Origin of the sequence: Streptomyces sp. NPDC048636 (assembly GCF_040650655.1) — a bacterium.
In the GTDB taxonomy this organism is placed as follows: domain Bacteria; phylum Actinomycetota; class Actinomycetes; order Streptomycetales; family Streptomycetaceae; genus Streptomyces.
In genome coordinates this window covers 1-113194 of record NZ_JBEZHR010000010.1, presented here as the reverse complement: position 1 = coordinate 113194, position 113194 = coordinate 1, and the positions used below count along the sequence as shown (strand labels likewise).

108 protein-coding genes, 7 tRNA genes and 1 pseudogene (1 of these 116 cut by a window edge) are annotated in these 113194 nt (G+C 71.9%); 80 read left to right on the top strand and 36 right to left on the bottom strand.

Annotation, left to right across the window (positions count from 1 at the left end):
• A protein-coding gene (locus tag AB0C66_RS25495; protein ID WP_362442963.1) for a hypothetical protein crosses the window boundary here: on the bottom strand, positions 1-162 show its 5' portion. It extends 96 nt beyond the left edge of the window; only the first 162 of its 258 coding nucleotides appear in the window; its start codon is at positions 160-162; its stop codon lies beyond the left edge, outside the window.
• Positions 163-413: 251 nt separating this feature from the next.
• Between AB0C66_RS25495 and AB0C66_RS25490 the strand changes: the two genes are divergently transcribed.
• Positions 414-1202, top strand: a complete 789-nt coding sequence (locus AB0C66_RS25490; protein ID WP_362442960.1) for an MgtC/SapB family protein — start codon at positions 414-416, stop codon at positions 1200-1202.
• Positions 1203-1299: 97 nt separating this feature from the next.
• On the opposite strand, the gene AB0C66_RS25485 is transcribed toward AB0C66_RS25490, so the two are convergent.
• On the bottom strand, positions 1300-2157 hold the full coding sequence (locus AB0C66_RS25485; RefSeq protein WP_362442957.1) for a 3-hydroxybutyryl-CoA dehydrogenase: 858 nt from the start codon (positions 2155-2157) through the stop codon (positions 1300-1302).
• 341 nt (positions 2158-2498) lie between these two features.
• On the opposite strand from AB0C66_RS25485, the gene AB0C66_RS25480 reads away from it, so the two are divergent.
• Entirely contained in the window at positions 2499-3731 is a 1233-nt protein-coding gene (locus AB0C66_RS25480) for a family 10 glycosylhydrolase (RefSeq protein WP_362442954.1), read from the top strand.
• A gap of 15 nt (positions 3732-3746) precedes the next feature.
• On the opposite strand, the gene AB0C66_RS25475 is transcribed toward AB0C66_RS25480, so the two are convergent.
• Positions 3747-3950: a DUF1918 domain-containing protein gene (locus AB0C66_RS25475; RefSeq protein ID WP_362442951.1), complete on the bottom strand. Its 204-nt coding sequence runs from the start codon at positions 3948-3950 to the stop codon at positions 3747-3749.
• Positions 3951-3998: 48 nt separating this feature from the next.
• Positions 3999-5057 carry a DMT family transporter gene (locus tag AB0C66_RS25470; RefSeq protein WP_362442948.1) on the bottom strand — a complete coding sequence of 353 codons (1059 nt, stop codon included), beginning with the start codon at positions 5055-5057 and terminating at the stop codon, positions 3999-4001.
• Between AB0C66_RS25470 and AB0C66_RS25465 the strand changes: the two genes are divergently transcribed.
• From AB0C66_RS25465 to AB0C66_RS25450, 4 genes are all read left to right on the top strand, one after another.
• A complete protein-coding gene (locus AB0C66_RS25465; RefSeq protein ID WP_362442945.1) occupies positions 5056-6504 on the top strand; it encodes a PLP-dependent aminotransferase family protein in 1449 nt (482 codons plus the stop codon). The genes AB0C66_RS25470 and AB0C66_RS25465 overlap by 2 nt on opposite strands.
• Before the next feature lie 81 nt (positions 6505-6585).
• Complete coding sequence (locus tag AB0C66_RS25460; RefSeq protein WP_362442942.1) at positions 6586-7032, top strand: GNAT family N-acetyltransferase; 447 nt, start codon at positions 6586-6588, stop codon at positions 7030-7032.
• 13 nt (positions 7033-7045) lie between these two features.
• On the top strand, positions 7046-7627 hold the full coding sequence (locus tag AB0C66_RS25455; protein WP_362442939.1) for a histidine phosphatase family protein: 582 nt from the start codon (positions 7046-7048) through the stop codon (positions 7625-7627).
• Positions 7628-7793: 166 nt separating this feature from the next.
• Positions 7794-8306, top strand: a complete 513-nt coding sequence (locus AB0C66_RS25450) for a hypothetical protein (protein ID WP_362442936.1) — start codon at positions 7794-7796, stop codon at positions 8304-8306.
• A gap of 71 nt (positions 8307-8377) precedes the next feature.
• On the opposite strand, the gene AB0C66_RS25445 is transcribed toward AB0C66_RS25450, so the two are convergent.
• Positions 8378-9622, bottom strand: a complete 1245-nt coding sequence (locus AB0C66_RS25445; RefSeq protein ID WP_362442933.1) for a beta-ketoacyl-ACP synthase II — start codon at positions 9620-9622, stop codon at positions 8378-8380.
• A 160-nt stretch (positions 9623-9782) separates the two neighbouring features.
• Positions 9783-10382 carry a short chain dehydrogenase gene (locus AB0C66_RS25440; RefSeq protein ID WP_362442930.1) on the bottom strand — a complete coding sequence of 200 codons (600 nt, stop codon included), beginning with the start codon at positions 10380-10382 and terminating at the stop codon, positions 9783-9785.
• A 70-nt stretch (positions 10383-10452) separates the two neighbouring features.
• Between AB0C66_RS25440 and AB0C66_RS25435 the strand changes: the two genes are divergently transcribed.
• On the top strand, positions 10453-11349 hold the full coding sequence (locus AB0C66_RS25435; RefSeq protein ID WP_362442927.1) for a LysR family transcriptional regulator: 897 nt from the start codon (positions 10453-10455) through the stop codon (positions 11347-11349).
• Between the two features lie 40 nt (positions 11350-11389).
• On the top strand, positions 11390-13609 hold the full coding sequence (locus AB0C66_RS25430; RefSeq protein ID WP_362442924.1) for an NADP-dependent isocitrate dehydrogenase: 2220 nt from the start codon (positions 11390-11392) through the stop codon (positions 13607-13609).
• 95 nt (positions 13610-13704) lie between these two features.
• On the opposite strand, the gene AB0C66_RS25425 is transcribed toward AB0C66_RS25430, so the two are convergent.
• From AB0C66_RS25425 to AB0C66_RS25415, 3 genes are all read right to left on the bottom strand, one after another.
• The gene (locus AB0C66_RS25425; RefSeq protein ID WP_362442921.1) at positions 13705-14925 is read right to left on the bottom strand and encodes an SUKH-4 family immunity protein; all 1221 of its coding nucleotides are present in this window, start codon (positions 14923-14925) and stop codon (positions 13705-13707) included.
• 1068 nt (positions 14926-15993) lie between these two features.
• Positions 15994-16878 (bottom strand): HEAT repeat domain-containing protein, encoded by an 885-nt coding sequence (locus AB0C66_RS25420; protein WP_362442918.1) that lies wholly within the window; start codon positions 16876-16878, stop codon positions 15994-15996.
• 702 nt (positions 16879-17580) lie between these two features.
• Positions 17581-18924: an MFS transporter gene (locus tag AB0C66_RS25415; protein ID WP_362442915.1), complete on the bottom strand. Its 1344-nt coding sequence runs from the start codon at positions 18922-18924 to the stop codon at positions 17581-17583.
• A 56-nt stretch (positions 18925-18980) separates the two neighbouring features.
• Here AB0C66_RS25415 and AB0C66_RS25410 point away from each other — a divergent pair, with 56 nt between their 5' ends.
• Complete coding sequence (locus AB0C66_RS25410) at positions 18981-19991, top strand: DUF5937 family protein (protein ID WP_362442912.1); 1011 nt, start codon at positions 18981-18983, stop codon at positions 19989-19991.
• A 63-nt stretch (positions 19992-20054) separates the two neighbouring features.
• Here the strand turns inward: AB0C66_RS25410 and AB0C66_RS25405 are convergent, their stop codons facing one another.
• Positions 20055-21014 carry a hypothetical protein gene (locus tag AB0C66_RS25405; protein ID WP_362442909.1) on the bottom strand — a complete coding sequence of 320 codons (960 nt, stop codon included), beginning with the start codon at positions 21012-21014 and terminating at the stop codon, positions 20055-20057.
• Between the two features lie 604 nt (positions 21015-21618).
• On the opposite strand from AB0C66_RS25405, the gene AB0C66_RS25400 reads away from it, so the two are divergent.
• Positions 21619-22095: a hypothetical protein gene (locus AB0C66_RS25400; protein WP_362442906.1), complete on the top strand. Its 477-nt coding sequence runs from the start codon at positions 21619-21621 to the stop codon at positions 22093-22095.
• Between the two features lie 143 nt (positions 22096-22238).
• Here AB0C66_RS25400 and AB0C66_RS25395 read toward each other — a convergent pair whose 3' ends face one another.
• Positions 22239-23414 carry an epoxide hydrolase gene (locus AB0C66_RS25395; RefSeq protein ID WP_362442903.1) on the bottom strand — a complete coding sequence of 392 codons (1176 nt, stop codon included), beginning with the start codon at positions 23412-23414 and terminating at the stop codon, positions 22239-22241.
• A gap of 82 nt (positions 23415-23496) precedes the next feature.
• On the opposite strand from AB0C66_RS25395, the gene AB0C66_RS25390 reads away from it, so the two are divergent.
• From AB0C66_RS25390 to AB0C66_RS25365, 6 genes are all read left to right on the top strand, one after another.
• Positions 23497-24060, top strand: coding sequence for a CGNR zinc finger domain-containing protein (locus AB0C66_RS25390; protein ID WP_362442900.1), 564 nt, complete (start codon positions 23497-23499; stop codon positions 24058-24060).
• Positions 24061-24191: 131 nt separating this feature from the next.
• The gene (gene argC / locus AB0C66_RS25385; RefSeq protein ID WP_362442897.1) at positions 24192-25220 is read left to right on the top strand and encodes an N-acetyl-gamma-glutamyl-phosphate reductase; all 1029 of its coding nucleotides are present in this window, start codon (positions 24192-24194) and stop codon (positions 25218-25220) included.
• Entirely contained in the window at positions 25217-26374 is a 1158-nt protein-coding gene (gene argJ, locus AB0C66_RS25380) for a bifunctional glutamate N-acetyltransferase/amino-acid acetyltransferase ArgJ (protein WP_362442895.1), read from the top strand. Before argC ends, argJ begins: the two co-directional genes overlap by 4 nt.
• On the top strand, positions 26371-27336 hold the full coding sequence (argB, locus tag AB0C66_RS25375; protein ID WP_362442892.1) for an acetylglutamate kinase: 966 nt from the start codon (positions 26371-26373) through the stop codon (positions 27334-27336). The genes argJ and argB overlap by 4 nt, the downstream gene beginning before the upstream one ends.
• The gene (locus AB0C66_RS25370; RefSeq protein ID WP_362442889.1) at positions 27333-28535 is read left to right on the top strand and encodes an acetylornithine transaminase; all 1203 of its coding nucleotides are present in this window, start codon (positions 27333-27335) and stop codon (positions 28533-28535) included. The genes argB and AB0C66_RS25370 overlap by 4 nt, the downstream gene beginning before the upstream one ends.
• Before the next feature lie 7 nt (positions 28536-28542).
• Positions 28543-29103, top strand: coding sequence for an arginine repressor (locus AB0C66_RS25365; protein ID WP_362442886.1), 561 nt, complete (start codon positions 28543-28545; stop codon positions 29101-29103).
• 114 nt (positions 29104-29217) lie between these two features.
• Here the strand turns inward: AB0C66_RS25365 and AB0C66_RS25360 are convergent, their stop codons facing one another.
• The gene (locus AB0C66_RS25360) at positions 29218-29805 is read right to left on the bottom strand and encodes a pyridoxamine 5'-phosphate oxidase family protein (RefSeq protein ID WP_362442883.1); all 588 of its coding nucleotides are present in this window, start codon (positions 29803-29805) and stop codon (positions 29218-29220) included.
• Positions 29806-29857: 52 nt separating this feature from the next.
• Here AB0C66_RS25360 and AB0C66_RS25355 point away from each other — a divergent pair, with 52 nt between their 5' ends.
• On the top strand, positions 29858-30232 hold the full coding sequence (locus tag AB0C66_RS25355) for a DUF488 family protein (protein WP_362442880.1): 375 nt from the start codon (positions 29858-29860) through the stop codon (positions 30230-30232).
• A 40-nt stretch (positions 30233-30272) separates the two neighbouring features.
• Here AB0C66_RS25355 and AB0C66_RS25350 read toward each other — a convergent pair whose 3' ends face one another.
• The 4 genes from AB0C66_RS25350 to AB0C66_RS25335 form a co-directional block, all read right to left on the bottom strand.
• Positions 30273-31058: an FAD:protein FMN transferase gene (locus AB0C66_RS25350; protein WP_362442877.1), complete on the bottom strand. Its 786-nt coding sequence runs from the start codon at positions 31056-31058 to the stop codon at positions 30273-30275.
• Positions 31055-31555 carry an FMN-binding protein gene (locus tag AB0C66_RS25345; RefSeq protein ID WP_362442874.1) on the bottom strand — a complete coding sequence of 167 codons (501 nt, stop codon included), beginning with the start codon at positions 31553-31555 and terminating at the stop codon, positions 31055-31057. Before AB0C66_RS25345 ends, AB0C66_RS25350 begins: the two co-directional genes overlap by 4 nt.
• A gap of 69 nt (positions 31556-31624) precedes the next feature.
• Positions 31625-32953 carry a ferredoxin reductase family protein gene (locus AB0C66_RS25340; protein ID WP_362443310.1) on the bottom strand — a complete coding sequence of 443 codons (1329 nt, stop codon included), beginning with the start codon at positions 32951-32953 and terminating at the stop codon, positions 31625-31627.
• A 104-nt stretch (positions 32954-33057) separates the two neighbouring features.
• Positions 33058-33288, bottom strand: coding sequence for a hypothetical protein (locus AB0C66_RS25335; protein WP_362442871.1), 231 nt, complete (start codon positions 33286-33288; stop codon positions 33058-33060).
• A 127-nt stretch (positions 33289-33415) separates the two neighbouring features.
• Here AB0C66_RS25335 and AB0C66_RS25330 point away from each other — a divergent pair, with 127 nt between their 5' ends.
• Entirely contained in the window at positions 33416-33862 is a 447-nt protein-coding gene (locus tag AB0C66_RS25330; RefSeq protein WP_362442868.1) for an ATP-binding protein, read from the top strand.
• Here AB0C66_RS25330 and AB0C66_RS25325 read toward each other — a convergent pair.
• Positions 33843-34193 (bottom strand): hypothetical protein, encoded by a 351-nt coding sequence (locus tag AB0C66_RS25325; protein WP_362442865.1) that lies wholly within the window; start codon positions 34191-34193, stop codon positions 33843-33845. The genes AB0C66_RS25330 and AB0C66_RS25325 overlap by 20 nt on opposite strands.
• Before the next feature lie 141 nt (positions 34194-34334).
• Between AB0C66_RS25325 and AB0C66_RS25320 the strand changes: the two genes are divergently transcribed.
• The 3 genes from AB0C66_RS25320 (at position 34335) to AB0C66_RS25310 (ending at position 38041) form a co-directional block, all read left to right on the top strand.
• Positions 34335-35531: an argininosuccinate synthase gene (locus AB0C66_RS25320; protein ID WP_362442862.1), complete on the top strand. Its 1197-nt coding sequence runs from the start codon at positions 34335-34337 to the stop codon at positions 35529-35531.
• Between the two features lie 88 nt (positions 35532-35619).
• Positions 35620-37050 (top strand): argininosuccinate lyase, encoded by a 1431-nt coding sequence (argH, locus tag AB0C66_RS25315; RefSeq protein WP_362442859.1) that lies wholly within the window; start codon positions 35620-35622, stop codon positions 37048-37050.
• A 16-nt stretch (positions 37051-37066) separates the two neighbouring features.
• A complete protein-coding gene (locus tag AB0C66_RS25310; protein ID WP_362442856.1) occupies positions 37067-38041 on the top strand; it encodes an aldo/keto reductase in 975 nt (324 codons plus the stop codon).
• A gap of 14 nt (positions 38042-38055) precedes the next feature.
• Here the strand turns inward: AB0C66_RS25310 and AB0C66_RS25305 are convergent, their stop codons facing one another.
• On the bottom strand, positions 38056-38871 hold the full coding sequence (locus AB0C66_RS25305; protein WP_362442853.1) for an alpha/beta hydrolase: 816 nt from the start codon (positions 38869-38871) through the stop codon (positions 38056-38058).
• Between the two features lie 76 nt (positions 38872-38947).
• Positions 38948-39622, bottom strand: coding sequence for a lysophospholipid acyltransferase family protein (locus tag AB0C66_RS25300; protein WP_362442850.1), 675 nt, complete (start codon positions 39620-39622; stop codon positions 38948-38950).
• A 261-nt stretch (positions 39623-39883) separates the two neighbouring features.
• On the opposite strand from AB0C66_RS25300, the gene AB0C66_RS25295 reads away from it, so the two are divergent.
• From AB0C66_RS25295 to AB0C66_RS25285, 3 genes and pseudogenes are all read left to right on the top strand, one after another.
• Positions 39884-41065, top strand: a complete 1182-nt coding sequence (locus AB0C66_RS25295; RefSeq protein ID WP_362442848.1) for a glycerophosphodiester phosphodiesterase — start codon at positions 39884-39886, stop codon at positions 41063-41065.
• 123 nt (positions 41066-41188) lie between these two features.
• Entirely contained in the window at positions 41189-41710 is a 522-nt protein-coding gene (locus AB0C66_RS25290) for a sigma-70 family RNA polymerase sigma factor (protein WP_362442845.1), read from the top strand.
• A 107-nt stretch (positions 41711-41817) separates the two neighbouring features.
• Positions 41818-42330 (top strand): annotated as a pseudogene (locus AB0C66_RS25285) (GNAT family N-acetyltransferase); the annotation flags it as partial.
• 57 nt (positions 42331-42387) lie between these two features.
• On the opposite strand, the gene AB0C66_RS25280 reads toward AB0C66_RS25285, so the two are convergent.
• Both AB0C66_RS25280 and AB0C66_RS25275 read right to left on the bottom strand, forming a co-directional pair.
• Positions 42388-42741 (bottom strand): hypothetical protein, encoded by a 354-nt coding sequence (locus AB0C66_RS25280; protein ID WP_362443307.1) that lies wholly within the window; start codon positions 42739-42741, stop codon positions 42388-42390.
• Between the two features lie 112 nt (positions 42742-42853).
• Positions 42854-43222: a hypothetical protein gene (locus AB0C66_RS25275; protein ID WP_362442842.1), complete on the bottom strand. Its 369-nt coding sequence runs from the start codon at positions 43220-43222 to the stop codon at positions 42854-42856.
• Between the two features lie 150 nt (positions 43223-43372).
• On the opposite strand from AB0C66_RS25275, the gene AB0C66_RS25270 reads away from it, so the two are divergent.
• From AB0C66_RS25270 to AB0C66_RS25230, 9 genes are all read left to right on the top strand, one after another.
• Complete coding sequence (locus AB0C66_RS25270) at positions 43373-44020, top strand: HAD-IA family hydrolase (protein ID WP_362442839.1); 648 nt, start codon at positions 43373-43375, stop codon at positions 44018-44020.
• Between the two features lie 398 nt (positions 44021-44418).
• Positions 44419-45468, top strand: a complete 1050-nt coding sequence (locus AB0C66_RS25265) for an ATP-binding cassette domain-containing protein (RefSeq protein ID WP_362442836.1) — start codon at positions 44419-44421, stop codon at positions 45466-45468.
• Positions 45465-46295 (top strand): methionine ABC transporter permease, encoded by an 831-nt coding sequence (locus tag AB0C66_RS25260; RefSeq protein WP_362442833.1) that lies wholly within the window; start codon positions 45465-45467, stop codon positions 46293-46295. The genes AB0C66_RS25265 and AB0C66_RS25260 overlap by 4 nt, the downstream gene beginning before the upstream one ends.
• Before the next feature lie 92 nt (positions 46296-46387).
• Positions 46388-47209 (top strand): MetQ/NlpA family ABC transporter substrate-binding protein, encoded by an 822-nt coding sequence (locus AB0C66_RS25255; RefSeq protein WP_362442830.1) that lies wholly within the window; start codon positions 46388-46390, stop codon positions 47207-47209.
• A gap of 166 nt (positions 47210-47375) precedes the next feature.
• A complete protein-coding gene (locus AB0C66_RS25250; RefSeq protein WP_362442827.1) occupies positions 47376-48023 on the top strand; it encodes a GNAT family N-acetyltransferase in 648 nt (215 codons plus the stop codon).
• A 252-nt stretch (positions 48024-48275) separates the two neighbouring features.
• On the top strand, positions 48276-49532 hold the full coding sequence (gene cbiE, locus AB0C66_RS25245; RefSeq protein WP_362442824.1) for a precorrin-6y C5,15-methyltransferase (decarboxylating) subunit CbiE: 1257 nt from the start codon (positions 48276-48278) through the stop codon (positions 49530-49532).
• A gap of 279 nt (positions 49533-49811) precedes the next feature.
• Positions 49812-53717 (top strand): nicotinate-nucleotide--dimethylbenzimidazole phosphoribosyltransferase, encoded by a 3906-nt coding sequence (gene cobT, locus AB0C66_RS25240; RefSeq protein WP_362442821.1) that lies wholly within the window; start codon positions 49812-49814, stop codon positions 53715-53717.
• Positions 53718-53825: 108 nt separating this feature from the next.
• Positions 53826-55046 (top strand): uroporphyrinogen-III C-methyltransferase, encoded by a 1221-nt coding sequence (gene cobA / locus AB0C66_RS25235; protein WP_362442818.1) that lies wholly within the window; start codon positions 53826-53828, stop codon positions 55044-55046.
• A gap of 86 nt (positions 55047-55132) precedes the next feature.
• Positions 55133-55951 (top strand): RNA methyltransferase, encoded by an 819-nt coding sequence (locus AB0C66_RS25230; protein ID WP_362442815.1) that lies wholly within the window; start codon positions 55133-55135, stop codon positions 55949-55951.
• A 55-nt stretch (positions 55952-56006) separates the two neighbouring features.
• On the opposite strand, the gene AB0C66_RS25225 is transcribed toward AB0C66_RS25230, so the two are convergent.
• Entirely contained in the window at positions 56007-57323 is a 1317-nt protein-coding gene (locus AB0C66_RS25225) for a serine/threonine-protein kinase (protein WP_362442812.1), read from the bottom strand.
• Positions 57324-57596: 273 nt separating this feature from the next.
• Here AB0C66_RS25225 and AB0C66_RS25220 point away from each other — a divergent pair, with 273 nt between their 5' ends.
• The 4 genes from AB0C66_RS25220 (at position 57597) to AB0C66_RS25205 (ending at position 60108) form a co-directional block, all read left to right on the top strand.
• Positions 57597-57845, top strand: coding sequence for a hypothetical protein (locus tag AB0C66_RS25220; RefSeq protein WP_362442809.1), 249 nt, complete (start codon positions 57597-57599; stop codon positions 57843-57845).
• 283 nt (positions 57846-58128) lie between these two features.
• Entirely contained in the window at positions 58129-58335 is a 207-nt protein-coding gene (locus tag AB0C66_RS25215) for a hypothetical protein (RefSeq protein WP_362442806.1), read from the top strand.
• A 490-nt stretch (positions 58336-58825) separates the two neighbouring features.
• Positions 58826-59743 carry a phosphotransferase gene (locus AB0C66_RS25210; protein WP_362443304.1) on the top strand — a complete coding sequence of 306 codons (918 nt, stop codon included), beginning with the start codon at positions 58826-58828 and terminating at the stop codon, positions 59741-59743.
• A 65-nt stretch (positions 59744-59808) separates the two neighbouring features.
• Positions 59809-60108, top strand: coding sequence for a zf-TFIIB domain-containing protein (locus AB0C66_RS25205; RefSeq protein ID WP_362442803.1), 300 nt, complete (start codon positions 59809-59811; stop codon positions 60106-60108).
• 69 nt (positions 60109-60177) lie between these two features.
• On the opposite strand, the gene AB0C66_RS25200 is transcribed toward AB0C66_RS25205, so the two are convergent.
• The 5 genes from AB0C66_RS25200 to AB0C66_RS25180 form a co-directional block, all read right to left on the bottom strand.
• A tRNA-Val gene (locus AB0C66_RS25200) sits at positions 60178-60249 on the bottom strand.
• 22 nt (positions 60250-60271) lie between these two features.
• Positions 60272-60343: transfer RNA gene (locus AB0C66_RS25195), tRNA-Val, on the bottom strand.
• Between the two features lie 24 nt (positions 60344-60367).
• A tRNA-Val gene (locus AB0C66_RS25190) sits at positions 60368-60439 on the bottom strand.
• Position 60440: 1 nt separating this feature from the next.
• Positions 60441-60511 (bottom strand) — tRNA-Cys (locus AB0C66_RS25185).
• Positions 60512-60541: 30 nt separating this feature from the next.
• Positions 60542-60614: transfer RNA gene (locus AB0C66_RS25180), tRNA-Gly, on the bottom strand.
• Between the two features lie 182 nt (positions 60615-60796).
• Here AB0C66_RS25180 and AB0C66_RS25175 point away from each other — a divergent pair.
• From AB0C66_RS25175 to AB0C66_RS25165, 3 genes are all read left to right on the top strand, one after another.
• Complete coding sequence (locus AB0C66_RS25175; RefSeq protein ID WP_362442801.1) at positions 60797-61867, top strand: chorismate-binding protein; 1071 nt, start codon at positions 60797-60799, stop codon at positions 61865-61867.
• Positions 61864-62694, top strand: a complete 831-nt coding sequence (locus AB0C66_RS25170) for an aminodeoxychorismate lyase (RefSeq protein ID WP_362442797.1) — start codon at positions 61864-61866, stop codon at positions 62692-62694. Before AB0C66_RS25175 ends, AB0C66_RS25170 begins: the two co-directional genes overlap by 4 nt.
• A gap of 116 nt (positions 62695-62810) precedes the next feature.
• Entirely contained in the window at positions 62811-63656 is an 846-nt protein-coding gene (locus AB0C66_RS25165) for a GNAT family N-acetyltransferase (protein ID WP_362442794.1), read from the top strand.
• Between the two features lie 34 nt (positions 63657-63690).
• On the opposite strand, the gene AB0C66_RS25160 is transcribed toward AB0C66_RS25165, so the two are convergent.
• Positions 63691-64203, bottom strand: a complete 513-nt coding sequence (locus tag AB0C66_RS25160) for a DsbA family protein (RefSeq protein WP_362442791.1) — start codon at positions 64201-64203, stop codon at positions 63691-63693.
• Between the two features lie 180 nt (positions 64204-64383).
• Here AB0C66_RS25160 and AB0C66_RS25155 point away from each other — a divergent pair, with 180 nt between their 5' ends.
• Together AB0C66_RS25155 and AB0C66_RS25150 are read left to right on the top strand one after the other, a co-directional pair.
• A complete protein-coding gene (locus AB0C66_RS25155) occupies positions 64384-64878 on the top strand; it encodes a hypothetical protein (RefSeq protein ID WP_362442788.1) in 495 nt (164 codons plus the stop codon).
• 69 nt (positions 64879-64947) lie between these two features.
• A complete protein-coding gene (locus AB0C66_RS25150; protein ID WP_362442786.1) occupies positions 64948-65118 on the top strand; it encodes a hypothetical protein in 171 nt (56 codons plus the stop codon).
• A gap of 17 nt (positions 65119-65135) precedes the next feature.
• Here AB0C66_RS25150 and AB0C66_RS25145 read toward each other — a convergent pair whose 3' ends face one another.
• Together AB0C66_RS25145 and AB0C66_RS25140 are read right to left on the bottom strand one after the other, a co-directional pair.
• Complete coding sequence (locus AB0C66_RS25145) at positions 65136-65708, bottom strand: CGNR zinc finger domain-containing protein (protein WP_362443301.1); 573 nt, start codon at positions 65706-65708, stop codon at positions 65136-65138.
• Positions 65709-65984: 276 nt separating this feature from the next.
• The gene (locus AB0C66_RS25140; protein ID WP_003959770.1) at positions 65985-66398 is read right to left on the bottom strand and encodes an SsgA family sporulation/cell division regulator; all 414 of its coding nucleotides are present in this window, start codon (positions 66396-66398) and stop codon (positions 65985-65987) included.
• Positions 66399-66588: 190 nt separating this feature from the next.
• On the opposite strand from AB0C66_RS25140, the gene AB0C66_RS25135 reads away from it, so the two are divergent.
• The 5 genes from AB0C66_RS25135 (at position 66589) to AB0C66_RS25115 (ending at position 68479) form a co-directional block, all read left to right on the top strand.
• On the top strand, positions 66589-67047 hold the full coding sequence (locus AB0C66_RS25135; RefSeq protein ID WP_362442783.1) for a TIGR02611 family protein: 459 nt from the start codon (positions 66589-66591) through the stop codon (positions 67045-67047).
• An 87-nt stretch (positions 67048-67134) separates the two neighbouring features.
• Positions 67135-67206 (top strand) — tRNA-Val (locus AB0C66_RS25130).
• A 157-nt stretch (positions 67207-67363) separates the two neighbouring features.
• Positions 67364-67858, top strand: a complete 495-nt coding sequence (locus AB0C66_RS25125; RefSeq protein ID WP_362442781.1) for an SRPBCC family protein — start codon at positions 67364-67366, stop codon at positions 67856-67858.
• 66 nt (positions 67859-67924) lie between these two features.
• A tRNA-Val gene (locus tag AB0C66_RS25120) sits at positions 67925-67996 on the top strand.
• A 111-nt stretch (positions 67997-68107) separates the two neighbouring features.
• The gene (locus AB0C66_RS25115) at positions 68108-68479 is read left to right on the top strand and encodes a VOC family protein (protein WP_362442778.1); all 372 of its coding nucleotides are present in this window, start codon (positions 68108-68110) and stop codon (positions 68477-68479) included.
• Positions 68480-68590: 111 nt separating this feature from the next.
• On the opposite strand, the gene AB0C66_RS25110 is transcribed toward AB0C66_RS25115, so the two are convergent.
• Positions 68591-69316: a 3'-5' exonuclease gene (locus tag AB0C66_RS25110; RefSeq protein ID WP_362442775.1), complete on the bottom strand. Its 726-nt coding sequence runs from the start codon at positions 69314-69316 to the stop codon at positions 68591-68593.
• 162 nt (positions 69317-69478) lie between these two features.
• Here AB0C66_RS25110 and AB0C66_RS25105 point away from each other — a divergent pair, with 162 nt between their 5' ends.
• From AB0C66_RS25105 to AB0C66_RS25090, 4 genes are all read left to right on the top strand, one after another.
• Positions 69479-70057, top strand: coding sequence for a DUF4365 domain-containing protein (locus AB0C66_RS25105; protein WP_362442772.1), 579 nt, complete (start codon positions 69479-69481; stop codon positions 70055-70057).
• Positions 70057-71256: a hypothetical protein gene (locus AB0C66_RS25100; protein ID WP_362442769.1), complete on the top strand. Its 1200-nt coding sequence runs from the start codon at positions 70057-70059 to the stop codon at positions 71254-71256. The genes AB0C66_RS25105 and AB0C66_RS25100 overlap by 1 nt, the downstream gene beginning before the upstream one ends.
• A gap of 172 nt (positions 71257-71428) precedes the next feature.
• Complete coding sequence (gene thrS, locus AB0C66_RS25095; protein ID WP_362442766.1) at positions 71429-73408, top strand: threonine--tRNA ligase; 1980 nt, start codon at positions 71429-71431, stop codon at positions 73406-73408.
• 91 nt (positions 73409-73499) lie between these two features.
• A complete protein-coding gene (locus AB0C66_RS25090) occupies positions 73500-74060 on the top strand; it encodes an HIT domain-containing protein (RefSeq protein ID WP_362442763.1) in 561 nt (186 codons plus the stop codon).
• 69 nt (positions 74061-74129) lie between these two features.
• On the opposite strand, the gene AB0C66_RS25085 is transcribed toward AB0C66_RS25090, so the two are convergent.
• The gene (locus AB0C66_RS25085) at positions 74130-75782 is read right to left on the bottom strand and encodes a hypothetical protein (protein ID WP_362442760.1); all 1653 of its coding nucleotides are present in this window, start codon (positions 75780-75782) and stop codon (positions 74130-74132) included.
• Positions 75783-75976: 194 nt separating this feature from the next.
• On the bottom strand, positions 75977-78184 hold the full coding sequence (locus AB0C66_RS25080) for an elongation factor G-like protein EF-G2 (RefSeq protein ID WP_362442757.1): 2208 nt from the start codon (positions 78182-78184) through the stop codon (positions 75977-75979).
• Between the two features lie 205 nt (positions 78185-78389).
• Here AB0C66_RS25080 and pgsA point away from each other — a divergent pair, with 205 nt between their 5' ends.
• The 15 genes from pgsA (at position 78390) to AB0C66_RS25005 (ending at position 94358) form a co-directional block, all read left to right on the top strand.
• Positions 78390-79058: a phosphatidylinositol phosphate synthase gene (pgsA, locus tag AB0C66_RS25075; RefSeq protein WP_362442754.1), complete on the top strand. Its 669-nt coding sequence runs from the start codon at positions 78390-78392 to the stop codon at positions 79056-79058.
• Positions 79055-80011, top strand: coding sequence for a phosphatidylinositol mannoside acyltransferase (locus AB0C66_RS25070; protein ID WP_362442752.1), 957 nt, complete (start codon positions 79055-79057; stop codon positions 80009-80011). Before pgsA ends, AB0C66_RS25070 begins: the two co-directional genes overlap by 4 nt.
• Positions 80008-81168 carry a glycosyltransferase family 4 protein gene (locus AB0C66_RS25065; RefSeq protein WP_362442749.1) on the top strand — a complete coding sequence of 387 codons (1161 nt, stop codon included), beginning with the start codon at positions 80008-80010 and terminating at the stop codon, positions 81166-81168. The genes AB0C66_RS25070 and AB0C66_RS25065 overlap by 4 nt, the downstream gene beginning before the upstream one ends.
• 374 nt (positions 81169-81542) lie before the next feature.
• A complete protein-coding gene (locus AB0C66_RS25060; protein ID WP_362442747.1) occupies positions 81543-82085 on the top strand; it encodes a hypothetical protein in 543 nt (180 codons plus the stop codon).
• Positions 82086-82328: 243 nt separating this feature from the next.
• Positions 82329-83249: a pyridoxal 5'-phosphate synthase lyase subunit PdxS gene (gene pdxS / locus AB0C66_RS25055; protein ID WP_362442744.1), complete on the top strand. Its 921-nt coding sequence runs from the start codon at positions 82329-82331 to the stop codon at positions 83247-83249.
• A 94-nt stretch (positions 83250-83343) separates the two neighbouring features.
• Positions 83344-83997, top strand: coding sequence for a pyridoxal 5'-phosphate synthase glutaminase subunit PdxT (gene pdxT / locus AB0C66_RS25050; protein WP_362442741.1), 654 nt, complete (start codon positions 83344-83346; stop codon positions 83995-83997).
• 48 nt (positions 83998-84045) lie between these two features.
• Positions 84046-84798, top strand: coding sequence for a YebC/PmpR family DNA-binding transcriptional regulator (locus tag AB0C66_RS25045; protein WP_362442738.1), 753 nt, complete (start codon positions 84046-84048; stop codon positions 84796-84798).
• Between the two features lie 138 nt (positions 84799-84936).
• Positions 84937-85470 carry a crossover junction endodeoxyribonuclease RuvC gene (gene ruvC, locus AB0C66_RS25040; protein WP_362443298.1) on the top strand — a complete coding sequence of 178 codons (534 nt, stop codon included), beginning with the start codon at positions 84937-84939 and terminating at the stop codon, positions 85468-85470.
• The gene (ruvA, locus tag AB0C66_RS25035) at positions 85467-86087 is read left to right on the top strand and encodes a Holliday junction branch migration protein RuvA (protein ID WP_362442735.1); all 621 of its coding nucleotides are present in this window, start codon (positions 85467-85469) and stop codon (positions 86085-86087) included. The genes ruvC and ruvA overlap by 4 nt, the downstream gene beginning before the upstream one ends.
• A 112-nt stretch (positions 86088-86199) precedes the next feature.
• Entirely contained in the window at positions 86200-87288 is a 1089-nt protein-coding gene (gene ruvB, locus AB0C66_RS25030; RefSeq protein ID WP_362442732.1) for a Holliday junction branch migration DNA helicase RuvB, read from the top strand.
• A gap of 204 nt (positions 87289-87492) precedes the next feature.
• Positions 87493-87990: a preprotein translocase subunit YajC gene (yajC, locus tag AB0C66_RS25025; RefSeq protein WP_362442729.1), complete on the top strand. Its 498-nt coding sequence runs from the start codon at positions 87493-87495 to the stop codon at positions 87988-87990.
• A gap of 146 nt (positions 87991-88136) precedes the next feature.
• Positions 88137-89915 carry a protein translocase subunit SecD gene (secD, locus tag AB0C66_RS25020; protein WP_362442726.1) on the top strand — a complete coding sequence of 593 codons (1779 nt, stop codon included), beginning with the start codon at positions 88137-88139 and terminating at the stop codon, positions 89913-89915.
• 1 nt (position 89916) lies between these two features.
• Positions 89917-91050 (top strand): protein translocase subunit SecF, encoded by a 1134-nt coding sequence (gene secF, locus AB0C66_RS25015; protein ID WP_362442723.1) that lies wholly within the window; start codon positions 89917-89919, stop codon positions 91048-91050.
• Positions 91047-91655: an adenine phosphoribosyltransferase gene (locus AB0C66_RS25010; protein WP_362442720.1), complete on the top strand. Its 609-nt coding sequence runs from the start codon at positions 91047-91049 to the stop codon at positions 91653-91655. Before secF ends, AB0C66_RS25010 begins: the two co-directional genes overlap by 4 nt.
• A gap of 174 nt (positions 91656-91829) precedes the next feature.
• Entirely contained in the window at positions 91830-94358 is a 2529-nt protein-coding gene (locus AB0C66_RS25005; protein WP_362442717.1) for a RelA/SpoT family protein, read from the top strand.
• A gap of 104 nt (positions 94359-94462) precedes the next feature.
• Here AB0C66_RS25005 and AB0C66_RS25000 read toward each other — a convergent pair whose 3' ends face one another.
• Positions 94463-95692 carry a DUF349 domain-containing protein gene (locus AB0C66_RS25000; protein ID WP_362442714.1) on the bottom strand — a complete coding sequence of 410 codons (1230 nt, stop codon included), beginning with the start codon at positions 95690-95692 and terminating at the stop codon, positions 94463-94465.
• 208 nt (positions 95693-95900) lie between these two features.
• Complete coding sequence (locus AB0C66_RS24995; RefSeq protein WP_362442711.1) at positions 95901-96764, bottom strand: peptidylprolyl isomerase; 864 nt, start codon at positions 96762-96764, stop codon at positions 95901-95903.
• 144 nt (positions 96765-96908) lie between these two features.
• Between AB0C66_RS24995 and AB0C66_RS24990 the strand changes: the two genes are divergently transcribed.
• From AB0C66_RS24990 to AB0C66_RS24975, 4 genes are all read left to right on the top strand, one after another.
• Complete coding sequence (locus AB0C66_RS24990; protein ID WP_362442708.1) at positions 96909-97625, top strand: MBL fold metallo-hydrolase; 717 nt, start codon at positions 96909-96911, stop codon at positions 97623-97625.
• Between the two features lie 13 nt (positions 97626-97638).
• Positions 97639-98901: a histidine--tRNA ligase gene (gene hisS / locus AB0C66_RS24985; protein ID WP_362442705.1), complete on the top strand. Its 1263-nt coding sequence runs from the start codon at positions 97639-97641 to the stop codon at positions 98899-98901.
• A gap of 427 nt (positions 98902-99328) precedes the next feature.
• The gene (locus AB0C66_RS24980; protein WP_362442702.1) at positions 99329-99985 is read left to right on the top strand and encodes a vitamin K epoxide reductase family protein; all 657 of its coding nucleotides are present in this window, start codon (positions 99329-99331) and stop codon (positions 99983-99985) included.
• A gap of 54 nt (positions 99986-100039) precedes the next feature.
• On the top strand, positions 100040-101413 hold the full coding sequence (locus AB0C66_RS24975; protein ID WP_362442700.1) for a replication-associated recombination protein A: 1374 nt from the start codon (positions 100040-100042) through the stop codon (positions 101411-101413).
• 46 nt (positions 101414-101459) lie between these two features.
• Here AB0C66_RS24975 and AB0C66_RS24970 read toward each other — a convergent pair whose 3' ends face one another.
• Positions 101460-102338, bottom strand: a complete 879-nt coding sequence (locus AB0C66_RS24970; RefSeq protein WP_362442697.1) for a DUF2470 domain-containing protein — start codon at positions 102336-102338, stop codon at positions 101460-101462.
• A 55-nt stretch (positions 102339-102393) separates the two neighbouring features.
• Between AB0C66_RS24970 and rpsD the strand changes: the two genes are divergently transcribed.
• The 10 genes from rpsD (at position 102394) to aroB (ending at position 113070) form a co-directional block, all read left to right on the top strand.
• The gene (gene rpsD, locus AB0C66_RS24965) at positions 102394-103005 is read left to right on the top strand and encodes a 30S ribosomal protein S4 (protein ID WP_362442694.1); all 612 of its coding nucleotides are present in this window, start codon (positions 102394-102396) and stop codon (positions 103003-103005) included.
• A gap of 268 nt (positions 103006-103273) precedes the next feature.
• Positions 103274-103714, top strand: a complete 441-nt coding sequence (locus tag AB0C66_RS24960; protein ID WP_362442691.1) for a DUF948 domain-containing protein — start codon at positions 103274-103276, stop codon at positions 103712-103714.
• 8 nt (positions 103715-103722) lie between these two features.
• On the top strand, positions 103723-104043 hold the full coding sequence (locus AB0C66_RS24955) for a DUF6167 family protein (protein WP_362442688.1): 321 nt from the start codon (positions 103723-103725) through the stop codon (positions 104041-104043).
• On the top strand, positions 104043-106715 hold the full coding sequence (alaS, locus tag AB0C66_RS24950) for an alanine--tRNA ligase (protein WP_362442685.1): 2673 nt from the start codon (positions 104043-104045) through the stop codon (positions 106713-106715). The genes AB0C66_RS24955 and alaS overlap by 1 nt, the downstream gene beginning before the upstream one ends.
• 2 nt (positions 106716-106717) lie before the next feature.
• Complete coding sequence (gene ruvX / locus AB0C66_RS24945; protein ID WP_362442682.1) at positions 106718-107182, top strand: Holliday junction resolvase RuvX; 465 nt, start codon at positions 106718-106720, stop codon at positions 107180-107182.
• A gap of 91 nt (positions 107183-107273) precedes the next feature.
• Complete coding sequence (gene mltG, locus AB0C66_RS24940; protein ID WP_362442679.1) at positions 107274-109193, top strand: endolytic transglycosylase MltG; 1920 nt, start codon at positions 107274-107276, stop codon at positions 109191-109193.
• 6 nt (positions 109194-109199) lie between these two features.
• The gene (locus AB0C66_RS24935; protein WP_362442677.1) at positions 109200-110045 is read left to right on the top strand and encodes a shikimate dehydrogenase; all 846 of its coding nucleotides are present in this window, start codon (positions 109200-109202) and stop codon (positions 110043-110045) included.
• Between the two features lie 174 nt (positions 110046-110219).
• Positions 110220-111404: a chorismate synthase gene (gene aroC / locus AB0C66_RS24930; protein WP_362442674.1), complete on the top strand. Its 1185-nt coding sequence runs from the start codon at positions 110220-110222 to the stop codon at positions 111402-111404.
• 38 nt (positions 111405-111442) lie between these two features.
• Positions 111443-111925, top strand: a complete 483-nt coding sequence (locus AB0C66_RS24925; protein ID WP_362443295.1) for a shikimate kinase — start codon at positions 111443-111445, stop codon at positions 111923-111925.
• Positions 111922-113070 (top strand): 3-dehydroquinate synthase, encoded by a 1149-nt coding sequence (aroB, locus tag AB0C66_RS24920; RefSeq protein ID WP_362442671.1) that lies wholly within the window; start codon positions 111922-111924, stop codon positions 113068-113070. The genes AB0C66_RS24925 and aroB overlap by 4 nt, the downstream gene beginning before the upstream one ends.
• The last annotated feature ends 124 nt before the right edge of the window (positions 113071-113194 follow it).

Below are 113194 nucleotides of genomic sequence, written 5' to 3'. Positions count from 1 at the left end.
CCGGATCCGACCGGTCAGTTGGCCGACGTCCTCCTCCGCCTGTTCCCCCCGGTGGTCGAGCAGGGCGAGCCTGCCGTCGACACGGGTGAAGCCCACGTCGACGGTGCGGCGGAGCTCCGCGAGCTCCACGGATAACGCAACGTGGTCGGGCTCGGTGGTCACGGGTTGATCCCCTTCCGGATGTATGTCCGTGCAGTGGTCACGTAGCTGAGTCAACCGCTTACCGGGGTCGCGCGGGAGAGTGTGCGGCGGGGGTGTGTGAGTCACCGGCGCACACCCCGTGCGAACGGTGGCGCAGGTCCGGCCCGGCCCTTCCGCTTCCTGTTCCGCTTACGGCGTGTTCCGGCTCATCGCGGGTACTCGGGGCATGCGTGGGGGTGGGCTTCACGCGGAGTGAGCAGGGAGGGCTGTGCGTGCATACGACCGCTGCCCCGCTGTGGGAATTCGGCGCCGATCAGGGAGTGCGGCAGTTCGCCGAGCTGGGTATCGCGCTGGTGCTCTCCACCCTGATCGGGCTGGAGCGGGCCGTCCAGCAGAAGAGCGCGGGGCTGCGCACCCACACCCTGGTCGGCGTGGGCAGCGCGCTGTTCATGCAGGTCTCGCAGTACGGCTTCGCCGATGTGCTGCTGCGCGACCATGTCACCCTGGACCCCTCCCGGGTGGCGGCGCAGATCGTCTCCGGTATCGGCTTCATCGGCGGTGGCCTGATCTTCGTCCGGCGGGACGCCGTGAAGGGGCTGACCACCGCCGCCACCATCTGGCTGACCTGTGCGGTGGGCATGGCCTGCGGTGGCGGGCTGGCCCTGCTGGCCACCGCGGCCACCGCGATCCACTTCCTGGTGGTGCGCGGCTACCCGATGATCACCCGCAACCTTCCGGCCATCTGGGCGGAGGAGCAGGTGGAGGTGCAGCTCTCCTACCGGATCGGCGGCGGGCTGCTGCCGCGGGTGCTGGAGCTGTGCACCGCGGCCGGGTTCCGGGTGCTGCGGGTCCGGGTGGACCGGGCGCCCTGGAAGGACCGGGGCCGCCCGACGCGTGGGATGCGCGCCGACGAGGAGAGCCGCCCCGGTATCCCGGGCGTCGCCGAGGTGCAGGTGGCGCTGGAGGGCACCGGGGACGTCCACCGGCTGGTGGGGCAGATCTCCGAGCTGGACGGGATCCTGGGCGCCGACGCGGGACGGGACCTGGACTCCTCCGACTGACGCACCACGGGCCCGCCTCCGCCCCGGAGGCGGACACGGGCCCATGGCGAGCGGTCACCGGGCGCGGACCGGCAGCGCGTGCGGACCGGCGGCCGGATCAGTACGCGTAGAAGCCGGAGCCGCTCTTACGGCCCAGGCGTCCCGCGTCCACCATGCGCAGCAGCAGCGGGGGAGCGGCGTACAGCGGCTCCTTGTACTCGGCGTACATCGAGTCGGCGATGGCCGCGATGGTGTCCAGACCGATCAGATCGGACAGCTTCAGCGGGCCCATGGGGTGGGCGCAGCCCATCTCCATACCGTTGTCGATGTCCTCCCGGCTGGCGATCCCGGACTCGAACATCCGGATCGCGGAAAGCAGGTACGGGATGAGCAGTGCGTTGACCACGAAGCCGGAGCGGTCCTGGGCCCGGATGGCGTGCTTGCCGAGGCCGTCGTGGACCAGCGCCTCGGCGCGCTTGATGGTCTCGTCGCTGGTGGTCAGCGCGGGGATCAGCTCGACCAGCGCCTGGACCGGGGCCGGGTTGAAGAAGTGGATGCCGATGACATGGTCCGGCCGCGAGGTGGCGACGGCCAGCTTGACCAGCGGAATGGACGAGGTGTTGGAGGCCAGGATCGCGTCCGGGCGGGTCACCACCTGGTCGAGCACCTGGAAGATCTCGGTCTTGACCTGCTCGTTCTCCACGACGGCCTCGATGACCAGATCGCGGTCGGCGAACTCCCCCAGATCGGTGGTGAAGCTCAGCCGGTCCAGCGTCGCGTCCCGCTCCTCCTCGGTGATCTTGCCGCGTTCGGCGGCCTTGCCGAGGGAGTTGGTCAGGCGGGTCCGCCCTATCTCCAGGGCTTCGCCGGTGGTCTCCGCGACCATGACGTCCAGGCCGGAACGGGCGCACACCTCCGCGATGCCCGCGCCCATCTGGCCGCAGCCCACCACTCCGACGCGTTCGATGTCGGTCACATCGTGCCTTTCGCTGATCACTGATCTGTCTGCCGGGCTGTGTCGTCCCCCTGTGGCCCCAGACGTTACCTCCCGGTTATGGGCGGGGGGCCGGGCGGGGGCCGGATCCATCCGGCGTCGTCCGCTCCCTGTCACCCCCGCGTCACCACCCGTTTCCGCGTGGACGCGCGCGCCCGGACGCCCGCGCGGGAAGAGTTGATGTCACCGGGTTCGGCGGCCGGCGGAGCCGACCGTCGCGGGAACCGCGGCAGGCATTGCCGGACGCCCACAACAGCCCCATCATCAGCGGGAGTCAGGGACGGCAGCGGGAGTCGGCGGCGAGCGGCGAACGAGGAGTCGGCATGGGGCAGATCACGCGCAGAAGTCTCACGGTGGCGGCGGCCGGGGCGCTGGCGGGCGCCACCACGGCGGGTGAGGCGATGGCGGCCGGGCGGCGGCCGCGGCCGCGTCGCCAGTTCCGCGGGATGTGGCTGGCCACCGTCGCCAACCGGGACTGGCCCTCCCGGCCCGGTCTCCCCGCCGAGCAGCAGCGGGCCGGACTGCTCGCCTTCCTCGACACCGCCGTACGCCGCCGGCTCAACGCGGTGATCTTCCAGGTGCGGCCGACCGCCGACGCGCTGTGGCCCTCGCCGTACGAGCCGTGGGCGGAGTACCTGACCGGCGCCCAGGGCCGGGACCCGGGCTGGGACCCGCTGGGCACCGCCGTGCGCGAGGCGCACCGGCGCGGTCTGGAACTGCACGCCTGGTTCAACCCGTACCGCGTGGCCAACCACACCGACCCCGGAAGGCTGGTCCCCACCCACCCCGCCCGCCGCCACCCCGAGTGGGTCGTGACCTACGGCGGAAAGCTCTACTACAACCCCGGGCTGCCCGAGGTCCGCCGCTTCGTCCAGGACGCGATGCTGGACGCCGTCGCCCGCTACGACATCGACGCCGTCCACTGGGACGACTACTTCTACCCCTATCCGGTCGCGGGCCAGGTCTTCGACGACGACGCCGCCTACGCCCGCTACGGCGGGGGTTTCCCGGACCGGGCCGCCTGGCGCCGGGACAACATCGACCGGCTGGTGCACGAGACGGCCGTACGGATCAAGCGGCTCAAACGGGGGGTGCGGTTCGGCATCAGCCCGTTCGCCGTCTGGCGCAACGCCGCCACCGATCCGCGCGGCTCACAGACCACCGCCGGGGTCCAGACCTACGACGACCTCTACGCGGACACCCGCGGCTGGGTGCGGCGCGGCTGGCTGGACTACATCGTTCCGCAGGTCTACTGGAACATCGGTTTCGCCGCCGCCGACTACGCCAAGCTGGTGCCCTGGTGGGCGGAGGCGGTGCGCGGCACCGGGGTGCGGCTGTACATCGGCGAGGCGCTGTACAAGGCGGGCGATCCGGCGCAGCCCGCCCCCTGGCAGGACCCGGCGGAGCTCTCCCGCCATCTCACCTTCGACCGGGACTTCCCACAGGTCCGCGGCAATGTCTTCTTCTCGGCGAAGGAAGTGGCCGCCGACCGCAACGGCGCCATGGCGCGCGTGGTCGCCGACCACTACGGGTGCCGGGTGCGTCCGCCCCGCTGAGCCGGATCCGCGGCGCTAGCGCCGCGGGCCGGTGGCCAGGTGGCGGACGACCGCGTCAGGGCCCGGGGAGAACAGGCACTCGTGGCCGTCGTCCTCGTAGCGGACGCGGTAGGGCGGTGCGCCGTGGTCCCCGAGCACTTCGATGATTTCCGCGGTCCGGTCGTGAATGCCGACAACCCTGCCGTGCACCAGCAGTTTGTCGCCTACGGTCGCCTCCATCTGCATGACCTCCTACGGCTGTCCTTCAGGACAATCCCTGTGGCCAGTTTATGGCCGCTCCTCCGGGTTTGCGCCTGCCCGGATGGCATTCCGTCGCGTCGTCTGCGTCGTCTGCGTCGTCTGCGTCGTCTGCGTCGTCTCCGCCGTATCCCGCGTCCGCGGCATCCGGGCCCGCTGGGTCACCCCGATACACACCAGGACCGCGACCGCGGCGGCCGGGGCGGCGGGGGAGAGGTCCTCGTGCAGCAGCAGCACCGACCACACCAGGGTCAGCAGCGGCTGGGCCAGCTGGAGCTGGCTGGCCCGCGCCACCCCGATCGCGGCCATCCCGCGGTACCAGAGCAGCAGCCCAAGGAACTGCGAGCCCACCGCCAGCCACAGCAGTCCGGCGACCGCGTGGACGCCGAGGTGGACCGGTTCGTACCGCAGCGACAGCGCCGCGCCCACCGCGGCGAGCGGCAGACACCCCACCAGCGCCCAGCCGATCACCTGCCAGCCGGGCAGCTGGGCGGCCAGCCGCCCGCCCTCGGTGTAGCCCGCCGCGCACACCAGCAGCGCGACGAACAGATAGAGATCGCCGGTGGTCGGGGTGCCACCGCTCTGCTGCACCGCGAAGGCGATCACCACCGCGGCCCCGGCCAGTGCCGCCGCCCAGAACACCGGGGACGGCCGCAGTCCGGTGCGTACGGCGGAGAAGGCGGCGGTGGTCAGCGGCAGCAGACCGACGACCACCGCCGCATGCGAGGTGGTGGAGGTCTGGAGGGCGAGCGTGGTCAGCAGCGGAAAGCCCACGACCACCCCGGCGGCCACTACCAGCAGCCCGGCCCAGTGGCGGCGGTGCGGTGGCGGAACCCGCAGCGCGGCCAGCGCCCCGCCCGCGACCAGCGCGGCGAGCACCATCCGGCAGGTGGTCACCGACCAGGGGCCGAAGCCCTCGAGCCCCCAGGCGGTGGCGGGGAAGGTGAGGGAGAAGGCGACCACGCCCAGCCCGGCGAGCAGGGTGCCGGTCCTGGGGCCCTCGGCGTGTGCCGCGTCGCCCGGCCGGGGCCCTTCGCCCCCGGGCACCGCTATCGTGCGGGGGGCGGTAGCGCTATCCTGTGCTGTCATGCATGAGCGTAGCAGTGTGACCGAGCTGGCCGAAACGCTGCGGAAAGAGCTGAATCGCTACTCACCAGGTGAGAAGCTGGCCTCCAGTCGTGCCCTGGTGGAGCGCCATCGGGTGAGCCCGGTGACCGTCTCCCGCGCCCTCGCCGCGCTCGCCGCCGAGGGGCTGGTGGTCACCCGCCCCGGCGCCGGAGCCTTCCGCGCCGCCCCTTCCCGCCCCGGGACCCCACGGCCGGGCGACACCTCCTGGCAGGAGGTCGCCCTGAGCGTGGAGACGGCGGGCGAGGCCGTACCGCGCTCGGTCGACGCCTCGGGCGTACTGGCCACGCTCACCGCCCCGCCGCCCGGCATCCTGGAGCTCAACGGCGGCTATCTCCACCCCTCCCTCCAGCCCGAACGCGCCCTGGCCGCGGCCCTCGCCAGGGCCGGAAGGCGGCCCGGCGCCTGGGGCCGCCCGCCCATGGAAGGGCTCACCGAGCTACGCGAGTGGTTCGCCCGGGAGATCGGCGGCCCCGCCGGAACCCTCGCCGCCGCCGATGTACTGGTCACCGCGGGCGGTCAGGCCGCGCTCACCTGCGCCCTGCGCGCCCTCGCCCCGCCCGGCGCCCCCGTACTCGTCGAATCCCCCACCTATCCCGGCATGCTGGCCGCCGCCCGCGCCTCCGGACTGCGCCCGGTCCCCGTCCCGGTGGACACCGACGGGGTGCGCACCGATCTGCTCGCCGAGGCGCTGCGCGCCAGCGGCGCCCGTGTCTTCGTCTGCCAGCCGCTCTTCCAGAACCCGACCGGAGCCCGTCTGGCGGCCGGACGGCGGGCCGAGGTGCTGCGGATCGCCCGTGCGGCGGGCGCCTTCGTCATCGAGGACGACTTCGCCCGCCGTCTGGTCCACGAGGACGCGCCGCCGCTGCCCGCCCCGCTCGCCGCGGACGACCCCGACGGGGTGGTGGTCCACGTCTGCTCGCTCACCAAGGCCACCTCGCCCAGCCTGCGGGTCGGTGCGCTCGCCGCCCGCGGCCCCGTCTTCGAGCGGCTGCGCGCGATCCAGGTCGTCGACAGCTTCTTCGTCCCCCGCCCGTTGCAGGAAGCCGCCCTGGAACTGGTCGGCGCCCCCGCCTGGCCCCGCCATCTGCGCACCGTGGCCGCCGAGTTGCGCGCCCGGCGCCAGGCGATGGTCACCGCCCTCGGGCAGGAGTTGCCCGCTCTCGCCCTGCCCCATGTGCCGCCCGGCGGCTACCACCTGTGGCTACGGCTGCCCCGGCGCACCGACGAGGCCGCGCTGGCCTCCGCCGCGCTGCGCGCCGGGGTCGCCGTCGCCCACGGCCGCCCGTACTTCTGCGCCGAGCCGCCCGCCCCGCACGTACGGCTCAGCTTCGCCTCGGCGGCAGGCGCCGGTGAGCTCGCCGAGGGGGTCCGGCGACTGCGCACCGCCTGTGCCGAGGTGCTGGGCTGAGCGGACCTTAGCCGGGACGCCCCCGGTCTCGGCGGCAAATCGGGTCGCCGCGCGGACCGCGCTGCTGATAGGAACACCCCCATGAACGACGGCTTCGAGATATCCACCGACCCGGCGCGGCTCGATCCGGCCCGGATCCACCACTGGCTCTCCACCGACGCCTACTGGGCCCTCGGCCGCACCAGGGAGAAGCAGGACAAGGCGATCGCGGGTTCGCTCAACTTCGGCGTGTACGACACCGCGTCCGGCGCCCAGGTCGGGTACGCCCGCGTCGTCACCGACTACGCCACCTTCTCCTGGCTGTGCGATGTCTACATCGACCGCTCCGCCCGCGGCGAGGGGCTGGGCACGGCTCTGGTCACGGCCGTCCGCGACCATCTCGCGCCGTACGGGCTGCGCCGCATCCTGCTGGCCACCGACGACGCCCACGGCGTCTACGCGAAGCTGGGCTTCGTACCGCTGGAGGACCCGGCCAACTGGATGCATCTGCTCTTCTCCCGGCAGCCGTCCGCCAGCGACGGAGGGTGAATACGATGCCGGGATGACGTTCCGGCTCACGCTGATCGCCGCCGCCCGCAGCTCCTCCCGGCTCGGCGAACGGTTCGACGACGAACGGCCCCTGGACGTCGAGGGCCGTATCGCCGTGGAGCGGGCCGCGCCCGCGCTGATCCCGCTGGCCGCGGCGGAGCTGCGCTACTGCTCGCCCTCGCCGCGCAGCCGGGAGACCGGCGACGCCCTCGGCTTCACCCCGCTCGCCCAACTCGCCCTGCGCGACTGTGACATGGGCCGCTGGCGGGGCCGTACCCTCGCGGATGTGATGGCGCGCGAACCGGCCACGGTGGACGCCTGGCTCGCCGATCCGCGCTCCGCCCCGCACGGCGGGGAATCGCTGCTGGACTTCATCACCCGCGTCGGCGGCTGGCTGGACACCCGCCCGGTCGAGGAGCACGCCAAGATGGTCGCGGTCGCCGATCCCGGGGTGATACGCGCGGCCATGATGTACGCCCTCAAGGCGCCCCCGCACTGCTACTGGAACGTCGACGTCCAGCCGCTGGCCACTCTCACCCTCACCGGTCTGCCGGGCCGCTGGCGACTGCGGATGGACGGGGACGCGCTGCGCTGACACGCTCCGCCGACCGGGCCGCTCCACCCCGTCCGGGGGCGCCCGTTCACCTGGATGATCTTGTCAGGTCGCGGGGGCGCCCGGGCCCGGCGAGGCTGACGGCGGAGCCGTGTCCGTGGTGTGACACCGGGTCAGACCGGACGGCTCCACGGATCCCGGGAGTCGTATGATGCGCCGCTTCGCCCCTCTCGCCCTCAGCGCCGCCGCTCTGGCCACCACCCTCGTCTGGGCCTCTCCGGCGGCGGCCGGTTCGCCGGTCCCCAACGGTGGCCACTCGGGGGACGGCGGCCGGACCGAAGTCCTCCAGCTGGTCGCGCGGCAGACCCAGACCGCCTTCATCGACCACGGTGACCCCGGCCCCAGCCAGGGGGACGAACTCGTGCTGGCCGGAGACCTCCTCCGGGGCTCCACCGTGGTCGGGCAGTTCGGCGAGGTCTGCACCCTGACCCGGGTCGGCCCGGCGCCCGACTCCTTCGACCAGCAGTGCGTGGGCACCCTCACCCTCCCCGGCGGGGACATCACCCTCCAGGGACTGATCTCGGTCACCGCCGCCGGACCCGGTCAGGTCACCGTCGCGATCACCGGAGGCACCGAGCGCTATCGCACGGCCCACGGCGTCATCAGCGCAGTCAACACCAGCGACACCGAGACCCAGCTCGTGCTGCGCATCATCCTCTGACCGCACGGCGGAGCAGGACCGGCCGGTCCGGACGGCGGCGGTGCGCCACCGGCCGGACCGGCCGTCCCGTCTCAGGGCGCGGGGGTGAAGACCAGCGAGGCGTTGTGGCCGCCGAACCCGAAGGAGTTCGCCAGCGCCGCCGTCAGCGCGCCCCGCCGCGGCCCGCCCGCCACCACATCGAGCTTCACCTCCGGGTCCAGGGTGTCCAGATTGCTGGTCGGCGGGATGACACCGTCGCGTACCGCGAGGATCGCCGCCAGCGCGCCCACCGCCCCCGCCGCGCCGAAGAGATGGCCGGTCATCGACTTGGTCGCGGTGACGGCCGGATGCGCCCCGACGGCCTCGGTGATGGACCGGGCCTCGACCAGATCGCCCTTGGGGGTCGAGGTGGCGTGGGCGTGGACGTGCCCGACCGCCAGCGGGGGCAGCCCCGCCGACGCCAGCGCCCTCCGCATCGCACGCACCTGGCCCTCGGGATGGCTCGCGGTGATGTGGTACGCGTCCGAGGTCACCGCGGCGCCCGCGAGCGCCGCATGGGCCCGGGCCGTCCGCGCCGCGGCGAACCCGGCGCGCTCCAGCACCACCACCGCCGCGCCCTCCCCGATGACAAAGCCATCGCGGTCCACGTCGAACGGGCGGGAGGCCAGGGCGGGTTCGTCATTGCGGGTCGAATGGGCCTTGGCCTGGGCGAACCCCGCCATCGGCAGGGCGCAGACGCAGGCTTCGGTACCGCCCGCCACCACCACGTCGGCCCGGCCCAGCCGGATCAGATCCAGGCCCATCGCGAGGGCCTCGGCCCCCGACGCGCACGCGCTGACCGGGGTGTGGGCGCCACCGCGCGCTCCGAGTTCGATGCTGACCCAGGCCGCGGGCCCGTTCGCCATCAGCATCGGCACGGTGTGCGGTGACACCCGCCGCACCCCCGACCGCTCGAGGACGTCGTCCTGACCCAGCATGGTCAGCGCCCCACCGGTGCCGGTCCCGATCACCACGGCCAGCCGCTCCGGGTCGACCGCGGGCGTTCCCGCGTCAGCCCATGCCTCCCGCGCGGCGATCAGCGCGATCTGCTCACAGCGGTCCAGCCGCCGCGCCTGGACCCGGTCCATCACCTCGGTGGGCTCGACCGCGAGACGGCCCGCGATCCGCACCGGCAGCCCGGCCGCCCACTCCTCCTCGATACGGCCGATCCCGGACCGCCCGGCCAGCATCGCGTCCCAGGTCGAGGCCGCGTCCCCGCCCAGCGGTGTGGTCGCCCCGAGCCCGGTGACCAGCACCGGTTCGGCCATCGGGTCGGTGTGGGTGTGCGCTGTGGACATTCAACAACCCCCTTTGTCGCAGTGATACAACCCCTCCCCTCGGTCAAGACTCGGTCGAGAGAGGAGGGGTTGCCCTTCACATGCCAATCTGCCAGGGGAGTTGAGCGTGATCACATGCCGTCCGGCAATGAGTGTGATGCCGGAGATTTGTAGGGATACCTCAAGAGAGGCTGTAGATCTGTCCAGTCTGAGCCCCCTCCACGGACCGGACGTACGCCTGGGCGACCCGGGCCAGATCGACCGGCTCCATCCCCGGGAAGAAGTCCCCGTAGTCCGCCAGGCTCTCGGTGAAGACCGTCGGGCTCACCGCGTTGATCCGCTGCGGGGCGATCTCGATGGCCGCCGCCCGGACGAACGCCTCCACCGCGCCGTTCGCCATGGACGCCGCGGCGCCGGTGGGGATCGGCTCCCGCGCCAGCACCCCGGTGATCAGGGTGAAGGAGCCGCGTCCGGCGATCCGCGGCACACCCTGCCGCACCAGTTCGAGCTGGCTCAGCACCTTCCCCCGGAACGCCGACAGATAGTCCTCCGGCGCCAGCTCCGTCACCGGCTTGTACGGTACGTCGCCCGCCGCGCTGACCACCGCGTCCAGCCGTCCGGCCCGCTCGTACAGCTCGGTGATCCGCTCCGGGTCGGTGATGTCGTACCGCAGCTCGCCACTGCGGCGTCCGGCGGTGAGTACCTCATGGCCGCGCCCGGCCAGCGTTTTGGTGACGGCCGCGCCGAGCTTCCCGGCCGCCCCGATGACAAGAATCCTCATGGCGATGACGCTAGATCCACTCCCCGCTGTCAGGGAAATGCCGTCTGCGCTGCACTTATGCTGTGGGGTTATGAATGTGGAGCTGCGCCATCTGCGGGCCCTGGCGGCGATCGGCGACGAGGGAACCATCACCGGTGCCGCCGCCGCCCTGCACATCAGCCAGCCCGCGCTGTCCCGCACCCTGGACCAGCTGGAGAGCCGGACCGGCACCCGGCTGGTCGAGCGCACCACCCGGCGGCTGGCCCTCACCGAGCCGGGGCGGCGGCTGTGGGAGCACGCCCACCGCATCCTCAACCAGCTCGACCAGGCGCTGGCGGAGGCCACCGCCGGGCCCCGCCCGCTGCGGATCGGCTTCGCCTGGGCCGCCCTCGGCCGTCACACCGTGCCCCTGCTGCGCGGCTGGCGGGAGGAGCACCCCGGCGTCCCGGTCCGGGTGCACCGCCGCGACGACCCCGAGGCCGCGCTGCGCCGCGGCGAACTGGACGCCGCCTTCCTGCGCACCCCGCCGCCGGGGGACCCCGGGCTGACCGCCCTCGCCCTCTACACCGAGCGCCGGTTCGCCGCCGTGCCCGAGGGCGGGCCGCTCGCCCGCCGCTCCGCGCTGCGGCTCGCCGATCTCGCCGGTGAACAGGTCGTTCTCTGTGCCACCGCGGCCACCTCCGGCTCCGGGCTCTGGCCGGAGGGCGGCCGTCCGCACACCTTCGAAGTGGCCAACGTGGACGAATGGCTCACCGTGATCGCCACCGGAGAGGCCGTCGGCGTCACCGCCGAAGGCACCGAGCACAGCCATCCGCACCCCGGGGTCCGCTATCTCCCGCTGCTGGACGCGGACCCCGTGACCGTCCACCTCGTCACCCCGCACACCCCCACCCATCCCGCCGCCCGGGCCTTCCGCGCCCATGCGCGGCGTCATACGGCCGATTCCCGAGGGCCCTTTCGAGAGGGGCCCGAACACGAGATATCTTGATGTCGAGCAATGTTGCAGACGTGGAGGAGCGGAGCACCCGGTGACTGACTCGACGATCATCTACACGCACACCGACGAGGCCCCGGCCCTCGCGACGTATTCCTTCCTGCCCGTGATCGAGGCGTACGCCTCGACCGCCGGGGTCACCGTGGAGCGCCGGGACATCTCCCTGGCCGGGCGGATCATCGCTCAGTTCCCCGAGCGTCTCGAGGAGGGCCAGCGGATCCCCGACGCCCTCGCCGAGCTGGGCGAGCTCGCCAAGACCCCCGAGGCGAACATCATCAAGCTGCCGAACATCTCGGCGTCGATCCCGCAGCTGAAGGCGGCGGTCACCGAGCTCCAGCAGCAGGGCTACGCACTGCCGGACTACCCGGACGACCCGAAGACCGACGAGGAGCGCGACATCCGCGCCCGCTACGACAAGGTCAAGGGCAGCGCCGTCAACCCGGTGCTGCGCGAGGGCAACTCCGACCGCCGCGCCCCCGCCTCGGTCAAGAACTACGCCAAGGCGCACCCGCACCGCATGGGCGCCTGGACGGCCGACTCCAGGACCAATGTCGTCCACATGGACGGCGACGACTTCCGCTCCACCGAGAAGTCCGCCGTCATCGCCGAGGACGGCTCGCTGCGCATCGAGCTGACCGGTGACGACGGCTCCACCACCGTGCTGCGCGAGTCCGTACCGGTACTCGCCGGTGAGGTCGTGGACGCGTCCGTGATGCGGGTGGCCGTGCTGCGGGAGTTCCTCGCCGCGCAGGTGGCCCGCGCCAAGGCCGAGGGCGTGCTGTTCTCGCTGCACCTCAAGGCCACGATGATGAAGGTCTCCGACCCGATCGTCTTCGGCCACGCGGTGCGCGCGTTCTTCCCGAAGACCTTCGCCGCCCACGGGGAGACGCTGGCCGCGGCCGGTCTGACCCCCAACGACGGCCTCGGCGGCATCCTCAAAGGTCTGGACTCCCTCCCCGAGGGCCCGGCGATCAAGGCGTCCTTCGACGCCGAGCTGGCCGAGGGGCCGGAGCTGGCCATGGTCGACTCCGACCGCGGCATCACCAACCTGCATGTCCCGAGCGATGTCATCGTGGACGCCTCCATGCCCGCGATGATCCGCACCTCCGGCCATATGTGGGGCCCGGACGGCGAGGAGGCCGACACCCTCGCGGTCATCCCGGACAGCAGCTACGCCGGGATCTACCAGGTCGTCATCGACGACTGCCGCGCCAACGGCGCCTTCGACCCGGCCACCATGGGCTCGGTGCCCAACGTCGGTCTGATGGCGCAGAAGGCCGAGGAGTACGGCAGCCACGACAAGACCTTCGAGATTCCCACCACCGGCACCGTGCGCGTCCTGGACGGTTCCGGGAACGTGGTGCTGGAGCAGGTCGTCGGCGCCGGTGACATCTTCCGGATGTGCCAGACCAAGGACGTGCCGATCCGCGACTGGGTCAAGCTGGCCGTCACCCGCGCCCGCGCCACCGGCGACCCGGCCGTGTTCTGGCTCGACGAGGGCCGCGCCCACGACGCCAACCTCATCGAGAAGGTCAAGGCGTATCTGCCGGAGCACGACACCGAGGGCCTCGAGATCAAGATCCTCGCGCCGGTCGAGGCGATCGCGTACTCCCTCGAGCGCATCCGCCGTGGTGAGGACACGATCTCGGTCACCGGCAACGTCCTGCGCGACTACCTGACCGACCTGTTCCCGATCCTCGAGCTCGGCACCAGCGCCAAGATGCTCTCCGTGGTGCCGCTGATCAACGGCGGCGGGCTGTTCGAGACGGGCGCGGGCGGCTCGGCCCCCAAGCACGTCCAGCAGCTGGTCAAGGAGAACTACCTGCGCTGGGACAGCCTGGGCGAGTTCCTGGCCCTCGCGGTCAGCTTCGAGCACCTCGCCCAGAAGACGGGCAACGCACGCGCCCAGGTGCTCGCCGACACCCTGGACCGGGCCACCGGCTCGTTCCTGAACGAGAACAAGTCGCCGAGCCGTCGCGTCGGCGGGATCGACAACCGCGGCAGCCACTTCTACCTGGCCCTGTACTGGGCCCAGGAGCTGGCCAAGCAGACCGACGACGCCGAGCTCGCGGGCGCGTTCGCGGCCCTCGCCAAGACGCTCACCGAGCAGGAGCAGACCATCGTCGACGAGCTGATCGCCGTACAGGGCTCGCCCGCCGAGATCGGTGGCTACTACCAGCCCGACGCGGCGAAGGCGTCGGCGGTCATGCGCCCGTCGGCCACTCTCAACCAGGCCCTCGCGACCCTCGGCTGACGCCGACGCGAGCGCTCCGGCGCCGTGACCCGCACCGCCCCGACCGGCATCCGCCCGGCCGGGGCGGTGGTGTCCCGACTGGCGTCCCGCCAGGTTCAGTTGGACAGCAGCCCGCCGGTGTACGGATCCTCGGCGAGCATCCGCCACGAGTGGGCGGGGGTCCGGAACGCCTCCGGGGCCACTGCCTCCACCATCGCGTCCACCCGGCTGCTCAGCAGGGGCAACGGGTCGAACACCCGGCAGGTGTCCGCGGCGGCGCCGTCCCAGCGGTGCCACTCCGTCCGCAGCCGCTCGTAGATCCACACGGCGTACAGCAGTGCCGACAGGTCCCGGTTCAGATAGGCGGCGGGTTCACCCTCCCCGTACCAGTCCGGCAGCTCCAGCCGCCCGGTGGCACCGTCGAGGGCGACCGTGAGGTCGTGCGGCCACCAACCGAGCGCGAGGAAGTCGCGCTGGTGGGCCCGGCCCGTGGCCGCACCGGAACCGTCCGGCTCCGTCCCCGCGAAGGAGTCGGGGTGGGCCTCGGTCATGGTGCGCAGCGGCTCGTCGCCGACGCCGAACAGCTCACCGCCGAGCGGCAGTCCGACCTCGGTGAGCAGCCGTCGGGTCGGCTCGTGGGTGAGCTGCTCCGGCAGCTCCTCCGGGCGGTAGTGGCGCACCCGGCCCTCGCCGTCCAGCTGGGCGAGATCCCGCACCAGGTCCGGTCCGAAGGCGTACGCCAGACCGTCCACCGGACCGGGCCGGGCGCCCCAGGCCAGGGAGCGCACCAGCAGACAGGTGCGCCAGTGCGCGGGAGCGGCCTCGGCGCCGAACAACGCCGGACCGGCGGCGCGCAGCCGCCCCGCGGCCGCCTCGATCACCTCGGCCATGACCCGCGGTCCGCGCTGCCCGTCGTATGCGTCGCTGTCCCGCGCGCCCTCCGTCACCCACTCACAGGTGTCGATCAGTGCCGCGAGGGCGGGCAGCGAGGTGGCGAGGGGATCGTGGACCGGCTCCGTCTCCGCCGACGCGTGGCGCGCGGCCCCGGCCCACTCACCCAGCAGCACCGCGCCGGTGGCGCCGTCGAGCACCACCCGGCTGCCGCAGTAGTCGGTTGTGCCGAGTGCCAACAGCCGCCCCTCGCCGACCAGTTGCCCACCACGGGTGGTGAAGGGCTCCAGCGTGCCACCGCGCAGGGCGGTGAAGTCGAGATCGGCGGCGGCCTCCGGCAGCCCGCACTGGACCAGGAACTCACGGCTCGGCCCGTGGGTAAGCCCGTCCGGCAGCGCGTCGGCGGCCAGTCGGCACCCGTGAAGTGCCGTCGTTCCGGTGTCCATGCCCGCCTCCCCGGGATCAGCGAGGTGCCAGTATGACGTCATGCCGAACGCGCGAGCGATGAACGGGGAATCCCTGTACGAGAGTGAGTGAATCATCCGTGTTCTGGGTGGACTCGCGGACCCCTCGCCGCCTGCCCCTTTCTGCCCCGCGCCGCCATGGACCGTCGATCGCCCAGGCCGACGTGACTCACTCAGCCGCCGCGAGCAACGCGTCCACCGCCGCGCGGATGAACTCGTCCTCGGTGAAAGTCCGCCACCCGGCGGAGTCGTGAAGGCGGTGGTCGCCGTTGGGCACGTCGCGCAGCAGCCGCGCGGCCGGCAGGGCGGCGGGGCCCATCCGGGTCAGGTACCGCACCGCGGCGAGGATGACCGGCAGACAGCTGCCGTCCGTCAGTGGCCGTACGGCCGTCAGCAGGGCGGGGACCGTGTGCTCGGTGTCACCCGTCGCGGCCCAGAGGGCGTGGGCGGCCTCGACACCGGTCCAGTCACCGGCGGCGGTCAGGGTCCGCAGCCGGTCCGCGTAGCGGGTGGCGTACGGGCCGAGGTCCGCCAGCCGGCGCAGGGCGGCGCCGGGGAACGTGCCGTCCGTGGCGGCGGGTCCCAGCACCGCCAGGGGCAGCTCCGGGTCACCTCCGGTCTTCCAGTAGGCCCAGGCGGCGAGTTGGGCGTCGGCGCCGCCTTCGAGCGCCCGGGCCCGCAGCAGTTCGCACGCCTCGCCGTCCGCCGCCCCGATTCCCGCCAGGGCCGTCGCCGCCGTCGTCCACGGCCGGTCGTCCGCCAGCAGCGGCAGCAGCCGTGGCACGGCCGCCGCGGCGGCCGTGCCCCAGGCGGCGAGCGCCGTGCCGAGTCCGCTGGGCACGGCGTCGTCCGCGACGGCGAGGAGCCGGTCGCAGATCACCGGCAGCAACTGCTCGGCGTGGTCCGGAAGGAGTGCGAGGACCTCGTCGAGCGCGGGCAGTACGGGATGGTGCACGCCTCGGCGCGCGCCGCTGTGCGGGGAGAGCCAGGTGAACCCGGGGCGGGCGCCGGTGACCAGCTCGATGAGGTCAGGTACGCAGCGCGGGTCGTTCATCCGCGCCAGGGCCCAGAGCGCCGCGTCGCCGACCGTGCCCTTCCGGTGTGCCGCAGGGAGCCCGGTGTCGTCCAGCAACCCGGCCACCGCGTCCGCATGGGCGGTGGCCGACGGCCCGAGGCACGCCAGCAGTTCCGCCGCCAGATACCGCGCCTCGGCGGCCGGGTCGTCCAGCCGCGCCGCCAGGGCGGGCAGCAACGCGGTGGTGGTGGTGGGGGGTGGGGGGGCCGCCACTCCGCCGCCAGTCCGCCCGCCTGGGCAAGCGCGCCGATCCGCTGTTCCTCGTCGGGGTGGTCGGCCAGCAGCCCCAGGACGAAGTCCGGGGACGGGCCCGTGAACAGGAGGGCCGTCATCGCCTGGGCGCCGCGCGCGCCTCCGTTGTCCACCATGCTGGTGCCCTGCCACTCCGCCACGCCGGGATCCCGGATCGCCGCCAGGACGAGGTGCAGCTCTCGCACCGGCAGGTCGGGATCGCCCGGCGCCAGGGCGTGCACCGCCGCCAGCCGCAACTGCGGCTCCGGGCCGTGCAGCAGACCGCGCAGCAGATCGTGCACCCGGGCGGCCTCCGGGCCGGCCGGCTCCCGTCCGGTCGCCCGGCCGAGTGCGAGGACCAGGTCCAGCCGGGTCTTGGGATCCTCCTCCGTCTCCCAGCACCGCAGCAGCGCGGGCAGTACGAGCTCTCCGGCGCTGTGGCAGACACCGACGACCTCGACTGCGGCCCGCCGGATCTCCGCCGAAGGATCGGCCAACAGGGCCAGTACGTCCGGCAGTACGCGTGACCAGGAGGGCACCCACCCCGGATCCAGGGACCGTTCGGCGACCTGCCCGGCCTCGTACGCCAGCATCGACATCAAGTCCAGCACCGCGCGACGGCTCGGCACCTCCGGCAGCGAGGCCAGCCGCAGCAGAAAGGGGAGCGCCGCCGAGGCGGCCGGACAGATCCAGCCGCCCTGGTGGAAGAGGAGGTTGAGCAGGTCGTCCGCCGCGTCGTCGGCGTCCTCCGGATCCGGCCCGGCACATCGGCGCAGCAGCCCCGGTACGTCCTCGGCGGTTCCGTAGTGGTGGCGCAGCCCCGCCCAGTCGACCTCGTCCAGCCCCTTCCAGATGCGCGCGACCGTACCCCACTCAAGACGAGGGCGGTCGGTCGGCGCGGGCCGACGAGTGCGCGCAGCATGCCGATGCCCGCCACCACGGCGGCACCGTGCAGGACGACGGCGACGGCTGGGCTCTCCGGCAGGGTGGCGTCGGCGGGGTGGGCGAGCGCCACGAACAGGGTGAGGGGCAGTTTCCAGCCGCTCCAGGCGAAGAGCGGACCCGAGCCGAGCCAGCAGAGCGCGAGCGGCAGTCTGTGGGGCAGCCGTGGCTGCCGGGGCGGGCGAGCAGGAAGCTCCCCGATCGGCAGCAGCCCCGCAGCGAACCCACCAACCCACGACACCTTGATCAGCGCATCCGGCGTCAGCGCCACAGCCGCCCCGTAACCCGCCCAGCGCCCCGCCCGGTCCCACCGTTCCATCCGGATGCCCCCTCGTCGGGATCCACTCCGGGGCCTCCGCGCGCCTCGCCACGTCCCCTGCCGGGCCGGTTCACCTCCGCCGCCCGGCGGAGCCCGGCTCGTCCTTCCGGCCGGGCTCATGGCGATAACGGGGTGCTTCGGCCTGCCCGTTGCCGGGCGGACCGGCCAGTGGGGCGGTGACCGCGGGAAGCTCCCGCAGCGTGCGGAGGGGGGAGCAGAGGAGCGGGAGGAAGGCACCGGCCATGCAGATCGCGCCCGCCCAGACCGCCGTACGTACCCCGGCCGTCTGGCCGACGAGGCCACCGAGGGCGGAGCCGACGGCCAGGGCGCCGGTGAGCAGGAATCGGACGGTGGCGTTCATGCGGCCGAGCAGGGGATCGGGGGTCATGTGCTGGCGCAGGGTGACACCGAGGACATTGCCGATGCCCGTCCTGACCATGGCCGCGAGCCATCCGGCACCGGCCACCCACAGCCACGGCCCGTCGTCGACCAGTGCGACGGCGAGCACGGCGGGGGAGAACCAGAGGCCGGACAGCACCTGGGCACGGCCGTGGCCGAGGCGGACGGCGAGCCGCCGGGCGACTCCGGCGCCGATCAGGACGCCCAGGCCGCCGGCGGCCCAGAAGGCCCCGAGCGCCCCGGCGGGCAGGCCCAGTTCACGGGTGAAGAGCACCGGCAGCATGGCGTTGATCATCTGTGCGCCGAGGTTGCCGAGGGCCGCGGCGAGCGTCAGCGCGCGCAGCTCGCGGCTGCCGAAGACATGGCGCAGCCCTTCCGCTATCTCGGCGCGCAGCCGTCGCCGTTCCGCCGGTGCCACGGCGGGAGGGCGTTGTCGGCCGATGCCTGTGAGACCGGTGGCGGAGGCCAGATAGGCGACCGCCCCGCCGAGTATCGCCAGTGGTGCCGTGAGGAACTGGACCAGGAGTCCGCCCGCCCCGCGTCCGGCGATCCCGGCCCCGGCCATCAGGCTCACGAGGGCGGCGTTCGCCCGCACCAGGCGTTCGCGGCCCACCAGTTCGGGCAGGGCGCTCTGCGAGCCGACGTCGAAGAACACCGTGGCACAGCCGTTCAGCAGGACCACCGCGTACAGCTGGGGCAGCGACAGCACCCCCAGCCACCACGCGACGGGGATCGAGGCGAACAGCACCGCGCGGGCGGCGTCGGCGGCCACCAGCACCCGGCGGCCGGGCAGGCGGTCCACCCAGGCGCCCGCGGGCAGGCCGATGAGGAGGAAGGCGGCGGTGGACAGCGCGGCCAGCGCACCGGCCTGGCCGGGGCCCGCGCCGAGTGCGGTGACGGCGAGCAGCGGGATCGCCACGTAGCCGACGTTGCTGCCGAGGTGGCTGAGGGCGCCCGCGGCGAAGAGCCTGCGGAAGTCGTGCGACCGCCACGGGGAAGGGTGCGCTTCGGTCATGCGCGGTACGGTGCGCGACCGCTGACCGCTTCTCCCATTGATTTACCCTGAACTAAATGATCGAGATCGAACTCGGCTTGGAGGACGTGGCCCGGACCCGCTTCGCGATCTCCCCGCTGTGGGAGGTGGTGGCCAGCGTCCGGGTCCTCAAGGGCGCGGACGGACACGGCCTGCACCGCACCTGGGCGGAACGGGTGCGCCCCCGGCTGGCGGCGGCGGACCTCGATCTGGGCCCGCTGTTCGACCTCGTTCCGGTGCCGACGCGTTCGGCCTGGGCCGGGCGCATCCCCGGATTCATCTGCCCGCCGCCCACGACACCGCTGCCGTCACTGCACGTGGAGCTGGCGACGGTCCGGGCCACCCCGTCCGCCCTGCTGCACACGACGGCCGAGGTGCCGCCCGCACGGATGGCGGCGCTGCGCGCCGACCCGGCGGCCGCACTCGGGCGGTTGGCCGACGTGATCGAGGCGTACTGGGAACTGGCCCTGGCGCCCTACTGGTCGCGGATCCTCACCATGCTGGAAGGCGACATCCGCTACCGCGCCGGCCGCCTGGTCGAAGGCGGCGCCCAGCACCTCTTCGCGGACCTCGACCCCCAGGTCGCCTGGGCGGGGGGCACTCTGCATCTGGATCACCGCACCGCGCGCGGGGCGCGACAACTGGCCGGTCGGGGCCTGCTGCTGGTGCCGTCCGTCTTCGTGTGGCCGCGGGTGTTCTCCGTGCTCGTCGAGCCATGGCTGCCCACCCTGCGCTACCCGCCGCGCGCCGTCGGCACGCTCTGGCACACCCGGCCCGTGACCGTGTCCGATGCCCTGGCGGGGGTGCTGGGCCGCTCCCGCGCGACACTCCTGACGGAGCTGACCGCCCCCGCCTCGACCACCGACCTCGCCCGCCGCACCGGGCTGACGCCCGGCGGCGTCTCCCAGCACCTGACGGCCCTGCGCACCGCCGGTCTGGTCAGCGCCCACCGCGCGGGCAGACAGGTGCTGTACGCGCGCACCCGCGCCGGAGAGACCGTTGTGGAAGCCGCGGGCGAGGGATCACCACCGTCCAGCGCCCGCCCGTGAGGCCAGCGCTCAACTGTGGTGACGGAGCGCGTGAGGCGGCCCGTTCGGCCGGCTGAGGCGTGGTCAGGCACCGGACGCACGAAGCCCGGCCACCGCCCACTTCGCCCGGGTGGACAGCGGGCTGAGCTCCTTCGCCGACTCCTTGGCGATCGTGCGCAGCAGAAGCCTGGAGTGTGCCATCGTCGTGCGCGCGAGTTCCGCGTCACCGGCTTCGATCGCCGCGAGCGTCAGCTCCAGGTGCTGCTCGGTGATCAGCTGGCCGAGTCTGCGGCGGTGCCACTCCCGCACCGTTGCGTCCGGTGCGGTGCTGTCGGCGCCGACCGCCGCCCGGGCCCGCTCCAGCGCCCGCCCCGCCGCGAGGAGGTCTCCCTTGCGGCGTTCCAGGCGCGCCAGTACGTACGCCTCCGAGGCCCGCTCCCGCGCGGTGTCCTGCAGCCAGAGCAGGCAGAACTGGGCGCGGGCCGCCTGCGCGTGATCGCCGATTTCTTCCAGCGCGCGGCTGAGCTTCCGGAGCCGGTCCGCGTCCGGGCCCGTGTCGTCCAGCAGGCGGATGAGCGCGACCCGGGCTTGCTCGACCCGCCCCTGCCGGTGGGCCAGTTCGATCCAGGTGAACTCGCTCTCCGCGGCCACGGCCCGTCCGGCCCACTCCACCGCCTCCGCGGTGTCGGTGATCTGCCCGGTGGTGGCCGACCGCAGCAGCGGAACGTCCCCGTCCAGCCCGTGCGAGGCCACCAGCGCCGCGGCCAACCACCGCTCCTCGTACCACTCGGACCGCTCCGCGTTCTCGCACTCCAGCAGGAAGCGCAGCAGCGGCAGATCACCGTCACGGCGGTCGTACCGCGCCGCGCGCAGCACCCCGGCCCGCAGCACCGGATCCCCGGCCACCTCCTCGCGCGCGCCGTGGTCCCCGGAGCGCAGCCGCTCCAGAGCCTCCTGCCCGGGGGTGAGCACGATGTCGCGCAGGGGCTGCCGGAAGGGCTCGTCCAGCCGGTAGGCCACGAGCTCCGCGGAGTTGAGCAGCACATGGTCCGCTCGGTGCGCCGGGCGGCCGACTCCGACCGGGCGAGGAGTTCGGCCAGCGGCCGGTCCGGCAGACCCAGACCGTCGATCAACGCCGCCCGTCGCGCGTCCAGGTCCGGGACGAACTCCTTCCGTGCCTCGTGGTCCGCCGCGCGTATCGCGGCGCGCAGGCTCTCCTCGTCCAGTCCGGCGGAGCGGGTCTCGCACCACCAGGGCAGTCGGACCAGGATCTCGAGCGCCTCGCCGACACTGTCGGCGAACAGCGCGGCGCCTCCCTCGGAGGACGCGTGGAGCACGGCCGATCCCCCGGACAGGAAATACGTCCCGCCGGTGTCGTCCCCCGCGATCGGCTCCAGCGACCCACCGGACGCCAGGTGCACCTCCTCGACGTGGTATGTCCGGCGCACATCGAAGTGGAACGGGAACGCGGCCAGTTCGGCCAGATCGGGGCGGGCGCGCAACAGGTCCAGAACGCGGTCGGTCATACGGCGAACCCTAATCAGGCCCCGCCACTCACCCCATGGGCTCGCGGTGGTGTCAGGGGGCTCGCATAGCCTCCGCGGTGACGGCGCGGGCGGGTGACTCGCGCGGAGGGGCGGACGGTGACATGGGTGACCACACTCCGTGGGGGGCCGGGCGCGATCGGCACGCCGCGCTGATCGTCAGGACCGACCACGGCGACGAGCGGGCATGGGCCGCGGTGCGTGCGGAGCGGATGAAGCCCTGGGGGGACGGAGACTTCGCACGGTACGTCCACATCGTCGACGATCCGGCGTGGGCCGGATCCACACCGGCCCGGATGCTCTCCGCGGCGTCCGCCGACGCGGAGCTGGGCGTGGTGTTCCTGGCCGACCGCGAGTCCCTGGCGGACGGCCCGTGCACTCTGCTGGCACTGGCGGTGCTCACCAGGGACGAGTGCGACAGCGACGAGGAGTTCGAGGCGGACGGTGGCCAGTTCCGCACGGTGGCGGCCGGAGTCCACGAGATCCACGCGAACCTGATGATCGCCAACCTGTCATTCGGTGACTTCAAGGAGGCGGCACAGGCGGACCCTCAGGGCGTCTTCCGCGGGTTCGCCACGTGAAGAACGTGAAGAACATGAAGAACATCAAGAAGCAGAGGGATGGCCCTGTCAACGCGGGCCGGCGGCTCCGTCGGGGGCGCTGTGGTGCCGGTCGGTCAGGGCTGTGATTCCTGCTGCGGCCGCTTGCCGGCACCCAGCCGCGTTCACCGATGGGCGGCCAGCACTGCCGCGAGGCCCTCTCGCAGATCCATGACGAAATACTCGGGAACCTCCAGCGACGCGAAATGTCCCCCCTTCTCGGGCGACCTCCATCGGACGATTCGCCGGTACCGCTCCTGTGCCCAGGGTTGCGGGCACTTTTCGATGTCGCGGGGATACACAATGATTGCTGACGGGACGTCGACCCGGAGTTCGGGGTCGAGCGAGAGGTGGCTTTCGTAGTAAATGCGGGCTGACGATGCGCCGGTCCGCGTCAGCCAATACAGGGTGACGTTGTCAAGAACCCTGTCCATGGAAATCGTCTCGAACGGGCTGTCTTCGGTATCTGTCCACTCAGCGAACTTGTCAAGGATCCAGGCGAGAAGTCCGACTGGTGAGTCGACGAGCGAGTAGCCGATGGTCTGCGGTCGGGTCGCCTGCTGCTTCGCGAACGCCGCGCGGGGGCCGCCCCAGAAGTCGTGGGTTTCCTCGGTCCATTTGCGCTCGGCCGCCGTCAGCCCGTCCGTTGTCAACCCGGGCGGTGACTGCGCGGTCGTTGTGTGGATGCCGAGAACGTGCGCCGGGAACCTGCCGCCGAGGACCGTGGTGATCGGACCTCCCCAGTCGCCGCCGTGGGCTACGAACTTGCTGTAGCCGAGCCTTCCCATCAGTTCCACCCACGCGGCCGCGATCTTTTCGATTCCCCACCCGGTGGTGGCCGGCTTGTCACTGTAGCCAAAGCCTGGCAACGACGGGACCACGACGTGGAACGCCGGTGCGTCCGCGTTTTTCGGATCCGCCAGTTCGTCCACTACATCGATGAACTCGGCGATGCTGCCCGGCCAACCGTGCGTCATGATCAGAGGAGTGGCATCTGCGCGCGCGGATCGGCGGTGCAGGAAGTGGATTCCCAGATCATCAATGGTCGTGCGGAACTGGCCGATCTGGTTGAGGCGCGCTTCGAACGACCGCCAGTCGTACCCGGTGCGCCAGTAGTTCACGACATCGACGAGGTCGGCGAGCGGAACGCCCTGCTCCCATCGGTGCGGGCCGGGCGCGGCGCGATGGACCGTCTCGGCCTCCGGTAGTCGCGCCGCGGCCAGCCGCGCACGCAAATCGTCGAGGTCGGCGTCTGTCGCGTGGGCTTCAAAGGCTTGCACGTCGCTGGTGGGACGGGGCATGAGACCTCCTGGCCATCGTGGAACCGGCTAAGACGGTTCTAGCAGTTCTCCGAGCCACGCCGCAACCGGCTAAGGTGGTTCCATGTGTGCCGCGTTTCCTGACTTCCGCCTCGGTAAGGTGCTGGCGACCAGCTTCACGGGGACTCTGTCGGAGCGTCATGGCGACGCCGTGGAGCGCATTCCCGTGCCGCACCGACTCGTCGACTGGCTGACGGTGAACGGACTGGCGGTGGACTCGTGCACCCCCGCCCAGCTCGCCCTCGCCCGGGAGCTGAGGGAGTCGATTCACGTCGCCGCGACAGCGGCCGCGCTCCAGGACGCCCTCCCTGTCTCCGCTGTCCACGTCATCAATGACCGCAGCGCTCAGGGCCGGGCCGCGGCGATCCTGACGCCCGAGGGTGAGCGGCGCTGGCAACTCGGCTCGGCTTCCTGTGTGGAAGACGCCCTCGGCGTGATCGCCGCCGACGCGATCAGCGTCATCGCGGGTGAACGCGACGGAAAGCTGGCCTTGTGTGCGTCACCGACCTGCCGGGCCGCCTTCTTCGACACCAGCCAGAGCCGCACGCGCAGATGGTGTGACATGAACACGTGTGGGAATCGCCAGAAGAAGGCGCGCTTCCACGCCAACCAGCGCAAAAACCCCTGATCAGTGGAGTGATCGTCACCCCGGTTGCCCCAGGGGCTCCCATGTCCGCGACCCCTTGGCTGTGACGGCGCCCCCTCCTTTGCATAAAACTGCCTTCGATCGTATAGTCATGCCATACCTGAGGAGGAGCGATGGCGGTACGTGCTGCGGTGGCGGGGGCGAGCGGATACGCGGGCGGCGAGCTGCTGCGTCTGCTGCTGGCCCACCCCGAGGTGGAGATCGGCGCCCTGACCGGCAACTCCAACGCCGGACAGCCGCTCGCCGCCCTCCAGCCGCATCTGCTCCCGCTCGCCGACCGGGTGCTCGAGCCGACCGGCGCGGACGTCCTGGCCGGACATGACGTGGTCTTCCTCGCGCTGCCGCACGGCCAGTCCGCCGCCGTCGCCGAGCAGCTCGGTGACCGGGTCCTGGTCATCGACTGCGGCGCCGACTTCCGGCTGGCGGACGCGGCGGACTGGGAGCGGTTCTACGGTTCGCCGCACGCCGGTACCTGGCCCTACGGCCTGCCCGAGCTGCCCGGGGCCCGCGCCGCGCTGGCCGGGTCCACCCGCGTCGCGGTGCCGGGCTGCTATCCGACCGCCGTCTCGCTCGCGCTGTTCCCCGCCTACGCGGCAGGGCTCCTCGAGCCCGAGGCCGTGATCGTCGCCGCCTCCGGCAGCTCCGGCGCGGGCAAGGCGCCCAAACCGCATCTGCTGGGAAGCGAGGTCATGGGCGCCATGAGCCCGTACGGCGTGGGCGGCGGCCACCGGCACACCCCCGAGATCATCCAGAACCTCTCGGCCGCGGCCGGGACGCGCGTCTCCGTCTCCTTCACCCCGACCCTGGCGCCCATGCCCCGCGGCATCCTGGCCACTTGTAGCGCCAAGGTCAGGCCCGGGGTGACGGCGGAGGCGCTGCGGGCCGCGTACGACAAGGCGCTGCGGGACGAGCCGTTCGTCCGGCTGCTCCCCGAGGGCCAGTGGCCCTCCACCGCCGCCGTGTACGGATCCAACGCCGCGCTGCTCCAGGTCGCCCTCGACGAGGCGGCCGGCCGCGCCATCGTGATCAGCGCCATCGACAACCTCACCAAGGGCACCGCCGGTGGCGCGGTGCAGAGCATGAACATCGCCCTCGGCCTCCCCGAGGAGCTGGGACTTTCCACGATCGGAGTCGCTCCATGAGCGTTACGGCCGCCAAGGGGTTCACCGCCTCGGGCGTCGCGGCAGGGATCAAGGAGAACGGAAACCCCGATCTCGCTCTTGTCGTCAACAACGGGCCGCGCCTGGACGCCGCGGGTGTCTTCACCTCCAACCGCGTCAAGGCCGCCCCGGTGCTCTGGTCCGAGCAGGTGCTGAGGGGCGGACAGGTCTCGGCGGTGGTCCTCAACTCCGGTGGCGCCAACGCCTGCACCGGTCCGCTCGGCTTCCAGGACACCCACGCGACCGCCGAGAAGGCCGCGGACGTCCTCGGGCACAGCGCGGGCGAGGTGGCCGTCGCCTCCACCGGGCTCATCGGCCTCCGGCTGCCGATGGACGCGCTGCTGTCCGGTATCGGCAAGGCCGCCGACGCCCTCTCCCCGCACGGCGGCGCCAAGGCCGCCATCGCCATCAAGACCACCGACACCGTGCACAAGACCGCCGTCGTGCAGAGCGCGGACGGCGCCTGGACGGTCGGCGGGATGGCCAAGGGCGCGGGCATGCTGGCCCCCGGCCTGGCCACCATGCTCGTCGTCCTCACCACCGACGCCGAGGTGGGCGCCGCGGAACTGGACGCCGCGCTGCGCGCCGCCACCCGCACCACCTTCGACCGGGTGGACTCCGACGGCTGTATGTCCACCAACGACACGGTGCTGCTGCTGTCCTCCGGCGCCTCCGGGACCGCCCCGGACCGGGCCGAGTTCGCCGAGGCCGTCCGCGCGGTCTGCGACGACCTCGCCCGGCAGCTGATCGGGGACGCCGAGGGCGCCTCCAAGGACATCCGTATCGAGGTCATCGGCGCGGCCACCGAGGACGACGCCGTCGAGGTGGGCCGTTCCATCGCCCGGAACAACCTCCTCAAGTGCGCCATCCACGGCGAGGACCCCAACTGGGGCCGGGTGCTCTCCGCGATCGGCACCACCTCCGCCGTCTTCGACCCCGACCAGCTCAACGTCGCCATCAACGATGTGTGGGTCTGCAAGAACGGTTCGGTCGGCGAGGACCGTGAACTGGTCGATATGCGCTACCGCGAAGTGCGGATCACCGCCGATCTGTCCGCGGGCGCCGAGTCGGCCGTCATCTGGGCCAACGATCTGACCGCCGACTACGTCCACGAGAACAGCGCGTACTCCTCATGACGCAGACCAGCCCCGCCACCCCGGACCCCGCTTCCCGGCCCGCCGCCCGTAAGCACACCGCGTTGCCCAAGGCCCGCACCCTCATCGAGGCGCTGCCCTGGCTGACCCGTCACCACGGCAAGACCGTCGTGATCAAGTTCGGCGGCAACGCCATGGTCGACGAGGAGCTGAAGGCCGCCTTCGCCCAGGATGTGGTCTTCCTCCGGCACGCCGGACTGCGCCCCGTCGTGGTGCACGGCGGCGGCCCGCAGATCAGCGCCCAGCTCGACAAGCTGGGCCTGGTCTCGGAGTTCAAGGCCGGACTGCGGGTCACCTCGCCCGAGGCCATGGACGTCGTACGGATGGTGCTGGCCGGACAGGTCCAGCGCGAGCTGGTCGGTCTGCTCAACCAGCACGGCCCGCTGGCCGTAGGGCTGACCGGCGAGGACGCCCACACCATGACCGCCACCAAGCGCTGGGCCGACGTCGACGGCGAACGGGTGGACATCGGCCGGGTCGGTGAGATCACCCGGATCGAGCCGGGCGCGGTCCGGGCGCTGCTCGACGACGGCCGGATCCCGGTGGTCTCCTCCATCGCCCGCAGCGCCGACGACGGCCATGTCTACAACATCAACGCCGACACCGCCGCCGCCGCGCTCGCCGCAGCCCTCGGCGCCGAGACGCTGATGGTGCTCACCGACGTCGAGGGGCTGTACGCGGACTGGCCCGACAGCGACGAGGTGATCAGCCAGCTCACCGCGAGTGAGCTGGAGAAGCTGCTGCCGGAGCTCGCCAGCGGCATGGTGCCCAAGATGGAGGGCTGTCTGCACGCCGTGCGCAACGGCGTCACCACCGCCCGGGTGCTCGACGGCCGCGTCCAGCACTCCATCTTGCTGGAGATCTTCACCGACGAAGGCATCGGCACCATGATCGTGCCCGACCCGGACGCCACGGCCCAGGACGACGAGGGGGAGGACCAGTGAGCAACACCGGACTCGCACAGCGCTGGCAGGGGGCGCTGATGGACAACTACGGCACCCCCCGCCTCGCCCTCACCCACGGCGAGGGCGCCCGGCTGTGGGACGCCGACGGCAAGGAGTACCTGGACTTCGTCGGCGGTATCGCCGTCAACGCCCTCGGCCACGCCCACCCCGCCGTCGTCCGGGCGGTCTCCGACCAGATCGCCACCCTCGGCCATGTCTCCAACCTGTTCATGGCCGAACCGCCGGTGGCGCTCGCCGAGCGGCTGCTCCAGCTCTCCGGCCGGGCCGGGCGGGTCTACTTCTCCAACTCCGGCGCGGAGGCGGTCGAGGCCGCGTTCAAGATCGGGCGGCGCACCGGCCGCACCCATATGGTGGCCGCCACCGGAGGCTTCCACGGCCGCACCATGGGCGCCCTCGCGCTGACCGGCCAGCCCGCCAAGCAGGAACCTTTCCTTCCGCTGCCCGGCGAGGTCAGCCACGTTCCGTTCGGCGACACCGAGGCGCTGCGCGCGGCCGTCACCACCGACACCGCCCTCGTCATCGTCGAACCGGTGCAGGGCGAGAACGGCGTGGTGGTGCCCCCGGCGGGCTACCTCGCCGCGGCGCGCGAGATCACCCGGGCCACCGGCACCCTGCTGGTGATCGACGAGATCCAGACCGGAATCGGCCGCACCGGACACTGGTTCGCGCACCAGGCGCAGGGGGTGGAGCCCGATGTGGTCACCCTCGCCAAGGGGCTCGGCGGTGGACTGCCGATCGGCGCGACCCTCGCCTTCGGGCCCGCCGCGGAGCTGTTGACCCCAGGTCAGCACGGTTCCACCTTCGGTGGGAACCCGGTGGCGTGCGCCGCCGCCCTCGCCGTGCTGGACACGCTGGAGGCCGATGGGGCCCTCGACGGCGTCAAGCGCGCGGGGGAGCGGCTGCGTGACGGGATCGAGTCGCTCGGCCACCCGTTGATCGGCCAGGTCCGTGGCGCCGGGCTGCTGCTGGGTATCGTGCTCACAGAGTCCCTCGCGCCACAGGTGCAGCAGGCGGCTCAGGACGCGGGACTCCTGGTGAACTCGGTGGCTCCGGACGTGGTCCGGCTCGCCCCGCCGCTCGTCGTCGCCGACGGCGAGATCGACACCTTCCTCCGGGGACTGCCCGCCGTCCTGGACGCAGTCCACGAGGGCCACGGGGAACGACGATCCGGAGACTGACGAGACGATGACCGAGGCGCAGCACACCGAGGCCCAGGACGACGCCGGGACGAACCACAACGGTCCGTCCGTGCCGCAGACCCGCACCGCGCGCCACCGCCGGATCGTGGACATCCTGAACCGGCAGCCGGTCCGCTCCCAGAGCCAGCTCGCGAAGCTGCTCGCCGACGACGGACTCTCCGTCACCCAGGCGACGCTCTCCCGCGACCTGGACGAACTGGGCGCGGTGAAGATCCGCAACACCGGTGGCGAGCTGATCTACGCGGTGCCCAGCGAGGGCGGCGACCGCACCCCTCGCGCCCCGCTCGGCGAGTCGGCGAGCGAGGCGCGGATGGCGCGGCTGGCGGGTGAACTCCTCATCTCCGCCGAGGCGTCGGCCAACCTGGTGGTGCTGCGCACCCCGCCCGGCGCCGCCCAGTTCCTGGCCTCGGCCATCGACTCGGCGGAGCTGCACGCCATCCTCGGCACCATCGCGGGGGATGACACGGTGCTGCTGATCAGCCGGGACCCGGCGGGCGGCCAGGCGCTCGCCGACCATCTGCTGCGGCTGGCCCAGAAGGCGCGCTGAGCGCTCCGCCGTGCCCGCGAGATGCCGTCGGGTGGCCGCGGCCGCGTCGTGGCCGGTCGCGCTCACGCGGCGGAGCCGCACATCGACACCGCCCGCGCCCCTTCGGGGCGTCCCTCAGGCCGGACTCGGCGGCAGGGGCAGCGGCAGCCCCGGCAGACCGTCGATGCTGTGCGCGATGTGCTCCTTCTTCTCGAAGTAGCGGCCGAGCGAGTCGTCGTCCTCCCGCCGGAAGCGGTCACCGTGCAGGGTGCGCTCCTCGCGGTAGTCCAGAAACGGGACCGCGTAGCCACAGGTGTCCCGGATCAGCTCGGCGGTCACCACGATGACCGCGCGCAGCCCGTGCGCGTCGATGTCCACCCCGGAGAAGTGCTCCAGCAGCCCGGGGAACCGCGGGTCGTCACGGAACACCGGCTCCCCGCGGCCGTGCACCCGCACGATGTTCGGCGGGCCGGTGAAGGCACACCACATCAGCGTGATGCGTCCGTTCTCCCGCAGATGGGCGATGGTCTCCGCGTTGCTCCCGGCGAAGTCCAGGTACGCCACGGTTTGTTCGTCGAGTACGGCGAAGGACCCGGCCAGCCCCTTGGGGGAGAGATTCACCGTCCCCTCGCCGTCCAGCGGGGCGGTGGCGGTGAAGAAGATCTTCTGCTGTTCGATGAAAGTCCGCAGCCTGCCGTCGATCCGTTCGTACACCTTTCCCATGTGGCGCATTATCCGCCGGGGTCGCGGCCCCGGGGATGGTTCCATGGGTGATATGGCCGACAGGAACCGGCCCGGCGTCCGTGTCCGCCGGGTCTACGAGCCACCGGAGCCGGACGACGGCACCCGGGTCCTGGTGGACCGTATCTGGCCCCGGGGCCTGGCCAAGGACGACGCCCGGCTGGACGGGTGGGCCAAGGCCGCGGCCCCCTCCACCGAGCTGCGCCGCTGGTACGGCCACCAGCATGAGCGCTATGCCGAGTTCGCCCGGCGCTACCGCGCCGAACTGGCCGACCCGGAGCGGGCCGAGGCCGTGGAGCGGCTGCGGGAGCGCGCCGCGGAGGGCCCGCTGACGCTCCTCACCGCCACCAGGGACCTCGACCACTCACATGCCCCGCTGCTCGCGGACGCCGTGCGCGGCCACCGCTGATCACGGGATCCGGGTTCGCGGGAGTACGGGGGCGCCCGGTTCACACCCCGCACAGGTCCGCCGCGTACCGGGCGAAGCCGCTGGTCTGCCAGGTGGTACCGGCCGCCGTGACCACGAACGCCTCGGCCCCGGCCAGCCGTTGCAGCCACGGGCGGGCCCGTTCCGCGCCCATCGCGCAGGCCGCCGTCGCCCAGGCGTCCGCGTCGGCCAGACTGGTGGCGAGCACGGTGACCGAGGCCAGTCCCCGCACCGGGGGGAGACCGGTGTGCGGGTCCAGGACGTGGCAGCCCCGCTCGGCCGGGCCCGAGGTCGCCACCGCCAGCTCGCCCTGCGCCTCCACGACGGCGATCAGCTCACCGCGCCGATGCGGATCGGCCACTCCCACCCGCCATGGCCCGCCGTGCACCTGCACATCACCGCCACCGTTGACACACACCGACCCGGCGCCCGCCGAGACCAGCATCCGGGCGGCACGTTCCACCGCCCACCCCTTGACCAGACCGGTCGGATCCGGCGTTCCACCGGCGTAGCGGGCGCTGAACCAGCCGCCGCTGCGGTACTCGGCGTCCTCGCACATCCGCAGCACATCGCGGACGTCCGGATCGCACTGCGCCGGTGTCAGCTCACCGCGGGCCACCCTGCTGATCTGGCTCTCCGGCCGGAACGGGGAGAACAGCTCGTCCACCCGGTGCAGCCCCACCACGGCCCCGTCCAGTGCGGCCTGCACCCGTGGCCGGGCCGCCTCCTCCACCTCGCGCACATCGAAGGAGAAGACGGTGCCCATGACGTGTTCGACATGGCGCAGCGGTTCGAGTTCACAGCTCATTTCACACCTGCCTTGTCGAGGGCGCTCTGGAGCGAGGTGGCGTACCCCTGACTGGTGTAGGTGGCACCGGAGACGGTGTCCACCTTCGCCGCGGCCACCGCCTGCTGATTGAGCTTGGGCACCGCGTCCTTGGCGATCTGCACGCTCTGGGGCTCGGTGTCGGGGGTCTTGACCGCCTGTGCCGAGGTGATCTTCGTCCCGCTGAGGGTGAGGGCCACCTGTACGGGCCCGTACTGGGTCCGCGCCTCGTCCCCGGTGACGGTCCGGGTGGCGGCGCCCCCGCCGCCCGCCTTGCCGCCGCCCGCCTTGCCGCCCTGCGCGGCGCCGCCGTCCGCCGGTGCGGTGGCGGCGGCCGGCGGCGCCTGTCCGGCCGCTCCGGGCTGGGCGACGGTCTCCCCGCCCGAACCGGGCTGTTTCAGGGCGAGCAGCGCCACCACACCGGCGACGGTCGCGGCCGTGCCCAGGATGATGCGGCGCAGCGGATGCTTCCTCTTCATGGCTTCACCTCGGTCACAGCGGGGGAACGTCGGTCAGGGCGTCCGGCCCGGTCGCACCGGGCCGGACGGTCACAGCTCGAAGGATTCGTGGTGGATGCGGCGGTCCGGCACACCGGCCTCGCGCAGCGCCCCGTACGCGTGCTCGGCCAGTCCCGGCGGCCCGCACAGATAGACGTCGTGGTCCTCGACATCGGGCAGCAGCGACCGCAGCCGCTCCGCGGTGATCTCCGGACGGGCGCCGTCCGGGCCGTTCACCGCGTACAGCAGCCGGGCCCCCCGTTCGTTCGCGATCTGCTTCAGCTCCCCCCACAGCGCCAGATCGTCCACGCTCCGGGCGCGGTACAGCAGGGTGAGGTCGCCGCCCCGGCCGGGCAGCGTCTCGAACAGCGCCCGGATCGGGGTGATCCCGGCCCCGCCGGCGATCATCAGCACCTTGCCGCGGCTGCGCCGCCCCGCGGTCATCGCCCCGTACGGCCCCTCCGCCCACACCCGGGTACCGGGCTCGAGCGAGGCCAGCCCGGAGCTGTGCCCGCCCACCGCCTTCACGGTGATCCGCAGCAGCTGCGGCCGGGGCGGCGCGGACAGCGAGTACGGATGGGAGCCCCAGCGCAGTCCGGGCGCCAGGAAGCGCCACCGGAAGAACTGTCCCGCCTCGGCGCCCAGCCGGTGCAGCCGCCGCCCCTTGATCAGCACCGACACCATCCCCGGCGCCTCCTGCACCACGGACGCCACCCGCATCCGGTGCCGCAGGTTCAGCCGCAGCGGCATCAGCAGCCGGTACCAGACCACCAGCGCGGTGACCGTGCCGTACAGCGCGTACCACGCGGTCCTGGCCGTCTCGTCCCCGACGAACTCCGCACCGGTGGAGAGCTGGTGCCAGAACGTCAGGAACACCGCGCCATAGGTCAGCAGATGCAGGTAGTACCAGACCTCGTAGGAGATCCGGCGGCGCACCATCCCCGCCGAGATCAGCCCGATCACCACCAGCGCCACGGTGCCGATGGTCGCCTCGAGCATGTCGGGGAAGTCCGTCACCACCGTCACGGCCTGCTCGACCAGTCCGGTGCCCGCCTGTTCGGCGTACCCGGCGACGATCAGGCCCACATGCGCCACGATCAGACACAGGGCGTACCGCCCGCTCATCGCGTGCCACCGGGCCACCCGGTCCGACCCCACCCGCCGCTCCAGCGCGGGCACCCGCGCCATCAGCAGCACCACCAGCGCCAGTACGTATCCCCCGAGCAGGCCGCTGAGCCGTCCGGCCCCGGTGAGCCACTGGGTGGTGCCCTCCACGTTGGGGGTGTTCCGCCACCACAGCGACAGCACCGCCGCGGCCCCCGTCCAGCTGAGCACGAGCAGCGGCACGGCGGGCGAACGGCGCGGCCGGATCCGGCGCATGGTCTGCCGCCGCCCGGCCCGGCTGTTGAGTAGCGTCGTCACGGCCTGTCCCCTTCGCTTAAGAGCTCCGGCGAACGGAGGTACGGCTACGAGGTCCCGATGACTCAGACGCGGCCGGAATTCATGGGTTCTGCCGTGAGCGGGGCTTTCAGGATGACGTGAAGTCGTTCGGTGATCACGTCGCCGATGCGGCGGACGCCGCCGGTTCGTTGGGCGCCGGCAAGGACATACCTGAGCTGGGACTGGTGGGCGCGGCGCTCGCCCTTGACCACGGCCCCGAATGCCCGCAGGCCGTCCGAAGGCTCCGGTTCGTTGTTGCTCGCGTTCTCCGCCATACCTGTTCAACGCGCCCAGGGGCAGGGTCGGTTACGCGTACGGTCCGACCGGCCGTACCCGTACGCCCGCTCCCCGTACGGGCCGCTGACCTGGTTCGACCCATCGGGCAACCGGAACGGTGGCCGCATGTCCGCCCCAGCACGGCAGGAGGCCCAAGCCCCCGCCACCGTACGCACCTTCACCCGTCGGCTCAGCCCCACCCGGAGGGGAGCCAGGCTCGCCCGGCTGCTCGTGGTCCGGCAGCTGAACGCATGGGAGTGTCCGAGCGAACCGAACGCTGACGCCGCCGCGATCGTCGCCGAACTCGCGGCAAACGCCGTCACGCACGGCCGGGTGGCCGGGCGGGACTTCGAGGTGGGGCTCGTCCTCACCGGGCCGACGCTACGGATCGAGGTCGCCGACACCCGTGCCGAACGACGCCCGTCCGTCGTCGCCGACCCGGGCCCGGACTGCGAGAGCGGCCGTGGACTACTCCTGGTGTCGGCCCTCGCCACCCGCTGGGGCGTCGCCGAGCGGCGCGGCCCGGGGAAGACGGTCTGGGCCGAGATCGACCTCAGCGGTGGTGGCGTTTGATCGGATAGGAGACGTCGGAGCGCGGCTCCCGCTCGGACTTCTTCCGGTCGTGGTGGCGAAACTTGATCGGGTAGGACACCGTCGAGCGCGGTTCGGGCCGCTTCTTGCCGCTCGCTCTGCCCTCCTTCTTGCTCTTCCCCTCGTCCTTCTGGACGTGCACGGGATACCGCCCCGTCCGATGCGGCCCGGGTGACTTTCCGTCGCCGGAATCGCCGTCGCCCTGGCCGTTGATCCACAGCACCCCCGCCACGACGACACCGAACACCATCGTCTGATTCCACTTGACCGGCACCGACTCCCCCTCGGTCCACAGCTGCGCATGCCCCCGCACCGGGCATGGTCCCATCCACCGGGGGGGGGGGCGCACCGGGGCGCCGCCCACCCCCGCAGGGCCGGGGCGGTTCGATTTGACGAAACATACGGTGCAGTGCATACTTATGCCAGTCAGTGCATGGAGCGTAAGGAGAAACCCGTGACCGAGCGCGTCGTACTCGCCTACTCGGGCGGCCTGGACACCTCCGTCGCCATCGGCTGGATCGCCGAGGAGACGAACGCCGAGGTCATCGCGGTCGCCGTGGATGTCGGCCAGGGCGGCGAGGACCTGGATGTCATCCGCAAGCGCGCGCTCGCCTGTGGGGCCGTCGAGGCCGAGGTCGCGGACGCCAAGGACGAGTTCGCCGATGAGTACTGCCTCCCGGCGATCAAGGCCAACGCTCTGTACATGGACCGTTATCCGCTGGTGTCGGCCCTCTCCCGGCCGACGATCGTGAAGCACCTGGTCGCGGCGGCCAGGAAGCACGGCGCCAGCACCGTGGCCCATGGCTGCACCGGCAAGGGCAACGACCAGGTGCGGTTCGAGGCGGGCATCTCCTCGCTGGCGCCGGAGCTGAAGTGCATCGCGCCGGTCCGGGACTACGCCATGACCCGGGACAAGGCCATCGCCTTCTGCGAGGCGAAGAACCTGCCGATCGCCACCACCAAGAAGTCCCCCTACTCGATCGACCAGAACGTCTTCGGGCGGGCCGTGGAGACCGGCTTCCTGGAGGACATCTGGAACGCGCCGATCGAGGACGTCTACGAGTACACCTCGAACCCGGCCGAGCCGCGGGAGGCCGACGAGGTCGTCATCACCTTCAAGGAGGGTGTGCCGGTCGCCGTCGACGGCCGCCCGGTGACCGTCCTCCAGGCGATCCAGCAGCTCAACGAGCGGGCCGGGGCCCAGGGCGTCGGCCGGATCGACATGGTCGAGGACCGGCTCGTCGGCATCAAGTCCCGGGAGGTCTACGAGGCCCCCGGCGCCATCGCCCTGATCACCGCCCACCAGGAGCTGGAGAGCGTCACCGTCGAGCGGGAGCTCGCCCGGTACAAGCGGCAGGTCGAGCAGCGCTGGGGCGAGCTGACCTACGACGGTCTGTGGTTCTCGCCGCTGAAGCGGGCCCTGGACGGTTTCATCGACGAGGCCAACCAGCAGGTCTCCGGTGATATCCGGATGACTCTGCACGGCGGCCGGGCCGTGGTCACCGGACGGCGGTCCGAGCAGTCGCTGTACGACTTCAACCTCGCGACCTACGACACCGGCGACACCTTCGACCAGTCGCTCTCCAAGGGCTTCATCGAGATCTTCGGCATGTCCAGCAAGATCGCCGCCAAGCGGGACCTCCAGCAGTAGCCTCGGACCCGAGACAGACGCGTCAGCCGCCTCCCCGCCCCGTCCGCGGGGAGGCGGTCGCACACCCACAGCCATGAGGAGCAACAGCGTGAGCAACGGCAACAGCGGCGACGTCCGGCTCTGGGGCGGCCGCTTCGCCGACGGGCCGTCCGAGGCACTGGAGAAGCTCAGCGCCTCCGTGCACTTCGACTGGCGCCTGGCGCCGTACGACATCGCCGGGTCCCGGGCCCACGCCCGGGTACTCCACACCGCCGGGCTGCTCACCGCGGACGAGCTGGCGCGGATGCTCGAGGGGCTCGACCTGCTGGCGGCCGACGTCGCCTCCGGCGACTTCACCGGCACCCTCGCCGACGAGGACGTGCACACCGCGCTGGAGCGCGGACTGCTGGAGCGGCTCGGTCCGGACCTCGGCGGCAAGCTGCGCGCCGGACGGTCCCGTAACGACCAGATCGCCACCCTCTTCCGGATGTATCTGCGCGACCACGCCCGGATGCTCGGCGGTCTGATCGCCGACCTCCAGAGCGCCCTGGTCGGACTGGCCGAGGCGCATCCGGATGTGGCGATGCCCGGCCGCACCCACCTCCAGCACGCCCAGCCGGTGCTCTTCGCCCATCACGTCCTCGCGCATGTCCAGGCGCTGTCCCGGGACGCCGAGCGGCTGCGCCAGTGGGACGAGCGGACCGCCGTCTCGCCCTACGGCTCCGGCGCGCTCGCCGGATCCTCCCTCGGACTCGACCCGCGGGCGGTCGCCGCCGACCTCGGCTTCGAGCACGGCTCCTCCGCCAACTCCCTGGACGGCACCGCCTCCCGCGACTTCGTCGCCGAGTTCGCGTTCATCACCGCGATGATCGGCGTCGATCTCTCGCGGATCGCGGAGGAGATCATCATCTGGAACACGAAGGAGTTCTCCTTCGTGACCCTCCACGACGCCTTCTCCACCGGCTCGTCGATCATGCCGCAGAAGAAGAACCCGGACATCGCCGAGCTGGCGCGCGGTAAGTCCGGGCGGCTGATCGGCAACCTCACCGGCCTGCTGGCCACCCTCAAGGCGCTGCCGCTCGCGTACAACCGCGATCTCCAGGAGGACAAGGAGCCGGTCTTCGACTCCTGTGACCAGCTGGAGGTCCTGCTCCCGGCCTTCACCGGCATGATGGCCACGCTCACCGTCAACCGGGAGCGGATGGAGGAACTGGCTCCGGCCGGGTTCTCGCTCGCCACCGATATCGCCGAATGGCTGGTCCGGCAGGGTGTGCCGTTCCGGGTGGCGCATGAGGTCGCGGGCTCCTGCGTCAAGGAGTGCGAGCTGTCCGGTATCGAGCTGGACCAGCTGACCGACGAGCAGTTCGCCAAGATCTCCCCGCATCTCACGCCCGAGGTCCGCTCCGTCCTCAATGTGCCCGGCGCGCTCGCCTCGCGCAGCGGCCGCGGCGGCACCGCCCCGTCGGCGGTGGCCGTTCAGCTCGCGGAGGTCAAGACGGACCTCACCGCCCAGTACGAGTGGGCCACCGCCAAGGCTTGAGCGCACAATGGGCCCCATGGGCTTCTCGCGACTCGCGGACATCACCGCCCCCGCGGCCAGGATCGGACTCGGCCTGGCCGCGGTCGGCCGTCCCGCCTACCTCACCCTCGGCCGGGACCGGGACCTCCCGGCCGAGCGCACCGTCGAGGCGATGCACCGGCGCAGCGGTGAACTGCTGGACACCGCCTACGCCCACGGGGTGCGCTATCTGGACGCCGCGCGCTCCTACGGCCGGGCGGAGGAGTTCCTCGCCGACTGGCTGGCGGCCCACCCGAGCGCCCGGGACGTGGTGGTCGGCAGCAAATGGGGCTACACCTATGTCGCGGACTGGCGCACCGACGCCGCCACCCACGAGGTCAAGGACCACAGCGCCGCCGCGTACGAGCGGCAGCGCGGGCTGACCGACGCCCTGCTCGGCGACCGGCTGGACCTCTACCAGATCCACTCCCTCACCCCCGACAGCCCGGCCCTCACCGACCGCGCGCTCCACGAGCGGCTGGCCGCGCTCGCCGCCGAGGGCGTCACCATCGGCGTATCCACCAGCGGACCGCGCCAGGCCGACGCCATCCGCGCGGCACTCGCCGTCGAGACCGGCGGAGCGCCGCTGTTCCGCACCTTCCAGACCACCTACAACCTGCTGGAGCCCTCGGCCGGGGCCGCGCTCGCCGAGGCCAGGGAGGCGGGGAGGGCGGTCATCGTCAAGGAGGCCGTGGCCAACGGCCGGCTGGCCGTGCCCGAGGCCGCACCGCCCGCGCTGCGCCAGGTCGCCGAGGAGACCGGGTCCACCCCGGACGCCGTCGCGCTCGCCGCCGTACTGCACCGGCCCTGGGCGGATGTGGTGCTGTCCGGCGCGGCCACCACGGCCCAGCTGCGCTCCAACCTCGCCGCGGCCACCCTGCGGCTGAACGAACGCCAGCTCGCGCTGGTCGACGCTCTCGCGGAACAGCCGGAGGGGTACTGGCGCCACCGCGCCGAGCTGCCCTGGGCCTGACCCCGCTCCCGCGGCTACAGCGTGTCGAGGAACGCGCCCACCGCCCGGGCGTACGCCTCCGGCGCGTCATCGTGGATCCAGTGCCCGCACCCCGCGAACTCCCGCAGTCCGGTGTGCGGACGGCGGTCCGCCATCTCCCGCGCGTGCCCGGGCGGCAGCAGCGAACTGTGCTCACCGCGCATCAGCAGCGCGGGACAGGACGAACCCAGCCACGCGTCCCAGAAGTCACCGCACAGCGCCCGCTGGGACGCCATCATGTGGGCGGGCTGGAAGAGCAGCCGCCAGCCGCCCGCCTCCCGGTCCGGCTCCGCGCTGTCGAGGAAGTACGTGGCGTCCGGAATGCCCCGGGACTCGATCGCGGCCCGCAGCGCCTCCCGGTCCGCGGCCCAGGTCGGCCAGGTGGACACATCGAGCACCGGATGGGCGACCACCGGCCGGTCCGTCACCGCGCCGATGTCCTCGACGACCAGCGCGGCCACCAGCTCCGGATGGCGGGCGGCCAGGGTGTAGGCGGCGACCGCGCCGGTGGAGTGGGCGACCACCGGGACGGGTCCGAGGCCGAGTTCGGACAGCAGCGCCTCGGCGTCGGCCACGTACTCGTCCAGGGTGAACGGACCACCGCCCCCGGTGAGCCCGTGCCCCCGCTGGTCGAGCGCGATCACCCGCCGGGCGGGGGCGAGCGCGGCGGCCAGCGGGGCATACATCCGGCCACGGCCGAAGTGGCCGTGGAGGGCGAGGACCGGCGTGCCCGGCCCGCCGAAATCGGTGACGGCGAAGCGGCGGCCCCGCAGCGGGACGAACGCGGGGGAGGGCACGGTCGAGGTGGTCATCGGCGCACCCTAGTGGCCTCACCTCGGCGGTGGCCAGGGGCTTTGCCCCCGGGGTGACGGACGGTGGCCGCGCCCGTCAGGCGGCGGCCTTCGCCTTGGTGGCGTAGATGTCCACGTATTCCTGACCGGAGAGCCGCATGACCTCGCTCATCACCTCGTCGGTCACCGCGCGCAGCACATACCGGTCCCGGTCCATGCCCTCGTAGCGGGTGAACTCCAGCGGCTCGCCGAACCGGACCTCCACCCGGCCCGGCCGGGGCAGCCCCTTGCCACCTGGCTGGATCCGGTCGGTGCCGATCATCGCGAACGGCACCACGGGGGCGCCGGTCATCAGCGCCAGCCGGGCGATACCGGTCCGGCCGCGGTAGAGACGGCCGTCGGGGGAGCGGGTGCCCTCGGGGTAGATACCGAAGACCTTGCCCTCGTCCAGCACCCGGCGGCCGGTCATCAGCGCGGCCACACCGCCGCGGCCGCCGTCCCGGTCCACCGGGATCATGCCGACACCGGTGAAGAACCAGGCCATCAGACGGCCCTTGAGCCCCTTGCCCGTCACATACTCGTCCTTGCCGATGAAGAAGACCTGACGGTCGCAGACCAGCGGCAGGATCATCGAGTCGATGAAGGTGAGGTGATTGCCGGCGAGGATCACCGGGCCGGAGCCGGGAATGCGCTGCGCCCCCTCGACCCGTGGGCGGAACATCAGGCGCATCAGCGGACCGAGTACTGCCTTCAGAAACGCGAATCGGGACAACGGGTCCTCCGGTCGGGGTCATGTCCGGCGCGTCCGGTGTACGGTCCGTCATCGCACCGGACACTCGCGCCGCCTTAGGACGATACTCGCCGGTCGCGCCCCCGCGCACACCGGGTTCACCCACCTGATACGCGCTGTTGACATGCGTTTCCCGCGCGTTTCCGCCGACGTCTCCCGTACATAAGGCGCTCCCGCCTACCATCAGCCCGTTCTCTGACAGGTCGTTTACACGTGTGCTGGACATCAGAGCGAGGAGTGCTCATGGAGCGGGAGCAACAGCCCGGACGGCGCGCCCTGCTGGGGGCCGCGGCCCTCGGCGCGGGAGCGGTGGCGCTCAGCGGCGCGGGCACGGCCGCGGCGGCGGACACCTCCGGCGGGGCGGGTACCGCCACCGAGGCGGGCGCGGCGGACTCCGGGCGGGTGCACGGGCTGCCGGTGCCCACCGTCATCGGCCACCGCGGCGCCAGCGGCTACCGGCCGGAACACACCCTCGGCTCGTACCAGCTCGCCCTGGACATGGGCGCGCACGTCATCGAGCAGGATCTCGTCCCCACCAAGGACGGCCATCTGGTCTGCCGTCATGAAAACGACATCACGGCCACCACGGACGTCTCGGACCACTCCGAGTTCGCCGACCGCAAGACGACCAAGACCGTGGACGGGACCAAGCTCACCGGCTGGTTCACCGAGGACTTCACCCTGGCCGAGCTGAAGACGCTGCGCGCCAAGGAGCGCATCCCGGGCACCCGTCAGCGCAACACGCTCTACGACGGCCGCTGGGAGGTGCCCACGTTCGAAGAGGTGCTCCAGTGGGCCGAGCGGGCGGGCCGTGAGCGCGGCCGCCCGGTCTGGCTGCACGTCGAGACCAAGCACCCCACCTACTTCCGCAAGCTGGGGCTGGGCCTGGAGGAGCGGGTCGCCAGGCTGCTGCGCCGGTACGGCCGTCACAAGAAGAGCTCCCCGCAGTTCCTCCAGTCCTTCGAGCCCAGCAGCATCCAGCGGCTGCGCAAGCTGGTCGACACCCCCTCGGTGGTGCTGCTGTCCACGCTCACCAGCCGCCCCTGGGACTTCGTCGAGGCGGGCGATCCGCGCACCGTGGCCGACCTGGTCAAGCCGGAGGGGCTGAAGTGGATCGCGCGCTTCGCCCAGGGCATCGGCCCCGATCTGTCGGTGATCATCCCGCGCACCGCCGACGGCAAGCTGGGTACGCCCACCAGCGTGGTCAAGGACGCGCACGCGGCCGGGCTGTTCCTGCACCCGTACACCATGCGCAACGAGAACAGCTTCCTGCCGACCGAGTTCCGCCGCGGCACCGACCCCAACGCCTACGGTGACGCCTTCGGCGCCTTCAAGGCGTACTTCGCCACCGGGATCGACGGCCTCTTCTCCGACAACGCGGACACCGCGCTGCTGGCCCGGGCGGACTTCGTCGGCGAGCACTGAACGAGCGCCGAGGACTCCGGCCGCCGGGACACGGGCGTCAAGTCCCGTCCCGGCGGCCATACGGTCGGGTGACACGGCGGCGCACCGGCAACCGCACCGCGACCGGTCCACGTCCCGCCCGGCATGGACCTAGTGGAGGAACTGCGTCCGCTGCTGGCCGCGGAGGCGGCGGCCGAGGCGTACGCCGCCGGTGTCGAACCCGCCGAGCTGGAACAGGCCGTCTGGCTACGGCTGCTGGAGCGCACCCATGACACCGGCCCGCCACCGGAACCCGCCCGCTGGCTGCGCGGCGCCGTCCGCGCCGAGGTGCGCGGCGCCCGCCGCCGGGCCCGCCGCGAGGTGCCGTACGACCCGGTGGACGACGGGCCGCCGGAGGGCTCCGAGCCCCGCCCCGCCGAACAGGCCGTGCTGACCGCCGAGACCGGGCGTGTGCTGCGCGCGGCGGTGCGGCGGCTGCCCGGCCGCTGCCCCCGGCTGCTGGGCGCGATGCTGTCCCGTTCGGACCCGACGTACCGGGAGATCGCGGGCGAGTTGGGAATGTCACAGGGCAGTCTGGGGCCCGTGCGTTCCCGATGTCTGGGTTGCCTGCGCAGAATGCTCACGGCGGAGATTGCGGCTCCTGAACCCTGGGGAAAGGAGCGTTAGACAATCGGCGCCCGGGAGGCGACCGCACCACCGCGCGGCACTTCCCTCCAGGGCCATGAACCCCGGTCGCACCGCTACCCTCACCGCGGCCGGAGGACCGAGAAAAGGGGAGGCATGCGCACATGGGCATGAGCGTGACCATCTCCGCGGCGACCGCGGACGACGCCGAGCAGATCCTCAAGCTCCAGTATCTGTGCTATCAGGGCGAGGCCGAGCTGTACGGGGACTACTCCATCGAGCCGCTCACGCAGACGCTGGCCGAGCTGCGCGCCGAACTCGGCCAGGCGTGTGTGCTGGTGGCCCGGCTCGGCACGGAGGTCGTCGGCTCGGTCCGCGGCGCGGTCGACGACAAGGGCACCGCCGCCATCGGCAAGCTCATCGTCCACCCCCGGATGCAGCGCCACGGGCTGGGCGGACGGCTGCTCGCGGCCATCGAGGGACGGCTCGCCGAGGAGCGGGCCGCCAAGCGCTACCGCCTCTCCACCGGCCACCGCAGCAACGGTCGGCTGTACCGCAAGTACGGCTACGCCCAGGTGGGCACCGAAGAGGTCAACCGCCGGCTGAGCCTGGTCACGCTGGAGAAGGACGCCTCGGCGTCGGTCTTCGCCGCCAGCGCGTAGCCCCGGCCGTCACCGTCCGACGGGACGGGCCGCCGGACGGACCGGGCGCCATGTCGCTCAGTCCGTCCGGCGAAGCCAGAGCAGACCGGTGACCGGCAGGAAGATCGGGATGAAGAGATAGCCCATCCCGTAGTCCGACCACACCGTCTGGTCGGGGAAGGCGGAGGGGTCGGCGAGCGTCCAGGTGCCGATGGTCAGCACCCCGATCAGCTCCGCCGCGCAGCACACCATCGCCGCCCGGCGCGCGCCCTCACCGCCGCGCACCAGTGAGACGGTGATGAACGCGTAGACCGCGGCCGAGACCGCCGAGAGGACGTAGGCGAGCGGTGCCTCGTGGTACTGGGCGATCAGCTGGTAGATCGAGCGGGACGCCGCCGCCACCGTGAACACCCCGTAGAGCAGGACCAGCAGCCGCCCCGGCCCCTGGCCGAGACCGGTCCGCCGGGCCGCCGGTGGCGATGGCTGCGCGGACCGTGACGCCCCGTCGGCCCGTGACGACGCGGACCGCGACGATTCCGTGGACTCAGCCACCGATGCCTCCCCAGATGTCGTACAGCCGCACCTCGAGCACGGCCAGCACCACGGCCGCCGCCGCGACCGTCGCCGAACCCCAGCGGGTCCGCTCGGCCAGCGACATGAACGCCGCGATCGGCATGGCGAGTGCGGAACCGATCAGATACGCAACGAAGATCGCCACGCCCTGGTCGGGTTCGGCCCCGCCCGCCAGCCGGACGATCCCGACCACCAGCTGGACGATGGCCAGCAGGGCCACCACGGCCATGCCGATGAAGTGCCAGTCCTTGGTGGGCTGGTCGCGATAGACGGCCCAGCCGCACCAGGCGGCGAGCAGAAGCGCGGTCACACCGAGCGCGACCGTCAGCGCCGCGATCAACGGGACCTCCGTGCGGGGCGATGGCGCACACAGGGGGTGACAAGCATAAGAAGACTGTAATCGCCCCTGATGACCGCGTTGTCATCGGCCCCGGGCCCCGGAACCGCCCGGCTGGCCGGGGCGTATGGGCCGCCACGTACGCTGCGCGCCATGAAGATCTCCGCTGACGCCCTGCTGTTCGACAACGACGGAACCCTGGTCTCCTCCCTGGAGTCCGTCGTGCGCTGCTGGACCCGCTGGGCGGGGGAGTACGGCGTGTCGGCGGAGGACTTCGCGGGGGTCGAACTGCACGGCCGCCCGGCCGACGACATCATCGGCGATCTGCTGCCCGCCGAGCGGCTGGCCGGGGCCCGCGCCCGGATCGACGAGCTGGAGCTGGCGGAGGTCCCCGGCGGGGTCAAGCTGCTCCCGGGCACGGCGGAGCTGCTCGCCGGGCTGCCCGCCGCCCGCTGGGCGGTGGTGACCTCGGCGAACGGACAGCTGGCCCGCGCCCGGCTGACCGAAGTGGGGCTCCGGCCGGGGACGCTGATCAGCGCGGACGACATCACCCGCGGTAAGCCCGACCCCGAGCCGTTCCTGCTGGCCGCCGAGCGGCTGGGGGTGGCCCCGGCACGCTGTGTGGCCTTCGAGGACGCCCCGGCCGGGCTCGCCTCGGCCCGCGCGGCCGGGATGCGGACCGTGGCGTTGACCACAACGGTCCCCCGTGCCGAGCTGATCGCCGACTGGGTGGTGGAGGACCTGTCGGCCGTGTCGGCACAGGCCACCGACGGGGGCGTGGAGCTCACCGTACGAACCTGAGCGGTGTCTTCCGCTTGTCCACGGACTGGTCAACGGCGTCCGTTATACGGACATGGTGGATCGGTCCGTCCCGCTGTCTGCTTTACTTGCGGCCATGACCACGACGAGCTTCCGCATCCCCGCGACCGAGGCGTTCACCGCGCCCGGTGCTCGTTGTCGGTGTCGAATGTGTGACTGCTGAGGGCCCCTGTCCGAGTCTCGCGCCCCGAAGCGAGACCGCCGAGCCGGCCGCCGCGCGCCCATAACGCGCCGGACCGAGCTGCCCCGCGTCACCGGAACCCGTAGCCGCGACCGCGTCCTGCCGGCGCGCCCGCTCGGGTCCGCCCTGCCGCGTTCCGCAATGAACGAACCGTGCCCGGCACCAACCCCGCCGCGCACTCAACAGTGACGGAAACCCTGTGATCACCACCACGGACCTGACCAAGGTCTACCGCTCACGAGGCCGCGAGGTCACCGCCCTCGACGGCGTCGATCTGCATGTCCGCGAGGGTGAGGTGTACGGCGTCGTCGGCCAGAGCGGCGCCGGGAAGTCCACCCTCATCCGCTGCGTCAACCTCCTGGAGCGCCCCACCTCCGGCACCATCTCCGTCGACGGTCAGGAGCTCACCGCGCTCGCCGGGCGCGGATCCGCGCTGCGCCAGGCCCGCAGCCGGATCGGCATGGTCTTCCAGCACTTCAATCTGCTCTCCTCGCGCACCGTGCTGGACAACGTCGAACTGCCGCTGGAGATCCTCGGCGTCTCCGGCAAGCAGCGCACCCGCAAGGCCCTGGAACTGCTCGAGCTGGTCGGCCTCGCCGGCAAGGCGAAGGCATACCCGGCCCAGCTCTCCGGTGGCCAGAAACAGCGGGTCGGTATCGCCCGCGCGCTCGCGGGCGACCCCAAGGTGCTGCTGTCGGACGAGGCGACCTCCGCCCTCGACCCCGAGACCACCCGCTCGATCCTCCAGCTGCTGCGCGACCTCAACCGGCAGCTGGGCCTGACCGTGCTGCTGATCACCCATGAGATGGAGGTGGTCAAGACGATCTGCGACTCGGCCGCGCTGATGCGCGACGGGCGGATCGTGGAGTCCGGCCGGGTCACCGATCTGCTGGCCACCCCCGGGTCCGAGCTGGCCCAGGAGCTGTTCCCGGTCGGCGGGGTGCCGTCGGCCGAGGACCGCACGGTCGTGGACGTCACCTTCCAGGGCGAGGCCGCCACCAAGCCGGTCATCTCCCAGCTGTCCCGTACCTACAACATCGACATCTCGATCCTCGGCGCCGCGATGGACACCGTCGGCGGCAACCAGGTCGGCCGGATGCGCATCGAACTGCCCGGCCGGTTCGAGGAGAACGTCGTCCCGATCGGCTTTCTGCGCGAGCAGGGGCTCCAGGTCGACGTGGCGGCGATCGCCGACGGCCCGCGGGTGGCGGCATCCACCACCCAGCTGCTCAAGGAGGGCGCCAAGTGACCTGGTCCGAGATGGAGCCCCTGCTGGAGCAGGCATGCTGGGACACCCTCTACATGGTCGGCTGGTCGGGGCTGATCGCGGTGGTCGGCGGACTGCCGCTCGGTGTGCTGCTGGTCCTCACCGACCGCGGCGGTGTCCTTCAGAACGTGGTCGTCAACAAGGTTCTCGGCCAGATCGTGAACATCGCCCGCTCCATGCCCTTCATCATCCTGCTGGCGGCCCTCATCCCCTTCACCCGGCTGATCGTGGGCACCACCATCGGGCCCGAGGCCGCGATCGTGCCCCTGGCGATCGGCGCCATCCCCTTCTTCGCCCGGCTGGTGGAGACCTCGGTGCGCGAGGTGGACGGCGGTCTGGTCGAGGCCGTGCAGTCGATGGGCGGCTCCACCTGGACCGTCGTCCGCAAGGTGCTGCTGCCCGAGGCGCTGCCGTCGCTGATCTCCAGCGCCACCACCACCGTCGTGGCGCTGCTCGGCTACTCGGCGATGGCCGGTACGGTCGGCGCCGGCGGACTGGGCGACCTCGCCATCCGCTACGGCTACCAGCGGTTCGAGACCGATCTGATGTGGATCACGGTCGCCGTCCTGGCCGTGGCGATCTCCGTCATCCAGTTCACGGGTGATCTCGCCGCGCGCTCCCTGGCGCACCGCGGCCGCTCCTCGGCCGTTCCCCGGCTGGTGCTGCTGCGCCCCCGTGGCGTCCGGTCCGCTCCGGCGTCGTCCACGACCGGGTCCGCCGGAACGACCGGTGAACCGGCCGCCGCCGCACCCGCGGACACACCGTCGGACACCGAACCCGCGGACACCGGGCCCGCCAAGGTCCGCTGAGCCACACCCCCCACACCCCCACAGCCCCACCCCTCGCACCCGGCCTCCGCACCCGCGGTGGCACCGTGCGCCCCAGAAGAAAGGCACTTTTCGTGCGTAACACCACCAAGACCGTCACCACCGTCCTCGCCGCCGGAGCGCTCGCCCTCGGTCTGTCCGCCTGCGGCACCGAGAACGGCGCGAGCAAGGACGGCCCCCTCATCGTCGCCGCGAGCCCCGTCCCGCACGCGGAGATACTCAACTACGTCAAGGACCATCTGGCCCAGAAGGCCGGTCTCGACCTGGATGTCCGGGAGTTCACCGACTACAACACCCCGAACCTCTCCACCCAGGACGGCTCGGTCGGTGCCAACTACTTCCAGAACAAGCCATACCTGGACGACTTCAACAAGAAGAAGGGCACCGACATCGTGCCCGTCGTCACGGTGCACCTGGAGCCGCTCGGCCTCTACTCGCACCAGGCGAAGAAGACGGGCGACCTCACGAAGGGCGCCACCGTCGCCCTCCCGAACGACACGGTCAACGAGGCCCGTGCGCTGAAGCTGCTGGCCGCCAACAAGGTCATCACGCTCAAGGACGGCGCCGGCACCGAGGCCACCCCGAAGGACATCACCGCCAATCCCAAGGGCCTGAAGTTCAAGGAGCTCGAGGCCGCCCAGCTGCCGCGGGCACTCGACGACGTGGACGCCGCGGTGATCAACGGCAACTACGCCATCGCGGCCGACCTCAAGCCCGCCAAGGACGCCCTGGTCCTGGAGTCCCCCAAGAACAACCCCTACGGCAACTTCCTCGCCGTGAAGAAGGGCGAGGAGAAGGACCCGCGGGTCAAGAAGCTGGCGAAGCTGCTCACCTCGCCCGAGGTGAAGAAGTTCATCAAGGACAAGTACGCCGGCTCCGTCCTCCCGTCGTTCTGACCCGGCCCGCTCCCGGCCGACGGAAGCTCAGGGCTCCGCATTCCGGCACACAACCGGATGCGGAGCCTTCCGCTTCGCCACCCCGTCATGCGTTTCGCCTGGCCGATGCTGCATGCTGGGCTCTCTTGACGGCTACGGAAAACGACCCCCGGTTACGGAGCGGCGCATGACATCCACCTTCCCGGACATCTCCATCAGCACCGAACGCCTGGTGCTGCGCCCGTTCGAGGAAGCGGACGTACCCGCGCTCGCGGACATGATGACCGACGAGCTCGTGGTCGCCTGGACCAGGGCGCCCTATCCGTACACCCAGCGCGACGCACGCGATCAGGCGCTGCGGCTCGCCCCGGCCGAACGCACCACCGGCCGCGGAATCGTCTTCGCCGTCGCCGAATTCCTCACCCAGCGACTGGTGGGAATCGTCCATCTGCGCAATACCGACTGGCGGGTTCTGGGCGCGGAGGTCAGCTATATCACCGCGCCCTGGGCGCGCGGTGAGGGCTATGCCTCCGAGTCGGTGCTCGCCGTCGCCCGCTGGCTCTTCCACGACCAGAAGTTCGAGCGGCTGGAGTTGCGCACCGCGGCCGACAACACCGCCGCCCAGCAGGTGGCCCAGAAGATCGGCTGCATCAGCGAGGGCGTACTGCGCAACGCCGGGATAGCCCGCACCCAGACGGAGGACGGCGGCTGGACGGATCTCCGCACCGACCTCATCGTCTGGAGCCTGCTCGCCGAGGACCTCGACGGGATTCCCGAATCCATGGCGGGATCCGACGGTTTCGGCGGCTATCCCACCTACTCCGATTGGGGCTGACCCGGCCCGGCGCGCCCCTCGCGCCCCCGGCGCACCACCGCGTGCCATGCCCCCGCTCCGGCGGTCCGGACCAAGCGGGGTAATCTGCCCGAGCCCGCGTACCCACGTACCGGCCGCCCGAGCCGGACCCGCGCCACCCGGGCGTCCGCGTACCTGGCCGCCCGCGAACCCTCGCGAGCGCACCCCGCCGCACCCGCGGCACACCGCCGGGCGACCCGACCGATCCACCACACCCAGGGGAGACAGACGACGATGGCCGACCGCGTCACGGTGATCGGCTGGGACGGCTCACCGCTCACGGACGTGGCCCGCTCCGCCCTCGGCGCGGCCACCCTCGTGGCCGGTGCCGCCCACCACCTGGCGCTGCCCGAAGTGCCACCTGGCGCCGAGCGGATCCGGCTCGGCAGCGTGGACCTCGCCGCCCGCCGCATCGCGCAGCACCGCGGCTCACCCGTGGTCCTCGCCGACGGCGACCCCGGCTTCTTCGGCGTCGTCCGCGCGCTGCGCGCCCCTGAGCACGGCCTCGAGGTCGAGGTCGTCCCCGCCGTCTCCTCCGTCGCCACCGCGTTCGCCCGCGCCGGGATGCCCTGGGACGACGCCCAGGTCGTCGTGGTCGCCCACAGCCGCGATCTGCGCCGCGCCGTCAACGTCTGCCGCGCCCACACCAAGGTCGCCGTCCTCACCTCGCCCGGCGCCGGACCCGCCGAACTCGCACTGCTCCTCGGCCCGGTGCACCGCACCTTCGTCATCTGCGAGGCCCTGGGCACGGAACGCGAGCAGGTGACCGTCCTGACCTCCGACAAGGCCGCCGACCACGCCTGGCGCGACCCCAACGTGGTCATCGTCATCGGCGGCTCCGGCACCACCCCGCCACCCGGCGGCCAGCCCACCGCGGCCGCGCGCGGCGCCCTCCAGAGCGGCGGCTGGATCGCCGGACGCGACCCCGGCTTCCCGGGCGCCGTCCGGGGCTGGGCGCTGCCCGCCCCCGCCTACGCGACGGTGCTGGGCGAGAGCGAGTCCCAGCAGCTGCGCGCCGCCCAACTCGCCCGGATCGGACCGCGGGTGGGGGACCTCGTCTGGGACATCGGGGCGGGCAGCGGCGCGGCCGCGGTGGAGACCGCCGGTTTCGGCGCCGCCGTCATCGCCGTCGACCGGGACCCGGACGCCTGTGAGCGCACCGCCACCCTCGCCCGCCGGTTCGGCGTTCAGGTCCAGGTCGTCCAGGGCGTCGCCCCCGACGTCCTCGAGGACCTGCCGGAACCGGATGTCGTGCGCATCGGCGGCGGGGGCGCGTCCGTGGTCGCCGCGTGCGCCGCGCGCCGCCCCGAGCGCATCGTCACCCACGCCACGACCCGGGACGAGGCGGAAGCCGTCGGACGGGCCCTGGAGGACGGCGGCTACGCCGTCGAATGCGTCCTGCTCCAGTCGGTCGAGTTGGACACGCGGGGGTGGACCGAACGCGAGCGCGCGGTGGCCTTCCTGCTCTGCGGCCACCGCCCGCACCAGTGATTTTGGCCCTGTGACGTTCGCCCCGAGCTTCGCCCCGGTGACCTTTCGGGGGCATCGCGCGGGGTAGGCTGGCGGATCGTTGTACTGCCTGTGCCGCTGCCCGGTGTTCGGCGCCTTATCGGTCAATGGCCGGAATATGTGCCTCCCTTGTCGGGGTCGCGGTAGGCAAGCCACGGGCGTGCTACGTGCCGCGCACGGCGCACGCTCGTTCTTCCTCAGGGGGCTTGCTCTCGGCGGTAGGCGGTTGGAAGGAGCACTAGCGATGGGCGAGGGGTACGCATGACCGACACCGGCCAGGTCCCGGGTGAGGGACAGCCGGAGAACGCAGGCGGACGACTCGGACACCCGCACCCGGCGGATGTCCACTCCCCGCCCGCCGACGCCGGTTACATCGAGCAGCCGCAGCCCGGTGCCGCTCCCTACCCCTACCTCGACCCGCAGGAGACCGGCGGTGAGGAGGACGATCTGCTGCTGATGCCCGGGGCGCAGGGTGCCTGGAGCGAGCAGCAGGCCCAGTACCAGCAGCCGTCGGCCGGGATGCCGCCGCACGGGACGGGGACGTACGAGGGCGGTGTGCCGGACCCGGCCGCGGCCGAGTACGCCGGTACGCAGATGTCCGAGCCGATGGCCATGGCGCCGCGGTCCGCCGAACCGCAGCCCCCGTCGGTTCAGCAGCCGCTGCCCCAGCCGGTCCAGCAGTCCCAGCCGCAGCCCGCGCGCAGGCCGCTGCACATGGGCCCGCCGATGCCCGACTCGTCCAATGGCGTGGTGCGTTCGCTCGCCGACCGGGGCCCGGCGTCCGCCCGGCACAACGGGACGGCTCCGCATGTCGAGCCGCCCGTGATGGAGCCGGAGCCGGAGCTGGTTCCCGAGCCCGAGGCCGTGTCCCCGGCCGGGGCACAGCCCGAGCCGCAGCCCGAGCCCGAACCTCAGCCCGAGTACGCCATGGAGCCGGAGCCGGTCCCGGAGCCGGAGCAGTCGGCGAACGGCGCGTTCGTGATGGATGCTCCGGGCGCGCCGGGCGCGGACTACGCCAGCGCGCCCGAGTACGCGGCGGGGCCGCAGTACTTCGCCGCCCCGCCCGAGACCGCTGCCCCGCTGCCCGGGCCGCAGCTCGCGGACATTCCGCAGCCGGGGGAGGCATGGGACTCCGCGCAGCCGCAGCCGCAGCCGCAGCAGCCGCAGCCCGATCCGATGCCCGCTGCCGCGCCCGAGCCCGAGCCCGAGCCGCTGCCGCTCTACGCGGAATCGGTCGGCCCTGAGGCGGCGGAGGACGTCGAGGCGCCCGAGCCGGTCCAGAGCGCGGAGATGCCCTCGGCCTCGATGCCCCCGGAGTACACCGGTCTGCCGGAGGCCGGTGAGCCGGAGTCCGGGGAGACGCCCCCGGCCGGTGTGACCATCCCGGCGCAGGGCGGCGAGCCCGTGATGGAGCCCGCCCATGTGCCCGCGCCCCACGCCGCGGCGCAGGGTGCCGACGCGGCCATGACCGAGGAGCCGGTCGTCGGTATCCCGGCCCAGATGCAGCCCGGTCCGGCGGCCGAACAGCTCGACGCACAGCCCGCCCCGGCCACCGACCCCGTGGCGGAGATCCCGGCGCAGCTGGCCCATGAGGCCGTGACCACGGCGGGCGAACCGGCCCCCGCGGCGGAAGAGGCCCCGGTGGAGTGGGCCCCGGTCGTGGAAGAGGCCACGACGTCGGCGGAGGAGACGCCGCGGCCCGCCGAGGAGGAACAGCTCGCGGACACCGTGGACACCGTGGTCACCGCGGAGCCGGTCGCGGTCGGCCCCGGTCACCCGATAGTCACGGACGAGCAGCCGCAGCCCGCCGAGGCGACCGAGTCCGTCGAGGAGCCCGTCGAGGAGGCGGCCGCGCGTCAGGAGGCCGAGGCGCTCGCGCCCGGGGCGGACGCGGTGGAGGAGGCCCGAGCGGAGGAGCCGACCGCACTCCCGCAGACGGAGGCCGCTCCGGAGGAGACCCCGCAACGGGAACTCGTTCAGCAGGACGTCGTTCGGCAGGAGCCCGTTCAGGAGGAGCCCGTTCAGGAGGAGCCCGTTCAGGAGGAGCCCGCGCAGGGCGAGTCCGTCGGAGTGGAGGCCAGCGCGGCCGAGCCCTCGCCGGAGCCCGAGCCCACGGCCGTCGAAGACGAGGCCCCCGCGGCCGAGGCCGAAGAGACCCTGGACCCGCAGGCCGTCGCCCCGGAGACGGCGGCTGCCGAAGCCGACGCCCCCACGGAGACGGAGGCGCCGCGGCCCGCCGCCGAGAACGCGTCGGCCGAGCCCGAAGCCGACCCCGAAGCCGAGGTCGAAGCCGAAAGCGGCGCGGAGCCCGAGGGGGTCGTCGACGCCGAGGAGTCCGCCCCGGCCGAGGCGCCCGACGCCGTCACCGAAACCGCCGAAGAGACCGAGCCGGAGCCGGAGCCGAAGCCGGAGCTCGAGCCCGAGCCGCTGGGCCCTCCCGCCGAGGGATACGCCGAGGCCGAGCGCGCCGCCGTCCACCGCGTGATGCGCGAGCGCCGTGACATCCGCAACGGCTTCCGTTCCGACGCCATCCCGCACGAGGTGCTGCTGCGCGTTCTCGAGGCCGCGCACACCGCGCCCAGCGTGGGCCACTCCCAGCCGTGGGACTTCGTGGTCATCCGCTCCGAGGAAACCCGGCGCACCATGCACGAGATGGCGATGCGCCAGCGCACGGCATACGCCAAATCCCTCCCCAAGGGCCGGGCCAAGCAGTTCAAGGAACTGAAGATCGAGGCGATCCTCGAGACCCCGGTCAACATCGTCGTCACCGCCGACCCGACCCGCGGCGGCCGTCACACACTGGGCCGTCACACCCAGCCCCAGATGGCGCCGTACTCCTCCGCGCTCGCCGTGGAGAACCTCTGGCTCGCGGCCCGCGCCGAGGGACTCGGCGTCGGCTGGGTCAGCTTCTTCGACGAGCGCGAGATGGTGCGGGCGCTCGGGCTGCCCGAGCACCTCGAGGTCGTCGCGTACCTGTGCGTCGGCTACGTCGACGAGTTCCCGGAGGAGCCGGAGCTGATGCGGACCGGGTGGTCCAAGCGCCGCCCGCTGTCCTGGGTCGTCCACGAGGAGACGTACGGGCGCCGCGCCCTGCCCGGCGAGGACCCGCACAATCTGCTCCAGGAGACCCTTCAGGGCATCCGCCCGCTGGACGCCAAGGCGCTCGGCGAGGCATGGGAGCGGCAGAAGCGGATGACCAAGCCGTCCGGCGCGCTCGGCATGCTGGAGATCATCTCCGCGCAGCTGAGCGGACTGTCGCGGCAGTGCCCGCCGCCGATCCCGGAGCCCGCCGCCGTGGCGATCTTCGCGGGCGACCACGGGGTGCACGCCCAGGGCGTCACCGCCTGGCCGCAGGAGGTCACCGCCCAGATGGTGGCCAACTTCCTGGGCGGCGGCGCGGTGTGCAACGCCTTCGCCGGCCAGGTCGGCGCCGAGGTGTGCGTGGTCGACGTGGGCGTGGCCAGCGATCTGCCGAGCACCCCGGGACTGCTGCCGCGCAAGGTACGGGCGGGCACCGGTGACTTCACCACCGGTCCCGCGCTGAGCCGCGAGGAGGTGCTGCGCGCCCTGGAGGTGGGCATCGAGACCGCCCGCGACCTGGTTGCCGCCGGGAACAAGGCGCTGCTCACCGGTGAGATGGGCATCGCCAACACCACCGTCTCGGCCGCCCTGGTCGCGGTGTACACCGGCGTGGACCCGGCCGAGGTGACCGGGCGCGGCACCGGTATCAACGACGAGATGCACGCCCGCAAGATCGATGTCGTACGGCGCGGTCTGGAGCTGCACCAGCCCGACCCGGCGGACCCGATCGGGGTGCTGTCCGCGTTCGGCGGTCTGGAGCACGCCGCGATGGCGGGTCTGCTGCTGGGCGGTGCGTCGCTGCGCACCCCCGTGATCCTGGACGGGGTGAGCGCGGGGGCGGCGGCCCTGGTGGCGCGGGCCATCGCTCCCGAGGTGCTGGCCGCCTGTATCGCCGGGCACCGCAGCGCGGAGCCCGGACATGTCGCGGCCCTCAACAAGCTGGGGTTGCGTCCCCTGGTCGATCTGGATCTGCGGCTCGGTGAGGGCACGGGCGCGCTGCTCGCCCTCCCGGTGGTGCAGAGCGCCGCGCGCGCGATGCACGAGGTGGCCACGTTCGACTCCGCCGGGGTCACGGAGAAGAACTGAGGCGCGTGCCCCCGCGACGTAGGGTGTCCGCGGGGGCCACGGCCCACTGTTGATCAGCCGCTCCAGTGCCGCAGCGGCAGGCATTCGCATGAGGAGAGCCGCACCGCCATGTCCGAGAACTTCGCCTACCCCGTCGGACTGCGCCTTTCCGGGCGGCGCGTCGTCGTGCTCGGAGCGGGCCAGGTCGCCCAGCGCCGGCTGCCCGCGCTGATCGCGGCGGGCGCGGACATCCTGTTGATCTCCCCGTCCGCCACCGCCTCGGTGGAGGCGATGGCCGAGGCGGGCGAGGTCCGCTGGGAGCGTCGCCGGTACCGCGCGGGCGACTTCGAGGGCGCCTGGTACGCCCTGATCACCACGGACGACCCGGAGGCCAACGCGGCCGCGTCCGCGGAGGCCGAGGAGCGCCGGGTGTGGTGTGTGCGCAGCGACGACGCCGAGGCGGCCTCGGCCTGGACACCGGCCACCGGGCGCAGCGAGGGCGTCACCGTGGCCGTGCTCACCGGACAGGACCCGCGTCGGTCGGCGGCGGTGCGGGACGCGGTGGTCGAGGGGCTGCGCGACGGCACGCTCGCCGCGCCGCGCCACCGGGCCCGCGGCCCGCGGGTGGCCCTCGTGGGCGGCGGCCCCGGCGATCCGGATCTGATCACCGTGCGCGGCCGTCGGCTGCTCGCCGAGGCGGATGTGGTCGTGGCCGACCGGCTGGGACCCCGCGATCTGCTCGATGAACTCCCGCCGCATGTCGAGGTGATCGACGCGGCGAAGATCCCGTACGGCCGTTTCATGGCCCAGGAGGCCATCAACAACGCGCTGATCGAGCACGCCAAGGCGGGCAGGGCGGTGGTCCGGCTCAAGGGCGGCGACCCGTTCGTCTTCGGCCGCGGTATGGAGGAGGCACAGGCCCTGGCCGAGGCCGGGATCCCGTGCACCGTGGTGCCCGGAGTGACCAGTGCCATCAGTGTGCCGGGCGTGGTCGGGATCCCGGTCACCCACCGCGGGGTGGCCCATGAGTTCACGGTGGTCAGCGGGCATGTGGCGCCCGAGGACCCCAGCTCGCTGGTGGACTGGTCCGCGCTCGCCCGGCTGCGCGGCACGCTGGTGCTGCTGATGGCCGTCGAGAAGATAGGGGCCATCGCCACCGCGCTCATCGGGCACGGCCGGGCCGCGGACACCCCGGTCGCGGTGATCCAGGAGGGCACCACCGCGGCCCAGCGACGGGTGGACGCCACGCTGGCCACGGTGGCGGAGACGGTGACGGCCGAGGGTGTGCGGCCGCCCGCGATCGTGGTGATCGGTGATGTGGTCACCGTCGCCTCCCCCGACCACCCCTGACCCGCGCCCCCGCGGCGTAACCGCGGGTAACGTAAATCGCGTCTGCCGCATTGGCACCGCAACCAGGACAAGGCAGTATCACTCAAGTGGCTGATCTCATCACCGTCGATGATCCCGACGACCCGCGGCTGAGCGATTACACGGGTCTGACCGATGTGGAGCTACGGCGTAAGCGGGAACCCGCCGAGGGCCTGTTCATCGCCGAGGGCGAGAAGGTGATCCGACGCGCCCGGCAGGCCGGTTACGAGATGCGCTCGATGCTGCTGTCGTCGAAGTGGGTCGACGTCATGCGCGATGTCATCGAGGACGTCCCGGCACCGGTCTACGCGGTCAGCGCCGAGCTGGCCGAGCGGGTGACGGGCTATCACGTCCACCGCGGCGCCCTCGCCTCCATGCAGCGCACCCCCCTGCCCGAGGCCGGGGACCTGCTCGCCGGAGCCCGGCGCGTCGCCATCATGGAATCCGTCAACGACCACACCAACATAGGCGCGATCTTCCGCAGCGCGGCCGCCCTCGGTATGGACGCGGTGCTGCTCTCCCCGGACTGTGCCGATCCGCTCTACCGGCGCTCGGTCAAGGTCTCGATGGGCGCCGTCTTCTCCGTTCCCTACGCCCGGCTGGAGACCTGGCCGCGCGGACTGGAGTCGGTGCGCGAGGCGGGCTTCACCATCCTCGCCCTGACCCCCGACGAGAAGGCCACCAGCATCGACGACGCGGCCCCGCACCGGCTGGACCGCGTCGCCCTGATGCTGGGCGCCGAGGGCGACGGCCTCTCCGCGCAGGCGCTGATGGCGGCGGACGAATGGGTCCGCATCCCGATGGCCCACGGCGTGGACTCGCTCAACGTGGGCGCGGCCGCGGCGGTCGCCTTCTACGCGGTGACCGCGGGCCGCCCCCAGCACTGACCGACCGGACGCGAGCCCGCGGGGCACCGGGCGCGGGGGCGCTCGGCGCGGGGGCCTAACGCCACCCGCCGGCGTGGCCGGTCGTGGCGGAGACGCCGGGCGACGCCGGTGGGGTGCCCAGTCCGTTCGCCGGGCCCTCACAGCCCTGCGCCGCGGCGATCCCCAGCGCCACCAGCAGTGTCACCACCACGAATACGGTCAGCCGCTGCCGCAGCAGCCGGGGGTTCGGGCCGCCCGGCCGCCGCCCGTTCGGCGTCGTCCGCACGGTACGGGCGGGCGGGCCCGGGCGGCGGCGCTGCGCGCCAGGACGCGCCGGGGTGTTCCGCCCCGTCGCACGCCCCGCACCCGTACCGGCCCCCGGACGGGGCGACGAACCCCGCGAGGCGGAACCCCGGGACGGTGTCCCCCGGGGCGCCGGAGTGCCCCCCGGCCGCCGCTCGGTGTGCTGCTCCGCGTACTGGTCGGCGCGCCGCCCGGTGGGCCTGGAGTCGGCCGGGCCGTACGAGCCGCCGTACGGCTGCTGCCCCTGGCCGTGCCCCTCGCCCTGCCCATGCGCCTCGCGCGCCGCGATCTCCTTGAGCCGCAGCGACAGTTGCAGGGTGCTCGGCCGGTCCTCCGGATCCTTCGCCAGACAGGCGTGGAGCAGCGGAGCCAGTGCGTCCGGAACTCCGATCAGCTGAGGCTCCTCGTGCACCACCCGGTACAGCATCACCTCGGAACTCCCGTGCCCGAAGGGGGAGTCGGCCGTCGAGGTGTAGGCGAGCGTGGCGCCCAGCGCGAAGACGTCGGTCGCCGGGGTCACCGTGGCGCCCCGCACCTGCTCGGGCGCGAGGAAGCCGGGGGAGCCGACCGCCGTACCGACGTGGGTCAGTGTGCTGGCCCCGGTCGCCCAGGCGATGCCGAAGTCGATGATCCGCGGGCCCTTGGGGGAGAGCAGGATGTTCGACGGCTTGAGGTCGCGGTGGACCACCCCGGCCTCGTGGACCGCCAACAGCCCCTCGGCCAGCGCCGACCCGATCGAGGCGACCTGCGCCGCGGGCAGCGGGCCCTCCTCGTTCACCTTGTCGTGCAGGGACGGACCCGGCACGTACTGGGTGGCGAACCACGGGCGGTCGGCCTCGAGGTCGGCCGCCACCAGACGCGCCGTACAGCCGCCGCGGATCCGCCGGGCGGCCGACACCTCACGGGCGAACCGGGACCGGAACTCCCGGTCCTCGGCCAGATCCGGCCGGATCACCTTCAGCGCCACGCGCTGCCCGCGCCGGTCGGAACCGAGGTAGACCACCCCCATACCGCCGGCACCGAGCCGTCGGTGAAGGCGGAAGGAACCGACGACACGCGGGTCCTCGCGCCGGAGCCGCATCATCGCCATGTCCGTCCCCTGCCTCCGGGTGGGGCGGGCCCTCCCGGGCCCTGGTGCGAGCCCTCGTGGGGAGCCCCATCCGCTGCCGTCCACTGCCGTCCGTCTGACGTGCACAGCTTACGGATTGACGGCCCCGTGCGCTCAGAGGCCGCGCATGCGTCGTCCGACGGATTGTCAGTCCCCCCTGAGATCCTGGAGATGTGGGCCGGAGAGGTGGCAGTCGGCGCCCGTGCCCATGTGTGCGTGATCTCAAGGAGCCGTCTCAGAAGGGGGATTGAGACCGTGAAGGGTGACCGTGTGGAGATAGTGGTGGACGCCGGGGATACGACCCGGACGTATGACGTCACGGCGAGCAGGGCGGGCCGCCGGGTGGAGACGGCGGTCCGGCGCGGGGTGGTGGAAGTGAGCGAAGTCACCCGTAATGGGTCCGTTGTGCGCACCGCGCGTTTCCTGTCCGCCCGGGTGCTGGCCCTGGTGGAGCAGCCGATGCCGCGGAGCGGTGGAGAAGAGGGGGAGGGCGAGGACGCCTGACGGGCGGAGGGCGGGCGCCGGGGGCGGGCCGCTGCCCGTCCCCGCTGCCCCGGTCCGCTCGCCCGGGCCCCTTCCGGGATGACCCCGGTGCGGAGGGACACATCTCCACCCAGGGGAGTACGCACGGCCGCCCGGGGTCATCCTCCGGGAGGCCCGTCAATCGGTACGAAGGCATGACGCCGAGCACCTCGGTGCGCCCCTAATGTTGTCGTCAAGCGGCGGGCGCAGCACTCGTCCCCCGAGGTCAGACGCTCGCCGCCCCAGATGTGAAGGAGGAAGGACGATGGCGGACACGGCTGGACGTACGGTCTTCCACGCGCGGCGGCGCCGAGGCACCGAAGCGTTCGCCAGCCCCACACCGGGCACCCGTCATCCCCTGGTCGCGGTGGCCATGGTGCTGCCGCTGGCCGTCCTGCTGAGCATCGCCTTCGGCGGCTGGGAAGCCGTCGTCACACAAGCGTCGTCCGTGGCGGGAATGTTGGGGCGCTGAGCGCTCCGGGTCCAGGAGAGCGGCCTGGGCCGGGGACTTCCTGTCATCAACCCCGTGGGGACGGGGGTGCGGCGGACGGCACGAGTGCCCGGACAGCTGGGGAGCTGTCCGGGCATCGCGCCGTTCAGGGCTGCGTTGGGTCTCCGGGTCGGGGGGAGTCTGCCCCCGGGAGCCCGGTCGCGGCGGCCGGTCGCCGTCTCGCGGCCGTCGGTGCGTACGCCCAGGCCGAGGAGTTGTCCAGGCTTCGCGTCGCACGGAGCCCCCGCGGGCAGTCACGGGTCACCAGGCACAGCCGAGCCCGGCACGCCGTGCCGCTACGAGCCGGGGCTCGGCCCCGAGGTCCCGCCGTCGTGCCGCGACGAACCGGGTCCGGGCCGAGACCACCGTCCCGGCGCCGTCGCCGAACCAGCGGACCCCGCCCCTCAGCGGGTGGTTAGGATCCGGACCACGTCGTCATACAGGGGGAGCCGTGAGCACAGCGCGGACATGGCTGGCCGACGCCGCCGGACGGCTCCGCCCCGACTCCCGCGATGAGGCGGTGGTCCTCGCGGACCGCCCCGATGGCACCGTCGTCCGCCGGGGCGCGGTCGTCGCCAAGGCCCATGCGCCGGAGGCCGATCCGGCCGCGCTGGCCGCCCGGCTGTACGTCGCCGCACATCCGCGCTGTGCCGGGACCCTGCTCGCCCCGCTGTCGGAGGCGGTCGATGTCTCGCCCGACGGACGGCGGATCACCCTGTGGCCGTACGGCGAACCGGTCGCGCCGGACGCGCCCGAGGCCGCACCCTGGGCGGAGGCGGGGACGCTGCTCGCGCGGCTGCACACCGTCCCGCCCACCGCACTCCCCGGCCCGCTGCCGCCGATGCGCGGTCCCGCCAAGGCGGCCCGTGCGATGGCCCGGCTCCGGGCGGCGGCCATCGCCCCGGATCCCCGGCTGACCGCCGCCGCGCGGGCGGTGGAGCGGGCCTGGGCGGGGCTGCCCGGATGGGCGCGCGCGGCAGACGGGCACGGAACGGCCGGATCCGGCTCCGCCGCGCTCTGCCACGGCGACTTCCACCTCGGCCAACTCGTCCGGCACCACGGCCGCTGGCTGCTGATCGACGTCGATGACCTCGGCCTGGGCGACCCCGGCTGGGACCTGGCGCGCCCCGCGGCCTGGTACGCCGCCGGGCTGCTCGCGCCCGGGGACTGGGAGCGGTTCCTCGGGGCGTACCGCGCCGCGGGCGGTACGGCGGCGGGACCGGACGACCCGTGGCCCCGCCTCGACGTACCGGCCCGGGCACTCACCGCGCAGACCGCCGCACTCGCCCTGGCCAAGGCGGCCACCGCGGGGCGGGCGTTGGACGAGGCGGAGGAGGCCATGGTCGACGCCTGTGTGCGCATCGCCCGGCTCAGCGAGGCCGTAGGGTGAACTCACCGCGGCCGGGCGGATGTTCCGGCGGCGTTTTGTCCGTACTTGAGGGAGATGAGCGGACCATGCAGTGTCCCAAGTGTCATGCGCCGATGCATACGTACAACCGCAACGGCGTGCAGATAGAGCAGTGCAGCGGCTGCCGGGGGATCTTTCTGGACTACGGGGAGCTTGAGGCGCTGACCCGACTGGAATCGCAGTGGACCCAGCAGGCACCGCCGGTGCCGCCGGGGCCGCCCGCCCCCGGCGCACCGCAGGGATACCCGGCCGCACCCGCGTGGGGCGCGCCGCTCCACGGCCACCACGGTCATCACGGCCACCACAAGCATCAGCGCGGTTTCGGCCACATGCTCTTCTCGTCATGAGGTCATGAGGTGAGGACATGAAACGGCGGAGGGCCGGAGCTGATCGCTCCGGCCCTCCGCCGATCGGTGTGGACGATACTGGGATTGAACCAGTGACCTCTTCCGTGTCAGGGAAGCGCTCTCCCGCTGAGCTAATCGTCCTGGGGACCGCGTGTGTACTGCGTGCGCGATACTGGGATTGAACCAGTGACCTCTTCCGTGTCAGGGAAGCGCTCTCCCGCTGAGCTAATCGCGCGAGAGGGGCCCCTGAGGGCCCCAGTGGACGATACTGGGATTGAACCAGTGACCTCTTCCGTGTCAGGGAAGCGCTCTCCCGCTGAGCTAATCGTCCGAGGTGGAGACGGGATTTGAACCCGTGTAGACGGCTTTGCAGGCCGTTGCCTCGCCTCTCGGCCACTCCACCAAGCGCGGGGGTATGGAAGCCCCCACTCCGAGCGGACGACGAGATTCGAACTCGCGACCCTCACCTTGGCAAGGTGATGCTCTACCAACTGAGCCACGTCCGCAGATGTCGATTCCCGGGGCGCTTCCGCACCCCGGCGACGTGTTGAACTCTAGCGGATTCCCGGGCCAGCTCAAATTCCGTTTCCGCAGCGTGCTGCCCTGCTGATGCGGTGCCCTCCCGCCCGGGGCCCCGCCCCCGTCCCCTCCGAAGCCCCTGTGACCAGGGCGCCATAGACTCACAACCGTGCACAACCTGCCCCCTCTCGCCCGCTTCGGCGGCCTGCTCGCCACTGATCTTCGTGATGTGACCAGTGATCCCTCGGCGCTGGACTCCCGGGGTTTCTGGGCCGTTGTCGCGGACTTCGAGGGCAGTACGGTCTGTGCCCGCTTCGGTGACGTACGGTCCGCGCCCGTGCCCGCCCCGGTGCCCGGTGCCTGGCGCGGCCCCCGGCCGGGGGACTGGACCTCCTCCCTGGACCGGGCCGCCTACACCGAGGGCGTACGGCGTATACGGCGCCATATCGCCGCCGGTGAGGTCTACCAGGTCAATCTGTGCCGGGTGCTGTCCGCGCCGCTGCCCGACCCGGACGCGGCCGATGTGGACGCGCTGACGGCCCTGCTGGCCCTGGGCAACCCCGCCCCGTACGCCGGGACGGTCCGGCTGCCCGCCCACGGGGTGGAGGTGGCCACCGCCTCGCCCGAGCTGTTCCTGCGCCGCACCGGCCGCACCGTGGAGTCCGGTCCGATCAAGGGCACCGGCCGGAGCCCGGCGGATCTGCTGGAGAAGGACCACGCGGAGAACGTGATGATCGTGGACCTGGTCCGCAACGACCTGGGGCGGGTCTGCGCCACCGGTTCGGTGACCGTCCCCGCGCTCTGCGCGATCGAACCGCACCCCGGACTGGTCCACCTCGTCTCCACGGTCCGGGGTGAGCTGGCCGACGGGGCGGGCTGGCCGGAACTGCTCGCCGCGTCCTTCCCGCCCGGCTCGGTCAGCGGTGCGCCCAAGTCCAGCGCCCTGGGCGTCATAGAGCGGCTGGAGACCGCGCCCCGCGGCCCGTACTGCGGTGCGGTCGGCTGGGTGGACGCCGACCGGGGCACCGCCGAGCTCGCCGTCGGCATCCGGACGTTCTGGATGGACCGGCCGCCGCCCGGCCCTGGCGGTGGCGGCGCCGTGCTGCGCTTCGGGACCGGGGCCGGAATCACCTGGGGCTCCGACCCGGAGGACGAATGGGAGGAAACGGAACTGAAGGCGGCCCGGCTGCTCGCGGTAGCGTCGGATGTACAGCAGCCGACGGGAAGGGCGACACGATGACGACGCTCACGATCTGGCTCGACGGATCTCTGCGCGAGGCCGACACCGCCCGGGTTTCGGTGTTCGACCACGGACTGACGGTCGGCGACGGTGTCTTCGAGACGATCAAGGCCGTCGAGGGACGTCCCTTCGCCCTCACCCGCCATCTGCGGCGGCTGGCCCGCTCCGCCCACGGTCTGGGCCTGCCGGAGCCGGACCAGGACGAGGTGCGGCACGCTTGTGAGGCGGTCCTCAAGGCCAACCCCATGGCGCTCGGACGGCTGCGGATCACCTACACCGGCGGCTTCTCCCCGCTGGGCTCGGACCGCGGCACCGAGGGGCCCACGCTGGTGGTCGCCGCGGTCGAGACCGAGCGGCGACCCGACACCACGGCCGTGGTCACCGTTCCCTGGGCGCGCAACGAGCGCGGGGCGCTCACCGGCCTGAAGACCACCTCGTACGGCGAGAACGTGGTCGCCCTCGCCCGCGCCCGGGAACACCGGGCCAGCGAGGCGCTGTTCGGCAACACGGTCGGCGCCCTGTGCGAGGGCACCGGCTCCAATGTCTTCGTGGCCCTCGACGGCGAGCTGTACACCCCGCCGCTCACCTCCGGCTGTCTCGCGGGCATCACCCGTGCCCTCGTCCTGGACTGGGTGGGCGCGCGGGAGGCCGACCTGCCGCTCGATGTGCTGGGGCGGGCCGAGGAGGTCTTCCTGACCTCCACCACGCGCGATGTGCAGGCGGTGCACCGGGTGGACGACCGCGCCGTGCCGGGCGCCCCCGGGCCCGTCACCGCCAAGGCCATGCGGATCTTCACCGAGCGGGCGGCGGCGGACATCGACCCGTGACGGCCGCCCGTCGGCCCACCGGACCGTGACCGGCTTCCTGACCGACGCCGCCGTGGCGCCCGAAGATCCGCCGAAAATCTGATGACGGGCGCGCACCGGGCGGGTACAACACCAACGTGACCACCACCCTGCGGCCCACCGGGCCCGAACAGCGCACCGACGGCGGCGGACGTGCCCGCTCGTACGAGGTGTGCGTCAACAGCCGCCCCGTCGGCACCGTCCGCCTCGCCACCGACGCCAAGCTGGGCCCGGCGGCCGGCCGCATCGAGCACCTCGGCGTCGACGAGGCGGACCGGCACCGCGGCCGCGGTACGGTCGCCGCCCTCGCCGCCGAGGAGGTGCTGCGCGGCTGGGGCTGCGCCCAGCTCCTGGCGACCGTGCCCGCGTCGGCCACCACCGCCCTGGGGCTCGCCACCGCCCTCGGCTACCGCGAGCGCGGCCGCAATATGGTCAAGCGGCTGACCGAGCCGCCCGCGCTCCCCGCGGGCAGCGGGATCCGGTCGCTCACGGAGGCCGAGTACCCGGCCTGGTACGCCCACGAGCGGGCCGACTACATCGGGGAGCTGCGCGAGCGCGGGTTGAGCGAGACGCAGGCCGAGGCCAAGGCGGACCACGACTACACGACGCTGCTGCCGCGGGGCAGGGACACCGCCGGCGTCCGGCTGCGCGTCCTCGTCCACGACGGCGCCGATGTGGGCACCCTGTGGGTCGCGCTGCGCGAGGGGGCGGCGGACGCCGCGGAGGCGGGGGAGGCGTATGTGTTCTCCGTCGAGGTGGCCGAGGAGCACCGCGGCCGCGGTCACGGCCGCACGCTGATGCTGGCCGCCGAGCGTGACGCGCTGGCGGAGGGCGCCCGCAGCCTGGGACTTCATGTCTTCGGCGGCAACACCCCCGCGCTGCGGCTGTACGAGTCCCTCGGCTACGAGCCCGTCGAGTACCAGCTGTTCAAACCGCTGCTGTAGGACCGGCGCTCCGGACCACGGGGCTTCCCGCGGGTCAGGAACGCCCGTCCAGCAGCCGGACGGCGATCTCCTCGATCCGCGCCCGCAGCCCCTCCTGGCTCTTGCCGCCGTCGAGCCGCTCACCGCCGATCACATAGGTGGGGGTGCCGGTCACCCCGATCGCCTTGCCCTCGGCCTGGTCCGCGTCCACGATCAGGATGTGCCGCCCGTCGATCAGCGCGGTGTCCATCTCCTCGTCGTCCAGGCCCAGTTCACGGGCGATCTCCACGAGCAGCAGCTCACCCCGCTCGGCCAGCTCCTCGGTGCGCGCCAGTACGGCCTCGGTGTACGGCCAGCCCTGGCCCTGTGCGAGGGCCTCCTCGGCCGCCTGCGCCGCGGCGTGGGCGTGACGGTGCCGCTCCAGCGGGAAGTGCCGCAGCCGGATCTCCAGGGTGTCCCCGAAGCGGTCGCGCAGCGCGCGCAGGTCCGCCAGCGCCGTACGGCAGTCGGGGCATTGCAATTCGCACCACACATCGAGTACGGCGGTCGCGGGGTCGGTGTCGCTCATGGGGTCAGTCTTCCAGCCCGCCGCCGTGGGACGGCACCCGGAGGGAGCTCGGCCCGGGGGAGGAGCCCGTCCCGGAGATCTCCCTGATCCCGCGCCCCGGCCGTGGCCCCTTCCGCCCCCGGGGGTGCACGATGGAGGGACCGGACATCCGTCCCGGCATCCACCGGCAGGAGGCCCCCGATGCTGACCGACACCGTCTGTGCCGCGCTCTCCGCGGCCGGTCTGGGCATCGCCGGTGTGACCGCTTACCGCAAGCGGTTCCTGGCCGCGGCCCGGATCGCCGCCTACGCGCTGCTGCCGCTGGGCCTGGCGATGACCGGCGTCCTGGACTGGATCACAGACCTGGTCTTCAAGCCGACCGTCTGGGCGGGCTTCGCCGTGCTGGGGCTCTCCTGGGCGCTGTTCATGGTGACCCGGGCCGTCGAGCGCCGCCGGGGCGGCACCCGGAAGGAGCGCCGCGCGGCCGCCGCGGCCGAGCGGGGCGGTGCGCTGGCCCCCGCCGCCTCCGATCCCGCGCTCGGCGCATCCGACGACAAGGCGGCCAAGGCGGCCAAGGCGGTGAAAGCCAGCAGGTCGGCCAAGGCGTCCGGGGGGTCGAAGAGCAAGGCTGGAACCGGCTCGGACACAGAAGATTTCTCAGACATCGAGGCGATTCTCAAAAAGCACGGAATCTGACGAACTACCGGTCAAAATCGGCACGATGGTCGCAGCTGGGGTCGGCGCTGGGCCATGATCTGCCGCGAGATGCTGCAAACACCTGGGGAGCAGTCCCCCATCGAAGGCCCCCCTGTACCACCGAGCGAGGAGTCACGTGGCTGCCTCTTCGCCCTCTCCCAGCCGCCGCTGATGCTTTTCCTGGCGGTCATAGGCACCCTGCTCGTCGTCACCGCCCTGCACGACCTCTACCGGTGGTGAGAGCGCCGTACACCGGCTCAGCCGGTGGCCGCCTCCCGGCGGCGCGCCCGGTAGGCGGCGACATGCAGCCGGTTTCCGCAGGTGCGGCTGTCGCAGTAGCGCCGGGAGCGATTGCGGGACAGATCCACGAACGCGTGGCGGCAGTCCGGGGCCTCACAGCGCCGCAGCCGCTCCCGCTCGCCCGCCACCACCAGGAACGCCAGCGCCATGCCACCGTCGGCCGCGAGGTGGTCGGAGACCGACGCGCCCGGCGCGAAGTAGTGCACATGCCAGTCGTAGCCGTCGTGATCGGTGAGCCGGGGTGTGGTCCCGGCCTCGGCGATCATCGCGTTGAGCAGTTCGGCCGCGCGCTGGGTGTCACCGGCGTCCTCGGCCGCGGCGAAGACCTCGGCGAACCGGGACCGCACGGTGCGTACGGCGGTCAGATCACGCTCACCGAGCGTGCCGGTGTCGCTGATCGCATGGCGGTCGACAAAGCCGCGCAGGCCGTCGACATCGGTGAGTCCGTCCGTCTCCGCGCCCTCGGGCGCGGTGTTCACCAGATCGACGACCATGTCGAGCGCACACCGGGTGTCGTGATTGATCAGCACCATTGGCTCCCTGACCGGCCGGGTCGGAGGCTGCTTGGACCGCCCCTCGGTCCGACCGACTCTAGCGGCGTGCGGCGCGCGGTGTGACACCGCGTGCCGTCAGGGGGTCACACACGGTGGTGCCGTCGCCGCGGGCGGTCCCGCGGCGACGGCACCGTCGCCTGCGCTGTGTCGTGTCGGAATGCCATGGTCGGGATGTCACTACCGGAAATGTGGTCTCCCGGCTCGCGCCGTCTCCCCGAGTCGGACGGCCGCGCGCTCAGTTCTCGCCGGGTCTCAGCTCTCCGCCAGGATGTGGGAGAGCTCTGTGTCGAGATCGAAATGGCGGTGTTCGGTGCCGGGTGGCACCGCGGCGTCGGTCCGCTTCAGGAACGACTCCAGGGCCCGCGCCGGGGCCTCGAGCAGGGCCTCTCCCTCAGGCGAGCTCAGGGCGATGCAGACGACGCCCTGACCGTGGCTGCGGGACGGCCACACCCGGACGTCGCCGGTACCGGTGGGCCGGTGCAGGCCCTCGGCGAGAAGGTCGCGGGCGAACACCCATTCGACCGTCTCTTCGGCTCCGGTGTGGAAGGTGGCGTGCACGGCGTAAGGGTCGGCCGTGTCATACCGCAGTCCCGCGGGTACAGGCAGTGAGGACTCGCTCGACACAACGAGGCGCAGGTGCAGCTCGCAGCTGACCGTGGTGTTCATAAGCGCCAGGGCCTTTCGCTCAGTGTGCGCTCGGGGATTCGCACGTCGGCGAAATCGACATGCCACCTACGGTGCCGTTGTAAACCCCTCTGACCGTTTTGCGGCTCTTCTGGTAGCTCGGGCGGCCCAGCTCGCGAGCGGTTGGTACCGCCGTTCCGGTGACTGAAAACGATCAGGTAAGTTGGTTCACATGAATGCGGAGAGTGACGAGCGGCAGGAGGCCGTCGCGCCGGCGGCGGCCGATGTCGCGACGGGGGACGATTCGCGGGGCGGGGAGCCGATTTTCGGCTCCCGGGCGCCGCAGTTCATCAAGCGGTCCCGCACCCTGCACCTCAGCTGGCAGGTCGGCGTCTTCGTCGTCGGCCTCGCGGTCGTGGTCGCGGGGATCATCATGCTGCCGCTGCCCGGCCCCGGCTGGCTGGTGATCTTCGGCGGGATGGCGATCTGGGCGACCGAGTTCGTCTGGGCGCAGCTGGTGCTGCGCTGGACCAAGCGCAAGGTCACCGAGGCCGCGCAGCGCGCCCGGGATCCGAGGGTGCGCAAGCGCAATCTGATCCTCACCACCATCGCCGTGGTCATCTGCGCCGCGGCGATCTCGGTGTACGTGTGGAAGTTCGGCATCGTCATGCCCTGGAAGATCAAGGAGTGACCGCGAGGGCCGGTCGCCGTGGCCCGCCCCCGCCCGGGGACTGGTCATGAGCACGGTTCGGCATGCGCTAATGTTGGCCGTGCGCCCGGGCGATTAGCTCAGTGGGAGAGCGCTTCGTTCACACCGAAGAGGTCACTGGTTCGAACCCAGTATCGCCCACCCCGGACCGAGGGCCCGTACGGCTGACCGCCGTACGGGCCCTCGGCGTTGTATGCCCCGCGACCCCAACCGGTGGGCGGCGGCGGCCCCTTGGCGTTCGCTGCGCCCGCCGGCCGGTGTGGGTGTGCCGCGGCCGCGTACGGCGCAGACTGGCCCCATGGACTGGTGCCGCTACCGCTTCCGCAGCCGATGGGACCTCGACGCCCCGCCCGCCGCCGTCTTCGCGGTGCTGGCCGACGGCGACAGCTATCCGTGCTGGTGGCCGCAGGTCAGGGAAGCCCGGCGGATCGACGAGCGGACCGGTGCCGCCCGCTTCCGTTCGCTCTTCCCGTACGACCTGGAGGTCACCGTCCATGAGGCCCGGCAGGATCCGGCGGCCGGTCTCCTGGAGATCATGTTCTCCGGCGACTTGGAGGGCTGGGCGCGCTGGACGGTCACGGCCCGTGACGGCGGCACCCGGGCGTTCTTCGCGCAGGAGGTGGTGGCGCGCAAACCCCTGCTGCGCCGGCTCGCCCTCCCCGGGCGGCCCGTATTCCGTCTCAACCACGCCCTGATGATGCGCGCCGGGCGCCGTGGCCTGCGGGCCCACCTGGGCGCGGCGCGCGCCGGGCGGCCCGGGGCGCCACCGGCTCCCGGCGGGAATCCGGTTTGAACCAAACCCGCCGCGACCTGTATTGTTCAGGTCGTTCCGCCGGGGGAGACCCCCATCGGACACTCCGGGCGATTAGCTCAGTGGGAGAGCGCTTCGTTCACACCGAAGAGGTCACTGGTTCGAACCCAGTATCGCCCACCCCGTGAGGCCGGGCCGCCATAGGCGGTCCGGCCTCAACTGTGTGCGCTTGTACGGCCGGTGCACGGGTATCCGCATAAAGCTTCCACGTTGAACATTGGAGGGGAACCCATGGCCGTAGCGACCACAGCCGTCCTGTCCCTGGACTGCGCCGAACCCGAGGAGCTCGCCGAGTTCTACGCGGAGGTGCTCGGCGCCGAGATACTCGCGGTGACCAACGCCGACCGTATCGAGCTCGTGGCGCCCGGGGGTTCCCGGATGGCCTTCCTCCGCGACCACGGCTACGCCCCGCCGAGCTGGCCGCGTCCCGACGACTCCCAGCAGGCCCATCTGGAGCTGCTGGTGGAGGACATCGACGCGGCCGAACGCAAGGTGGTGGACCTGGGCGCACGGCCGCTGGAGACCCGGTTCAACGGCGGTCCGCGCGATGTCCGGATCTACTCCGACCCGGCCGGGCACCCCTTTGTGCTCCGCCTCGGCTGAGCCCCGGACGGGGCGCGGGGGCGGTGACGCCGCGGCGGTCCGGCCCGTGCGCGGCCCCGTGAACCTGTGAACCCACGATCCTGCGGCCGTGTGTGACCCGGGGGAGCGCCGTCAGGCCGCGGCCGGCAGATCGGGACGCAGCGGCCAGGCCGGATCGCACACCTCGTCCGAGCCGTTGAGCGCGAACCACGCCTGGAGGCCGCGGGCCTGCGCCGCGTACCAGATGGTCTGCCGGGCGTGCAGCTCGGCGAGGGTCAGGGTCTCCAGCCGCGAGGCGAACCGGCGGCCCACCGCCCGCACCACTTCCAGGGAGGCCAGCGCGTCCGCCGCGGCGTCATGCGCCCCGGTCAGCTCCACGCCGTAGTGCTCGCACAGATCGGTGAGCGTACGGCGCCCCTTGCGATAGCGGTCCAGATGCTTGTCCAGCACCCGGGGATCGAGCACGCAGAGTGAGCGCAACGAAAGATAGCCGGACAGGCTGGAGTTGCGATGGCGCTTCAACTCGCGGTCCAGCAGCGTGAGATCGAACGGCGCGTTCATCACCACCAGCGGGGTGCCTCGCGCGCTCTGCTCCGCGATGCCCCGCGCCACCTCCTCCATCACCGGCGCGGGCCAGCGGCCGTGGCGCTGGAGATGAGCGTCCGTCAGCCCATGTATCTCGGTGGCCGCGGGCGGCACCGGTATCCCAGGACTCACCAGCCAGCGACGGATTTCCGGCAGACAGCCGGTCCCGCGCTGGACGACAAGAGCGGCCGACACGATCCGGTCATCCTCGACATCGACACCGGTGGTCTCCGTGTCGAACGCGGCGAGTGGCCCCTCGAACCAGGACGGCATGGCCTCAACTCCTCGTGCGTGATCGTGCGATGACACCTGCAACCCGCCCCGACCAGGTGATACCCGGAGGGAGGTGGTCGAACCACCGCTGTTTGCCGTCGACCTGACGGGGAGACAACACAGGTGTACGGACCGGCGGACGACCGGAAGGCGTCAACAGTCATGGCGCTCGCTCAGCCCGATCCGGCCCCGGCGGCGAGCGGTCTGCTGTCCGAGCGGATCGCACCCCCGCGTGGCCATATCGCCACCACCGCCTGTATGGAGACCCTTCAGGTGGGGTATCTGCACGCCGTCGCGGCGGCCGCCGGCTGCTCGCTGGCGCAGCCCTTCCCCGACCACGGCATCGACTGGCATGTCAGCCACAGCGCGCCCGGCCACGCCGTGGACGACGAGGTCACCATCAAGGTGCAGTTGAAGGCCACGTACCAACTGCCGCCACGGCCGCGCGGGCCGACCTTCGCCTTCACCCTGGACAACGACCACCTGGTGAAACTGGCCCGCACCCCGGTCTCCGTGCACAAGATCCTCGTCGTGATGATCGTGCCGCGCAGCCAGGACGACTGGCTGCGCGCCGGACACGACCGACTCGCTCTGCGGCACTGCTGTTACTGGATCAATCTGGCGGGCCACCCGGTCACCGGGCGCCGCCGGACCACCGTGCGGATCCCGACCTCGCGGGTCTTCGACGACCGCGCGCTCTGCGAGATCATGACCCGGGTCGGGGCGGGAGGGAGACCGTGATGGACCGGTACCGGCCCGGGGGCGAGCCAGCGCCCGCCCCCGCCACCCCGCATCCCGACGAGGTCGATCCGGCCGTCCTCGGCGCGCTGCTCACCCGGCACGGCTGGCGCCGCCGCGGCGGGGCACCGGGGCGATACGCCCGCTGGACCCCGCCGGGGCAGCTCGCGGGCGGCACCAGCCTGCTGGTGCCCGAGACCCGGCAGTTCCCCGACAGCGGCGATCTGCTCGGTGAGGCGCTGATGGCGCTGGCCCGCAGCGCCGCCCCGTCCGCCCGCGAGGTGCTCACCGGTCTCGCCGTGCCCAGCGACGAGATCCGCTGGCGGCGCGAGGTGCCCGAATCCCGCGGCGGCACCGCCGCCTGGACCGCGCAGGAGCGGCTGCGCACCGCGGCCCGGGGGATGCTGCTGGCCGGTGCGCTCGCCGCGCACGGCCGTGCGGGCTACTACGGCGCGCGGCACCTCCGGGCGGCCGAGGAGTTCCTGGAGCGGGTGCTCACCGGCCCGGCCGGACCCACCTCCGCCGGCCGGGCGCTCACCGTCTTCGTCCCCGTCGAGGACGGCCGTGCCGCGACCGCCACCCTGCTCCGCGCGCTGCACGCCCTCCGGGACGCCGTGGACTACCAGCGCGCCACCGGTGGGATGGAAGCCTTCGACGCCGCCGTCGAGGCGGGGGTGAGCCGGGAGCTGACCGAGGCCGTCGTCGCGCTGGTCCAGGGCACCGAAGGGGCGCGGGTGGCCCTGGAGTGGTCCCCGGCCGCCGGTGCGCCGCCGGGGTTCCCGCTCCGCCCCGAGCCGGTGGAGTTCTCCCCGGGCGACCTCCCGGGGCTCCGCGAGGCGGGCGCCCGTTATGTACGGGACGAGCCGTCGGTGACCGTGCGGCTCACCGGAGCGGTGGTCCGGCTGCGCCGCCCCGGCCCCGGCGGCCCGGGCGCGGTGCGGCTGCGGGTGCTGGCCGGGGCCGATGTGGCACAGGTGCGCATCCTGCTGGCCGAGGACGATTACCGGGTGGCCGGCCATGCCCATCTGGTGGGGCTGCCGATCCGGGTCAGCGGGCGGCTGGAGAGCCGGGGCGGCTTCCGGCGGCTGACCGGGGCCACCGGCGTCACCCCGGTCCAGGTCGACGAGGCGGAGCGGGACCGGCTGCTCAAATCGCTCCAGGAACACCTGGACTTCTTCGAGGAGGCGTGCGGCGGCCCCTGACCGCCGGGCTCACGGCGGCGCGCGGGGCGGCCGGTCCGGGCGCCGGGGAGAGCGGCGCGGGGCGGCCGGTCAGCGCGCTCCCCGCCGTTTCGCGGTCGGACCGGTCGGCTCGGTACGATTCACGCTGCGCGGCATTCGCCGCGGTGAGCCACCCATCAGTCAGGAGAGACCGGTGTCAGATGTCCGTGTGATCATCCAGCGCGATTCCGAGCGGGAAGAACGCGTGGTGGCCACGGGCACTACGGCCGCGGATCTCTTCACCGGTGAGCGCTCGATCGTCGCCGCGCGCGTGGGCGGTCAGCTGAAGGACCTGGCCTACGTACCGGCCGACGGCGAGGAGATCGAGCCGGTCGAGATCACCAGCCAGGACGGTCTGGACATCCTGCGCCACTCCACCGCGCATGTCATGGCGCAGGCGGTTCAGGAGCTGTTCCCCGAGGCCAAGCTGGGCATCGGCCCGCCCATCAAGGACGGCTTCTACTACGACTTCGACGTCGAGACCCCGTTCCACCCGGACGATCTCAAGCGCATCGAGAAGAAGATGCAGGAAATCCAGAAGCGCGGGCAGAAGTTCTCCCGCCGCGCGGTGACCGACGAGGCCGCGCGTGAGGAGCTGGCGGGCGAGCCGTACAAGCTGGAGCTGATCGGCCTCAAGGGCTCCGCCGCGGACGCCGCCGAGGGCGCGTCCGCCGAGGTCGGCGCGGGTGAGCTGACCATCTACGACAACCTCGACCCCAAGACCGGCGAGCTGTGCTGGAAGGACCTCTGCCGCGGTCCACACCTGCCCAGCACCCGGAACATCCCGGCCTTCAAGCTGATGCGCAGCGCCGCCGCGTACTGGCGGGGCAGTGAGAAGAACCCGCAGCTCCAGCGGATCTACGGCACCGCCTGGCCGACCAAGGACGAGCTGAAGGCCCATCTGGACTTCCTCGCCGAGGCCGAGAAGCGCGACCACCGCAAGCTGGGCTCCGAGCTGGACCTGTTCTCCTTCCCCGATGAGCTGGGTTCCGGCCTCGCGGTGTTCCACCCCAAGGGCGGGGTGATCCGCAAGGAGATGGAGGAGTACTCGCGCAGGCGCCACGAAGAGGCGGACTACGAGTTCGTCAACACGCCGCACATCACCAAGGCGCGCCTCTTCGAGACCTCCGGCCACCTCCCGCACTACATGGAGGGCATGTTCCCTCCCATGGAGTTCGAGGGCCAGGACTACTACCTCAAGGCCATGAACTGCCCGATGCACAACCTGGTGTTCCGGGCGCGCGGACGGTCCTACCGCGAACTGCCGCTGCGGCTCTTCGAGTTCGGCACCGTCTACCGCTATGAGAAGTCCGGTGTCGTCCACGGCCTCACCCGGGCCCGGGGCTTCACCCAGGACGACTCGCATATCTACTGCACCAAGGAGCAGATGGCAGATGAGCTCGACAATCTGCTGACCTTCGTACTGAATCTGCTCCGGGACTACGGTCTGAACGACTTCTATCTGGAGCTGTCCACCCGGGACGACTCCGATAAGTTCATCGGCGGGCCGGAGCAGTGGGAAGAGGCCACCGAGGAGCTGCGCAAGGCCGCTGAGAAGCAGGGCCTCGAGCTGGTCATGGACCCGGGCGGCGCGGCCTTCTACGGTCCGAAGATCTCCGTCCAGGCCAAGGACGCCATCGGCCGTACCTGGCAGATGTCGACGATCCAGGTCGACTTCAACCAGCCCGAGCGGTTCGCGCTGGAGTACACGGCGGCGGACGGTTCGCGTCAGCAGCCGGTCATGATCCACCGAGCGCTGTTCGGCTCCATCGAGCGGTTCTTCGCGGTGCTGCTGGAGCACTACGCGGGCGCCTTCCCGGTGTGGCTGGCCCCGGTGCAGGCGGTCGGCATCCCGATCGGCGACACCCATGTGCCGTACCTGGAGGAGTTCGCGGCCAAGGCCAAGGCCAAGGGGCTCCGGATGGAGGTGGACTCCTCCTCGGACCGTATGCAGAAGAAGATCCGCAACGCCCAGAAGTCCAAGATCCCATTCATGATCATCGCCGGTGACGACGATGTGACGGCCGGAGCGGTCAGCTTCCGCTACCGCGACGGGTCGCAGAAGAACGGCATCCCGGTCGACGAGGCGCTGGCCGAGATCATCGACGCGGTGGAGCGGCGCGTGCAGGTCTGAGCCGAGCCGCGGGCGGCAGCCCGCGGAGGTGCCGGGGGGCGGTCCCGGAAGGGGCCGCCCCTCACCGCTTCCCCACCCTTCCTGGGCGAATATGCTGGCCCGCATGACGAGTGAGCCGGAGCAGCAGTTCGGAGTGGGGACGCCCGATGCGTTCCAGCGCCTGTGGACGCCCCACCGGATGGCGTACATCCAGGGGGAGAACAAGCCCACCGGCCCGGGGGCCGGTGATGGCTGCCCGTTCTGCACCATCCCGGAGAAGTCCGATGAGGACGGCCTGATCATCGCGCGGGGTGAGCACGTCTACGCGGTGCTCAATCTGTACCCGTACAACGGCGGCCACCTCATGGTCGTGCCGTTCCGCCATATCGCCGACTACACCGAGCTGGACGCCGGGGAGACGGTGGAGCTGGCCGAGTTCACCAAGGCCGCCATGACCACGCTGCGTACCGCCTCCGGCGCGCACGGTTTCAATATCGGGCTCAACCAGGGCTCCGTTGCGGGCGCGGGGATCGCCGCCCATCTGCATCAGCATGTGGTGCCGCGCTGGGGTGGCGACACGAACTTCATGCCGGTGATCGGCAACACCAAGGTGCTGCCGCAACTGCTCGCCGACACCCGCCGGATGCTCGCCGCCGCCTGGCCGCGCCCATAGGCCCGGGGCCGGGCTCCTGGCCCGGGGGCCGCTTCCTGGGCCCGGGCCCCCTGGCGGGGCCCCGGCCGGTCAGGCGTCGTACAGATCGGCCTTCTTGGGGGACGCGTCCTGCACCTGGCCGCTGAGCGCCAGCGAGCGGTTGCCGAAGCGCTCGGTGTCCACGCCGTGGTGCTTGAGCACACCGATCGCCGCCTCGTGGACCACCCGCAGCACGGGGGTGGCCGCCCGCAGCGCGTCGTCCGCCATGAACCGGTGGCGCCAGGGCTTGTCGGCCCAGGCGTGGCGCAGTCCGAACGGCTCGGGCAGCACCAGCTTGCCGCCCAGGTGGTCCAGGACCGGCGGATACCAGGTGAAGGGGGCGCGCGCGGTCAGCCGCACCACCTCCTTCGTGTCCACCAGCGGCAGCGGAACCGACTTGGTCTCCCAGAACCGGAAGGCCTTGCTGACCGTCTTGGACGGCGCCGACGGCTTGCTGGTGAACAGCGGATGCACCGGCCCCAGGGCATGGCCGGTGACCTCGATCCGCAGCGTCTTGTGCAGCAGGGTCACCGTGATCAGCAGCGTGATCACCAACTGGCCGTCCCACAGCACGAACTGCACACCCAGGTAGTGCCGGTCACCGGCGCCGAACTGCTGCTGGTCGCAGATCCGCTGGAGCTCGACGCCCCGTATCTGGAAGCCCTCCTCCTCGGAGGTGCCGCCGCGCTCGACCGCCTTGGCCCCCTCGCCGATGGGCGAGACCACCCAGTGGCGCACCGAGGGGGTGGGAAAGCCGCCGGTGTGCAGCGGGCTGCGCTCCAGCATCCGGAGCTGGTCGTGGATCGCCCGTATCACGTCCCAGCTGCGGAAGGGGTCGATCTCCTTCTCCGGCTCGGCGGAGACCAGGTCCTCGGCCAGCTGCCAGCTTCCCCAGCGGGTGCCCATGCCCAATATGCCCTTGGGCCCGGCGTAGAAGACCACATTGCTGTACTGCTCGGCGGTGAGCTTGTGGAGCGCCTTGCGCAGCTCCTCGGCGGAGGTCTGGCCCGGGTGGTTGGGCACCGTCTCGGGCACCTTGGCGCCCACACCGCCGCCCGCGAGCAGCCCGCCCCAGGAGTCCCGCAGGTCCCGCGCGGTGCGCTCGCAGATCTGCTTGGCGATGTACCAGCCGATCACCGGGGCCACCACCACCCCGCGCAGATAGAAGCCCCAGAAGCCACCGAACGGCAGCTTGATCAGGAAGATCAGGGTGATCACCGTGAGCGCGATCAGCAGCGCCGTGCCCAGCGCTCCCATCCGCTTGTCCTGGGCACCGGCGACCGAGCGCCGCAGCTGGAAGGCGCCGAGCCACAGCAGCACTCCGGGGAGGAAGAGCAGCCCGAAGATCACCATGACGACGCTGAGCCGGGCGTCCCGGGTCTTGCGGATGTTGTTGGCGGCGAGGCAGTGCTCCACGACCGTCTGCGGCTCGGTCCCGAAGGACTGGATCACCTGGCCCCGGCCGCCGCCGAGCATCCGCGTCTGGACCGCACGGGAGAACGCCTCGCCCAGATTCGGCTCGAACAGCGATATCTTCGGCGCCGTGACCGCCGAGACCGTCCACTCCGAGTTGGCGTCGAGCAGCTTGGCCACGGGCCCGTCACGGTAGGCGGCCGAGGCGAGTGCCTGCGTCGCCGCCGTCTGCCCCGCAGCCCCCGACAGAGGCACCTGTGCCCCGGGACTGAAATCGAATCCGTCCGTCACCAACGCCCCCAATACCGCACGCCGCTTGCGCTGCGACCTCAGCGTATCGGGGGTGTGCACCACCTGTCGCCAGGGCGTGCCCGCCTGTGGACAACCGTGCGGGCGAACAGCCGCCCGCCCCACCGGAGTCGGGACGGGCGGTGCGGCGACTACGCGGCAACTACGGCGACTACGCGGCAACTACGCGGCGGCAACTACGCGTCCGCGTAGGCGCCTTCGCGGATCCGTTCGGCCAGCTGCTGCGGCATCGGCTCATGCCGGGCGTAGGAGCGGCTGAACCGCCCGGTGCCATGGGACAGTGAGCGCAGATCGACGGCGTACCGCCCGATCTCGATCTCCGGCACATCCGCTCTGATCAGGGTCTGGCCGCCGCCCGACTGTTCGGTGCCCACGACCCGGCCGCGGCGGCCGGACAGGTCGCTCATCACCGCGCCCACGAAGTCGTCCGCGATCAGCACCGACACCTCGACCACCGGCTCCAGCAGGTCGATCCGGGCGTCGACCGCCGCCTCGCGCAGCGCGAGCGCACCCGCCGTCTGGAACGCGGCGTCGGAGGAGTCCACCGAATGCGCCTTTCCGTCCAGCAGCGTGATCCGCACATCGACCAGGGGGTAGCCCGCGGCGACGCCGCGGGCCGCCTGCCCGCGCACACCCTTCTCGACGGACGGGATGAACTGCCGCGGTACGGCCCCGCCGACGACCTTGTCCACGAACTCGATGCCCGAGCCGCCCGGCAGCGGCTCCACCTCGATCTCGCAGATCGCGTACTGGCCGTGTCCACCGGACTGTTTGACATGCCGTCCGCGCCCGGCGGCCTTGCCGCGGAAGGTCTCCCGCAGCGAGACCTTGTACGGCACCGCGTCCACCTGTACGCCGTACCGGCTGCGCAACCGCTCCAGCGCGACGTCCACATGGGCCTCACCCAGACACCACAGCACCACCTGGTGGGTGTCCGGATTCTGCTCGAGGCGCATCGTGGGATCCTCGGCGACCAGCCGGGACAGCCCCAACGACAGCTTGTCCTCATCCGGTTTGCTGTGCGCCTCGATGGCGACGGGCAGCAGTGGATCGGGCATCTGCCAGGGCGCCATCAGCAGCGGGTCGTCCTTGGCGGACAGCGTGTCGCCGGTCTCGGCGCGCGTCAGCTTGGCCACACAGGCCAGATCGCCCGCGATGGCCTGGGGGAGCACCCGCTGCTGTTTGCCGAACGGCGAGGAGAGGGCGCCCACCCGCTCGTCCACGTCGTGGTCCTCATGGCCGCGGTCCTCCAGGCCGTGCCCGGACACATGGACCGTCTGGTCCGGACGCAGCGTCCCGGAGAAGACCCGGACCAGGGAGATCCTGCCGACGTAGGGGTCGGAGGAGGTCTTGACCACCTCGGCGGCCAGCGGACCGTCCGGATCACAGCGCAGCGCCGGACGCGGGACGCCCTCGGGCGTGGTGACCTCGGGTGCCTCGCGCTCCAGCGGAGTGGGGAAGCCGCCGGTGATCAGCTCCAGCAGCTCGGTGGTGCCCAGGCCCTGTTTGGAGCCCTCGGCGGCCGGGGCGGCGGCCAGCACCGGGTGGAAGCTGCCGCGCGCGACGGCCTTCTCCAGGTCCTGGATGAGCGTTTTGACATCGATCTCCTCACCGCCGAGATAGCGGTCCATCAGGGTCTCGTCCTCGCTCTCGGCGATGATCCCCTCGATGAGCCGGTTGCGGGCCTCCCCGATCAGCGGGAGCTGGTCCGGCACCGGCGGTGTCTCGGTCCTGGCCCCCGAGGAGTAGTCGAAGACCCGCTGGGAGAGCAGCCCTATCAGCCCGGTGACCGGGGCATGGCCGTCCGGGGCGGGTTCGCCCCGCAGCGGCAGGTACAGCGGGAGCACCGCGTCCGGATCGTCGCCGCCGAAGCTCTCCTGGCACAGCGCCGTCATCTCCTCGAAGCTGGCCCGGGCCGCCTCCAGATGTGTGATCACGATCGCCCGCGGCATGCCGACGGCCGCGCACTCGTCCCAGACCATCCGGGTGGCCCCGGCGATGCCCACCGCGTCCTGGGCGGCGGAGACAACAAAAAGGGCCGCGTCCGCTGCCCGCAGACCGGCCCTGAGCTCCCCGACGAAATCGGCGTACCCCGGGGTGTCGAGGAGATTGATCTTCATCCCGCCCCATTCGACGGGGACCAGGGACAGCTGTACCGAGCGTTGCTGCCGGTGCTCGATGTCGTCGTAGTCGGAGAGACAGCCGCCGTCCTCGACCCTGCCCGCCCGGTTGACCGCGCCCGTCGCCAGTGCGAGGGCCTCCACCAGCGTCGTCTTTCCCGTCCCGCTGTGGCCGACCAGCACCACGTTCCTCAGGGAGCTGGGCCGGTCGGCCGCCACTGCCCTTCCGGCGGCCCCTGGATGTGTACTCGTCTTGTCGCCCATGTGTCTCGCCTCCCGGTCGACACCTCGCGATACTTCGAGCTTTCCACCGAGGTAACGGTGCGTCCATACGTCGCACATCCGGGCGTAGTGCGAGCCCGGTGCGGGAGCGGCCGACGGGTGCGCGGCGCCCCGGCGGGGCGTGGCTACGATGGGCGCGCCGGTGGCCCCTTGACCATCCGGCCCAATTCGACCCACCGGGAAGGCCATGCTGAACAAGTACGCGCGTGCATTCTTCACGCGTGTTCTCACACCGTTCGCCGCCCTGCTCATCCGTCTCGGGGTCAGCCCCGACGCGGTGACCCTCGTCGGAACGGGCGGTGTGATCACGGGCGCACTGGTCTTCTACCCCCGGGGGGAGTTCTTCTGGGGGACGGTGGTCATCACCCTCTTCGTCTTCTCCGACCTGGTCGACGGCAATATGGCCCGGCAACTGGGCCGCTCCAGCCGCTGGGGGGCGTTCCTGGACTCCACCCTCGACCGGGTCGCCGACGGCGCGATCTTCGGTGGGCTGGCGTTGTGGTACGCCGGTAAGGGCGACGACAATGTGCTGTGTGCGGTGACGATCTTCTGTCTCGCCAGCGGCCAGGTGGTCTCGTACACCAAGGCGCGCGGCGAGAGCATCGGGCTGCCGGTGAAGGTCAACGGGCTGGTGGAGCGCGCCGAGCGGCTGGTGATCTCGCTGGTGGCCTGCGGCTTCTCCGGGCTGCACACATTCGGGGTGCCGCATATCCAGATCCTGCTGCCGATCGCCCTGTGGATCGTCGCCGTGGGCAGCGCGGTGACCCTGGTGCAGCGGGTGGTGACCGTGCGCCGCGAGGCCGCCGAGGCGGATGCCGAGGAGCGGACGGTGACCCAGGGGGGCGAGTCACGGTGAAGGATCGGCTGACCGACGCGCTCTACGGGCTGGGCTGGAGCGCGGTCAAGAAGCTGCCGGAACCGGTCGCCACAGGGCTCGGGCAGCGCATAGCCGATCAGGTATGGAAGCGGCGCGGCAAGGGCGTGCTGCGGCTGGAGACCAATCTGGCGCGGGTCGTCCCCGATGCCTCCGCGCGCCGGCTCGCGGAACTGTCGCGCGCCGGTATGCGCTCCTACATGCGCTACTGGATGGAGTCCTTCCGGCTGCCGACCTGGAGTCCGGAGCGGATCCGCACCGGCGTCGACATCCACGACGCGCACCATCTGACGGACGGGCTGGCCAGCGGCCGGGGCGTGATCCTCGCGCTGCCCCATATGGCCAACTACGACCTCGCCGGGGCCTGGGTCACCACACGGCTGGGCGTGCCCTTCACCACCGTCGCCGAGCGGCTGAAGCCGGAGACGCTGTACGACCGCTTCGTGGCCTACCGCGAGGGCCTGGGCATGGAGGTACTGCCCCACCAGGGCGGCAGCGCCTTCGGGACGCTGGCACGGCGGCTGCGCGCGGGCGGTCTGGTGTGCCTGGTCGCCGACCGCGACCTGTCGTCCTCGGGCGTGGAGGTCGACTTCTTCGGCGAACGCGCCAAGATGCCCGCCGGACCCGCCCGGCTGGCCGCCCAGACCGGCGCCCTGCTGCTGCCGGTCACCCTCTGGTACGACGACACCCCGGTCATGCGGGGGAGGGTGTACCCACCGATCGAGGTCGCCGCCTCCGGCCCCCGCGCCGAGCGGGCCGCCGCGATGACCCAGCAGATCGCCGACGCCTTCGCGGCGGGGATCGCCGAGCACCCCGAGGACTGGCATATGCTCCAGCGGCTGTGGCTCGGGGACCTGGAGCCGCGTCCGGCGACCGATACGGCCGCCCGCCCGGTGACGGGGGCCTCCGACGGCTCCGGAACGGAGAAACCGTGAGGATCGGCATCGTCTGCCCGTACTCCTGGGACGTCCCCGGAGGCGTGCAGTTCCACATCCGCGATCTGGCCGAGCATCTGATCCGGCGCGGCCACCAGGTCTCGGTGCTGGCCCCCGCGGACGACGAGACCCCGCTGCCGCCCTATGTCGTCTCCGCCGGACGCGCCGTGCCGGTGCCGTACAACGGCTCGGTGGCCCGGCTCAACTTCGGCTTCCTGTCCGCCGCGCGGGTGCGCCGCTGGCTGCACGACGGGTCCTTCGACGTCATCCACATCCACGAGCCGACCTCGCCCTCGCTCGGTCTGCTCGCCTGCTGGGCGGCGCAGGGGCCGATCGTGGCCACCTTCCACACCTCCAACCCCCGCTCCCGAGCCATGATCGCGGCGTATCCGATCCTCCAGCCCGCGCTGGAGAAGATCAGGGCGCGGATCGCGGTGAGCGAGTACGCCCGGCGGACGCTGGTCGAGCATCTCGGCGGCGACGCGGTGGTCATCCCCAACGGCGTCGACGTGGACTTCTTCGCCGACGCCGAGCCCAAGGAGGAGTGGCGCGGGGACACGATCGGGTTCATCGGCCGGATCGACGAGCCCCGCAAGGGCCTTCCGGTGCTGATGCGCGCCCTGCCGAAGATCTTCGAAGCGCGGCCGGAGGCCCGGCTGCTGGTCGCCGGGCGCGGTGACGAGAAGGAGGCCGTCGCGGGGCTGCCGGCCGCGATGCGGGAGCGCGTGGAGTTCCTGGGCATGGTCAGCGACGAGGACAAGGCGCGGCTGCTGCGCAGCGTCGACGTCTACCTCGCGCCCAACACCGGCGGTGAGAGCTTCGGGATCATCCTGGTCGAGGCGATGTCCGCCGGGGCCGCCGTCCTGGCCAGCGACCTGGACGCGTTCGCCCAGGTCCTGGACGGCGGAGCGGCCGGAGAGCTGTTCGCGAACGAGGACGCCGACGCGCTGGCCGCGGCCGCCGTGCGGCTGCTGGAGACCCCGGAGCGGGTGGCCGAGCTGCGCGAGCGGGGCCGCCGCCATGTGCGCCGCTTCGACTGGTCCACGGTCGGCGCGGACATCCTCGCGGTGTACGAGACGGTGGCAGACGGCGCGGCGTCCGTGGGCGCCGACGAGCGGGCCGGGCTGCGCGCACGCCTGGGCTTCGCCCGCGACTAGGTCGTGTCGTTCGGGTCGAACGACACGGTCCAGCCCCGCGGGCCGCGCCGCGCCCCCTCGCCGTCCGGCATCCGCGGGTCCCTCGGCACCACGTCGGGCAGGCGGCGAGCGCTGAGCGCCTCCGCGTCGCGGGCCGCTCGCCGACGGCCTCCGGTCCGGGTTCGTACCGGCGCCGGTACGGGCCCCACCGTCGTGCCCTCACCCGGCGACCGGGCCCGTGTCCGTGTCCGTGTCCGTGTCCGGGTGCTGTGCCAGCGCCAGCGCCAGCGGCGCCGTCGCGGGTCTCGGGGTGAGCCTCCGGAGGGGGAGCGGGGCGGCCGCGGCCCGGATCGTACGGCGCCCGCCCCGGGCGCCAGCCGGTAGCGTGGCGCGCCGTGAGCACTCTCATCTGGATCGCGGCGGCGCTGATCATCATCGCCGTCTACCTGAGCTGGACCGCGGGACGTCTCGACCGGCTGCACAGTCGGCAGGACGCGGCCCGGGCCGCCCTGGACGCCCAGCTGCTGCGCCGCGCCTCGGTCGCCCAGGAACTGGCCACCGCGGGGGTGCTCGACCCCGCGGCGTCGATGGTGCTGTACCAGGCCGCCCACGCCGCCCGGCAGTCCGAGGAGGAGCACCGGGAGGTCGCCGAGAGCGAGCTGAGCCAGGCGCTGCGGGCCGTCTTCGAGGAGAGCGCGCAGGTCGAGGCGGTACGGGAGGCGCCGGGCGGCGAGGAGGCGCTGGGCGAGCTGACCGAGGCGGTACGGCGGGTCCCGATGGCGCGGCGGTTCCACAACGACGCGGTGCGGGCGGCCCGGGCGCTGCGCCGCCACCGCACGGTGCGCTGGTTCCGGCTGGCCGGTCACGCCCCGTTCCCGCTGGCCTTCGAGATGGACGACGAGCCGCCGTCCGCACTGGCCGCCCGCGCCGGACACTGAACCGCCCGCGGCGGGCCGACGCCATTGCCGACCCCGTTGACGCCGACCCCGCTGACGTGGGACGTCGCCGCCTTCGAGCCACCGGCCCGCAATTGGCCCTTGCCGCGCGCGGTGCCCAGCCGCTTGTGTCATCCCTGTAGCACAGGCGCCATCGACCTGGACCGGATGGCCGGGTCATGAACCGGTATCGAACGGCCCTACGATGGGCTCATCGCACTTTTCATCATCGAGTGAGGTCAAACCGTGTCCAGCACGCCCGCCAGCACGTCCAACTCCGAGGCTCCCGCGACCGGCACCGCCCGCGTCAAGCGCGGTATGGCCGAGCAGCTCAAGGGTGGCGTGATCATGGACGTCGTCACCCCCGAGGAAGCCAAGATCGCCGAGGACGCCGGTGCCGTCGCGGTCATGGCCCTCGAGCGGGTTCCGGCCGATATCCGCAAGGACGGCGGAGTGGCCCGGATGTCCGACCCGGACATGATCGACGGCATCATCGACGCCGTCTCCATCCCGGTCATGGCCAAGTCCCGGATCGGCCACTTCGTCGAGGCCCAGGTGCTCCAGGCCCTCGGCGTCGACTACATCGACGAGTCCGAGGTCCTCACCCCGGCCGACGAGGTCAACCACAGCGACAAGTGGTCCTTCACCACGCCGTTCGTCTGCGGCGCCACCAACCTGGGCGAGGCCCTGCGCCGGATCGCCGAGGGCGCGGCCATGATCCGCTCCAAGGGCGAGGCCGGTACCGGTAATGTCGTCGAGGCCGTGCGCCACCTGCGCCAGATCAAGGGCGAGATCTCCCGGCTGCGCGGGCTGGACAACCACGAGCTCTACGCGGCGGCCAAGGAGCTGCGCGCCCCGTACGAGCTGGTCCAGGAGGTCGCCGCGGTCGGCAAGCTGCCGGTCGTGCTGTTCTCCGCGGGCGGTGTGGCCACCCCGGCCGACGCCGCGCTGATGCGCCAGCTCGGTGCCGAGGGCGTGTTCGTCGGCTCCGGCATCTTCAAGTCCGGCGACCCGGCCAAGCGCGCCGCCGCCATCGTGAAGGCCACCACCTTCTACGACGACCCGAAGGTCGTCGCGGAGGTCTCCCGCAACCTCGGCGAGGCCATGGTCGGCATCAACTGCGACACCCTCCCCGAGAGCGAGCGCTACGCCCAGCGCGGCTGGTAATCCGGCTGGCTTCGGCCATCGCACCGGAACCACCCGGCACCACGCGTCCCGGCGGACGCGTGGTGCCCCCGACGTCCCGAGAGGTTTTCGTTCCGTGTCTCCCTCGACTTCCTCCTCCGCGCCGTCGGCGCCCGCCACGGCCGAGGACGCCCCGGTGATCGGGGTGCTCGCCCTCCAGGGCGACGTCCGGGAACACCTCGCCGCGCTCGCCGCGGCCGGTGCCGATCCCCGGCCCGTCCGCCGCTCCGAGGAGCTCGCCGAGGTCGCCGGACTGGTGATCCCCGGCGGCGAGTCGACCACCATGTCCAAGCTGGCGGTCATCTTCGGGCTGCTGGAGCCGGTGCGCGAGCGGGTGCGCGCGGGCATGCCGGTGTACGGCACCTGCGCGGGCATGATCATGGTCGCGGACAAGATCCTCGACGGTCGTGACGACCAGGAGACCGTCGGCGGAATCGACATGATCGTCCGTCGGAACGCCTTCGGCCGTCAGAACGAGTCCTTCGAGGCCGGGATCGATGTCAAGGGCATCGACGGCGGCCCGGTCGAGGGCGTCTTCATCCGCGCGCCGTGGGTGGAGTCCGTCGGCGCGGCCGCCGAGGTGCTGGCGACCTTCGACGGGCACACCGTCGCGGTCCGGCAGGGCCATGTCCTCGCGACGTCGTTCCACCCCGAGTTGACCGGCGACCACCGGGTGCACGCGCTTTTCGTCGCCATGGTGCGGCAGTCCACGCGGGGCCGGGCCCGGTAGGATCGCAGGCGTTCGTACAGCACTGGGTTACGCGAAGGAGACAGGCGGATGTCCGGCCACTCTAAATGGGCTACGACGAAGCACAAGAAGGCCGTGATCGATGCCAAGCGCGGCAAGCTCTTCGCGAAGCTGATCAAGAACATCGAGGTCGCCGCGCGAACCGGCGGCGCCGACCCGGACGGTAACCCCACGCTCTTCGACGCCATCCAGAAGGCCAAGAAGAGTTCGGTTCCGAACAAGAACATCGACAGCGCGGTCAAGCGCGGTGCCGGTCTGGAAGCGGGCGGCGCCGAGTACGAGACGATCATGTACGAGGGTTACGGCCCCAACGGTGTCGCGGTGCTCATCGAGTGCCTTACCGACAACCGCAACCGCGCCGCCTCCGACGTACGCGTCGCCATGACCCGCAACGGCGGTTCGATGGCCGACCCCGGCTCGGTCTCCTATCTGTTCAACCGTAAGGGCGTGGTGATCGTCCCCAAGGGTGAGCTGACCGAGGACGACGTGCTCGGCGCGGTCCTGGACGCGGGCGCCGAGGAGGTCAATGACCTCGGTGAGTCCTTCGAGGTCATCAGCGAGGCCACCGACCTGGTCGCCGTCCGCTCCGCGCTCCAGGGGCAGGACATCGACTACGACTCGGCCGAGGCCAACTTCGTGCCCACCATGCAGGTGCAGCTCGAAGAGGACGGTGCGCGCAAGATCTTCAAGCTGATCGACGCGCTCGAGGACAGCGACGATGTGCAGAACGTCTTCGCCAACTTCGATGTCACCGACGAGGTCATGGCCAAGGTGGACGCCTGACGTTCCCTCAGCACATGGGTAGCGGGCGGGTCGGCGGGGACACACCCCACCGGCCCGTCGGCGTTGTCGGTGGCAGCCGCTAGCCTGCGTCAGCAGCTGATCGAAGCGGCGGTGAGCGGCGGTGAGGGGAGGAGCGTCGTGCGGGTGCTGGGTGTGGACCCGGGGTTGACCCGGTGCGGTATCGGTGTGGTCGAGGGAGTCGCGGGGCGCCCGCTGCGGATGCTGGGCGTCGGCGTCGTGCGCAGCCCGGCGGAGGCCGAGATCGCCGACCGCCTCGTCCTCATCGAGCGCGGTATCGAAGAATGGCTCGACGCCCACCGGCCCGGATTCGTCGCCGTGGAGCGGGTGTTCAGCCAGCACAATGTGCGCACCGTGATGGGCACCGCCCAGGCCAGCGCCGTCGCGATGCTCTGCGCCGCCCGCCGGGGCCTGCCCGTCGCGCTGCACACCCCCAGCGAGGTCAAGGCGGCCGTCACCGGATCGGGACGGGCGGACAAGGCCCAGGTCGGCGCCATGGTCACCCGGCTGCTGCGGCTCGACGCACCGCCCAGACCGGCCGACGCCGCGGACGCGCTGGCGCTCGCCATCTGCCATATCTGGCGGGCGCCCGCGACCAACCGCCTCCAGCGGGCCGTCGCCGCCCACCGCACCACGAAAGGCCGTACTCCATGATCGCGTTCGTCTCCGGTCCGGTCGCGGCCCTCGCCCCGGACACCGCCGTCGTCGAGGTCGGGGGTGTCGGCCTGGCGCTCCACTGCACCCCCGGCACCCTGTCCGGGCTGCGCCTCGGCGAGCCGACCCGGCTCGCCACGTCGCTGGTCGTGCGCGAGGACTCGCTCACCCTCTACGGCTTCGCGGGCGACGACGAGCGCCAGGTCTTCGAGCTGCTCCAGACCGCCAGCGGGGTCGGCCCCCGGCTCGCCCAGGCCATGCTGGCCGTGCACACCCCGGACGCGCTGCGGATCGCCGTCTCCACCGGGGACGAGAAAGCGCTCACCGCCGTCCCCGGCATCGGCAAGAAGGGCGCCCAGAAGCTGTTGCTGGAGCTCAGGGACCGGTTGGGCGAGCCGATCGGCTCCCCCGTGCCCGGCGCCCGCCCCGCTCCCGCCGCGGGCTGGAGCGATCAGCTGCACACCGCCCTGGTCGGCCTCGGCTACGCCCCCCGGGAGGCCGATGAGGCGGTCGCCGCCGTCACCCCCCGGGCCGAGGCGGCCCTCGTCGACGGCGCCGCGCCCCAGGTGGCGCAGCTGCTGCGGGCGGCCCTCCAGACCCTGAACCGCACACGGTGACCGGACGGCGTCGCGCCGGGGTGCGACCGGCGGCACCGCGCAAGACGGCAGCGCTCAGGACGGCACGGCGCAAAACGGCACCGCTCAAGACGACATCGCGAGGCGATACGCAGTGAACTGGGACGACACCGCACCGGCCACCGCCGATGAGCTGCCCCCCGGCGCGGGCGGAAGGCTGGTCGGCGCCGACGCCGATGGCGAGGACCAGGCGGTGGAGGCCGCGCTGCGCCCCAAGGACCTCGGTGAGTTCGTCGGCCAGGAGCGGGTGCGCGAGCAGCTGGACCTGGTGCTCAAGGCCGCCCGGCAGCGTGGCGGCACCGCCGACCACGTCCTGCTCTCCGGCGCCCCGGGGCTCGGCAAGACCACCCTCTCGATGATCATCGCCGCCGAGATGGGCGCCCCCATCCGGATCACCTCCGGCCCCGCCATCCAGCACGCGGGTGATCTCGCCGCGATCCTCTCCTCCCTCACCGAGGGTGAGGTGCTGTTCCTGGACGAGATCCACCGCATGTCCCGGCCGGCCGAGGAGATGCTCTACATGGCGATGGAGGACTTCCGGGTCGACGTGATCGTCGGCAAGGGGCCCGGCGCCACCGCCATCCCGCTGGAGCTTCCGCCGTTCACACTGGTCGGGGCGACCACCCGGGCCGGACTGCTGCCGCCACCGCTGCGCGACCGCTTCGGCTTCACCGGCCATATGGAGTTCTACGCCCCGGCCGAGCTGGAGCGCGTCATCCACCGCTCCGCCGGGCTGCTCGACGTCACCATCGGGCCCGAGGGCGCCGCCGAGATCGCCGGGCGTTCCCGCGGCACGCCCCGGATCGCCAACCGCCTGCTGCGCCGGGTGCGCGACTACGCCCAGGTCAAGGCCGACGGCGTGATCACCCGCGAGATCGCCGCCAGCGCCCTGGCCGTCTACGACGTGGACGGCCGCGGTCTGGACCGGCTGGACCGCGCGGTGCTCAGCGCCCTGCTCAAGCTGTTCGGCGGCGGCCCGGTGGGGCTGTCCACGCTGGCGGTGGCCGTGGGGGAGGAGCGCGAGACGGTCGAGGAGGTCGCCGAGCCGTTCCTGGTGCGGGAGGGGCTGCTGGCCCGTACCCCCAGGGGGCGGGTGGGCACGCCCGCGGCCTGGGCCCATCTGGGGCTCACCCCGCCGCCGCAGACCGGTGCGGGCGGGCAGAAGGGTCTGTTCGAGGCATGAGGGCGCGGTTCTTCGGCATCATGGGCCGAAGAGCGAATAATGGCGGCGTCAGGAACCCCGACACCCTGCCGGGCGTTGTTCCATTGGCGTGGGCTCGCTTAGACTCCGCCGATGCCGACCGTATGCCGTCCGGGAACCGTGCGGTGTATCCATCCCCGAAAACCAGGCCGCATCCCCGCGGTCGTGTGAAGGAATTTCCGTCCCGTGAATATCGTGACTCTCCTGCCGTTCATCGTGCTCATCGGGGCCATGTTCCTGATGACCCGATCGGCCAAGAACAAGCAGCGCCAGGCCGCCCAGATGCGCAATGAGATGCACCCCGGCACCGGTGTGCGGACCATCGGCGGCATGTACGGCACGGTCAAGGAGGTCAACGACGACACGGTCCTCCTCGAGGTGGCCCCCGGCGTGCACGCGATCTACGCGAAGAACGCCGTGGGTGCCGTCCTCCCCGACGAGGAGTACAACCGCATCGTCCACGGCATCGACCCCGAGGCCGACGGCCACGACCCTGTCGTCCCCGATGACGCCTCCTCGCTGACCGGGGGTGCGCACACCGACGCCGACGGCGATGACGCCGAGAAGGCCGACGAGGCCGAGAAGGCGGACAAGGTCGAGAAGATCGACCTCGGCAAGGGCGACGCCGACACGGCGGACGCGTCCGACGGCGAGAAGCGGGACGGCAGCACCGACGCGAAGTAGACACGTACTGGGAACCGCGGCGCCCACCGCTCGGCGTGCCGCGGTTTCCGGACGGTTAGGGCTCCGCAGGGGCCGTCCCCCACAAGACTTCGTGGCCGCCTGCCGCACCCCGGGTGCGGGGCGGTTGGACAGGGAGATACGACAAGGTGGCAGCACCGAAGAAGCGCCGCAAGTCACCCGGGGCACAGGGCAGGCCCGGACGCGCCCTGGCAGTGATCCTGATCGCCATCGTGGCGCTCACCGGGGGGATGTTCCTCTCCGGTCACACCACGCCGCGGCTGGGCATCGACCTCGCGGGCGGCACCAGCTTCACGCTGGAGGCGAAGAACCAGCCGGGCAGGCCCAACGCGATCAACACGGACAATATGAACACGGCCGTCAGCATCATCGAGCGGCGTGTGAACGGTCTGGGTGTGTCCGAGGCCGAGGTCCAGACGCAGGGCAACAAGCACATCATCGTGAACATCCCCAAGGGGACGAACGCGAAGCAGGCCCGGCAGCAGGTCGGCACCACCGCCCAGCTCTACTTCCGCCCGGTGACCACCTCCACCACCTCCGGCGGGAAGACCCCCCAGCCCACCCCGACCCCCACCGCCAGCGGCGACAAGGGCGACAAGGCTGACAAGGGCGACAAGAGCGACAAGGGTCAGCAGGGCGACAAGGACAAGCAGGGCGGTCAGCCCTCGGACGGTCCGTCGGCCAGCGCCAGCACCCAGGGCCGCGCCGTGCCCAACGCGCTGAAGGCCGACAAGACGCCGACGCCGGACCCGTCGAAGACCCCCAAGGGCGACCAGACCAAGAAGCCCTCCGCCCCCGACGGGCAGAAGCAGCTGGCCAAGGACTTCGCCGCGCTGGACTGCACCACCAAGAAGGGCCGCGCCGCGGCGGCCGAGAAGGCGGCCAACGCCAAGCCGAGCGACACGATCGTCGCCTGTGGCCAGAAGGGCGACGCCAAGTACGTCCTCGGCCCCTCCCAGGTCGAGGGCACCGACGTGGACGACGCCTCGGCCGTCTTCGAGAGCCAGAACGCCTCGGGCTGGATCGTGCAGCTCGACTTCAACGGCAAGGGCTCCAAGAAGTTCGCCGATGTGACCGGCCAGCTGGCGTCCAAGCAGCCCCCGCAGAACCGCTTCGCGATCACCCTCGACGGTGAGGTCGTCTCCGACCCCGAGGTCAACACGGCGATCAACGGTGGCCGCGCCACCATCTCCGGCGGCTTCACCCAGCAGAGCGCCGAGGACCTGGCCAACGTGCTGTCCTACGGCGCCCTCCCGCTGACCTTCGACATCGCGGACGAGACCACCGTCTCCGCCGCCCTCGGCGGTGAGCAGCTCCACGCGGGTCTGATCGCCGGTGCCATCGGTATGGCCCTGGTCGTGCTCTACCTGGTCATCTACTACCGCGGTCTGGCCCTGGTGGCCATGGCCAGCCTCGGCGTCTCCGCGGTGCTCACCTACACGATCATGGTGCTGCTCGGCCCCGGTATCGGCTTCGCGCTGAACCTCCCGGCGGTCTGCGGCGCGATCGTGGCCATCGGTATCACCGCCGACTCGTTCATCGTCTACTTCGAACGGATCCGGGACGAGATCCGGGAGGGCCGCACGCTGCGCCCCGCCGTCGAGCGCGGCTGGCCGCGGGCCCGGCGCACCATCCTGGTCTCCGACTTCGTGTCGTTCCTGGCCGCCGCGGTGCTCTACATCGTCACCGTCGGCAAGGTGCAGGGCTTCGCCTTCACCCTGGGTCTGACCACGCTGCTCGATGTCGCGGTGGTGTTCCTGTTCACCAAGCCGCTGATGACGCTCCTCGCCCGCCGCCCGTTCTTCGGGAACGGCCATCCCTGGTCCGGTCTGGACCCCCAGCGCCTGGGAGCCACACCGCCCCTGCGCCGGCGCCGTTCCGCCCCCGCCGACACGAAGGAGGCGTGAGATGTCGCGACTCGGCAATCTCGGCGCCAGGCTCTACCGAGGCGAGGTCGGCTACGACTTCGTCGGCAAGCGCAAGATCTGGTACGGCATCTCGATACTGATCACCATCACGGCCATCGTCGGCCTGGCGGTGCGCGGCCTCAACATGGGCATCGAGTTCTCCGGCGGCGCGGTCTTCACCACGCCCAACTCCAGTTCCAGCGTCTCGACTTCCGAGGTCCGCCACACCGCAGAGGTGGCCGCCGACGGCCACACCGTGGTCGTCCAGGAGCTCGGCCGCGGCGGTCTGCGGATCCAGATCAGCGAGCTGGGCACCAAGGAGGCGCTGCCGGTCCAGGAGGCGCTGTCCAAGAAGCTCGGCGTCTCCACCAACAAGATCGACACCCAGCTGGTCGGCCCGAGCTGGGGCGAGCAGATCGCCAGCAAGGCGTGGCAGGGTCTGGCGATCTTCATGGTGCTGGTGGTGATCTATCTCGCCATCGCCTTCGAGTGGCGGATGGCACTGGCCGCCCTGATCGCGCTGATCCACGACCTGACCATCACGGTCGGGGTCTACGCACTGGTCGGATTCGAAGTCACCCCGGGCACCGTGATCGGTCTGCTCACGATCCTCGGTTATTCGCTCTACGACACCGTCGTGGTCTTCGACGGCCTCAAGGAAGCGTCGAAGGACCTCACCAAACAGAACCGCTTCACCTACAGCGAGATCGCCAACCGCAGCCTCAACTCGACCCTGGTGCGCTCCATCAACACCACGGTCGTGGCGCTGCTGCCGGTCGGCGCGCTGCTGTTCATCGGTGGCGGTCTGCTCGGCGCGGGCATGCTCAACGACATCTCGCTGTCGCTGTTCGTCGGCCTGGCCGCCGGTGCCTACTCCTCGATCTTCATCGCCACTCCGCTCGTCGCCGATCTGAAGGAGCGCGACCCGCGGATGAAGGCGCTGGCCAAGCGGGTGCGCGCCAAGCGTGCCGCGGCCGCCAAGGCCGAGGCCGGTGGCGACAAGCCGGCCGAGGAGGGCGACAGTGGCGCCGACCTCCAGGACGCCGCGGCGGCCCCCGCCGGGGTCGTCGGCCAGCGCAGCCAGGCCGCCTCGCGAGGCCGGGGCCGTGGCCGACCGTCGGGCAAGCGCCGATGAGCGCCGGGACGACGGGCACCGCGACCGGTGAGCAGGGTGGCGCGGCCGGATTTCACGGCACCGCCGCCGAGGAGCTGCGCGGGCTGCTGCTGAGCCGGATCCAGGATGTGCCGGACTATCCGAAGCCGGGCGTGATGTTCAAGGACATCACCCCGCTGCTGGCCGACGCCGCCGCGTTCGGTGCGCTGACCGACGCACTGGCCGAGCTCGCCGTCCGGCACCGGGCGGACAAGATCGTGGGCTTGGAGGCGAGGGGCTTCATCCTCGCCGCCCCGGCCGCCGTCCGCGCCGGGATCGGCTTCGTCCCCGTCCGCAAGGCCGGGAAGCTCCCCGGGGCGACCCTGGCCCAGGCGTACGAGCTGGAGTACGGCACCGCGGAGATCGAGATACACGCCGACGCCCTCACCCCGGGCGACCGGGTCCTGGTCATCGACGACGTGCTGGCCACCGGCGGCACCGCCGAGGCGTCCCTCCAGCTGATCCGGCGGGCCGGCGCCCAGGTCGCCGGGGTGGCCGTGCTGCTGGAGCTCGGCTTCCTCCAGGGCCGCGGCCGTCTGCTGGGCCCGCTCGACAGCGCACCGCTGGAGGCGCTGATCACCATCTGAGCGGTATCGGGCCGATACCGCCGCCGGAGGGCGGGGACCTGCGATCATGCCGGGTTCCCGCCCTCCGTCATGCCCGCCCTCGCCCGCTCCGCCCGACCGACAGGCAAGCGGAGTGGCGGGATCGATACCATGGCACCCCGACCTCTTGAGGTCCGGACCGCTTGAGGAGTGCTCTTGCCAGACGAGGCCCAGCCGCTCTCGCCCCACGTCCGCCCGGGAGGATCCCCCTCCGCGCACCCGGACGCGCCGACCGCCGCCGAGCCGACGGCGGCCTCCGGCACGCCCCGGACCAGCGGTGACAGCCCGGCCGCGAGCGGCCCCGAGCAGAAGGGCCCACGGCCCGCCGCGGGCCGTGGCAGCAGCCTGCCGTCCACCGCCGCCCGCCCGGCGACCGGCCCCGCGCCCCGTTCGGGTTCGTCCAACCGCGTCCGGGCCCGCCTGGCCCGCCTCGGCGTCCAGCGCTCCAGCCCGTACAACCCGGTGCTGGAGCCCCTGCTGCGGATCGTCCGCGGCAACGACCCCAAGGCCGACGCGGGGACCCTGCGGCAGATCGAGCGCGCCTACCAGGTGGCCGAGCGCTGGCACCGCGGCCAGAAGCGCAAAAGCGGCGATCCGTACATCACCCACCCCCTCGCGGTCACCACGATCCTCGCCGAGTTGGGTATGGATCCGGCCACTCTGATGGCCGGGCTGCTGCATGACACCGTCGAGGACACCGAATACGGCCTGGACACCCTGCGCCGTGACTTCGGCGACCAGGTCGCCCTGCTCGTCGACGGCGTCACCAAGCTGGACAAGGTCAAGTTCGGCGAGGCCGCCCAGGCCGAGACCGTGCGCAAGATGGTCGTCGCCATGGCCAAGGACCCGCGCGTCCTGGTCATCAAGCTGGCCGACCGGCTGCACAACATGCGCACCATGCGCTACCTCAAGCGGGAGAAGCAGGAGAAGAAGGCCCGCGAGACGCTGGAGATCTACGCTCCGCTCGCCCATCGCCTGGGCATGAACACCATCAAGTGGGAGCTGGAGGACCTCGCCTTCGCGATCCTCTACCCCAAGATGTACGACGAGATCGTCCGGCTGGTCGCCGAGCGGGCCCCCAAGCGCGATGAGTACCTGGCCGTCGTCACCGACCAGGTCCAGGGCGATCTGCGGGCGGCGCGCATCAAGGCCACCGTCACCGGGCGGCCCAAGCACTACTACTCCGTCTACCAGAAGATGATCGTCCGCGGCCGCGACTTCGCCGAGATCTACGACCTGGTGGGCATCCGGGTCCTCGTCGACACCGTCCGTGACTGCTACGCGGCGCTCGGGACCATCCACGCGCGGTGGAACCCGGTGCCCGGGCGGTTCAAGGACTACATCGCGATGCCCAAGTTCAACATGTACCAGTCGCTGCACACGACGGTCATCGGGCCCAGCGGCAAGCCGGTCGAGCTCCAGATCCGCACCTTCGACATGCACCGCCGCGCCGAGTACGGCATCGCCGCGCACTGGAAGTACAAGCAGGAGGCCGTCGCCGGTGCCTCCAAGGTGCGCACCGATGTGCCCCGCAAGCCCGGCAAGGACGACGCCATCAACGACATGGCGTGGCTGCGGCAGCTCCTGGACTGGCAGAAGGAGACCGAGGACCCCGGCGAGTTCCTGGAGTCCCTGCGCTTCGACCTCTCCCGTAACGAGGTCTTCGTCTTCACGCCCAAGGGCGATGTCATAGCGCTGCCGGCCGGGGCCACCCCGGTGGACTTCGCCTACGCCGTGCACACCGAGGTCGGCCACCGCACCATAGGGGCCCGGGTCAACGGCCGCCTGGTGCCGCTGGAGTCCACCCTCGACAACGGTGACCTGGTCGAGGTCTTCACCTCCAAGGCGGCGGGCGCCGGGCCCTCCCGCGACTGGCTGGGCTTCGTGAAGTCCCCGCGCGCCCGCAACAAGATCCGCGCCTGGTTCTCCAAGGAGCGCCGCGACGAGGCGATCGAGCAGGGCAAGGACGCGATCGTGCGGGCGATGCGCAAGCAGAACCTGCCCATCCAGCGCATCCTCACCGGTGACTCACTGGTCACCCTGGCCCATGAGATGCGCTACCCGGACATCTCCTCGCTCTACGCGGCCATCGGCGAGGGCCATGTCTCCGCGCAGAACGTGGTCAACAAGCTGGTCCAGGCCCTCGGCGGCGAGGAGGCCGCCAACGAGGACATCGCCGAGACCGCGCCGCCCATGCGCAGCCGCACCAAGCGCCGCTCCAGCGCCGACCCCGGTGTGGTGGTCAAGGGTGTCGAGGACGTCTGGGTCAAGCTGGCCCGCTGCTGTACGCCGGTGCCGGGCGACCCCATCATCGGCTTCGTCACCCGCGGCAGCGGCGTCTCGGTGCACCGCGCCGACTGTGTCAACGTGGACTCGCTCTCCCAGCAGCCCGAGCGCATCCTCGACGTCGAGTGGGCACCCACCCAGTCGTCGGTCTTCCTGGTCGCCATCCAGGTCGAGGCGCTGGACCGGTCCCGGCTGCTGTCGGACGTCACCCGCGTCCTGTCCGACCAGCACGTCAACATCCTGTCGGCGGCCGTGCAGACCTCCCGCGACCGGGTGGCCGTCTCACGCTTCACCTTCGAGATGGGCGACCCCAAGCATCTGGGACATGTCCTGAAGGCCGTACGCGGCGTCGAGGGCGTCTACGACGTGTACCGGGTCACCTCGGCCCGGCAGCGCTGAGCCAGGCCCCACAGGCGCCGTACAGCGACGAACAACGGCGGCCCCGGTGATCCGGGGCCGCCGTTGTTCGTCGCCGTCGCGTCGGACGCGTGGGCGCGGCTCGCTCAGCCGCCGAACTCCTCCAGGCCCTTGAGCGCCTGGTCCAGCAGCGCCTGCCGCCCCTCCAGCTCCTTGGCCAGCTTGTCGGCCTTGGCGTTGTTCCCCGCCGCGCGGGCGGCGTCGATCTGCTTGCGCAGCTTGTCCACCGCGTCCTGGAGCTGGCCGGTCAGCCCCGCGGCACGGGCCCGCGCCTCGGGGTTGGTCCGCCGCCACTCCACTTCCTCGGCGTCCTGGAGGGCGCGCTCCACCGCGTGCAGCCGCCCCTCGATCCGCGCCCGGGAGTCCCGCGGTACATGGCCGATGGCCTCCCACCGCTCGTTGACCGACCGGAAGGCCGCGCGGGACGCCTTGAGATCCGAGATCGGCAGCAGCTTCTCGGCCTCGACGACCAGCTCCTCCTTGCGGGCCAGGTTCTCCCGCTGCTCGGCGTCGCGCTCGGCGAAGACCTCGCCACGGGCCTGGAAGAAGACGTCCTGCGCCCCGCGGAAGCGGTTCCACAGGTCGTCCTCGGCCTCGCGCTGCGCGCGGCCCGCGGCCTTCCAGTCCGACATCAGCTCCCGGTACCGGGCGGCCGTGGGCCCCCAGTCGGTGGAGCCGGACAGCGCCTCGGCCTCGGCGACCAGCTTCTCCTTGGTCTGCCGGGCCTCCTCGCGCTGTGCGTCCAGCGCCGCGAAATGCGCCTTGCGGCGCTTGGAGAACGCCGAGCGGGCGTGCGAGAAGCGGTGCCACAGCTCGTCGTCGGTCTTGCGGTCGAGACGCGGCAGCCCCTTCCAGGTGTCGACCAGGGCGCGCAGCCGCTCCCCGGCGGCCCGCCACTGCTCGCTGGCGGCGAGCTCCTCGGCCTCGGCGACCAGTGCCTCCTTGGACCTGCGGGCTTCCTCGGTCTGGTGGGCCTTGGCCGCCTTGCGCTGCTCACGGCGGTTCTCGACGTCCCCGGCGAGCTTGTCGAGCCGCTTCTTGAGCGCTTCCAGATCACCGACCACATGGTGCTCGTCGACCTGCTGCCGGATGTGCTCGAGGGCGGCCGTCGCGTCCTTGGCGGACAGGTCGGTGGTCTTCACCCGGCGCTCGAGGAGGCCGATCTCGACGACCAGGCCGTCGTACTTGCGCTCGAAGTAGGCGAGGGCCTCTTCCGGAGAGCCCGCCTGCCACGATCCGACGACCTGCTCGCCGTCGGCCGTACGCACGTACACGGTCCCCGCCTCGTCGACGCGGCCCCAAGGCTCGCTGCTCACAGCGCCTCCTCCACATGATGCCGGGGCGGGCGCGCGGCCCGCCGGCATCGTCCACAGTTTCTTCCGGCCGGGAAACGCCCGGGCCGGTCCCACAGCAAGGTGGCAGCCATCGGGGCGGGCACCCTACACAACGCCAACATAGGCGAACCGTGCCCCGGCTGTCCGTATCCTGCGCGACCGAAATTTCGCAGTACGCACGTCAGAGGCGTCAGGACGCGGAGACCGTCGCCTTGTTGATCTTCACGGTCGCGTTCGGGGCGGTGTTCCCGGTCTGGTCCGGGGGAGCGGCGCCCGCGTTGCCGATCTTCTTCAGGACCTTCATCCCGTCCTTGGTGACCGTGCCGAAGGGGGTGTAGTCCGGTGGCAGCTGGCTGTTCTGGTAGACGAGGAAGAACTGGCTGCCGCCGCTGTTCCGGCCCTTCTTGGTCTGGGCGTTGTACTGGTTGGCCATCGCCACCGTGCCGGCCGGGTAGACGTTCCCCTTGAGCGAGGGGTCCTTCAGGTTCTCGTCCGGGATCGTGTAGCCCGGGCCGCCCCGGCCGGTGCCCTGCGGATCGCCGCACTGGAGCACGAAGATGCCCTGGTTGGTCAGCCGGTGGCAGGAGGTGTGGTCGAGGTAGCCCTTCTTCGCCAGGAAGTCGAAGGAGTTGACCGTGTGCGGCGCCTTGTCCGCCTTCAGGTCGATGGGGATGTCCCCACAGGTCGTCTCCAGCTTCATGGTGTACGAGCCCGCCTTGTCGATGGTGACCTCGGGCTCCTTCTTCCAGGTCATCTTCTCGGGCTTCTCGCCCTTGACCTTCTTCGCGCCCTCGGCGCAGGGGTCCGGCGCCTTCTTCGTCGGCGGCGGGGTGGGGGGCGTGGCGGCGGAGTCGTCCTTCGTCTTGTCGTCGCCGCCCCCGGACAGCGCGCCCACGGCCGCCACCGCGCCGCCCGCCGCCAGCACCACGGCCAGCGTCGAGGCGATCACCGTGTTGCGACGGCGCGCCTTGTCCCGGGCCGTCTGGCGCCGCTGCTGCTGCCGAAGGTACTTCTCCCGGGCGAGTTGCCGCCGCCGCTGCTCGTTAGTGACCACCGGGTCGTCTCCTCCTGGCGTGTGCCGTCGGTCTCATGACTGATCGCTCGGCCGTACCGTATACGGGTTCGCTGTGGCGGGGCCGCCGCCGGTAGGCTCTGGAGCTGCCGACATTCTTCTGCCGGACGACCTTTAAGGACGATCGTGCTCATTGCCGGGTTCCCCGCCGGGGCCTGGGGGACCAACTGCTACCTGGTCGCCCCCGCCGCCGGCGAGGAGTGCGTGATCATCGACCCGGGCCATCAGGCGGCCCAAGGAGTCGAGGAGGCGATCGCCAAGCATCGGCTCAAGCCCGTCGCCGTCGTCCTCACCCACGGCCACCTCGACCACGTCGCCTCGGTGGTGCCGGTCTGCGGCGCCCATGACGTACCGGCCTGGATCCACCCGGCGGACCGCTTCATGATGAGCGACCCCGAGAAGGCCCTCGGCCGCTCCATCGGTCTGCCGCTGCTGGGCGAGCTCACCGTGGGCGAACCGGACGACGTCAGGGAGCTGGCCGACGGCGCCGAGCTGAAGCTGGCCGGGCTGGAGCTGACCGTCGCCCACGCACCGGGCCATACCAAGGGGTCGGTGACCTTCCGGATGCCCGAGCAGACGGACGTCCCGTCCGTCTTCTTCTCGGGCGACCTGCTGTTCGCCGGCTCCATCGGACGCACCGACCTGCCCGGCGGCGACCACGGCGAGATCCTCCAGTCGCTGGCCCGTGTGGTCCTGCCGCTCGACGACTCGACCGTGGTGCTGTCCGGCCACGGCCCCCAGACCAGCATCGGCCGCGAGCGCGCCACCAACCCCTTCCTGCGGGAGGTGGCCGCTGGCCTCGGAGACGGCACCCAGGAGCCGGCTCCGCGACGAGGAATGTGACGAGAGAACTGCCGTGAGCACCTTCAAGGCCCCCCGGGGCACCTATGACCTGATCCCGCCGGTCTCCGCGACCTATCTCGCGGTGCGCGAGGCCATCGCCGCGCCGCTGCGGCGGTCCGGCTACGGCTATGTGGAGACCCCCGGCTTCGAGAACGTGGAGCTCTTCGCGCGCGGTGTCGGGGAGTCCACCGACATCGTGACCAAGGAGATGTACACCCTCACCACCAAGGGCGGCGACGAGCTCGCACTGCGCCCCGAGGGCACCGCCTCGGTGCTGCGCGCCGCGCTGGAGGCCAATCTCCACAAGGCCGGATCCCTGCCGGTCAAGCTCTGGTACTCCGGCTCGTACTACCGCTACGAGCGCCCCCAGAAGGGCCGTTACCGCCACTTCTCCCAGGTCGGCGCCGAGGCGATCGGCGCCGAGGACCCGGCCCTGGACGCCGAGTTGATCCTCCTCGCCCACAACGCCTACCGCTCCCTGGGGCTGCGCGACTTCCGCATCCTGCTGAACTCGCTGGGCGACGCCGAGTGCCGCCCCGTCTACCGGGCCGCCCTCCAGGAGTTCCTGCGCGGTCTGGACCTGGACGAGGACACCCGCCGCCGGATCGAGATCAACCCGCTGCGGGTGCTGGACGACAAGCGCGACGCCGTCCAGAAGCAGCTGACCGGCGCACCGCTGCTGCGCGACTACCTGTGCGACGGCTGCCGCGCCTACCACGCCGAGGTGCGCGAGCTGATCAGCGCGCAGGGCGTGACCTTCGAGGACGACCCCAAGCTGGTCCGCGGGCTGGACTACTACACCCGCACCACCTTCGAGTTCGTCCACGACGGCCTCGGCTCCCAGTCCGCGGTCGGCGGCGGCGGCCGCTACGACGGCCTCTCCGAGATGATCGGCGGCCCCGCCCTGCCCTCCGTCGGCTGGGCGCTCGGCGTGGACCGCACGGTGCTGGCCCTGGAGGCCGAGGGCATCGAGCTGGACCTGCCGGACGCCACCAGCGTCTTCGCGGTGCCGCTCGGGGAGGAGGCCCGGAAGGTCCTCTTCGGTGTGGTGGCCGAGCTCCGTACGGCGGGCATCGCCACCGACTTCGCCTACGGTGGCAAGGGTCTCAAGGCCGCCATGAAGGCGGCCAACCGCAGCGGCGCCCGCTATGCGATCGTCGCCGGTGAGCGCGACTTCGCCGAGGGCGTGGTCCAGCTCAAGGACATGGAGTCCGGCGAGCAGACCCCGGTCCCCCTCGACAAGGTCGTCCCCACCCTCCGCACCAAGCTGAACTGACCCCGGCGAACGGCCACTTGTGCCCCGTCACCCCTGCGGGGATGGCGGGGCACGGCCGTGGTGCGCGCAGCGGGAGACGGGCCGGTGCCGACGGATCGTCAACGAGACGATGGCCGATTCATCCCGCCTATGCGGGACATGACCGCACGCCGGTCCCCGGCGCCGTCGAAGCGGGTATCCGGCCAAGCACGATGACCCTGTATCACTTGCCCAACGGCCCTGATGGCTGGTCAACGCGGACATGGTCACGAGCCTGGTGTGGCGGGCGGTTTCGGGGGACGACCGGGCGGGCGGTCTTATGTCCGTCGAACGGGGGATACGCGATGATGGCCGGGCCGTGCTGTCCGGGCCGTACGGCGACGCCCGGTGCGGCACAATGGCCGTGCCCGACGGGGCTGGACACTGTGGGAGAGCGACGGACGGCGATATGGCGACGACAGTGATGGACGACGTGGAGTCCGGGGAGACGCGGGAGAGCGTGCGGACCGGGACCGGAGGCGGTCGCGCCTTCGCCCTGCTGCTCGTGATCACCGGAGCGCTGGGGCTGCTCGCCGCATGGGTCATCACGATCGACAAGAACAAGATCCTCGAGGCCAAGGCCGAGGGGAAGACCTTCACCCCCGGGTGCAGCCTCAACCCCATCGTCTCCTGCGGCAACATCATGGAGAGCGACCAGGCCCAGGCGTTCGGCTTCCCGAACCCGATGCTGGGGCTGGTCGCCTACGGGATCGTCATCTGCGTGGGGATGTCCCTGCTGACCGGGGCCCGCTTCCCGCGCTGGTACTGGCTGACGTTCAACGCGGGCACGCTCTTCGGCGTCGCGTTCTGCACCTGGCTCCAGTACCAGTCGCTGTACGTCATCGGCTCGTTGTGCCTGTGGTGCTGCCTGGCCTGGGTCGCCACCATCGTGATGTTCTGCTACATCACCGGCTACAACATCAAGCACGGTTACCTCCCGGCGCCGGAGGGGCTCAAGCGGGGGCTGCTGGAGTTCCACTGGGTGGTGCCGGTGCTGTGGGTGGGCATCATCGGGATCATGATCCTGACCCGCTGGTGGGACTTCTGGACCGGCGCCCAGGGCTGAGCGGGCGACCGCTCGGCGGCGGGCGTTGTCGGTGGGGTGTCATAGGCTTCCCGCGTGGAGCCAGACCTGTTCACCGCCGCCGCCGAGGAACGCCAGGAGAAGGACCCCGCCAGCAGTCCGCTGGCGGTGCGCATGCGCCCGCGCACCCTGGACGAGGTCGTGGGGCAGCAGCATCTGCTGCGGCCCGGGTCTCCGCTGCGGAGACTGGTCGGCGAGGGCAGCGGGGGACCGGCCGGGCCGTCGTCGGTGATCCTCTGGGGGCCGCCGGGCATCGGCAAGACCACGCTGGCGTATGTGGTCAGCCAGGCCACCCAGAAGCGCTTCGTGGAGCTGTCGGCGATCACCGCGGGGGTCAAGGAGGTGCGGGCCGTCATCGACGGGGCGCGTCGGTCCTCCGGGGCGTACGGCCGCGAGACGGTGCTGTTCCTCGATGAGATCCACCGCTTCAGCAAGGCCCAGCAGGACTCCCTGCTGCCCGCCGTGGAGAACCGCTGGGTGACGCTGATCGCCGCCACCACCGAGAATCCGTACTTCTCGGTGATCTCACCGCTGCTGTCCCGTTCGCTGCTGCTCACCCTGGAGCCGCTGACCGATGACGATCTGCGCGGGCTGCTGAGCCGGGCGCTGGCCGACGAGCGCGGGCTCGGGGGCGCGGTCACCCTGCCCGAGGAGGCCGAGGCGCATCTGCTGCGGATCGCGGGCGGTGACGCCCGGCGCGCGCTGACGGCGCTGGAGGCGGGCGCGGGCTCGGCGATAGCCAAGGGCGAGGCCGAGGTCACGCTGACCACGCTGGAGGAGGCGGTCGACCGGGCCGCGGTGAAGTACGACCGCGCGGGCGATCAGCATTACGACGTGGCGAGCGCCCTCATCAAGTCCATCCGCGGCTCGGATGTGGACGCGGCGCTGCACTATCTGGCGCGGATGATCGAGGCCGGGGAGGATCCGCGGTTCATCGCGCGGCGGCTGATGATCTCGGCGAGCGAGGACATCGGACTGGCCGATCCCACCGCACTGCCCACCGCCGTGGCGGCGGCCCAGGCGGTCGCGCTGATCGGCTTCCCCGAGGCCGCGCTGACGCTGAGCCACGCGACCATCGCGCTGGCCCTCGCGCCCAAGTCCAACGCCGCCACCACCGCGATCGGCGCGGCGCTCGCGGACGTCCGGGCGGGGCTCGCCGGGGCGGTGCCGCCGCATCTGCGGGACGGCCACTACAAGGGCGCCGAGAAGCTGGGCCACGCCCAGGGCTATCTCTATCCGCATGACCTTCCGGGCGGGATCGCGGCGCAGCAGTACGCCCCCGACACGATCCACGGCAAGCGGTACTACCAGCCGACCCGTTACGGGGCGGAGGCGCGTTACGCCGATGTGGTCGAGCGCGTGCGCGCCCGGCTGCGCGGCGATGCGCCCCCCACACCCGATGCGTCGTAGCTGCCGCGCGCTCCTCTCTTCGGGTGCGTTCTCCGGCTCTCCGGGGTCAACCGGCCGCGTGGAACAGCAGGTGCATCACCCGCCGCAGCTCGGAGACGCCGCGCACCGGCTCGGGGAAGTCGAACCGCGCGTCGAAGGGCTGGCCGGAGGCGTCGGTGAAGCGGACCCGCAGTCCGAAGCGGTCCAGGGCCACCGGGATCGCCTCGCCATGGGTGTGGACCAGCGACGAGCGGTCGCCGAGCAGTGTGCTCAGCCCGCGCACCTGGTCGCTGTGGGCCGAGTGCAGATGCTGGAGCAGATCGGCCTCGTGCGCGGCCAGCGGATCGGGGTCGGCCATGGCGAAGGCCTCGGCCTCGACATCGTCCGCGCCCCACAGGTCCTCCACACACGCCTCGGCGACCTCCAGCCGCAGCAGCGTCCACGAGCCGCGCGGGGCGGGGCTGTTGCCGGAGTCGGGCAGCAGCGCCTCCCGCAGTCCGAGCAGTTCCCCGACCGGGTGGCGTTCGGCCATCAGGGCGGCGCCGGCCGCCCGCTCGCCGTTGCGCGCAGGGGTGAGCCAGCCGGAGATCCAGGCGCGGCCGCGGATCCGGTGGGGCATCGCGACCGGAGCGACGTCCGTGATCTCCATCACACCGGCCAGGTCGTCATGCTGGGCGTACGCGGCGGCGCGGGCCGCCGGAGAGCCGCCGGGGACCAGCAGCAGAACATCCCCTTCGGGGGTCACGGTGCGGGCGGCCGGCTCATGCATTCCAAGATCGTCCGGGACCTCGATTCCGGGAATCGACAAAGACGCCGTAGCCTTGGCATCCACGAGAGTACGTATGCGCTCTGCCGCCGACGGCCGCAGGGCGCCTTCCATGGGACGCGGCTGACCCTTCTCGGCGCTCTGACCAGTGCTGGGCAGGGGGATCCCAGGTCGAAACATGCGTTCTCCTCGGCTAAGGTAAGGCTAACCTAACGTACATGGAGGTTCGTTCCACGTGAACCAGTCGCGTCCCAAGGTCAAGAAGTCGCGAGCGCTCGGCATCGCGCTGACCCCGAAGGCCGTCAAGTATTTCGAGGCTCGCCCGTACCCGCCGGGTGAGCACGGCCGTGGCCGCAAGCAGACCAGTGACTACAAGGTCCGTCTGCTGGAGAAGCAGCGTCTGCGCGCTCAGTACGACATCAGTGAGCGCCAGATGGCCCGTGCCTACGACCGCGCTCGGAAGGTCGAAGGCAAGACGGGCGAAGCCCTGATCGTCGAGCTTGAGCGCCGTCTGGACGCGCTCGTCCTGCGGAGCGGTATCGCCCGCACGATCTACCAGGCCCGCCAGATGGTGGTCCACGGTCACATCGAGGTCAACGGCCGCAAGGTCGACAAGCCCTCCTTCCGCGTCCGCCCGGACGACGTGGTGATGGTCCGCGAGCGCAGCCGCGACAAGCACCCGTTCCAGGTGGCCCGTGAGGGTGGCTACGCCCCCGACGGCGAGATCCCGCGTTACCTTCAGGTCAACCTGAAGGCGCTCGCCTTCCGGCTGGACCGGGACCCCAACCGCAAGGAGATCCCGGTGATCTGCGACGAGCAGCTCGTCGTCGAGTACTACGCCCGCTGATCCAGCGGACACCGCGTACTCATCCGGCCCGCGGGCTCCCTCGACATCGGTCGACGGGGGCCCGCGGGTCGTTCTGCTCCCCCACTGCCCGGTCCGGTCCCCTCCGGGCGCCGCGGCCGGGCCCGAGCGCCGGGCCCTAATGCGTTTCAGGTGGGCCCGCGCGGCGCGATAAGGTCGATACCTGCCGCCCGCGCCCGGATACCGCCCGAGAGCGGCGGGCGACGGACGACCGATACGACGACGAGCGGCAGCAGGGGAGCGGTGCAACGTGTCCGGTGGAGAGGTGGCCGGGATCCTCGTGGCCGTCTTCTGGGCGATCCTCGTGTCCTTCCTCGCCTTCGCGCTGGTGAGACTCGCGCAGACGCTCAAGGCGACCACCAAGCTGGTGGCCGAGGTCACCGAGCAGGCCGTGCCGCTGCTCAGCGAGGCGTCCGCGACCGTCCGCTCCGCCAACACCCAGCTCGCGCGGGTGGACTCGATCGCGGCCGATGTCCAGGAGGTCACCTCCAACGCCTCCGCGCTCTCCTCGACCGTCTCCACCGCCTTCGGCGGACCGCTGGTCAAGGTGGCCGCGTTCGGCTACGGCGTACGCCGGGCGATCGGCCGCAAGGGGCGCCCGGACGAACAGCCGGCGCGCACCGTCGTCGTCGGCAAGACCCTGCCGTCCGCCCGCCGGGGCGGCCGCCGCAACCGTGGATCGAAGGGCTGACAGACCGGATGTTCCGCCGCACATTCTGGTTCACCACCGGCGTCGCCGCCGGCGTATGGGCCACCACCAAGGTCAACCGCAAGCTCAACCAGCTCACCCCGGAGAGCCTGGCGGCGCAGGCCGCCGACCGGGCGGTGCTCGCGGGCCGGCGGATCAAGGTCTTCGCGCTCGATGTCCGGGACGGCATGGCCGACCGCGAGGCGGCGCTCAAGGACGCGCTGGGGCTGACCGCGGCGCCCGCCAACGACGTCCGGCAGCTGCCCGCCCAGCGCGGCCGCCCCCAGCTCACCCACCCCCACCACACACCCGCCGGAAATGAGGACCACTGATGGAGTCGGCTGAAATCCGCCGCCGCTGGCTGCGCTTCTTCGAGGAGCGCGGGCACACCGTCGTGCCGTCGGCGTCGCTCATCGCGGACGACCCGACGCTGCTCCTGGTTCCCGCCGGCATGGTCCCGTTCAAGCCGTACTTCCTCGGTGAGGTCAAGCCGCCCTTCGACCGGGCCGTCAGCGTGCAGAAGTGCGTCCGCACCCCGGACATCGAAGAGGTCGGCAAGACCACCCGGCACGGCACCTTCTTCCAGATGTGCGGCAACTTCTCCTTCGGCGACTACTTCAAAGAAGGCGCCATCCGCTATGCCTGGGAGCTGCTGACCTCCTCTGTCGAGGACGGCGGCTACGGTCTGGACCCCGAGCGGCTCTGGATCACCGTCTACGAGCAGGACGACGAGGCCGAGCGCATCTGGCGCGAGGTCATCGGCGTCCCCGCCGGGCGCATCCAGCGGCTGGGCATGGGCCCCAACTACTGGTCCATGGGCGTCCCCGGCCCCTGTGGCCCCTGCTCCGAGATCAACTACGACCGTGGTCCGGAGTTCGGCGAGGAGGGCGGCCCGGCCGTCAACGACGAGCGCTACGTGGAGATCTGGAACCTGGTCTTCATGCAGTACGAGCGCGGTCCGGGCGAGGGCAAGGAGAACTTCCCGATCCTCGGTGAGCTCCCCTCCAAGAACATCGACACCGGTCTCGGCCTCGAGCGGCTCGCCATGATCCTCCAGGGCGTGCACAACATGTACGAGACCGACACCCTGCGCGTGGTCATGGACAAGGGCACCGAGCTGACCGGGGTCGCCTACGGCACCGCCCAGGACAGCGATGTCTCGCTGCGCGTGGTCGCCGACCATATGCGCACCTCCGTGATGCTCATCGGCGACGGTGTCACCCCCGGCAACGAGGGCCGCGGCTATGTGCTGCGCCGCATCATGCGCCGCGCCATCCGCAACATGCGCATCCTCGGTGCCACCGGCCCGGTCGTCGGCGAACTGGTCGACGTCGTCCTGAAGACGATGGGCCAGCAGTACCCGGAGCTGCTCACCGACCGCAAGCGCATCGAGACGGTCGCCCTCGCCGAGGAGGCGGCCTTCCTCAAGACGCTCAAGGCCGGTACCAACATCCTGGACACCGCCGTCAGCGACACCAAGGCCGCCGGTGGCGAAGTCCTCCCCGGCGACAAGGCGTTCCTGCTCCACGACACCTGGGGCTTCCCGATCGACCTCACCCTCGAGATGGCCGCCGAACAGGGCCTGAGCGTGGACGAGGACGGCTTCCGCCGTCTGATGAAGGAGCAGCGGGAGCGCGCCAAGGCCGACGCCAGGGCCAAGAAGACCGGCCACGCCGATATGTCCGCCTACCGCGAGGTCGCCGACACTTCCGGCTCCACCGTCTTCACCGGCTACACCGACGTCGAGGGCGAATCCACCGTCGTGGGACTGCTCGTCGACGGGGTGTCCTCGCCCGCCGCCTCCGAGGGCGACGAGGTCGAGGTCGTCCTCGACCGCACCCCCTTCTACGCCGAAGGCGGTGGCCAGCTCGCCGACAGCGGCAAGATCAAGCTGGACTCCGGCGCCGTCGTCGAGGTGCGGGACGTCCAGCAGCCGGTCCCCGGCGTCAGCGTGCACAAGGGCGTCGTACAGGTCGGCGAGGTGACGGTCGGCTCGAGCGCCTACGCCCAGATCGACATCACCCGCCGCCGTGCCATCGCCCGCGCCCACAGCGCCACCCACCTCACCCACCAGGCGCTGCGCGACGCCCTCGGCCCGACCGCCGCCCAGGCCGGTTCGGAGAACTCGCCCGGCCGCTTCCGCTTCGACTTCGGCTCCCCGGCCGCCGTGCCCGGCACCGTGCTCACCGATGTCGAGCAGAAGATCAACGAGGTCCTCGCCCGGGAACTCGACGTCACCGCCGAGGTGATGAGCATGGACGAGGCCAAGAAGCAGGGCGCCATCGCCGAGTTCGGCGAGAAGTACGGCGACCGGGTGCGCGTGGTGACCATCGGCGACTTCTCCAAGGAGCTGTGCGGCGGCACCCATGTGCACAACACCGCTCAGCTGGGTCTGGTGAAGCTGCTCGGCGAGTCCTCCATCGGCTCCGGGGTGCGCCGGGTCGAGGCCCTGGTGGGCGTGGACGCCTACCACTTCCTCGCCCGTGAGCACACGGTGGTCTCCCGGCTGACCGAGCTGGTCAAGGGCCGCCCGGAGGAGCTGCCGGAGAAGATCTCCGGCATGCTCACCAAGCTCAAGGAGGCCGAGAAGGAGATCGAGCGGTTCCGCGCCGAGAAGGTGCTCCAGGCCGCCGCCGGTCTCGCCGCGGGCGCCAAGGACGTCCGGGGGGTGGCCCTGGCCGCCGCCCGGGTGCCGGACGGCACCTCCGCCGACGATCTGCGCAAGCTGGTGCTGGACGTCCGCGGGCGCATCCCAGGTGACCGCCCGGCCGTCACCGCCCTGTTCACGGTGGCGGGCGGCCGTCCGCTGACCGTCATCGCCACCAACGAGGCCGCCCGTGAGCGCGGTCTGAAAGCCGGTGACCTGGTCCGCGCCGCCGCCAAGACGCTCGGCGGCGGAGGCGGCGGCAAGCCGGACGTCGCCCAGGGCGGCGGCCAGAACCCGGACGCCGTCGCCGAGGCCATCGAGGCCGTCGAGCGGCTCGTCGCGGAATCGGGCAAGTAGCGGTGCGACGCGGCAGGCGGATCGCCATCGACGTCGGGGACGCCCGGATCGGGGTCGCCTCGTGCGACCCCGACGGGATCCTCGCCACCCCTGTGGAGACCGTGCCGGGACGTGACATCCCGGCCGCCCACAAGCGGCTGGCGGCCATCGTGGCGGAGTACGAACCCCTCGAGGTGGTGGTCGGCCTGCCGCGTTCGCTCAGCGGACGCGAGGGGCCGGCCGCGGCCAAGGTGCGCACCTTCGCACGGGAGTTGGCGCGGCGGGTGCGGCCGGTGTCGGTACGGCTGGTCGACGAGCGTATGACCACTGTCACAGCGTCCCAGGGGCTGCGCGCTTCCGGCGTGACGTCCAAGAAGGGGCGTTCGGTGGTTGACCAGGCGGCCGCCGTGGTGATCCTCCAGAGCGCGCTGGAGGCGGAGCGTACCTCGGGCCGGCCGCCGGGCGAAGCCGTCGAAGTGGTCATCTGATCGCGATACGGTAACGTTCCGGGCGACATGGCAACCGCACACCGTGCCCCAAGCAACGACCGCGGTCGCCACCACCGTCGCTAGGGGTTCGATGACTGAGTACGGCCGGGGACCCGGCTCACAACCGTGGCATCCCGAGGACCCGTTGTACGGGGACCAGGGGTGGGGCCAGCAGGCGGTTACCGGTCAGGACCCCCACCAGCAGGACGCTTACGGCCAGGACCCCTACGCGCAGGACCCGTACGGACAGAGCGGTCACGGACAGGACGGCTACCAGCAGAACGGCTACGGTCAAAGCGGGCACGGGCAGGGCGGATACGGTCACGCTCAGGACGGATACGGGCACGGCGGCCAGGGGCAGAACGGCTACCCTCAGGATCCTTACGGCCAGGATCCGTACGGACACCAGCGCGACCCCCATGGATATCCGCAGGACCCCCAGCAGTTCCAGCAGTACCCCCAACAGCCGCAGTGGAACGGCCAGGACGGCGGCTATCCGCAAGGGCAGGGGCAGTCGTACCAGGACGGCGGCTGGGACGGCGGCTACGGCGGCGGGCTCGATCCACACGATCCGTATGCCCGGCCCACGGATCCTTACGGCGGCGGCCAGGGTGCCCAGCCCCCCGCCGACTACTACCCCCAGGACGGCTACCACCAGCAGGTTCCCCCGCAGTCGGCGCCGCAGACCCAGGCGATGCCGCGGATCGAGCCGGAGGCCCCGCGGACCCGGACGATGCCGCGCGTTCCGCAGGAACCCGCCGCGGAGGAACCGGGACCGCCGCAGCCCGCCGGGCGCGAGGACGAGGACCACCCGTTCTTCCAGGACGGCAGGGGCAGCCGTGGCCGGATCCCGTCGGACGACGACGGGGAGGACGCCGACGAGGACACCGACGGCGGTGAGCGCCGCGGCAAGAAGGGCGGATCGGGCAAACCCGCCAAGCGCCGCAGCGGTGTGGCCTGTCTCTTCGTGACCGTCGCCCTGGTGGGTGTGGTCGGCGGAGGCGGCTACTTCGCCTACGACTTCTGGCAGACCCGCTTCGGCCCGGCGCCGGACTACTCCGGTGCGGGCGCCGGTTCGGTCAGCGTGGAGATCCCCGAGGGCTCGGGCGGTGCCGCGATCGGCGACATCCTCACCAACAAGGGCGTGGTCAAGAGCAGCCGGGCCTTTGTGAAGGCCGTGGAGGACAGCGGCAAGGTCATCCAGCCGGGCAGCTACACCCTGAAGAAGGAGATGTCCGGCGCGGCCGCGGTCACGATGATGACCGACGGTTCGGGAAGCAATGTCCTGATGGTCACCGAGGGCATGCGCAACGCCACGATCTACGCCGCCCTCGACAAGAAGATCGGCCTCGAGTCCGGTACCACCGCGGACATCGCCAAGAAGAAGGCCAAGAAGCTGGGCCTGCCCTCCTGGGCCGATGACAACGCCAAGATCAAGGATCCGCTGGAAGGATTCCTCTACCCGTCCCGCTACAGCGTGGGCAAGAGCGCCAAGCCCGAGGACGTCCTCCGCAAGATGGTCGCCCTGGCCCGGCAGAACTACGCCAAGCAGGACCTGGAGGGCAAGGCCGAGGACCTGGGCCTGAAGTCGCCACTGCAACTGATCACTGTTGCCAGCCTGGTGCAGGCGGAGGGCGTGACCCACAGCGACTTCCGCAAGATGTCCGAAGTGGTCTACAACCGGCTGAAACCGGGCAACACCGAGACCAACGGCAAGCTGGAGTTCGACTCCACGTACAACTACATCAAGAACCAGAGCAAGATCGATATCTCGATCAGCGAGATCAAGAGGTACAACAACCCGTACAACACGTACTTCTACGCCGGTCTGCCGCCCGGCCCGATCGGCAACCCGGGCCAGGACGCGCTCAAGGCGGCGATGAACCCGACCGACGACGGCTGGTTCTACTTCATCTCGCTCGACGGCAAGACGAGCAAGTTCTCCAAGACCTACGCCGAGCACCAGAAGTGGGTCGACAAGTTCAACAGGCAGCGCAAGAACAACGACTGAGGAAAGATGTCGGAAAACCGCAGGGCCGCGGTGCTCGGTTCGCCCATCGCCCACTCCCTGTCACCGGTGCTGCACCGGGCCGCCTACCGCGAACTGGGCCTGGACGGCTGGGTCTACGACCGCTTCGAGGTGGACGAGGCCGCGCTGCCGGGCTTCTTCGAGCGGCTCGGCGAGGACGGCGGGCCCGGCTGGGCGGGGCTCTCGCTCACCATGCCGCTCAAGCGCGCCGTCATTCCGCTACTGGACCGGATCAGCGACACCGCGGCCTCGGTGGAGGCCGTCAACACCGTGGTCTTCACCGACGACGGCGGGCGTATCGGGGACAACACCGATATTCCGGGCATGCCGGCCGCCCTGCGGGAGCGCGGGGTGGCGACGGTGGAGCGCGCCGCGGTACTGGGCGCCGGGGCCACCGCCTCCTCGGCGCTGGCCGCACTCGCCCGTATCTGCGACGGCGAGGTCACCGCGTATGTGCGCAGCGCGGCACGCGCGGCCGAGATGCGGCAGTGGGGCGAGCGGCTCGGAGTGGCGGTGCGCACGGCGGACTGGGCCGACGCGGCCAGGGCCTTCGACGCCCCGCTGGTGATCGCCACCACCCCGGCGGGCACCACCGACGCACTCGCCGGAGCCGTCCCGGACCGCCCCGGCGCGCTGTTCGACGTGCTCTACGACCCCTGGCCGACCCCGCTGGCCGCCGCCTGGTCGGCGCGGGGCGGCGCCGTCGTCGGGGGCCTCGACCTGCTGGTGCACCAGGCGGTCCTCCAGGTCGAGCAGATGACCGGCCGGGCCCCCGCGCCGCTGGCCGCGATGCGCGGGGCGGGCGAGGCCGCGCTGGCGGCGCGCTCCCACTGACCCCGCCGCCATCCGGGATCGGATGGTCCGCCAGCTGGACCGGAGCCCCGGGCGCCGCCGCGGACGTGGGAGGATCGGAGGTGGCGGGCCGGGGCCGCGTGCCCCCAGCCACCGCTGGGAAGTGTGCCCAGGCCGCGCCGTACGACGTCGAGGCCCGAGCATGAGGGAGCACCGTTGAGCAGGTTGCGTTGGCTGACCGCGGGGGAGTCGCACGGCCCCGCACTCGTGGCGACGCTGGAGGGACTGCCCGCCGGTGTGCCGATCACCACCGAGATGGTGGCGGACGCCCTGGCCCGGCGGCGGCTCGGCTACGGCCGCGGGGCCCGTATGAAGTTCGAGCGTGACGAGGTCACCTTCCTCGGCGGCGTACGCCACGGGCTGACCCTCGGCTCCCCGGTCGCGATCATGGTCGGCAATACGGAGTGGCCGAAGTGGGAGCAGGTCATGGCCGCCGACCCGGTGGACGACGAGGTGCTGGCGGGGCTGGCGCGTAACGCGCCGCTCACCCGCCCCCGCCCCGGCCACGCCGACCTGGCCGGTATGCAGAAGTACGGCTTCGACGAGGCCCGCCCGATCCTGGAGCGCGCCAGCGCCCGGGAGACCGCCGCCCGGGTCGCCCTCGGCACCGTCGCCCGCTCCTACCTCAAGGAGACGGCCGGGATCGAGATCGTCTCCCATGTGGTGGAGCTGGCCGCGGCCAAGGCCCCCTACGGCGTCTACCCCACACCGTCCGATGTCGAGCGGCTGGACGCCGACCCGGTGCGCTGCCTGGACGCGGACGCGAGCAAGGCGATGGTCGCCGAGATCGACCAGGCCCACCAGGACGGCGACACCCTCGGCGGCGTCGTCGAGGTGCTGGCCTACGGCGTACCGGTGGGCCTCGGCTCGCATGTGCACTGGGACCGTCGGCTGGACGCCCGGCTCGCGGCCGCGCTGATGGGCATCCAGGCCATCAAGGGCGTCGAGGTGGGCGACGGCTTCGACCTCGCCCGGGTGCCCGGCTCCAAGGCGCATGACGAGATCCTGCCGACCGACGACGGCATCAAGCGCGCCTCCGGCCGTTCCGGCGGCACCGAGGGCGGGCTGACCACCGGCGAGCTGCTGCGCGTGCGCGCCGCGATGAAGCCGATCGCGACCGTGCCGCGCGCCCTGGCCACCATCGACGTCACCACCGGTGAGCCGACCAAGGCCCACCACCAGCGCTCCGATGTGTGCGCCGTCCCGGCCGCCGGGATCGTCGCCGAGGCGATGGTCGCACTGGTGCTGGCCGACGCGGTCGCGGAGAAGTTCGGCGGTGACTCGGTCCCCGAGACCCGCCGCAATGTGCGGAGCTTCCTCGAGAACCTGGCCATCCGGTGAGCGGGCCGGACGGGCCCGCGGTGGTCCTGGTCGGACCCATGGGCGTCGGGAAGACCACCGTCGGGCGGGTGCTCGCGGACCGGCTGGGCACCACCTTCCGTGACACCGACGACGATATCGTCGCCACCGCGGGCAAGGAGATCCCGGAGCTCTTCATCGACGAGGGCGAGCCGCACTTCCGCGAGCTGGAGCGGCAGGCGGTACGGACCGCGGTGGCCGAGCACACCGGTGTGCTCGCGCTGGGCGGCGGCGCGGTCATGGACGAGGGCACCCGTGCCCTGCTGTCCGGCCGTCCGGTCGTCTTCCTGGAGATGGGCGTCGCCGAGGCCGTCCGGCGCACCGGTCTGGACGCCCCGCGTCCGCTGCTCGCCGTCAACCCCCGGCAGCGCTGGCGCGAGTTGATGGAGCAGCGCCGCCCCCTGTACACCGAGGTCGCCCGTGCCGTGGTGGCGACCGAGGGCCGCCCCCCCGAAGACGTCGCCGACGCCGTCCTGGACGCACTGGAGCTGAAGAAGGCATGACCACCGACACCCCCACGCGCATCCAGGTCGCCGGTACGGCCGGGACCGCGCCGTACGAGGTCCTGGTCGGACGGCAGTTGCTGGGCGAGCTCCCCGGGCTGATCGGCACGGCTGCCCGCCCGTCTCCCACCGCCACCCTCAAACGAGGCGCTTCGCGCCACGGCGTTGTCCAGCGGGTCGCCGTGCTGCACCCCGAGGCGCTGGCCGAGACCGGTGAGGCGATCCGCCAGGACCTCGCCGACCAGGGCTACGAGGCCATCGCCATCCAGCTGCCCAACGCGGAGGAGGCCAAGACCGTCGAGGTCGCCGCGTACTGCTGGAAGGCGCTCGGCCAGACGGGCTTCACCCGCACCGATGTGATCGTCGGGGTCGGCGGCGGCGCCACCACCGATATCGCGGGCTTCGTGGCCGCCACCTGGCTGCGCGGAGTGCGCTGGCTCGCCGTGCCGACCACCGTGCTGGGCATGGTGGACGCGGCGGTCGGCGGCAAGACCGGGATCAACACGGCAGAGGGCAAGAACCTCGTCGGTGCCTTCCACCCCCCGGCCGGGGTGCTGTGCGACCTGGCCGCGCTGGACTCGCTGCCGGTCCATGACTATGTGAGCGGGCTGGCCGAGATCATCAAGGCGGGCTTCATCGCCGACCCGGCGATCCTGGAGCTCATCGAGCGGGACCCGGCCGCGGCCCGCACCCCCGCCGGTCCGCACACCGCCGAGCTGATCGAGCGCTCCATCCGGGTCAAGGCCGAGGTCGTCTCCAGCGACCTCAAGGAATCCCGTCTGCGCGAGATCCTCAACTACGGGCACACCCTCGCGCACGCCATCGAGAAGAACGAGCGCTACAACTGGCGGCACGGCGCCGCGGTCTCCGTCGGCATGGTCTTCGCGGCCGAACTCGGCCGTCTCGCGGGCCGGTTGGACGACGCCACCGCCGACCGGCACCGCGCCGTGCTGGAGTCCGTGGGCCTGCCGCTGACCTACCGCGGCGACCAGTGGCCCCGGCTGCTGGAGACCATGAAGGTCGACAAGAAGTCCCGCGGTGACCTCTTGCGGTTCATCGTGCTGGACGGTCTCGGCAAACCCTCGGTGCTGGAGGGCCCGGACCCGGCCGTGCTGCTCGCGGCGTACGGGGAGATCTCGGCCTGAGCGAGGGCTTGGGCGAAGGCCCGGGCGGGGCCGCCGCCCGCTAAGAATTTACAGGTCAGAATCTAGGTGTCTCATCGGCGCTCCGCCGGGCGGTCGGCTCGCTCGCGCCCCTGTCCGACGGCAC

What these genes read in the sequence shown, in the direction of transcription:
- AB0C66_RS25435 (WP_362442927.1), top strand. Translation starts at nt 10,453, where the DNA reads ATGAATGTGGAGCTGCGCCATCTGCGGGCCCTGGCGGCGATCGGCGAC.
- AB0C66_RS25125 (WP_362442781.1), top strand. Translation starts at nt 67,364, where the DNA reads ATGGACTGGTGCCGCTACCGCTTCCGCAGCCGATGGGACCTCGACGCC.
- aroB (WP_362442671.1), top strand. Translation starts at nt 111,922, where the DNA reads ATGACCACCGACACCCCCACGCGCATCCAGGTCGCCGGTACGGCCGGG.
- AB0C66_RS25340 (WP_362443310.1), bottom strand. Translation starts at nt 32,953, where the DNA reads ATGCGCCGGATCCGGCCGCGCCGTTCGCCCGCCGTGCCGCTGCTCGTG.
- AB0C66_RS25475 (WP_362442951.1), bottom strand. Translation starts at nt 3,950, where the DNA reads ATGGAGGCGACCGTAGGCGACAAACTGCTGGTGCACGGCAGGGTTGTC.
- AB0C66_RS25295 (WP_362442848.1), top strand. Translation starts at nt 39,884, where the DNA reads ATGGAGCGGGAGCAACAGCCCGGACGGCGCGCCCTGCTGGGGGCCGCG.
- AB0C66_RS25350 (WP_362442877.1), bottom strand. Translation starts at nt 31,058, where the DNA reads ATGAGCTGTGAACTCGAACCGCTGCGCCATGTCGAACACGTCATGGGC.
- argB (WP_362442892.1), top strand. Translation starts at nt 26,371, where the DNA reads ATGACGCAGACCAGCCCCGCCACCCCGGACCCCGCTTCCCGGCCCGCC.
- AB0C66_RS25090 (WP_362442763.1), top strand. Translation starts at nt 73,500, where the DNA reads ATGCTGGCCCGCATGACGAGTGAGCCGGAGCAGCAGTTCGGAGTGGGG.
- AB0C66_RS25215 (WP_362442806.1), top strand. Translation starts at nt 58,129, where the DNA reads ATGGCGGACACGGCTGGACGTACGGTCTTCCACGCGCGGCGGCGCCGA.
- AB0C66_RS25335 (WP_362442871.1), bottom strand. Translation starts at nt 33,288, where the DNA reads ATGGCGGAGAACGCGAGCAACAACGAACCGGAGCCTTCGGACGGCCTG.
- AB0C66_RS25460 (WP_362442942.1), top strand. Translation starts at nt 6,586, where the DNA reads ATGAACGACGGCTTCGAGATATCCACCGACCCGGCGCGGCTCGATCCG.
- alaS (WP_362442685.1), top strand. Translation starts at nt 104,043, where the DNA reads ATGGAGTCGGCTGAAATCCGCCGCCGCTGGCTGCGCTTCTTCGAGGAG.
- AB0C66_RS24935 (WP_362442677.1), top strand. Translation starts at nt 109,200, where the DNA reads ATGTCGGAAAACCGCAGGGCCGCGGTGCTCGGTTCGCCCATCGCCCAC.
- ruvA (WP_362442735.1), top strand. Translation starts at nt 85,467, where the DNA reads ATGATCGCGTTCGTCTCCGGTCCGGTCGCGGCCCTCGCCCCGGACACC.
- AB0C66_RS25415 (WP_362442915.1), bottom strand. Translation starts at nt 18,924, where the DNA reads ATGACCGAAGCGCACCCTTCCCCGTGGCGGTCGCACGACTTCCGCAGG.
- AB0C66_RS24980 (WP_362442702.1), top strand. Translation starts at nt 99,329, where the DNA reads ATGGCGACGACAGTGATGGACGACGTGGAGTCCGGGGAGACGCGGGAG.
- argC (WP_362442897.1), top strand. Translation starts at nt 24,192, where the DNA reads ATGGCGGTACGTGCTGCGGTGGCGGGGGCGAGCGGATACGCGGGCGGC.
- AB0C66_RS25410 (WP_362442912.1), top strand. Translation starts at nt 18,981, where the DNA reads ATGATCGAGATCGAACTCGGCTTGGAGGACGTGGCCCGGACCCGCTTC.
- argJ (WP_362442895.1), top strand. Translation starts at nt 25,217, where the DNA reads ATGAGCGTTACGGCCGCCAAGGGGTTCACCGCCTCGGGCGTCGCGGCA.
- AB0C66_RS25105 (WP_362442772.1), top strand. Translation starts at nt 69,479, where the DNA reads ATGGCGCTCGCTCAGCCCGATCCGGCCCCGGCGGCGAGCGGTCTGCTG.
- AB0C66_RS25225 (WP_362442812.1), bottom strand. Translation starts at nt 57,323, where the DNA reads ATGGCGATGATGCGGCTCCGGCGCGAGGACCCGCGTGTCGTCGGTTCC.
- AB0C66_RS25445 (WP_362442933.1), bottom strand. Translation starts at nt 9,622, where the DNA reads ATGTCCACAGCGCACACCCACACCGACCCGATGGCCGAACCGGTGCTG.
- AB0C66_RS25330 (WP_362442868.1), top strand. Translation starts at nt 33,416, where the DNA reads ATGTCCGCCCCAGCACGGCAGGAGGCCCAAGCCCCCGCCACCGTACGC.
- AB0C66_RS25390 (WP_362442900.1), top strand. Translation starts at nt 23,497, where the DNA reads ATGTGTGCCGCGTTTCCTGACTTCCGCCTCGGTAAGGTGCTGGCGACC.
- AB0C66_RS25400 (WP_362442906.1), top strand. Translation starts at nt 21,619, where the DNA reads ATGGGTGACCACACTCCGTGGGGGGCCGGGCGCGATCGGCACGCCGCG.
- AB0C66_RS25135 (WP_362442783.1), top strand. Translation starts at nt 66,589, where the DNA reads ATGAATGCGGAGAGTGACGAGCGGCAGGAGGCCGTCGCGCCGGCGGCG.
- mltG (WP_362442679.1), top strand. Translation starts at nt 107,274, where the DNA reads ATGACTGAGTACGGCCGGGGACCCGGCTCACAACCGTGGCATCCCGAG.
- AB0C66_RS24955 (WP_362442688.1), top strand. Translation starts at nt 103,723, where the DNA reads ATGTTCCGCCGCACATTCTGGTTCACCACCGGCGTCGCCGCCGGCGTA.
- AB0C66_RS25345 (WP_362442874.1), bottom strand. Translation starts at nt 31,555, where the DNA reads ATGAAGAGGAAGCATCCGCTGCGCCGCATCATCCTGGGCACGGCCGCG.
- AB0C66_RS25045 (WP_362442738.1), top strand. Translation starts at nt 84,046, where the DNA reads ATGTCCGGCCACTCTAAATGGGCTACGACGAAGCACAAGAAGGCCGTG.
- AB0C66_RS25310 (WP_362442856.1), top strand. Translation starts at nt 37,067, where the DNA reads ATGGGCTTCTCGCGACTCGCGGACATCACCGCCCCCGCGGCCAGGATC.
- AB0C66_RS25160 (WP_362442791.1), bottom strand. Translation starts at nt 64,203, where the DNA reads ATGAGCGACACCGACCCCGCGACCGCCGTACTCGATGTGTGGTGCGAA.
- AB0C66_RS25470 (WP_362442948.1), bottom strand. Translation starts at nt 5,057, where the DNA reads ATGACAGCACAGGATAGCGCTACCGCCCCCCGCACGATAGCGGTGCCC.
- AB0C66_RS25155 (WP_362442788.1), top strand. Translation starts at nt 64,384, where the DNA reads ATGCTGACCGACACCGTCTGTGCCGCGCTCTCCGCGGCCGGTCTGGGC.
- AB0C66_RS25305 (WP_362442853.1), bottom strand. Translation starts at nt 38,871, where the DNA reads ATGACCACCTCGACCGTGCCCTCCCCCGCGTTCGTCCCGCTGCGGGGC.
- AB0C66_RS25250 (WP_362442827.1), top strand. Translation starts at nt 47,376, where the DNA reads ATGACATCCACCTTCCCGGACATCTCCATCAGCACCGAACGCCTGGTG.
- AB0C66_RS25080 (WP_362442757.1), bottom strand. Translation starts at nt 78,184, where the DNA reads ATGGGCGACAAGACGAGTACACATCCAGGGGCCGCCGGAAGGGCAGTG.
- AB0C66_RS25360 (WP_362442883.1), bottom strand. Translation starts at nt 29,805, where the DNA reads ATGGGAAAGGTGTACGAACGGATCGACGGCAGGCTGCGGACTTTCATC.
- pgsA (WP_362442754.1), top strand. Translation starts at nt 78,390, where the DNA reads ATGCTGAACAAGTACGCGCGTGCATTCTTCACGCGTGTTCTCACACCG.
- AB0C66_RS25110 (WP_362442775.1), bottom strand. Translation starts at nt 69,316, where the DNA reads ATGCCGTCCTGGTTCGAGGGGCCACTCGCCGCGTTCGACACGGAGACC.
- AB0C66_RS25455 (WP_362442939.1), top strand. Translation starts at nt 7,046, where the DNA reads ATGACGTTCCGGCTCACGCTGATCGCCGCCGCCCGCAGCTCCTCCCGG.
- AB0C66_RS25100 (WP_362442769.1), top strand. Translation starts at nt 70,057, where the DNA reads ATGGACCGGTACCGGCCCGGGGGCGAGCCAGCGCCCGCCCCCGCCACC.
- AB0C66_RS25115 (WP_362442778.1), top strand. Translation starts at nt 68,108, where the DNA reads ATGGCCGTAGCGACCACAGCCGTCCTGTCCCTGGACTGCGCCGAACCC.
- AB0C66_RS25450 (WP_362442936.1), top strand. Translation starts at nt 7,794, where the DNA reads ATGATGCGCCGCTTCGCCCCTCTCGCCCTCAGCGCCGCCGCTCTGGCC.
- cbiE (WP_362442824.1), top strand. Translation starts at nt 48,276, where the DNA reads ATGGCCGACCGCGTCACGGTGATCGGCTGGGACGGCTCACCGCTCACG.
- AB0C66_RS25465 (WP_362442945.1), top strand. Translation starts at nt 5,056, where the DNA reads ATGCATGAGCGTAGCAGTGTGACCGAGCTGGCCGAAACGCTGCGGAAA.
- cobA (WP_362442818.1), top strand. Translation starts at nt 53,826, where the DNA reads ATGTCCGAGAACTTCGCCTACCCCGTCGGACTGCGCCTTTCCGGGCGG.
- AB0C66_RS25395 (WP_362442903.1), bottom strand. Translation starts at nt 23,414, where the DNA reads ATGCCCCGTCCCACCAGCGACGTGCAAGCCTTTGAAGCCCACGCGACA.
- AB0C66_RS24970 (WP_362442697.1), bottom strand. Translation starts at nt 102,338, where the DNA reads ATGTTTCGACCTGGGATCCCCCTGCCCAGCACTGGTCAGAGCGCCGAG.
- AB0C66_RS25440 (WP_362442930.1), bottom strand. Translation starts at nt 10,382, where the DNA reads ATGAGGATTCTTGTCATCGGGGCGGCCGGGAAGCTCGGCGCGGCCGTC.
- AB0C66_RS25425 (WP_362442921.1), bottom strand. Translation starts at nt 14,925, where the DNA reads ATGGACACCGGAACGACGGCACTTCACGGGTGCCGACTGGCCGCCGAC.
- AB0C66_RS25480 (WP_362442954.1), top strand. Translation starts at nt 2,499, where the DNA reads ATGGGGCAGATCACGCGCAGAAGTCTCACGGTGGCGGCGGCCGGGGCG.
- secF (WP_362442723.1), top strand. Translation starts at nt 89,917, where the DNA reads ATGTCGCGACTCGGCAATCTCGGCGCCAGGCTCTACCGAGGCGAGGTC.
- AB0C66_RS25205 (WP_362442803.1), top strand. Translation starts at nt 59,809, where the DNA reads ATGCAGTGTCCCAAGTGTCATGCGCCGATGCATACGTACAACCGCAAC.
- AB0C66_RS25150 (WP_362442786.1), top strand. Translation starts at nt 64,948, where the DNA reads ATGCTGCAAACACCTGGGGAGCAGTCCCCCATCGAAGGCCCCCCTGTA.
- AB0C66_RS25170 (WP_362442797.1), top strand. Translation starts at nt 61,864, where the DNA reads ATGACGACGCTCACGATCTGGCTCGACGGATCTCTGCGCGAGGCCGAC.
- AB0C66_RS25365 (WP_362442886.1), top strand. Translation starts at nt 28,543, where the DNA reads ATGACCGAGGCGCAGCACACCGAGGCCCAGGACGACGCCGGGACGAAC.
- AB0C66_RS25010 (WP_362442720.1), top strand. Translation starts at nt 91,047, where the DNA reads ATGAGCGCCGGGACGACGGGCACCGCGACCGGTGAGCAGGGTGGCGCG.
- AB0C66_RS25270 (WP_362442839.1), top strand. Translation starts at nt 43,373, where the DNA reads ATGAAGATCTCCGCTGACGCCCTGCTGTTCGACAACGACGGAACCCTG.
- AB0C66_RS25290 (WP_362442845.1), top strand. Translation starts at nt 41,189, where the DNA reads ATGGACCTAGTGGAGGAACTGCGTCCGCTGCTGGCCGCGGAGGCGGCG.
- cobT (WP_362442821.1), top strand. Translation starts at nt 49,812, where the DNA reads ATGACCGACACCGGCCAGGTCCCGGGTGAGGGACAGCCGGAGAACGCA.
- AB0C66_RS24925 (WP_362443295.1), top strand. Translation starts at nt 111,443, where the DNA reads ATGGGCGTCGGGAAGACCACCGTCGGGCGGGTGCTCGCGGACCGGCTG.
- AB0C66_RS25355 (WP_362442880.1), top strand. Translation starts at nt 29,858, where the DNA reads ATGGCCGACAGGAACCGGCCCGGCGTCCGTGTCCGCCGGGTCTACGAG.
- AB0C66_RS25140 (WP_003959770.1), bottom strand. Translation starts at nt 66,398, where the DNA reads ATGAACACCACGGTCAGCTGCGAGCTGCACCTGCGCCTCGTTGTGTCG.